At 66.2% G+C, this 112,524-nt stretch carries 110 protein-coding genes, 1 tRNA gene and 2 pseudogenes (2 of these 113 running past the window's edge); 61 read left to right on the top strand and 52 right to left on the bottom strand.

Annotated elements, in window-relative coordinates; translation table 11 throughout:
• From ACW17Y_RS16080 to ACW17Y_RS16030, 11 genes are all read left to right on the top strand, one after another.
• Positions 1-2,366: the end of an NAD-glutamate dehydrogenase gene (locus tag ACW17Y_RS16080; RefSeq protein ID WP_492036675.1), read on the top strand. It extends 2,545 nt beyond the left edge of the window; only the last 2,366 of its 4,911 coding nucleotides appear in the window; the start codon falls outside the window, past its left edge; its stop codon occupies positions 2,364-2,366.
• Positions 2,366-2,833, top strand: coding sequence for a universal stress protein (locus ACW17Y_RS16075; protein ID WP_492036674.1), 468 nt, complete (start codon positions 2,366-2,368; stop codon positions 2,831-2,833). Before ACW17Y_RS16080 ends, ACW17Y_RS16075 begins: the two co-directional genes overlap by 1 nt.
• Before the next feature lie 417 nt (positions 2,834-3,250).
• Complete coding sequence (locus ACW17Y_RS16070) at positions 3,251-3,808, top strand: NifU family protein (protein WP_492038318.1); 558 nt, start codon at positions 3,251-3,253, stop codon at positions 3,806-3,808.
• 6 nt (positions 3,809-3,814) lie between these two features.
• A complete protein-coding gene (gene tsaB / locus ACW17Y_RS16065) occupies positions 3,815-4,483 on the top strand; it encodes a tRNA (adenosine(37)-N6)-threonylcarbamoyltransferase complex dimerization subunit type 1 TsaB (RefSeq protein ID WP_492036673.1) in 669 nt (222 codons plus the stop codon).
• On the top strand, positions 4,480-4,911 hold the full coding sequence (locus ACW17Y_RS16060; RefSeq protein WP_492036672.1) for a GNAT family N-acetyltransferase: 432 nt from the start codon (positions 4,480-4,482) through the stop codon (positions 4,909-4,911). The genes tsaB and ACW17Y_RS16060 overlap by 4 nt, the downstream gene beginning before the upstream one ends.
• A 42-nt stretch (positions 4,912-4,953) precedes the next feature.
• Entirely contained in the window at positions 4,954-5,433 is a 480-nt protein-coding gene (locus ACW17Y_RS16055) for a Fur family transcriptional regulator (RefSeq protein WP_492036671.1), read from the top strand.
• Between the two features lie 44 nt (positions 5,434-5,477).
• On the top strand, positions 5,478-6,869 hold the full coding sequence (gene miaB, locus ACW17Y_RS16050) for a tRNA (N6-isopentenyl adenosine(37)-C2)-methylthiotransferase MiaB (protein WP_492036670.1): 1,392 nt from the start codon (positions 5,478-5,480) through the stop codon (positions 6,867-6,869).
• The gene (locus ACW17Y_RS16045; protein ID WP_492036669.1) at positions 6,859-7,848 is read left to right on the top strand and encodes a PhoH family protein; all 990 of its coding nucleotides are present in this window, start codon (positions 6,859-6,861) and stop codon (positions 7,846-7,848) included. Before miaB ends, ACW17Y_RS16045 begins: the two co-directional genes overlap by 11 nt.
• Entirely contained in the window at positions 7,845-8,303 is a 459-nt protein-coding gene (gene ybeY / locus ACW17Y_RS16040) for an rRNA maturation RNase YbeY (protein WP_492036668.1), read from the top strand. The genes ACW17Y_RS16045 and ybeY overlap by 4 nt, the downstream gene beginning before the upstream one ends.
• Positions 8,293-9,888 (top strand): apolipoprotein N-acyltransferase, encoded by a 1,596-nt coding sequence (gene lnt, locus ACW17Y_RS16035; RefSeq protein ID WP_492036667.1) that lies wholly within the window; start codon positions 8,293-8,295, stop codon positions 9,886-9,888. Before ybeY ends, lnt begins: the two co-directional genes overlap by 11 nt.
• A gap of 153 nt (positions 9,889-10,041) precedes the next feature.
• Entirely contained in the window at positions 10,042-10,455 is a 414-nt protein-coding gene (locus ACW17Y_RS16030; protein ID WP_492036666.1) for a helix-turn-helix domain-containing protein, read from the top strand.
• A 57-nt stretch (positions 10,456-10,512) separates the two neighbouring features.
• On the opposite strand, the gene ACW17Y_RS16025 is transcribed toward ACW17Y_RS16030, so the two are convergent.
• Complete coding sequence (locus ACW17Y_RS16025) at positions 10,513-11,001, bottom strand: S-type pyocin family protein (protein ID WP_492036665.1); 489 nt, start codon at positions 10,999-11,001, stop codon at positions 10,513-10,515.
• 123 nt (positions 11,002-11,124) lie between these two features.
• Here ACW17Y_RS16025 and coaBC point away from each other — a divergent pair, with 123 nt between their 5' ends.
• The 13 genes from coaBC to pnp all read left to right on the top strand — a co-directional run bounded on the left by coaBC (position 11,125) and on the right by pnp (position 25,133).
• Positions 11,125-12,354 (top strand): bifunctional phosphopantothenoylcysteine decarboxylase/phosphopantothenate--cysteine ligase CoaBC, encoded by a 1,230-nt coding sequence (gene coaBC / locus ACW17Y_RS16020; protein ID WP_492036664.1) that lies wholly within the window; start codon positions 11,125-11,127, stop codon positions 12,352-12,354.
• 9 nt (positions 12,355-12,363) lie between these two features.
• On the top strand, positions 12,364-12,813 hold the full coding sequence (gene dut / locus ACW17Y_RS16015; RefSeq protein ID WP_492036663.1) for a dUTP diphosphatase: 450 nt from the start codon (positions 12,364-12,366) through the stop codon (positions 12,811-12,813).
• Between the two features lie 79 nt (positions 12,814-12,892).
• Positions 12,893-13,255, top strand: coding sequence for a hypothetical protein (locus tag ACW17Y_RS16010; protein ID WP_492036662.1), 363 nt, complete (start codon positions 12,893-12,895; stop codon positions 13,253-13,255).
• 153 nt (positions 13,256-13,408) lie between these two features.
• Entirely contained in the window at positions 13,409-14,002 is a 594-nt protein-coding gene (gene rimP, locus ACW17Y_RS16005) for a ribosome maturation factor RimP (RefSeq protein WP_492036661.1), read from the top strand.
• Entirely contained in the window at positions 14,002-15,753 is a 1,752-nt protein-coding gene (gene nusA, locus ACW17Y_RS16000) for a transcription termination factor NusA (RefSeq protein ID WP_492036660.1), read from the top strand. Before rimP ends, nusA begins: the two co-directional genes overlap by 1 nt.
• A gap of 15 nt (positions 15,754-15,768) precedes the next feature.
• The gene (locus tag ACW17Y_RS15995) at positions 15,769-16,449 is read left to right on the top strand and encodes an RNA-binding protein (RefSeq protein WP_492036659.1); all 681 of its coding nucleotides are present in this window, start codon (positions 15,769-15,771) and stop codon (positions 16,447-16,449) included.
• A gap of 120 nt (positions 16,450-16,569) precedes the next feature.
• Positions 16,570-19,611: a translation initiation factor IF-2 gene (gene infB / locus ACW17Y_RS15990; protein ID WP_492036658.1), complete on the top strand. Its 3,042-nt coding sequence runs from the start codon at positions 16,570-16,572 to the stop codon at positions 19,609-19,611.
• 137 nt (positions 19,612-19,748) lie between these two features.
• The gene (locus ACW17Y_RS15985; protein WP_492036657.1) at positions 19,749-20,234 is read left to right on the top strand and encodes a hypothetical protein; all 486 of its coding nucleotides are present in this window, start codon (positions 19,749-19,751) and stop codon (positions 20,232-20,234) included.
• The gene (locus ACW17Y_RS15980) at positions 20,234-20,920 is read left to right on the top strand and encodes a DUF2459 domain-containing protein (protein WP_492036656.1); all 687 of its coding nucleotides are present in this window, start codon (positions 20,234-20,236) and stop codon (positions 20,918-20,920) included. The genes ACW17Y_RS15985 and ACW17Y_RS15980 overlap by 1 nt, the downstream gene beginning before the upstream one ends.
• A 61-nt stretch (positions 20,921-20,981) precedes the next feature.
• Entirely contained in the window at positions 20,982-21,437 is a 456-nt protein-coding gene (rbfA, locus tag ACW17Y_RS15975; RefSeq protein ID WP_492036655.1) for a 30S ribosome-binding factor RbfA, read from the top strand.
• 2 nt (positions 21,438-21,439) lie between these two features.
• Positions 21,440-22,369 (top strand): tRNA pseudouridine(55) synthase TruB, encoded by a 930-nt coding sequence (gene truB, locus ACW17Y_RS15970; protein WP_492036654.1) that lies wholly within the window; start codon positions 21,440-21,442, stop codon positions 22,367-22,369.
• Between the two features lie 16 nt (positions 22,370-22,385).
• Positions 22,386-22,655, top strand: a complete 270-nt coding sequence (gene rpsO / locus ACW17Y_RS15965) for a 30S ribosomal protein S15 (RefSeq protein ID WP_428151204.1) — start codon at positions 22,386-22,388, stop codon at positions 22,653-22,655.
• Positions 22,656-22,898: 243 nt separating this feature from the next.
• Positions 22,899-25,133 carry a polyribonucleotide nucleotidyltransferase gene (gene pnp, locus ACW17Y_RS15960; RefSeq protein ID WP_492036653.1) on the top strand — a complete coding sequence of 745 codons (2,235 nt, stop codon included), beginning with the start codon at positions 22,899-22,901 and terminating at the stop codon, positions 25,131-25,133.
• A gap of 56 nt (positions 25,134-25,189) precedes the next feature.
• Here the strand turns inward: pnp and ACW17Y_RS15955 are convergent, their stop codons facing one another.
• The 3 genes from ACW17Y_RS15955 to rph form a co-directional block, all read right to left on the bottom strand.
• Positions 25,190-25,816, bottom strand: coding sequence for a YcxB family protein (locus ACW17Y_RS15955; protein WP_492036652.1), 627 nt, complete (start codon positions 25,814-25,816; stop codon positions 25,190-25,192).
• Positions 25,804-26,190, bottom strand: a complete 387-nt coding sequence (locus ACW17Y_RS15950; RefSeq protein ID WP_492036651.1) for a hypothetical protein — start codon at positions 26,188-26,190, stop codon at positions 25,804-25,806. The genes ACW17Y_RS15955 and ACW17Y_RS15950 overlap by 13 nt, the downstream gene beginning before the upstream one ends.
• A gap of 305 nt (positions 26,191-26,495) precedes the next feature.
• Positions 26,496-27,230, bottom strand: coding sequence for a ribonuclease PH (rph, locus tag ACW17Y_RS15945; protein ID WP_492036650.1), 735 nt, complete (start codon positions 27,228-27,230; stop codon positions 26,496-26,498).
• Between the two features lie 92 nt (positions 27,231-27,322).
• Between rph and ACW17Y_RS15940 the strand changes: the two genes are divergently transcribed.
• The 3 genes from ACW17Y_RS15940 to grpE are packed head-to-tail and all read left to right on the top strand — an operon-like array spanning position 27,323 to position 29,555.
• Complete coding sequence (locus tag ACW17Y_RS15940) at positions 27,323-27,844, top strand: GNAT family N-acetyltransferase (protein WP_492036649.1); 522 nt, start codon at positions 27,323-27,325, stop codon at positions 27,842-27,844.
• Complete coding sequence (gene hrcA, locus ACW17Y_RS15935) at positions 27,844-28,929, top strand: heat-inducible transcriptional repressor HrcA (protein ID WP_492038317.1); 1,086 nt, start codon at positions 27,844-27,846, stop codon at positions 28,927-28,929. Before ACW17Y_RS15940 ends, hrcA begins: the two co-directional genes overlap by 1 nt.
• Positions 28,926-29,555 carry a nucleotide exchange factor GrpE gene (grpE, locus tag ACW17Y_RS15930; protein ID WP_492036648.1) on the top strand — a complete coding sequence of 210 codons (630 nt, stop codon included), beginning with the start codon at positions 28,926-28,928 and terminating at the stop codon, positions 29,553-29,555. The genes hrcA and grpE overlap by 4 nt, the downstream gene beginning before the upstream one ends.
• A gap of 27 nt (positions 29,556-29,582) precedes the next feature.
• On the opposite strand, the gene ACW17Y_RS15925 is transcribed toward grpE, so the two are convergent.
• The 3 genes from ACW17Y_RS15925 to ACW17Y_RS15915 all read right to left on the bottom strand — a co-directional run bounded on the left by ACW17Y_RS15925 (position 29,583) and on the right by ACW17Y_RS15915 (position 31,587).
• Positions 29,583-30,482: a dienelactone hydrolase family protein gene (locus ACW17Y_RS15925; protein WP_492036647.1), complete on the bottom strand. Its 900-nt coding sequence runs from the start codon at positions 30,480-30,482 to the stop codon at positions 29,583-29,585.
• Between the two features lie 74 nt (positions 30,483-30,556).
• Positions 30,557-31,162: an alpha-ketoglutarate-dependent dioxygenase AlkB family protein gene (locus ACW17Y_RS15920; RefSeq protein ID WP_492036646.1), complete on the bottom strand. Its 606-nt coding sequence runs from the start codon at positions 31,160-31,162 to the stop codon at positions 30,557-30,559.
• Between the two features lie 11 nt (positions 31,163-31,173).
• The gene (locus ACW17Y_RS15915) at positions 31,174-31,587 is read right to left on the bottom strand and encodes a hypothetical protein (protein ID WP_492036645.1); all 414 of its coding nucleotides are present in this window, start codon (positions 31,585-31,587) and stop codon (positions 31,174-31,176) included.
• A gap of 318 nt (positions 31,588-31,905) precedes the next feature.
• Here ACW17Y_RS15915 and dnaK point away from each other — a divergent pair, with 318 nt between their 5' ends.
• From dnaK to dapB, 3 genes are all read left to right on the top strand, one after another.
• Positions 31,906-33,807, top strand: a complete 1,902-nt coding sequence (dnaK, locus tag ACW17Y_RS15910; RefSeq protein ID WP_492036644.1) for a molecular chaperone DnaK — start codon at positions 31,906-31,908, stop codon at positions 33,805-33,807.
• A 162-nt stretch (positions 33,808-33,969) separates the two neighbouring features.
• Positions 33,970-35,163, top strand: a complete 1,194-nt coding sequence (dnaJ, locus tag ACW17Y_RS15905; protein WP_492036643.1) for a molecular chaperone DnaJ — start codon at positions 33,970-33,972, stop codon at positions 35,161-35,163.
• A 22-nt stretch (positions 35,164-35,185) separates the two neighbouring features.
• The gene (gene dapB / locus ACW17Y_RS15900; protein WP_492036642.1) at positions 35,186-35,935 is read left to right on the top strand and encodes a 4-hydroxy-tetrahydrodipicolinate reductase; all 750 of its coding nucleotides are present in this window, start codon (positions 35,186-35,188) and stop codon (positions 35,933-35,935) included.
• A 69-nt stretch (positions 35,936-36,004) separates the two neighbouring features.
• Here dapB and trmB read toward each other — a convergent pair whose 3' ends face one another.
• The 4 genes from trmB to ACW17Y_RS15880 all read right to left on the bottom strand — a co-directional run bounded on the left by trmB (position 36,005) and on the right by ACW17Y_RS15880 (position 39,407).
• A complete protein-coding gene (trmB, locus tag ACW17Y_RS15895) occupies positions 36,005-36,727 on the bottom strand; it encodes a tRNA (guanosine(46)-N7)-methyltransferase TrmB (protein ID WP_492036641.1) in 723 nt (240 codons plus the stop codon).
• Positions 36,728-36,793: 66 nt separating this feature from the next.
• Positions 36,794-37,159, bottom strand: a complete 366-nt coding sequence (locus ACW17Y_RS15890; protein WP_492036640.1) for a hypothetical protein — start codon at positions 37,157-37,159, stop codon at positions 36,794-36,796.
• Between the two features lie 200 nt (positions 37,160-37,359).
• The gene (gene metK / locus ACW17Y_RS15885; RefSeq protein ID WP_492036639.1) at positions 37,360-38,559 is read right to left on the bottom strand and encodes a methionine adenosyltransferase; all 1,200 of its coding nucleotides are present in this window, start codon (positions 38,557-38,559) and stop codon (positions 37,360-37,362) included.
• Positions 38,560-38,657: 98 nt separating this feature from the next.
• On the bottom strand, positions 38,658-39,407 hold the full coding sequence (locus ACW17Y_RS15880) for a carbonic anhydrase (RefSeq protein ID WP_492036638.1): 750 nt from the start codon (positions 39,405-39,407) through the stop codon (positions 38,658-38,660).
• 146 nt (positions 39,408-39,553) lie between these two features.
• Here ACW17Y_RS15880 and ACW17Y_RS15875 point away from each other — a divergent pair, with 146 nt between their 5' ends.
• Positions 39,554-40,489 carry a hypothetical protein gene (locus ACW17Y_RS15875; RefSeq protein WP_492036637.1) on the top strand — a complete coding sequence of 312 codons (936 nt, stop codon included), beginning with the start codon at positions 39,554-39,556 and terminating at the stop codon, positions 40,487-40,489.
• A gap of 250 nt (positions 40,490-40,739) precedes the next feature.
• On the opposite strand, the gene ACW17Y_RS15870 is transcribed toward ACW17Y_RS15875, so the two are convergent.
• The 11 genes from ACW17Y_RS15870 to ACW17Y_RS15820 all read right to left on the bottom strand — a co-directional run bounded on the left by ACW17Y_RS15870 (position 40,740) and on the right by ACW17Y_RS15820 (position 53,511).
• On the bottom strand, positions 40,740-41,933 hold the full coding sequence (locus ACW17Y_RS15870; RefSeq protein WP_492036636.1) for a GIY-YIG nuclease family protein: 1,194 nt from the start codon (positions 41,931-41,933) through the stop codon (positions 40,740-40,742).
• Positions 41,926-43,989 (bottom strand): DEAD/DEAH box helicase, encoded by a 2,064-nt coding sequence (locus tag ACW17Y_RS15865; RefSeq protein ID WP_492036635.1) that lies wholly within the window; start codon positions 43,987-43,989, stop codon positions 41,926-41,928. Before ACW17Y_RS15865 ends, ACW17Y_RS15870 begins: the two co-directional genes overlap by 8 nt.
• 202 nt (positions 43,990-44,191) lie before the next feature.
• The gene (locus ACW17Y_RS15860) at positions 44,192-45,208 is read right to left on the bottom strand and encodes a hypothetical protein (RefSeq protein ID WP_492036634.1); all 1,017 of its coding nucleotides are present in this window, start codon (positions 45,206-45,208) and stop codon (positions 44,192-44,194) included.
• A gap of 93 nt (positions 45,209-45,301) precedes the next feature.
• Positions 45,302-48,076 (bottom strand): class I SAM-dependent DNA methyltransferase, encoded by a 2,775-nt coding sequence (locus ACW17Y_RS15855; RefSeq protein ID WP_492036633.1) that lies wholly within the window; start codon positions 48,074-48,076, stop codon positions 45,302-45,304.
• A 101-nt stretch (positions 48,077-48,177) separates the two neighbouring features.
• Positions 48,178-49,281 carry a site-specific integrase gene (locus ACW17Y_RS15850; protein ID WP_492036632.1) on the bottom strand — a complete coding sequence of 368 codons (1,104 nt, stop codon included), beginning with the start codon at positions 49,279-49,281 and terminating at the stop codon, positions 48,178-48,180.
• Between the two features lie 17 nt (positions 49,282-49,298).
• The gene (locus ACW17Y_RS15845; RefSeq protein ID WP_492036631.1) at positions 49,299-49,766 is read right to left on the bottom strand and encodes a helix-turn-helix domain-containing protein; all 468 of its coding nucleotides are present in this window, start codon (positions 49,764-49,766) and stop codon (positions 49,299-49,301) included.
• A gap of 10 nt (positions 49,767-49,776) precedes the next feature.
• Positions 49,777-49,941: a helix-turn-helix domain-containing protein gene (locus tag ACW17Y_RS15840; RefSeq protein ID WP_492036630.1), complete on the bottom strand. Its 165-nt coding sequence runs from the start codon at positions 49,939-49,941 to the stop codon at positions 49,777-49,779.
• Positions 49,942-50,044: 103 nt separating this feature from the next.
• A complete protein-coding gene (locus tag ACW17Y_RS15835) occupies positions 50,045-50,716 on the bottom strand; it encodes a hypothetical protein (RefSeq protein ID WP_492036629.1) in 672 nt (223 codons plus the stop codon).
• Between the two features lie 326 nt (positions 50,717-51,042).
• Complete coding sequence (locus ACW17Y_RS15830) at positions 51,043-51,237, bottom strand: YodC family protein (RefSeq protein WP_492036628.1); 195 nt, start codon at positions 51,235-51,237, stop codon at positions 51,043-51,045.
• Positions 51,238-51,593: 356 nt separating this feature from the next.
• Complete coding sequence (locus ACW17Y_RS15825) at positions 51,594-52,118, bottom strand: hypothetical protein (RefSeq protein ID WP_492036627.1); 525 nt, start codon at positions 52,116-52,118, stop codon at positions 51,594-51,596.
• A 172-nt stretch (positions 52,119-52,290) separates the two neighbouring features.
• Complete coding sequence (locus ACW17Y_RS15820; protein WP_492036626.1) at positions 52,291-53,511, bottom strand: tyrosine-type recombinase/integrase; 1,221 nt, start codon at positions 53,509-53,511, stop codon at positions 52,291-52,293.
• A 554-nt stretch (positions 53,512-54,065) separates the two neighbouring features.
• Between ACW17Y_RS15820 and ACW17Y_RS15815 the strand changes: the two genes are divergently transcribed.
• Positions 54,066-54,764 (top strand): HNH endonuclease, encoded by a 699-nt coding sequence (locus ACW17Y_RS15815; protein WP_492036625.1) that lies wholly within the window; start codon positions 54,066-54,068, stop codon positions 54,762-54,764.
• A 230-nt stretch (positions 54,765-54,994) separates the two neighbouring features.
• Here ACW17Y_RS15815 and ACW17Y_RS15810 read toward each other — a convergent pair whose 3' ends face one another.
• The 3 genes from ACW17Y_RS15810 to ACW17Y_RS15800 all read right to left on the bottom strand — a co-directional run bounded on the left by ACW17Y_RS15810 (position 54,995) and on the right by ACW17Y_RS15800 (position 59,195).
• On the bottom strand, positions 54,995-55,492 hold the full coding sequence (locus tag ACW17Y_RS15810; RefSeq protein WP_492036624.1) for a hypothetical protein: 498 nt from the start codon (positions 55,490-55,492) through the stop codon (positions 54,995-54,997).
• A gap of 293 nt (positions 55,493-55,785) precedes the next feature.
• The gene (locus tag ACW17Y_RS15805) at positions 55,786-56,940 is read right to left on the bottom strand and encodes a site-specific integrase (RefSeq protein ID WP_492036623.1); all 1,155 of its coding nucleotides are present in this window, start codon (positions 56,938-56,940) and stop codon (positions 55,786-55,788) included.
• A 344-nt stretch (positions 56,941-57,284) separates the two neighbouring features.
• Positions 57,285-59,195 (bottom strand): hypothetical protein, encoded by a 1,911-nt coding sequence (locus ACW17Y_RS15800; RefSeq protein ID WP_492036622.1) that lies wholly within the window; start codon positions 59,193-59,195, stop codon positions 57,285-57,287.
• Positions 59,196-59,695: 500 nt separating this feature from the next.
• Here ACW17Y_RS15800 and ACW17Y_RS15795 point away from each other — a divergent pair, with 500 nt between their 5' ends.
• Positions 59,696-59,968 carry a helix-turn-helix domain-containing protein gene (locus tag ACW17Y_RS15795; protein ID WP_492036621.1) on the top strand — a complete coding sequence of 91 codons (273 nt, stop codon included), beginning with the start codon at positions 59,696-59,698 and terminating at the stop codon, positions 59,966-59,968.
• Between the two features lie 101 nt (positions 59,969-60,069).
• Here the strand turns inward: ACW17Y_RS15795 and ACW17Y_RS15790 are convergent, their stop codons facing one another.
• Entirely contained in the window at positions 60,070-60,591 is a 522-nt protein-coding gene (locus ACW17Y_RS15790; protein WP_492036620.1) for a hypothetical protein, read from the bottom strand.
• Positions 60,592-60,595: 4 nt separating this feature from the next.
• On the bottom strand, positions 60,596-60,835 hold the full coding sequence (locus ACW17Y_RS15785; protein WP_492036619.1) for a hypothetical protein: 240 nt from the start codon (positions 60,833-60,835) through the stop codon (positions 60,596-60,598).
• A 239-nt stretch (positions 60,836-61,074) separates the two neighbouring features.
• On the opposite strand from ACW17Y_RS15785, the gene ACW17Y_RS15780 reads away from it, so the two are divergent.
• Positions 61,075-61,332: a helix-turn-helix domain-containing protein gene (locus ACW17Y_RS15780; protein WP_492036618.1), complete on the top strand. Its 258-nt coding sequence runs from the start codon at positions 61,075-61,077 to the stop codon at positions 61,330-61,332.
• Here ACW17Y_RS15780 and ACW17Y_RS15775 read toward each other — a convergent pair.
• The 3 genes from ACW17Y_RS15775 to ACW17Y_RS15765 all read right to left on the bottom strand — a co-directional run bounded on the left by ACW17Y_RS15775 (position 61,329) and on the right by ACW17Y_RS15765 (position 62,486).
• On the bottom strand, positions 61,329-61,637 hold the full coding sequence (locus ACW17Y_RS15775) for a hypothetical protein (RefSeq protein ID WP_492036617.1): 309 nt from the start codon (positions 61,635-61,637) through the stop codon (positions 61,329-61,331). The genes ACW17Y_RS15780 and ACW17Y_RS15775 overlap by 4 nt on opposite strands.
• Entirely contained in the window at positions 61,634-62,002 is a 369-nt protein-coding gene (locus ACW17Y_RS15770; RefSeq protein ID WP_492036616.1) for a hypothetical protein, read from the bottom strand. Before ACW17Y_RS15770 ends, ACW17Y_RS15775 begins: the two co-directional genes overlap by 4 nt.
• 97 nt (positions 62,003-62,099) lie before the next feature.
• Entirely contained in the window at positions 62,100-62,486 is a 387-nt protein-coding gene (locus ACW17Y_RS15765) for a hypothetical protein (RefSeq protein WP_492036615.1), read from the bottom strand.
• Between the two features lie 554 nt (positions 62,487-63,040).
• Here ACW17Y_RS15765 and ACW17Y_RS15760 point away from each other — a divergent pair.
• The 3 genes from ACW17Y_RS15760 (at position 63,041) to ACW17Y_RS15750 (ending at position 65,753) form a co-directional block, all read left to right on the top strand.
• Positions 63,041-64,393 (top strand): ATP-binding protein, encoded by a 1,353-nt coding sequence (locus tag ACW17Y_RS15760; RefSeq protein WP_492036614.1) that lies wholly within the window; start codon positions 63,041-63,043, stop codon positions 64,391-64,393.
• Between the two features lie 63 nt (positions 64,394-64,456).
• The gene (locus ACW17Y_RS15755) at positions 64,457-65,338 is read left to right on the top strand and encodes an O-methyltransferase (RefSeq protein WP_492036613.1); all 882 of its coding nucleotides are present in this window, start codon (positions 64,457-64,459) and stop codon (positions 65,336-65,338) included.
• A 10-nt stretch (positions 65,339-65,348) separates the two neighbouring features.
• The gene (locus ACW17Y_RS15750; RefSeq protein ID WP_492036612.1) at positions 65,349-65,753 is read left to right on the top strand and encodes a very short patch repair endonuclease; all 405 of its coding nucleotides are present in this window, start codon (positions 65,349-65,351) and stop codon (positions 65,751-65,753) included.
• Here the strand turns inward: ACW17Y_RS15750 and ACW17Y_RS15745 are convergent.
• From ACW17Y_RS15745 to hemC, 5 genes are all read right to left on the bottom strand, one after another.
• Positions 65,750-66,544 (bottom strand): hypothetical protein, encoded by a 795-nt coding sequence (locus tag ACW17Y_RS15745; protein ID WP_492036611.1) that lies wholly within the window; start codon positions 66,542-66,544, stop codon positions 65,750-65,752. The genes ACW17Y_RS15750 and ACW17Y_RS15745 overlap by 4 nt on opposite strands.
• Positions 66,537-67,922: a DNA cytosine methyltransferase gene (locus ACW17Y_RS15740; protein WP_492036610.1), complete on the bottom strand. Its 1,386-nt coding sequence runs from the start codon at positions 67,920-67,922 to the stop codon at positions 66,537-66,539. The genes ACW17Y_RS15745 and ACW17Y_RS15740 overlap by 8 nt, the downstream gene beginning before the upstream one ends.
• A 302-nt stretch (positions 67,923-68,224) precedes the next feature.
• Positions 68,225-68,300: transfer RNA gene (locus tag ACW17Y_RS15735), tRNA-Thr, on the bottom strand.
• Positions 68,301-68,340: 40 nt separating this feature from the next.
• Complete coding sequence (locus ACW17Y_RS15730; protein ID WP_492036609.1) at positions 68,341-69,024, bottom strand: uroporphyrinogen-III synthase; 684 nt, start codon at positions 69,022-69,024, stop codon at positions 68,341-68,343.
• Positions 69,021-69,953, bottom strand: coding sequence for a hydroxymethylbilane synthase (gene hemC, locus ACW17Y_RS15725; RefSeq protein ID WP_492036608.1), 933 nt, complete (start codon positions 69,951-69,953; stop codon positions 69,021-69,023). Before hemC ends, ACW17Y_RS15730 begins: the two co-directional genes overlap by 4 nt.
• Positions 69,954-69,998: 45 nt before the next feature.
• Between hemC and tsaD the strand changes: the two genes are divergently transcribed.
• The 3 genes from tsaD to ACW17Y_RS15710 are packed head-to-tail and all read left to right on the top strand — an operon-like array spanning position 69,999 to position 72,570.
• Entirely contained in the window at positions 69,999-71,180 is a 1,182-nt protein-coding gene (gene tsaD / locus ACW17Y_RS15720; protein WP_492036607.1) for a tRNA (adenosine(37)-N6)-threonylcarbamoyltransferase complex transferase subunit TsaD, read from the top strand.
• A gap of 8 nt (positions 71,181-71,188) precedes the next feature.
• Positions 71,189-72,187 (top strand): NAD(P)H-dependent glycerol-3-phosphate dehydrogenase, encoded by a 999-nt coding sequence (locus ACW17Y_RS15715; protein WP_492036606.1) that lies wholly within the window; start codon positions 71,189-71,191, stop codon positions 72,185-72,187.
• Positions 72,184-72,570, top strand: coding sequence for a Rieske (2Fe-2S) protein (locus ACW17Y_RS15710; protein ID WP_492036605.1), 387 nt, complete (start codon positions 72,184-72,186; stop codon positions 72,568-72,570). The genes ACW17Y_RS15715 and ACW17Y_RS15710 overlap by 4 nt, the downstream gene beginning before the upstream one ends.
• A 6-nt stretch (positions 72,571-72,576) precedes the next feature.
• Here ACW17Y_RS15710 and ACW17Y_RS15705 read toward each other — a convergent pair whose 3' ends face one another.
• The 6 genes from ACW17Y_RS15705 to ACW17Y_RS15680 all read right to left on the bottom strand — a co-directional run bounded on the left by ACW17Y_RS15705 (position 72,577) and on the right by ACW17Y_RS15680 (position 77,459).
• Positions 72,577-72,729 (bottom strand): hypothetical protein, encoded by a 153-nt coding sequence (locus ACW17Y_RS15705; RefSeq protein WP_492036604.1) that lies wholly within the window; start codon positions 72,727-72,729, stop codon positions 72,577-72,579.
• A gap of 56 nt (positions 72,730-72,785) precedes the next feature.
• Positions 72,786-73,289, bottom strand: coding sequence for a phasin family protein (locus ACW17Y_RS15700; RefSeq protein ID WP_492036603.1), 504 nt, complete (start codon positions 73,287-73,289; stop codon positions 72,786-72,788).
• 23 nt (positions 73,290-73,312) lie between these two features.
• Entirely contained in the window at positions 73,313-74,068 is a 756-nt protein-coding gene (locus ACW17Y_RS15695; RefSeq protein WP_492036602.1) for a creatininase family protein, read from the bottom strand.
• Between the two features lie 99 nt (positions 74,069-74,167).
• Positions 74,168-74,761, bottom strand: coding sequence for a TetR/AcrR family transcriptional regulator (locus ACW17Y_RS15690; protein ID WP_492036601.1), 594 nt, complete (start codon positions 74,759-74,761; stop codon positions 74,168-74,170).
• Entirely contained in the window at positions 74,761-76,350 is a 1,590-nt protein-coding gene (locus ACW17Y_RS15685; RefSeq protein WP_492036600.1) for a DHA2 family efflux MFS transporter permease subunit, read from the bottom strand. The genes ACW17Y_RS15690 and ACW17Y_RS15685 overlap by 1 nt, the downstream gene beginning before the upstream one ends.
• Entirely contained in the window at positions 76,347-77,459 is a 1,113-nt protein-coding gene (locus ACW17Y_RS15680; RefSeq protein WP_492036599.1) for an HlyD family secretion protein, read from the bottom strand. Before ACW17Y_RS15680 ends, ACW17Y_RS15685 begins: the two co-directional genes overlap by 4 nt.
• A 97-nt stretch (positions 77,460-77,556) precedes the next feature.
• On the opposite strand from ACW17Y_RS15680, the gene ACW17Y_RS15675 reads away from it, so the two are divergent.
• The 3 genes from ACW17Y_RS15675 to ACW17Y_RS15665 all read left to right on the top strand — a co-directional run bounded on the left by ACW17Y_RS15675 (position 77,557) and on the right by ACW17Y_RS15665 (position 81,018).
• Entirely contained in the window at positions 77,557-78,876 is a 1,320-nt protein-coding gene (locus ACW17Y_RS15675) for a flavin monoamine oxidase family protein (protein ID WP_492036598.1), read from the top strand.
• Between the two features lie 67 nt (positions 78,877-78,943).
• Positions 78,944-79,618, top strand: coding sequence for an endonuclease III (gene nth, locus ACW17Y_RS15670; protein WP_492038316.1), 675 nt, complete (start codon positions 78,944-78,946; stop codon positions 79,616-79,618).
• Positions 79,619-79,680: 62 nt separating this feature from the next.
• Complete coding sequence (locus tag ACW17Y_RS15665) at positions 79,681-81,018, top strand: APC family permease (RefSeq protein ID WP_492036597.1); 1,338 nt, start codon at positions 79,681-79,683, stop codon at positions 81,016-81,018.
• On the opposite strand, the gene ACW17Y_RS15660 is transcribed toward ACW17Y_RS15665, so the two are convergent.
• The gene (locus tag ACW17Y_RS15660) at positions 80,990-81,868 is read right to left on the bottom strand and encodes an ATP-grasp domain-containing protein (protein WP_492036596.1); all 879 of its coding nucleotides are present in this window, start codon (positions 81,866-81,868) and stop codon (positions 80,990-80,992) included. The genes ACW17Y_RS15665 and ACW17Y_RS15660 overlap by 29 nt on opposite strands.
• Positions 81,869-81,983: 115 nt before the next feature.
• Between ACW17Y_RS15660 and ACW17Y_RS15655 the strand changes: the two genes are divergently transcribed.
• Positions 81,984-82,994: an adenosine kinase gene (locus ACW17Y_RS15655; RefSeq protein ID WP_492036595.1), complete on the top strand. Its 1,011-nt coding sequence runs from the start codon at positions 81,984-81,986 to the stop codon at positions 82,992-82,994.
• On the opposite strand, the gene ACW17Y_RS15650 is transcribed toward ACW17Y_RS15655, so the two are convergent.
• Genes ACW17Y_RS15650 through ACW17Y_RS15635 form a run of 4 tightly spaced genes read right to left on the bottom strand, consistent with a single transcriptional unit; the run spans position 82,991 to position 84,933 of the window.
• A complete protein-coding gene (locus tag ACW17Y_RS15650; protein WP_492036594.1) occupies positions 82,991-83,482 on the bottom strand; it encodes a hypothetical protein in 492 nt (163 codons plus the stop codon). The genes ACW17Y_RS15655 and ACW17Y_RS15650 overlap by 4 nt on opposite strands.
• Positions 83,483-83,516: 34 nt before the next feature.
• Positions 83,517-84,095 carry a Smr/MutS family protein gene (locus tag ACW17Y_RS15645; protein WP_492036593.1) on the bottom strand — a complete coding sequence of 193 codons (579 nt, stop codon included), beginning with the start codon at positions 84,093-84,095 and terminating at the stop codon, positions 83,517-83,519.
• 4 nt (positions 84,096-84,099) lie between these two features.
• A complete protein-coding gene (locus ACW17Y_RS15640; protein ID WP_492036592.1) occupies positions 84,100-84,339 on the bottom strand; it encodes a helix-turn-helix domain-containing protein in 240 nt (79 codons plus the stop codon).
• A complete protein-coding gene (locus tag ACW17Y_RS15635; RefSeq protein ID WP_492036591.1) occupies positions 84,340-84,933 on the bottom strand; it encodes a DUF2975 domain-containing protein in 594 nt (197 codons plus the stop codon).
• A gap of 547 nt (positions 84,934-85,480) precedes the next feature.
• On the opposite strand from ACW17Y_RS15635, the gene rdgB reads away from it, so the two are divergent.
• From rdgB to ACW17Y_RS15600, 7 genes and pseudogenes are all read left to right on the top strand, one after another.
• On the top strand, positions 85,481-86,083 hold the full coding sequence (gene rdgB, locus ACW17Y_RS15630; RefSeq protein ID WP_492036590.1) for an RdgB/HAM1 family non-canonical purine NTP pyrophosphatase: 603 nt from the start codon (positions 85,481-85,483) through the stop codon (positions 86,081-86,083).
• Positions 86,076-87,245 carry a radical SAM family heme chaperone HemW gene (hemW, locus tag ACW17Y_RS15625; protein ID WP_492036589.1) on the top strand — a complete coding sequence of 390 codons (1,170 nt, stop codon included), beginning with the start codon at positions 86,076-86,078 and terminating at the stop codon, positions 87,243-87,245. The genes rdgB and hemW overlap by 8 nt, the downstream gene beginning before the upstream one ends.
• 26 nt (positions 87,246-87,271) lie before the next feature.
• A complete protein-coding gene (gene rsmI / locus ACW17Y_RS15620; RefSeq protein WP_492036588.1) occupies positions 87,272-88,147 on the top strand; it encodes a 16S rRNA (cytidine(1402)-2'-O)-methyltransferase in 876 nt (291 codons plus the stop codon).
• The gene (locus tag ACW17Y_RS15615) at positions 88,144-88,548 is read left to right on the top strand and encodes a YraN family protein (protein ID WP_492036587.1); all 405 of its coding nucleotides are present in this window, start codon (positions 88,144-88,146) and stop codon (positions 88,546-88,548) included. The genes rsmI and ACW17Y_RS15615 overlap by 4 nt, the downstream gene beginning before the upstream one ends.
• Positions 88,549-88,589: 41 nt before the next feature.
• A complete protein-coding gene (locus ACW17Y_RS15610; RefSeq protein WP_492036586.1) occupies positions 88,590-89,405 on the top strand; it encodes a SirB1 family protein in 816 nt (271 codons plus the stop codon).
• A 109-nt stretch (positions 89,406-89,514) separates the two neighbouring features.
• On the top strand, positions 89,515-90,465 hold the full coding sequence (gene gshB, locus ACW17Y_RS15605; RefSeq protein WP_492036585.1) for a glutathione synthase: 951 nt from the start codon (positions 89,515-89,517) through the stop codon (positions 90,463-90,465).
• A 72-nt stretch (positions 90,466-90,537) separates the two neighbouring features.
• Positions 90,538-91,182 (top strand): annotated as a pseudogene (locus ACW17Y_RS15600) (magnesium chelatase domain-containing protein); the annotation flags it as partial.
• 302 nt (positions 91,183-91,484) lie between these two features.
• Here the strand turns inward: ACW17Y_RS15600 and ACW17Y_RS15595 are convergent.
• Together ACW17Y_RS15595 and ACW17Y_RS15590 are read right to left on the bottom strand one after the other, a co-directional pair.
• Complete coding sequence (locus ACW17Y_RS15595; protein WP_492036584.1) at positions 91,485-91,733, bottom strand: hypothetical protein; 249 nt, start codon at positions 91,731-91,733, stop codon at positions 91,485-91,487.
• Between the two features lie 639 nt (positions 91,734-92,372).
• The gene (locus ACW17Y_RS15590; RefSeq protein WP_492036583.1) at positions 92,373-93,944 is read right to left on the bottom strand and encodes a recombinase family protein; all 1,572 of its coding nucleotides are present in this window, start codon (positions 93,942-93,944) and stop codon (positions 92,373-92,375) included.
• A 47-nt stretch (positions 93,945-93,991) separates the two neighbouring features.
• Between ACW17Y_RS15590 and ACW17Y_RS15585 the strand changes: the two are divergent.
• The 3 genes and pseudogenes from ACW17Y_RS15585 to ACW17Y_RS15575 all read left to right on the top strand — a co-directional run.
• Positions 93,992-94,936 (top strand): annotated as a pseudogene (locus ACW17Y_RS15585) (ATP-binding protein); the annotation flags it as partial.
• A gap of 59 nt (positions 94,937-94,995) precedes the next feature.
• Positions 94,996-96,555, top strand: a complete 1,560-nt coding sequence (locus tag ACW17Y_RS15580; RefSeq protein ID WP_492036582.1) for a response regulator — start codon at positions 94,996-94,998, stop codon at positions 96,553-96,555.
• A 50-nt stretch (positions 96,556-96,605) separates the two neighbouring features.
• Entirely contained in the window at positions 96,606-98,312 is a 1,707-nt protein-coding gene (locus ACW17Y_RS15575) for an AmpG family muropeptide MFS transporter (protein WP_492036581.1), read from the top strand.
• On the opposite strand, the gene ACW17Y_RS15570 is transcribed toward ACW17Y_RS15575, so the two are convergent.
• Positions 98,313-100,676: an NADP-dependent malic enzyme gene (locus ACW17Y_RS15570; protein ID WP_492036580.1), complete on the bottom strand. Its 2,364-nt coding sequence runs from the start codon at positions 100,674-100,676 to the stop codon at positions 98,313-98,315. It lies immediately after the preceding gene.
• 66 nt (positions 100,677-100,742) lie between these two features.
• Entirely contained in the window at positions 100,743-101,573 is an 831-nt protein-coding gene (gene dapF / locus ACW17Y_RS15565) for a diaminopimelate epimerase (protein WP_492038315.1), read from the bottom strand.
• Positions 101,574-101,693: 120 nt separating this feature from the next.
• On the opposite strand from dapF, the gene ACW17Y_RS15560 reads away from it, so the two are divergent.
• From ACW17Y_RS15560 to ACW17Y_RS15535, 6 genes are all read left to right on the top strand, one after another.
• Entirely contained in the window at positions 101,694-102,095 is a 402-nt protein-coding gene (locus ACW17Y_RS15560; RefSeq protein ID WP_492036579.1) for a host attachment family protein, read from the top strand.
• Between the two features lie 67 nt (positions 102,096-102,162).
• A complete protein-coding gene (locus ACW17Y_RS15555) occupies positions 102,163-102,963 on the top strand; it encodes a potassium channel family protein (protein WP_492036578.1) in 801 nt (266 codons plus the stop codon).
• Between the two features lie 103 nt (positions 102,964-103,066).
• Positions 103,067-105,247: a prolyl oligopeptidase family serine peptidase gene (locus ACW17Y_RS15550; RefSeq protein ID WP_492036577.1), complete on the top strand. Its 2,181-nt coding sequence runs from the start codon at positions 103,067-103,069 to the stop codon at positions 105,245-105,247.
• A 66-nt stretch (positions 105,248-105,313) separates the two neighbouring features.
• Positions 105,314-107,482, top strand: coding sequence for a prolyl oligopeptidase family serine peptidase (locus ACW17Y_RS15545; RefSeq protein ID WP_492036576.1), 2,169 nt, complete (start codon positions 105,314-105,316; stop codon positions 107,480-107,482).
• Between the two features lie 191 nt (positions 107,483-107,673).
• Entirely contained in the window at positions 107,674-108,420 is a 747-nt protein-coding gene (locus tag ACW17Y_RS15540) for a DUF1223 domain-containing protein (protein WP_492036575.1), read from the top strand.
• Positions 108,421-108,547: 127 nt separating this feature from the next.
• Positions 108,548-109,237: a hypothetical protein gene (locus tag ACW17Y_RS15535; protein ID WP_492036574.1), complete on the top strand. Its 690-nt coding sequence runs from the start codon at positions 108,548-108,550 to the stop codon at positions 109,235-109,237.
• A gap of 43 nt (positions 109,238-109,280) precedes the next feature.
• On the opposite strand, the gene ACW17Y_RS15530 is transcribed toward ACW17Y_RS15535, so the two are convergent.
• Complete coding sequence (locus ACW17Y_RS15530; protein ID WP_492036573.1) at positions 109,281-110,357, bottom strand: phosphotransferase family protein; 1,077 nt, start codon at positions 110,355-110,357, stop codon at positions 109,281-109,283.
• A complete protein-coding gene (gene glpK, locus ACW17Y_RS15525; RefSeq protein WP_492036572.1) occupies positions 110,354-111,847 on the bottom strand; it encodes a glycerol kinase GlpK in 1,494 nt (497 codons plus the stop codon). Before glpK ends, ACW17Y_RS15530 begins: the two co-directional genes overlap by 4 nt.
• Positions 111,848-111,908: 61 nt before the next feature.
• On the opposite strand from glpK, the gene ACW17Y_RS15520 reads away from it, so the two are divergent.
• A protein-coding gene (locus ACW17Y_RS15520) for a threonine ammonia-lyase (RefSeq protein WP_492036571.1) crosses the window boundary here: on the top strand, positions 111,909-112,524 show its 5' portion. It continues 404 nt past the right edge of the window; 616 of the gene's 1,020 nt are visible here — the first part of the coding sequence; it begins with the start codon at positions 111,909-111,911; its stop codon lies off the right edge, out of view.

Genomic DNA, 112,524 nt, shown 5'->3' with positions numbered 1-112,524 from the left:
CCCAGCAGGTCAAGAACGCGGTCATCGTGCCGGTCGGCTCCAAGGGCGGCTTCTTCCCGAAATATCTGTCGGGCATCGTCCGCGCCGGCGGCGACCGCGACGCCCAGCAGGCTGAGGCCATCCGCGCCTACCGGACCTTCCTGTCCGGCCTGCTCGACATCACCGACAACATCGGCGCAGACGGCCATGTGGTTCGTCCGGCCAATGTCGTGCCGTTCGAGGGCGACGACCCCTATCTGGTCGTGGCCGCCGACAAGGGGACGGCGACCTTCTCCGACATCGCCAACGGCGTTTCGGCCGCCTACGGCTTCTGGCTGGACGACGCCTTCGCCTCGGGCGGCTCGGTCGGCTACGACCACAAGGCCATGGGCATCACGGCCCGCGGCGCCTGGGAGGCCGTCAAGCGGCACTTCCGCGAGATCGGCAAGGACATCCAGACCGAGCCCTTCACTGTCGTCGGCGTCGGCGACATGTCGGGCGACGTGTTCGGCAACGGCCTTCTGCTGTCGAAGGCCTCGAAACTGGTCGCCGCCTTCGACCACCGCGACATCTTCATCGACCCGACCCCCGACCCGGCCTCGTCCTGGGTCGAGCGCGACCGGCTGTTCCAGCTGCCGCGTTCGTCCTGGCAGGACTATGACAAGGCGCTGATCTCGGCCGGCGGCGGGGTCTTCTCGCGCTCGGCCAAGTCGATCGAACTGACGCCCGAGATCCGCGCCGCCCTCGACATCACCGACGAGGCCCTGGATCCCGTCAGCCTGATCCGCGCCATCCTGAAGGCGCCGACCGAACTGCTCTATCTCGGCGGCATCGGCACCTATGTGAAGTCCGCGCTCGAGACGGACGCCCAGGTCGGTGACAAGGGCACCGACGCCCTGCGCATCAATGCCGACGAACTGCGGGTCAAGGTGGTAGGCGAGGGGGCCAACCTCGGCTTCACCCAGGCGGGACGGATCGCCTTCGCGGCCGGTGGCGGCCGGATCAACACCGACGCCATCGACAACTCCGCCGGCGTCGACACCTCCGACCACGAGGTCAATATCAAGATCCTGATCGGGTCGGCGGTCACCAATGGTGTTCTGCCTCTGGCGGAGCGGGTGCCCTTGCTGGCTTCGATGACCGAGGAGGTCGGCCACAAGGTTCTGGCCCACAACTACGACCAGACCCTGGCCCTGACCCTGCAGCAGGCCGAGGGGACCGGCGCGCTCGACACCCAGCAGCGGTTCATGCAGTCGCTGACCGCGCGCGGCAAACTGGACCGCAAGGTCGAGGGCCTGCCCGGCGACGTCCGCATCGGCGAGATGAAGACGGCCGGCCTGGCCCTGACCCGGCCCGAGCTGGCGGTGCTCATGGCCTATTCCAAGCTGGAACTGGCCGACGAGATCGTGGCCTCGAGGGCTCCGGAGGATCCGTTCTTCGAAGAAACCCTGATCCGCTACTTCCCCGAACCGCTGGCCCGGTTCGAGGACCAGATGCGCGGCCACCGTCTGCGGCGCGAGATCGTGGCGACGGTGCTCTGCAACGAGATCGTCAACATGACGGGCCCGACCTTCCCCGACCGACTGCGGGCGGCGGCGGGTTGCGACACGACCGCCCTGGTCATCGCCTTCGAGGCGGCGCGGCGGGTCTTCCGCCTCGACGAGGCCTGGGATGCGGTCAACGCCCTGGATCTCAAGGTTCCGGCCGAGACCCAGACGGCGCTCTATCTGGAAATCTCCACCGTCCTGCGGCGTCAGACCTTCTGGCTGGCGCGGCGCGCGGGCAGGTCCGGGGCGACGGTCCAGGGGCTGATCGAGGCCTATCGTCCGGCGGCCGACGCCTTGCGAGCTGCGGGCGGCGACGTCCTCAGCCGCTTCGAACAGGGCCGTCTGGCGGATCGTCTCAAGATCTTCGCTGACATGGGCGTGGGTGAAAATCTGGCCCAGACCGTCGCCATGTTGCGCCCGCTGGTGGCCACCGCCGACGTCGGCGATCTGGCGAAGGAAGCCGGCTGGTCCGAGCCCCGGATGGCGCGTCTGTACCACCAGGTCGGGGCCGCCTTCGATTTCGACCGTCTGCGGGCTGCGGCCGGGGCCGTGCCGTCGGGTGATCACTTCGACCGTCTGGCTGTGCGTCGCCTGATCGAAGACCTGATGGCCGAACAGGTCGCCCTGACCCGCGCGGTCGCCGCGGCTTCCGACCCGGCGGTGGGCGACACCGAAGCGACGGCGGAAGCGGCTGTGGACGCCTGGATCGGACCGCGTCAGGCCCTGGTCGAGGGCGTTCGCGCCGCCGTGGACGAGATCGAGGCCTCGGGCACGGGCTGGACCTTCGCCAAACTGACCATCGCCAACGGTCAGATTCGCCAGGTCGCGGGCGCGCTTTGATGCCCAGAAAGTTCCTCGTCGTCGTCGATGACAGCCCCGAGTTCGAGGCGGCCCTGCGCTACGCCTCGCGCCGGGCGCGGTCGACGGGCGGGCGCGTCGCCCTGTTGCGGATCATTCCCGGCGGGTCTGACGAGCACTGGGCCGGGGTGCGCGAGGAGATCCAGCGGCAGCAGCGGGCCGAGGCCGAAACGCTTCTGAACCGGCTCGGCGAGGAGGCTCAGGAGCGGTCGGGCGCCCAGCCCGTCTTCCTGATCGAGGAGGGCGAGCCCCAGGCCGCGATCCGCAAGGTCTGCGGCGACGACCCGGAGATCAAGATCCTCGTCCTGGCCGCCGGAACGGGAAGCCGGGGTCCGGGGCCGCTGGTCTCCGCCGTCCTGAAACAGGGCGCGGCCTTCGGCGGAAGGAAACTGCCGGTCACCATCGTCCCCGGTGAACTCACCGACGCCGAGATCGAGGATCTCGCCTGATTTTTCCTTCTCCCATTGGGAGAAGGTGGCTCGCGAAGCGAGACGGATGAGGATCGGATATCACCGGTGAGCCACGACCCTCGCCCTTTCGCGCAAACCGATCGCTGCGCTCCAGGGCGCTCAAGCCCTCTCCCACCGGGAGAGGGGAGCCATACCCATCAACACATCCCCGGAATCCCCCAACGATTCCAACGCCAGGCCCTGACGAGAGCCCTTTTACCCATCACGCCCTGAAACGCCCCCATACTGGTCCCTTTCGCGCGGAGAGGACCATCATGGGCGAACGCTTCGGACGCATCGGACGCTTCGGACGGTGTTTTCGAGGCCGGCCGACGGGACTCTATGGACTATCTGGACTCCAATTCCGGAGTCTGGCCCGCTCTTGCGAACCACCTCATCCAGGCGCATTTCCCGCCTATGTTCATCCAGACCGAACCGACCCCGAACCCGAACGCCCTGAAGTTCCTGCCCGGTCGCGATGTGGCGCCGACCGGTTCGCGCGAGTTCCTGACCATCGACCAGGCGACGGCCTCACCCCTGGCCGAGGCCCTGTTCACCCTCGAGGACGTCTCCGGCGTCTTCTTCGGCGCCGACTATGTCTCGGTGACCAAGGCCGAACACGGCCGTGACTGGTCTGAGATGAAGCCCGAGATCCTGTCGGTCATCATGGACCATTTCGTCTCCGGCGCGCCCCTGCTTCGCGACGGCGAGGCGAGCGTCGATGACGGCGCCGAGGATTCCGAAATCGTATCCGAGATCAAGGCGTTGCTGGACAGCCGCATCCGCCCTGCCGTGGCCCAGGACGGCGGCGACATCCTGTTCGACGCCTTCGACGAGGAGACCGGGGTGCTGTCGCTGCGGATGCGCGGCGCCTGCGCCGGCTGCCCGTCCTCGGCCATGACCCTGAAGGCCGGGGTCGAGCAGATGATGAAACACTACGTCCCGGAAGTGACCAGCGTCGAACAGGTGATCTAGGCTTTCGTGCGCGTCCTGGTCATAGATACGGCGCTGGACGCCTGCACGGCGGCGGTGTTCGAGGACGCGGGCGCACCGGCGATGCGTGCGCTCGGCGTGCGGTCGGAAGTCATGGCGCGCGGCCATTCCGAACGGCTGGGCGGCTTCGTGCGCGACGCGGTCGCCGAGGCCGGCGGCGGGTTCGAGGCGCTCGACCGGATCGGCGTGACCGTCGGTCCGGGCTCCTTCACCGGCCTGCGGGTCGGACTGGCCTTCGCCCAGGGACTGGGCGCCGCGCTTGGCCTGCCGGTCGTCGGCGTATCGACGCTTGCGGCGCTCGCACGGTCCGCCGACGGCGGGCAGGGGGCAACGGCGGCGGTCATCGATGCGCGGCGCGGACAGGTCTATCTGCAATTGTTCGAGGACGGGGGCCCGGCGTCGGAGCCGGAGGCCCTGTCCCTGGAGGACGCTGTCGCGCGGCTGGCCGGCCAGTCGTGGCGCATCGTCGGTTCCGGCGCGACCCTGGTCGGTGGCGGAGCGTCGACGCCGACCGCGCCCGATCCGGCGGCGCTCGCGGCTCTGACGGTCGCGTTCGATCCTGCGACCAACCCTCCTCGACCGCTCTATCTCCGCGCGCCCGATGCGATTCCGCCGACACGTCTGCCCGGTCAGGCCCGGCCCGCGCCGGTCGCATGACCTCATCGATCGACCCCCGAGGCCTGGCGCAGGCGCTCGCCGACCTGCATTCAGAAGCCTTCGACGCGCCCTGGTCGGCGTCCGCCTTCGCCGATCTGCTGGGTCAGGCCGGGGTGATCCTTGAGGGCGACAACGACGGTTTCATCCTGATCCGCGCCGTCGCCGACGAGGCGGAAATGCTGACCCTCGCGGTGCGGCCGTCGGCCCGACGACAGGGGTTGGGCGCCCGCCTGGTCCGCGCCGCAACGGACCGGTCCGTCGATTTCGGGGCGCTCCGGATGTTCCTGGAGGTGGCGGAGGACAACGCTCCGGCGCGGGCCCTGTACGGCTCCCTCGGCTTCCAGGCGGCGGGTCGGCGACCCCGCTATTATCCCCGTGCGGACGGCCCGGCCGTAGACGCCCTGCTTCTTGTTCTCAACTTGGCCTGAACGGCTTCCCACGGGGGGTTCGCCCCTCTATCTTTACAGCCCATGGACCGGATCGAAAAACTCTGCGCCGAGCGCGGCATGCGCATGACCGAACAGCGCCGCGTGATCGCCCGCGTTCTGGGCAGCGCCGAGGATCACCCCGACGTCGAGGAGCTGTACCGCCGCGCCTCCGCCATCGATCCGCACATCTCGATCGCCACCGTCTATCGCACCGTTCGCCTGTTCGAAGAGGCCGGTGTGGTCGAGAAGCATGACTTCGGCGATGGCCGCAGCCGCTACGAAGAGGCCGGCGACGACCACCACGACCACCTGATCGACACCCGGACCGGCGAGGTCATCGAGTTCTTCGACGCCGAGATCGAACGGTTGAAGACCGAGATCGCCGAACGCCTCGGCTTCGAACTGGTCGGCCACAAGCTGGAGCTCTACGGCAAGGCGATCGAGGGCGCCGAACCGTCCAAGCGCGAGGGCCTGATCTTCACCCGCAACGCCCATCGGGTCGACCCGGGACAGCTATCCTGAGCGACCGCGTGGCGTCAGCTGGCCGGCGCGACTAAGGGGCCCGCATGTCCGATACCCTGATCGCGCCCGAGATCGGCACCGCCGACGGGAGCGTGTCTCCCAAGCGGCTGTTCATCAAGACCTACGGCTGCCAGATGAATGTCTATGACAGTGAGCGCATGGCCGATGTCCTGCGCCCGCTGGGCTACGCCACGACCGACCAGGTCGAGGCCGCCGACTTCGTCATCCTGAACACCTGCCATATCCGCGAGAAGGCGGCCGAGAAGATCTATTCCGAGCTCGGCAAGATGCGGGAGCTGCGCGAGCGCAAGGTCGCGCGGGGCGAGGCCCGGATGACCATCGCCGTCGCCGGCTGCGTTGCCCAGGCCGAAGGCGAGGAGATCATGCTGCGTCAACCGGCCGTCGACATCGTCGTCGGCCCCCAAGCCTATCACCAGCTGCCGGAACTCCTGACGCGCATGGCGCGGTCGCGGGGCGAACGGATCGGCGCAGATTTCGCGCCGAATGAGAAGTTCGACGCCATGCCCGTCGTGCGCGGGGTCAAGGGGTACGCCGCCTTCCTGACGGTGCAGGAGGGGTGCGACAAGTTCTGCAGCTTCTGCGTCGTGCCCTATACGCGCGGCGCCGAATGGTCGCGGCCGGTCGCCGATGTGCTGGCCGAGGCGCGTGGGCTGGCGGACCAGGGGGTGCGCGAGGTCACCCTGCTGGGTCAGAACGTTAACGCCTATGATGGCGAGGGCGCGGACGGAAGGGTCTGGACCCTGGCACGGCTGGCGCGGGCGCTGGCGGAGATTCCGGGACTGGATCGCATCCGATATACGACCAGCCACCCCAACGACATGTCCGATGACCTGATCGCGGCCCATGCCGAGGTCGAGGCCCTGATGCCCTATCTGCACCTGCCGGTGCAGGCGGGATCGGACCGGATCCTGCATCTGATGAACAGGAAGCACGGGCGTCAGAAATACATCGATCTGATCGGCCGCATCCGCGAGGCGCGGCCGGATCTGGCCCTTGCCGGCGACATGATCGTCGGCTTCCCCGGCGAGACGGACCGCGAGTTCGAGGACACGCTCGATCTGGTGCGCCAGGTGAATTATGCGGCGTGTTTTTCTTTCATGTATTCGCCGCGCCCCGGCACCCCGGCCTCCACCCTGCCCGGCCAGGTTCCGGCTGAGGTGATGAAGGGCCGGCTGAAGGCTTTGCAGGACTTGCTGTTCGAGCAGCAGACCGCCTTCAACGAGAGCCAGGCTGGACGGACGCTGAACGTTCTGTTCGACAAAAAGGGCCGTCATCCCGGGCAGGCGGTCGGGCGATCCCCATATCTGCAATCCGTGCACGTCGACGGCGCGGATCATCTGCTCGGCCAGATCGTTCCGGTGAAGATCGAACAGGGCAACCAGAACAGTCTGAAAGGCAGCCTGATTGGCGCGTGAATCCGAATTTCTAGAACTTGATGACACCGCGCTTATGGCGGTCATCGGACCCAACAGCCGCCACGTCGCTCTCATCGAGGACGCGTTCAAGGTGCTGATCGAGGCGCCCGGCGGCGGGATATCGATCAACGGCGGTGCGCGCGATCGGGCCAACGCCAGACAGGTAATCGAGGGTCTGGCGACGCGCTCCGGGAAGGGCGCCGATGTCAACGAAGCGGACGTGCGTGCCCTGATCGGCTCCACGCGGACGGGCGTGACCGGCGGCGGACGTCGTGTCGATCCCATGGCCCTGCCGATCGGCAAGCGCGGCGCCATCGTGCCCAAGACCGATGCCCAGGCGCGCTATCTGGACACCCTGGCCAACCACGAACTGAGCTTCGGCGTCGGACCGGCCGGAACGGGCAAGACCTTCCTCGCGGCCGCCTACGGGGCTTCTCTCCTGCGGCGCGGACAGGTGGACCGGCTGGTCATCACCCGGCCGGCGGTCGAGGCTGGCGAGAAGCTGGGCTTCCTGCCCGGCGATCTGAACGAGAAGGTCGACCCCTATCTGGCTCCCATCTGGGAGGCGCTGAACGACATCCTCGGCGCCGAGGACGTGCAGCGGCGTCGCGACAAGGGTGAGATCGAGGCCGCTCCCATCGCCTTCATGCGCGGCCGGACGCTTAGCCACGCCTTTGTCATCGTGGACGAGGCCCAGAACACCTCGCGCCTGCAGATGAAGATGGTCCTGACCCGTTTGGGGGAGGGGGCCCGGATGGTGGTCACCGGCGACCCGTCGCAGATCGACCTCTTGAATCCCCGAGACTCGGGTCTCGCCCATGCGCTGCGGATCCTTCGCGACGTGAAGGGGGTCGGGGTGCTGGAGTTCGAGGCCCAGGACGTGGTGCGTCACGCCATGGTCGAGCGGATTGTGCGCGCCTACGACGCCGACGCGGCGGCGGGCCGGCCCGCGGCGGACCTGGAAGAGCCCGTGCGATGATCGAGATCGAGCTCGAGGCCGAGGATTGGACCGACGCCATCGAGGACATCGAGGCGGTGGTCGAACGGGCGGCGATAGCGGCTCTGGGCGACAGGGAGGGCGGCATCGTCATCCTGCTCACCGACGACGAGACGGTGCGCGACCTGAACGACCGGTTCCGGGGCAAGGACAGGCCGACCAATGTCCTGTCGTTTCCGGCAGCGGAGATGCCGGGTGCGAACCCGCAGCCCTTGGGCGACATCGTCCTCGCTTACGGTGTCTGCGCCCGAGAGGCCGAGGAACAGTCCAAGACGTTGCGCAACCACCTGACCCATCTGGTCGTCCACGGGGTGCTGCATCTGCAGGGCCGCGACCACGAGGATGATGCCGAGGCGGAGGCGATGGAAGCCGAGGAACGCTCGATCCTTGCCAGCCTGGGCGTATCGGACCCATACACGCTCCCGCATGACGGCTGAGCTTTTCCAGAAATCGAGCGACGCCCTGAACCGGGCCCTGGACGGGCGTCTGGCCCGGATCGGTCTGGCTCTGGTCGCCGGAATCGCGGCGGCCCTGGCCCATCCGCCGTTTGGCATTCTGCCAGGACTGCTCGGCTATCCCCTGTTGATGCTTCTGGCCGAACGATCGACGTCGGTGCGCGGCGCCTTCTGGATGGGCTGGCTGGCCGGCTTCGGCTATTTCGGCGTCGGCTGCTGGTGGGTGGCCGAGGCCTTTCTGGTCAATCCGGCCCAGGCCTGGATGGCGCCCTTCGCCGCCAGCCTGCTGCCGGCTGGAATTGGTTTGTTCTGGGGCGCGGCCACGGCGCTGTATCGCCGGTTCGCGCCGGATGGCCTGCTCCGCGTCCTGTTTTTCGCCGCCTGTTTCGCTCTGCTGGAATGGCTCCGCGGTCACGTCCTGACAGGCTTCCCGTGGAATCCGGCCGGCGCCAGCTGGGCCGCCGGATCGGCGGGATCGCAGTTCGCCGCGGTGGTCGGGGTCTACGGTTTGGGGTTGGTCACGGTGGCGGCGGTCTGCGCCTTCGCGCCGCTGGCCGGGTCGGGAACGCGCAAGGCCCGCGTCGGCGTCGCCCTCGCCGGAGCCTTCGTGCTGGCCGCCCTGGTTATCGGCGGGACGGTGCGGCTGACCGGAGCCCAGGTCCGCGACACCGACACCCTGATCCGCATCGTCCAGGCCGACGTGCAGCAGGAGTCCAAATGGTCGCCGGAGAGCTATCGCTCCATCGTTGATCGCTACGTCAATCTGACCGCCCGCGCGGGCGCGGCCCAGCCCGATGTGATCGTTTGGCCCGAAGGCGCCTTGCCGGCCAGTTTCAACGACGTCTTCGCTCCGGAATCCCCGGACGGTCCGGCCATCGCCCGCGCGGTGCAACCGGGTCAGACCCTGCTGGTGGGTCTGCCCCGGGGTGAACTCGGGCCTGATGGCCTGGCGCGATACTACAACAGCCTGTTTGCCATGGCCGATGAAGGCGCCGCCGGGCTCAGGGTCACGGCCGTCTATGACAAATACCGGCTGGTGCCGTTTGGCGAATTCCTGCCGCTGGGCGGTTTGATGGGGGCGATCGGCGTGCGCAGCCTTGTGCATATGCCGGCCGATTTCAGCCCCGGACCGCGGCCTTCGCCGATCGACCTGCCCAACGCGCCGAGGGTCCAGCCGCTCATCTGCTACGAGAGCCTGTATCCCGGTTTTACGCCGGGCGCGGGCGGACGGCCCGAGTGGATCGTCAACGTGTCCAACGACGCCTGGTTCGGGGCGACCTCCGGGCCGATCCAGCATCTGAATCTGGCCAGCTACCGCGCCATCGAGACAGGCCTGCCGGTCGTGCGTGCGACGCCGACGGGGGTATCGGCCATGATCGATCCCTGGGGCCGGGTCATCGACGGTCGGCGCCTGGATCCCGGTGAGAGCGGGGTCATCGACGCTCTGTTGCCCCAGCCCGTCGGGATCACGCCTTATGGCCGGGTCGGCGACCTGTTCTTCTGGCTGATGGTGCTGGCCGGACTGGTTCCTGCGGGCGTTTCGATCGCGAAGACTCGCCGCGTGTGATGTCAGTTTGCGACGGATCGACTTGAGACCACTGCTGGAAACCATGGCGGTGGCGAAGCCCTCCGCGTAATCTCCATTTCCCAGATTTCAGGTGACAGCCTGACCAGACGAGCGCATGAGGTCGCCGGTTACAATCCAGGACTAAAGACGAGAATGGTTAGAGGCGTCGGCGAGGATGGTCCCCACCCGGTGGACCGCCATGTGGGCAGACGGGTGTGCGAGAAGCGCATCAGCCTGGGCTATAATCAGAGCGACCTGGGTCGGGCGCTGGGGCTGACCTTCCAGCAGATCCAGAAATACGAGAAGGGCGCCAACCGCATCTCGGCGTCCAAGCTCTGGGACATCGCGCGCTTCTTCAAGGTGGATGTCGGATACTTCTTCCAGGGGTTGAATGCTCAACCGGGGATGGCGGAGGGTGAGACCGGCGCTGCCGCCTACGATCACGACTTCCCCTCGACCCGCTACACGATCGAGATCGCGCGGCTGGCTCCGCAGCTTTCCAGTCGCCAGCAGAAACTGACACTCGAAATGATCCGCGAGATGACCGGCAAGCCGGAAGAAGCCTAGGGCTTCTTCCGTTGTTTTGTGGGCGCCAACGCTCGCGACGCGGCAGGTCTCTCATCTTCAGTTCTGCGATCGCCGCTGGCCGAAGGTCGGTGCGGCGGCCTTTTGTTCGGCCCAGTAGGCCGGGCCATCGTCCGGTTTGAACATGGTGCGCGCCGTGCCATCCCGCGCCACGACGGCGAATGTGTTGGTCGAGGCCTGATAAAGCAGGGTGTCGCCGTTGGCCCGCGTCGCCGTCTCGGTTCCTGAGGGCGGCCGGGTGGTGAAACTCGTCACCTTGTCCAGGAAGTCCTCGGCTGACCGCGCGTCGAAATCGGAGCCGTTGCGCTCATAGAGACGCTGGATCTTCTCGTCGATGGTCTCGCGCCGGTTGGCGGTGAGGACCGTCTTTTCGGCCGGCGCCTCGGTGGTCGGCGTCGCGGCAGCGGCCGTAGAGGTCAGACCGACAGTGCTCGCTTCGGTCGTTCGATCCCGCGTCTCGACCGCTGAATCCCCGTTGCCGCACGCAGTCAGAGTCAGCATCGCCGCAAAGGCGACGCTCGTGGTCATCCAAACCCTCATCACACCCTCCAGACGAAACCCGCTGAACTGACTTAGCCACAGGTTGTGCGTTCCCGCAATGTTCTTTTTCGCCGCCTCGACGTCGGGCGCGGCGGCGGTTAGACGGGCGTCATGTCCAGCAAGGCCCTGACCAACCGGAAAATCCTGCTGATCGTCGGCGGCGGCATCGCCGCCTACAAGGCGCTGGAGCTGGTGCGGCTGCTGAAGAAGGCGGGTTGCGAGGTGCAATCGATCCTGACCGGGAGCGGGGCTGAGTTCATAACACCCCTGTCTCTGGCGGCCCTGAGCGGCAATCCGGTGCGGATGGGACTGTTCCATCCGGACGAAGAGACGACGATGGGCCATATCGAGCTCTCACGCTGGGCCGATCTGGTGGTTGTTGCGCCGGCGACGGCGGGGCTGATCGCCAAGGCGGCGAACGGCATGGCCGACGACCTGGCCTCGACGACGCTTCTGGCGACGGACAAGAAGGTGCTGCTCGCCCCGGCGATGAATGTGCGGATGTGGCTGCATCCGGCGGTGCAAACCAATGTCCAGCGCCTGAAGAGCTTTGACGGCTTCCACGGCATGGCGGTGGTCGGGCCCGATGACGGCGAGATGGCCTGCGGCGAGTTCGGTCCCGGCCGGATGGCCGAGCCGGCGGCGATCCTGGCCGCGATCACAGATCTGCTGGCCGGGCCGGACGGGCGGGCTCTGGCGGGCCGCAGGGCCGTGGTCACGGCCGGACCCACCTTCGAGCCGATCGATCCGGTGCGGGGCCTGACCAACCGCTCCAGCGGGAAACAGGGCTACGCTATCGCCGCTGCGCTGGCCGCCCGCGGCGCCGAGGTGACGCTGGTGTCGGGTCCCACAGGGCTGGCCGTGCCAGTGGGCGTGACCCGGATCGACGTCGAGACGGCGATGGAGATGAAGGCGGCGACGGAAGCGGCGCTGCCGGCTGATATCGCGGTGCTCTCGGCCGCCGTAGCCGACTGGCGCGTGGACACGGTCGCGGGCGGCAAGATCAAGAAGGCTCCCGGCGGGCCGCCGATGCTGAGCCTGATCGAGAACCCCGACATCCTGGCGAGCATCGCCAAGCCGGGGCAGAACCGGCCGACACTGGTGATCGGTTTCGCCGCCGAGACGACCGATCTTGAAGCCAACGCCCGGTCGAAACTGTCGCGCAAGGGCTGCGACTGGATCGTCGGTAACGACGTCTCGGCCGATGTGTTCGGCGCGGACGGCAATACCGTGCTGCTGGTGACCCGGAACGGCGCTGACGCCTGGCCGCGTCTGTCGAAGACCGAGGTGGCCGCGCGCCTGGCCGACCGCATCGCTGATCATTTCTCCCCGAAAGCCTGAGAGCCCCCTTTGAGCACGCTTCGCATCCTGCGCCTGCCCCATGCCGAGGGCCTGGCCCTGCCCGCCTATGAGACCGCCGGTTCGGCGGGCATGGACCTGCGCGCCGCCGTCCCGGAGGATGCGCCGATGACCCTGGAGCCCGGCGCGCGGGCTCTGGTGCCGACCGGCCTGAAGATTGCCCTCGAACAGGGTTGGGAGGCGCAGATCCGGCCGCGTTCGGGTCTGGCGCTCAAGCACGGGATCAGCGCGCCGAACACGCCGGGCACGATCGACAGCGACTATCGCGGCGAGGTCGGGGTCATTCTGATCAACCTCGGTCAGGAGCCGTTCGTCATCAAGCGCGGCGAGCGGATCGCCCAGATGGTCATCGCCGCTGTCGCCCAGGCGACGGTCGTCGAGGTCGACACGCTGGACGACACCGCACGCGGCGCCGGCGGTTTCGGATCCACCGGACGCTAGAGTCGCATCCATTCCCGCAGACCGGCGTTAACCCTGCCGACGGCCAAGCTGGGCCGTGGCAAATCCGGAGCGTTGCGTGATGGAAGAGTTCTTCGCCCAGCTGGGCAATCTGCTGCAGGGGCTGTTCGCCCTGACCCAGAGCGGGTTCGACACCGTCAATCAGGTGGTCGGGCTGGTCATCGCCCTGATCGCCGCCTTCATGATGCCCGCCTGGCGCAGCCTGTTCAGTACGGCCCTGGGCGCGACCCTGGTCTATATCCTCGTGGGCCTGCTGAGGCCGATGCTGGATGGCGGCGCCTTCGCCCTTCCGGATCTGATGAGCATGGCGTTCTGGATGACTGTCCTGGCCCTTTTCCTGGCCTTCTCGGTGATCGTCGCCGTGTTCTTCTTCCTCAAGACCCTGCTGGGCGGTGGTCATCGTCACCGGGCGCACGCCCACTAGAGTCTGAAGGCGGGCGTTTGCGTCCGCCCTTTCCCTTTCGTCGGGACGGAGCTATAGGGGCTCCCACATCGTTAGACCGGCGTCCAACGGCGTCGTTCAAAGCGGCGGCCGTGGAGGCCGACCGCTTTTCTTTTTGCCCGGATACCAACCCGCTTGCGCGCCAAGACCGTTGAAGACCGCCAGATCCTGGAGCTGATCGATCCCGTCGCGGAATCGATCGGTCTGGACATCGTGCGCGTGCGCCTGATGGGCGGCACCCTGCGTCGCCGCCTGCAGGTCATGGCCGAGCGCCCCGCCGACAACGACATCGACGTCGGCGAATGCGCCCGTTTGAGCCGGGCCATGTCCGAGGTTCTGGACGCCGCCGATCCGATCGCCGGCGAATATCTGCTTGAAGTTTCCTCGCCCGGCATCGACCGGCCCCTGACCCGTCTCAAGGATTTCGACCTGTTCGAGGGTCTGGAGGCGCGTCTGGAGACCGACCGGATGATCGAGGGGCGCAAGCGTTTCAAGGGCATCGTCGCGGGTACGGACGGCGACAATATCGCCATCGACCTGGACGGCGAGGAAGAGACCGCGCTTATCCCCTTCGACTGGCTAGTGGACGCCAAGCTGGTCATGAACGACGCTCTGTTGAAGCGCGGAGCCGCGATCCGCGCCGCGCGGGGCGAACCCGAAGACGACGGCCTGCCGGAAGGCGGGCCTGAAGACCAAAACAACGCCAAGACTTCTGAGGACGACGCCTGATGGCCGTGACCGGTATTTCCGCCAATCGCCTGGAACTTCTGCAGATCGCCAATGCGGTCGCGCAGGAAAAGAACATCGACCGCGAGATCGTGATCGAGGCTCTGGAAGAAGCGATCCAGAAGGGCGCCAAGTCGCGCTACGGCGCCCATCACGACATCCGCGCCAAGATCGACCCGAAGACCGGCGAACTGGCCCTGACCCGTCACGTCACCATCGTCGAGGACGACTGGATGCCGGAAGACGAGCTGGAAGAATTCAACGACTCGGCCATGGTTCGCCTGACCGATGCCTCCAAGCGTGACGCCGAAGCCGTGGTCGGCAAGGAATACGTCGAGGACCTGCCGCCGTTCGAGTTCGGCCGGGTCCAGACCCAGATGGCTCGTCAGGTCATTACCGGCAAGGTTCGCGAGGCTGAGCGCGCCAACCAGTACGAAGAGTTCAAGGACCGGGTCGGCGAGATCGTCAACGGCACCGTCAAGCGCGTCGAATACGGCAACACCATCGTCGACCTGGGCCGGGGCGAGGGCATCATGCGCCGCGACCAGTCGATCCCGCGCGAGGTCTTCAACATCGGCGACCGGATCCGCACCTACATCTATGACGTCCGCCCGGAGGCCAAGGGCCCGCAGATCATGCTCAGCCGCGCCCATCCGGGCTTCATGGCCAAGCTGTTCGCGCAGGAAGTGCCGGAAGTCTACGACGGCGTGATCGAGATCCGCGCCGCCGCCCGTGACGCCGGTTCGCGCGCCAAGATGGCCGTCCTGTCGAACGACAGCTCTATCGATCCCGTCGGCGCCTGCGTCGGCATGCGCGGCTCGCGCGTCCAGGCGGTCGTGGCCGAGTTGCAGGGGGAGAAGATCGACATCATCCAGTGGAACCCGGACGAGCCGACCTTCATCGTCAACGCCCTTGCGCCCGCCGAGGTGTCCAAGGTCGTGCTTGACGAAGAAGCCGACCGCGTCGAGGTGGTCGTGCCCGACGAACAACTGTCGCTGGCCATCGGCCGCCGCGGCCAGAACGTGCGTCTGGCCTCCCAGCTGACCGGCTGGCAGATCGATATCATCACCGAGAGCCAGGACTCCGAGCGTCGCCAGCGCGAGTTCTCGGAACGCACCCTGCTGTTCCAGGAAGCCCTGGACGTCGATGAGGTCATCGCCCAGCTGCTGGTCACCGAAGGCTTCGCCACGGTTGAAGATCTGGCCTTCGTCGAAAACTACGAAGTCGCCGAGATCGAGGGCTTCGACGAGGACACCGCCGAGGAACTGCAGGCCCGCGCCCGCGACTATCTCGAGAAGCAATCCGCCGTCCTGGACGCCAGGCGCGTCGAGCTGGGCGTGCTGGACGAGGTCATGGCCGTTCCGGGCGTGACCCTGCCGATCGCCGTGGCCCTGGGCGAAGGCGGCGTGAAGACGGTCGAGGACCTCGCCGATCTGGCCACCGACGAAATCCGCGGCGGCTACGAGATGAAGAACGGCGAGCGCACCAAGGTCGCCGGCGTTCTGGAAAGCTTCAACCTGGCCCAGGAAGAGGCTGAACTGCTGATCCTGCAGGCGCGTGTCGCCGCCGGCTGGATCGACGCCTCGGAACTGCCGCAGCCCGAGCCGGAGCCGGACTACGAGGAAGAGTTCGCCGAGGGCGAATACGACCCCGAAGCCGTATTCGACGCCGCCCCTGAAGGCGACGCCGAAGCTGAAGTCCCCGCCGATGACGCCGAGGTCGAAGACGACCTCGAGCCGACCCGCGACGCGTGATGGAAAGCGCCGTCCATGAGCCTTCGCGACGCGACGATCGATAGAGAGCGCCGGGACCTGGTGACCCACCAGGCCATGGATGAATCTCGACTGATCCGTTTCGTCGCCGGCCCGGACGGCATGGTGGCTCCCGACCTCGGCAGGAAACTGCCCGGTCGCGGGATGTGGGTGGAGGCCTCGCGCGCCTCCGTCGACGCGGCGGTGAAGAAAAACCTGTTCTCGCGCTCGGCCAAAGCCCCGCTGAAGCCGACTGCGGACCTGTCCGACACGGTCGAAACCCAGTTGTTCCGGCGTTGTCTGGACCAGCTGGGTCTTGCCCGGCGCGAAGGCGTGCTTATTTCAGGCTTCGAGAAATCCGCTGCGGCGATCCGCTCGGGGAAGGCCGCGTGGCTGATTGAAGCCGCCGATGGCGCCTCGGATGGACGCGGAAAGCTCGTCGCCCTTGCCCGACATCAGACGACCAAGGTCTGCGGCGCCTTTAGCGCCGATGATTTGAGTTTGGCCCTCGGGCTGGAAAATGCGATACACGCCGTCGTGCTGCGTGGCGGCAGAGCCGATCGCTGGACCATCGAGGTCGAACGACTGGCGGGATTTCGATCGCTTCGGCCTGTGGCATGGGACCTGGATCATCCGGGTTCCTCACGCGGGAACGGGTCGGACGAGGACCCGAAGGACGAGCCTGAACGGGCGGATTGACGGGCGGGGTCAGGCCTCTTTCGAGGGGCGGACGCCGCACGACTTTTTGCGTTTCCAGGCGACGAGACGATTTTTGACTAAGACGCGGCGGACTTCTCCGCCCACGAGTAAAGCGACCGGATGAGCGACGAGAACGACAAGACCAACGACGGCCAGACTCCGCAGGCCCCCACCGGAACCCCGTCGACCACGGGACCGCGGGCGCCGCTGAGCCTGAAGCCGCGCGCCGTGGGATCGGTTTCGACCGGAACTGTGCGCCAGAGCTTCAGCCACGGCCGCACCAAGACGGTGGTGGTCGAGACCAAGCGCCGTCCGGGCGCTCCGGTCGGCGGACATCAGCGTCCGGCGGGCTTCGACGTCGCGCGTCCGCGCTCCGATGCCGCCGCTCCGCAGGCTCCCGCGCCGCGTCCGCAGATGCAGCAGCCCGCCGGCGGCCGCCTTTCAAACGAGGAACAGGAAGCCCGTCGTCGCGCGATCGAGACGGCGACCCAGGCCCAGGCCGAACGCGCCGCAGCCCAGGCCGCAGAACAGGCGCGCCGCGACGCCGCCGCTCGTGACCAGGCCGCCGCCGCCGCCGCCGCCGCCAACGCCGCCCAGGCCGAGGCCGCCGCCGCTCGCGCCGCCGCGGAGGCCGCCCGCGCCGAAGCCTCCAAGCTGACGGCCGCCGCGCCGCTGGCTCCCGGCAAGCCTGCAGCCCGCGCACCCCTGGCTCCAAAGCCAGTCGTTGCGCCGACGCCGGTCCCGGCTCCCGAGCCTGTCGCTCCGGCCGCCGCCGCGCCCGAACCGGCTCCTGTTGCTCCGACCCCCGCCGCACCCGCTCGCCCGGCTCCGCCCGCGCGCCCGGTGGTCAACTTCGGCCAGCGCGTGCCCAAGGCTCCGAACCCGGCTCGTGCGCCCATCGACCGTCCCGCCTTCGGCGCCCGTTCGGCGCGTGAAGAAGCCATGGGCGGCGGTGAGAAATCCTATTCCGACCGTCCGGCCAACGCCCGTCCGACCGGCGCCCCCGCGCGCCCGGCCGAGCCCGTTCGCTATTCGGCTCTGAACCCGCGTCCGGCCGCCGGCGCCGCCCGTCCCGGCGGTCCGCGCACCGGTCCCGGCGGTCGTCCCGCCCCGAACGCCCCTCCGGCCGAGGCCAATGTTCTGCGCCCGGCCCGCGCCCCAGGCGGCGGCTTCGCCAAGCCGCTGAAGCCCGAGGACGATCGCGACAAGCGTTTCTCCGACGCTGGCAAGGCCGTCAGCCGCACGCGCGGCGAGCCCAAGCGCCGTGAAGGCCGCCTGACCATCCAGTCTGTGGCCGGCGACGGCGATACGGCCGAACGCATGCGCTCGCTGGCCTCGGTCCGCCGCGCCCGCGAACGTGAGAAGGAAAAGCGCAAGGGCGGGTCCACTGACGCGCCGAACCGTCCGCGCGAAGTCGTCATCCCTGACGTCATCACCGTGCAGGAGCTGTCCAACCGGATGGCCGTGCGCGGCGTCGACATCATCAAGTTCCTGATGAAGCAGGGCCTGATGATGAAGATCAACGACGTCATCGACACCGATACCGCCGAACTGGTGGCCGACGAATTCGGCATGACCGTGCGCCGTGTATCCGAGTCCGACGTCGAAGCCGGCTTCCTGTCCGACGACATCGACGACGAGGCGACCACGCCCCGCGCGCCGGTCGTGGCCATCATGGGCCACGTCGACCACGGCAAGACGAGCCTGCTGGACGCCCTGCGCACCACCGACGTTGCGTCGGGCGAGGCCGGCGGCATCACCCAGCACATCGGCGCCTACCAGGTGAAGACGCCTTCGGGCGAGGCCGTGACCTTCCTGGATACCCCGGGCCACGCGGCGTTCAGCGCCATGCGGACCCGCGGAGCCAACGTCACCGACATCGTCATCCTGGTGGTGGCGGCCGACGACGGCGTCATGCCGCAGACGATCGAGAGCATCCAGCACGCCAAGGCGGCCGGCGCCCCGATCATCGTGGCCGTCAACAAGATCGACAAGCCGGACGCCGATCCGCAGAAGGTCGTCAACGAGCTGCTGCAGTACGAAATCATCGGCGAGGCCCTGGGCGGCGACACCCAGATCGTCGAGGTCTCGGCCAAGGCGCGCACCAACCTGGACGGCCTGATCGAAGCCATCCTGCTGCAGGCCGAGGTCATGGACCTCAAGGCCGACCCGGAACGCTCGGCCGAAGGCGTGGTCATCGAGGCCAAGCTGGACAAGGGTCGCGGCCCGGTCGCCACCATCCTGGTCAAGCGCGGTACGCTGAAGAAGGGCGACCTGGTCGTCGCCGGCTCCAGCTTCGGTCGCGTCCGCGCCCTGTTGAACGAACGCGGCGAGCAGCTGACCGAGGCCGGTCCGTCGGTGCCGGTCGAGATCCTGGGCCTGGACGAGGCTCCGAGCCCCGGCGAACCCCTGGCCGTGGTCGAGAACGAGGCCCGCGCCCGCGAGCTGACCGAGTACCGCGCCCGCATCAAGCGCGAGAAGGCCACCGGGGGCATCAACCAGGTCAGCCTGGTCGACATGATGGCCAAGCTGGGATCCAAGAAGATCTCGGAACTGCCGGTCCTCATCAAGTCGGACGTCCAGGGCTCCGGCGAGGCCATTCAAGGCTCGCTGGAGAAGATGGGCAACGACGAGGTCCGCGCCCGCGTCATCTACTCCGGCGCCGGCGGCATCACCGAGTCGGACGTCCAGCTGGCCAAGTCCGCCGGCGCTCCGATCCTGGGCTTCAACGTCCGCGCCTCGAAACAGGCCAAGGACCTCGCCGAGCGTGAAGGCGTGGAGATCCGCTACTATTCGATCATCTACGACCTGCTGGACGACATGAAGGGCGTGCTGTCGGGCATGCTGGCGCCGCTGCAACGGGAAACCTTCCTGGGCAATGCCGCCGTGCTGCAGGTGTTCGACATCTCCAAGACCGGCAAGATCGCCGGTTGCCGGGTGTCCGAGGGCGTGGTCCGCAAGGGCGCCAAGGTCCGGATCATCCGCGACGACATCGTCGTGCTGGAGCTGGGCACGCTCGCCACGCTCAAGCGCTTCAAGGACGAGGTCAACGAGGTGCCGTCGGGTCAGGAGTGCGGCATGCACTTCCAAGGCTTCCACGACATCAAGGTCGGCGACTACATCGAGTGCTTCACCGTCGAAGAAATCCAGCGCACTCTCTAGCAACGCGTTACCGCTCGACGCGCGGCGTCTCGCTGCTTGAGCGCGGTTGTCTCCTCCCTGTCGCGCAGCGACGGGGAGGAGCCGCCGCCTCCCTTCCGCCGCAAGTCGCGGTATCAAGTGACGCCATGCTTCACCGTATGCTCGCTGTTCTGACGCTCGTCGCCATCGCCACGCCGGCGACGGCCGACACCCGCTATCTCGCCTTCGACCCGTCAGACCGGGTTACGACCGCCCTGACGCGCGGCGTGACGCTGGAGGTCGAGCGCGGCTGGTTCGGCGCGGTCAGCGTCCGCCGCATCATCTCCACCACGGCCCGGGGGTCTGCGACCATCTCGCGCGGCGGCCCGGATGAGGCGCGACGAACCCTGCCCGAGGGCGCCGGGGCAGGCGCTGTCTATTCTATCGCACAGGAAGGCGACGGCCGGGGGTTGGCGCGGGCCCTCTGTCCCGGCGCCGAAGCCACCTTCCTTGTCGTCGGCAGCGTCAGGGCGGGGCGGCCGATGGTCATGCACGGCGCGGGGCGCTGGTCCGACGGAACGTTCCGCCATTGCGTGACCCTGTCCTACAATTATCGCGGCGAATGGAGCCTGCCGCCTCGCGCTTCGGTCGAAGACGGCGACTGATGCGGATCGTGGGGGCGATGCTGCTGGCGGGCCTACTGGGGCTGGGCGCGGCTCTGTGGACCTGGACCCGTCCGGGCGATCCGGCGACGGCCCGCCCGCCCGAGGCCGGCGTCACCGTCCACGTACTCAACAATGGATTCCATACCGACCTCGCCGTGCCGCGTGCAGCGCTCGAGGCCGGCGGCGGACCACTGGCCGAGGCGTCACGGTCGGTCGGGGCAGGGGACTGGATCCTGATCGGCTGGGGCGATGCGAAATTCTTCGTCGACACCTCGCCGATGGAAGACCGGATTCCCGACGGCCTGCGCGCCTTCTTCCGGCCGGGCAACGCCTCGGTCGTGATGCTGGACCCGGAAGCAGGCGATCCTGCAAGCCGGTTCACGCCGGAAAGCCGTCGCACTCTCGTCCTGTCGCCGGCGGCCTTCGCCGGTCTGCGCGGCCGGGTAGAGGATTCCCTCTCCCTGGTGGAGGCCAGGCCTCGTCTGTCCACGGCGCGGGACGGCGACGGAGCGCACTTCTTCGCCAGTCGGGAGCATTTCTGGATCGGCTATTTGTGCAACAGCTGGACCGCCCGGGTGTTGAATGCGGCGGGCCTGCCGATCCGTCCGTTGCGCTCAGTCACCGCCGCCGAGATCATCGCTGCGGTGGATCGCGCCCAATTGGACACCGCCGCCAGACAGGACTAGACCCCGCGCCTTCGCTTTTACCGGCCGGGTCCGATCCCCGGCGGCGAACAGGACGAACGCCATGAGCAACCGAAAATCCTCCAAGCCCGCCGCCAAGGCCGGTACCGTCAGCCAGCGCCAGCTGCGGGCCTCCGAGATGATCCGCCACGCCCTCGTCGAGGTCATGCGCGAGAACGAGATCCGCGATCCTGCGCTGATCGGCGTGTCGGTCACGGTGACCGAGGTCCGCCTGTCGCCCGATCTGAAGCACGCCACCTGTTTCGTCGAACCCCTGGGCGCCGGGATCGAGACGTCGGACACGGCCGGACACATCGACGAGATCATCAAGGCGCTCAACGCCCACGCCAAATTCCTGCGGGGCGCCCTGGGCCGGCACATTGACATGCGTTTCACGCCGGACCTGCGTTTCCGTCACGACGAGAGCTTCGCCGCCGCCGAGCGCCTGAACCGGTTGCTGGACGACCCCCGCGTCCGCGCCGATTCCTTCGTGCCGCCCGTCGAAGACGACGAGGACTAGGCGTGGGTCGCAAGAAGAGAGGCCTCGTCGTCAACGGCTGGGTGTGCCTGGACAAGCCGTGCGAGCTTGGATCAACTGACGCGGTGTCGAAGGTCCGCCGCCTGTTTGACGCGCAGAAGGCCGGCCATGCCGGGACGCTGGATCCGCTGGCGTCCGGCATCCTGCCCATCGCGCTCGGCGAGGCGACCAAGACCGTGCCCTTCATGATGGAGGCGGAGAAGGTCTATCGCTTCACGATCAACTGGGGCGTCTCGACCGACAGCGTCGATCGCGAGGGCGAGATCATCGCCCGCTCGGACGTGCGCCCGTCGCCCGAGGCCGTCCGCGCGGCCCTGCCGGCCTTCGTCGGGGAGATCGACCAGACCCCGCCCCGGTTCAGCGCGATCAAGGTCGACGGCCAGCGCGCCTATGACCTGGCCCGCGAGGGCGCCGACTTCGAGCTGGAGTCGCGCCGGGTCACCATATACGAGGCCGAGGTCACTGATGCGCCCGACGCTGACCATGTCGAACTGACCATCCGCACGGGCAAGGGCGTCTATGTCCGCTCGCTGGCCCGCGATCTGGCGGTCATGCTGGGCGCCGAAGGGCATGTCTCGGCCCTGCGCCGCGAGCGGGTGGGGCCGTTTTCCGTCGAGAACAGCGTCACGCTGGATTTCCTGACCGATCTGGTGCATAGGGACGCCGCCTTGGAAGGCCTACTGCCCGTTTCGACCGCCCTGGACGACATCCCGGAGCTGGCCATTACGGAACAGGACGCCTTCTCGCTTCGTCAGGGACGACCGATCGTTCTGCTCCCCCGACAGGTCGAGACGCTCAAGAGCCGCCTTCGTGACGGCTCCAGAACCGTTTCAGCCTTTCAGGGTCAGACCCTCGTCGCTCTCGGTCAGATGCGGGCCGGCCGGCTAGAACCCGACCGCGTATTCAATCTCTAATTTCTGGAGAAACACGATGTCGATTACGCCCGAGCGTAAGAACGAAGTCATCACCGAGAACGCCCGCACCGCAGGCGACACCGGTTCGGCCGAGGTCCAGGTCGCGATCCTTTCGGAACGCATCGCCAACCTCACCGAGCACTTCAAGACCCACAAGAAGGACAACCACTCGCGCCGCGGCCTGCTCAAGATGGTCTCGCAGCGTCGTCGCCTTCTTGACCACCTCGTCAAGGTCGATCGCGAGCGTTACACCGCTCTGATCACCAAGCTGAACCTGCGCCGCTAAGCGCAGCACGCGGAAACAGTTTCGAGGCGCGGGCCACGTCCGCGCCTCTTTCCGCATCCAGAGACCAGCCGCGCGCAGCGGTTTTGTAACTGCGCAGACGCGAGGGCCAGACCGGTCCTCTTTTTCCCGGGTCGATCGCGATGGCGCGACGATCCTTGGACCGAAGGACTGAACGCCCGACGCTCCAGCCCCACTGATGGGATCCCGCGCGGAATACGCCGCCCGGGCTACGAAAGACGAAACATGTTCGATATCAAACGCAAGACGATCGACTGGGCCGGCCGCCCGCTGACGCTGGAAACGGGTCGTATCGCCCGCCAGGCCGACGGCGCCGTTCTGGCCACCTATGGCGAGACCATCGTCCTGGCCACCGTCGTCTACGGTCGCGCGCCCAAGCCGGGCCTGGATTTCTTCCCGCTGACCGTCAACTACCAGGAAAAGACCTTCGCCGCCGGCAAGATCCCGGGCGGCTACTTCAAGCGTGAAGGCCGTCCGACCGAGAAGGAAACCCTCGTCAGCCGCCTGATCGACCGTCCGATCCGCCCGCTGTTCGTCAAGGGCTTCAAGAACGAGACCCAGGTCGTCATCACCGTGCTGCAGCACGATCTCGAGAACGATCCCGACATCGTCGGCATGGTCGCCACCTCCGCCGCCCTGACCCTGTCGGGCGTGCCCTTCATGGGCCCGATCGGCGCCGCGCGCGTCGGCTATATCGACGGCGAGTTCGTGCTGAACCCGACGCTGGACCAACTGCCTGAGTCGCAGCTGGACCTGGTCGTCGCCGGCACCAAGGACGCCCTGATGATGGTCGAGTCCGAAGCCAAGGAACTGTCCGAGCAGGTCATGCTGGACGCCCTGATGTTCGCCCACCGCGGCATGCAGCCCGTGATCGATGCGATCATCGAAATGGCCGAGCACGCCGCCAAGGATCCGTTCGACTTCACCGCCGAGGACCACTCCGACGTCGTCACCCAGATCCAGGGCCTCGTCGGCGAAGACATCAAGGCCGCCTACACCCACCCCGGCAAGCATGCGCGTCATGAAGCCGTCGGCGCCGCCAAGAAGAAGGCCTCGGCCGCTCTGGTGAAGACCGATGAGAATCCGGACGGTGTCGACAGCGCCAAGTTCGGCGTCGCCTGGAAGGAATGCGAAGCCCACGTCCTGCGTCGCGACATCATCGACAACGCTCACCGCGTCGATGGCCGGGCGCTCGACAAGGTCCGCGACATCGTCTCGGAAGTCGGCGTCTTCCCGCGCACTCACGGCTCGGCTCTGTTCACCCGTGGTGAGACCCAGGCCATCGTGGTCGCCACCCTGGGCACCGGCGAAGACGAGCAATACGTCGACTCGCTGGCAGGCACCTACAAAGAGAAGTTCCTGCTCCACTACAACTTCCCTCCGTACTCGGTCGGTGAGACCGGTCGTATGGGCGGCGCGGGCCGTCGCGAAATCGGTCACGGCAAGCTGGCCTGGCGGGCGATCCGTCCGATGCTGCCGACCTCGGAAGAATTCCCCTACACGATCCGCATCGTGTCGGAGATCACCGAGTCCAACGGTTCGTCCTCCATGGCTTCGGTCTGCGGCGCCTCGCTGGCGCTGATGGACGCGGGCGTGCCCCTGAAGAAGCCCGTGTCGGGCATCGCCATGGGCCTGATCCTGGAGCCCTCGGGCGAGTTCGCCATTCTGTCGGACATCCTGGGTGACGAAGATCACCTGGGCGACATGGACTTCAAGGTCGCCGGCACCCGTGACGGCATCACCTCGCTGCAGATGGACATCAAGGTCGCCGGCATCACCGAAGAGATCATGAAGAAGGCCATCGCCCAGGCTTCGGCCGGCCGCCTTCACATCCTCGACGAGATGGACAAGGCCATCGACGGCGCTCGCACCGAGCTCGGCGAGTACGCTCCGAAGATCGAATCCATCAAGGTTCCGGTCGACAAGATCCGCGACATCATCGGCACCGGCGGCAAGATCATCCGCGAGATCGTCGAAAAGACCGGCGCCAAGATCAACATCGAGGACGACGGCACGGTGAAGATCGCTGCCTCGGACCAGGAGAAGATCGACGCCGCCAAGAACTGGATTTCGTCGATCGTGTCCGAGCCCGAGCCCGGCATGATCTACTCCGGCAAGGTCGTGAAGGTCGTCGATTTCGGCGCCTTCGTGAACTTCTTCGGCGCCAAGGACGGCCTGGTACACGTGTCCCAGATCTCGCTGGAACGCGTCTCCAACCCGGCCGACGTCCTGTCCGAGGGCCAGGAAGTCAAGGTCAAGTTCCTGGGCTTCGACGATCGCGGCAAGACCAAGCTGTCGATGAAGATCGTCGATCAGGCCACGGGTGAAGACCTGACGGACAAGATCAACGCAGAACGCGCCGAACGCGGCGAGCCCCCCCTGACCGAAGACACCGGCGGCGGCGGCAAGAAGCGTGAAGGCGGCGGTGACCGCGGTCGCAGCCGTCCGCGTCGCGACTAGGTTTCGGCGTCACAGCTGAATGAACGAGGCCCCGCTGGAAACAGCGGGGCCTTTTTCTATGCGTCCGGAGCGTAGCGCTCGCGCACGCTGTCGCGGATCAGGCCCCACGGCGGCATCAGATCGGCCGGCATGTCGCCGATCAGACCCCTGTCCCGGGCCCGGTCGATCAGGGTGCGCACGTTCGCCTGCTGGGCCTCCGATAGCAGGCGGCGTGGCAGGATCATGACGGTCGTGCCCGACAGGACGAAGACGAAGGCCTTCGGCTGGTCCAGCACATGGACGAAGGCGGACCAGGGCACGACCGTATCGAGGAAGGGGCCGGTCTGGCGGACCTCGGTCTCGTCCAGCCGCCAGTCCAGAGCCTGTCCGCCAAAGCGGCTGCGGGCGAACGTGCGCATCGTGCGGGTCCGCGAGAGGTCCCGGAGCTTCCACAGGACGACGACGAGGGCGATCAGTCCGAGAAACAGCGCCGCGCTGATCCAGATCGGGCCCATCGGCACGCGAAACAGCTGGATCAGCGTGCCGATGACGATCGGAACGCCGACCAGCACCCATTTCGGCGCCATCAGATTGATGGGCGATCCGGGGTGATCAAAAACGGCCTCGTCGGGGTCGAGCAAGACGCCCGGAACCGTGACGACGATCTCACGGGTCGGTTCGCCGTCCTCGATCAGGCGGAGCACTCCGCAGGCCTGGCCTCACCGGGGCCGTACTGGCCGCAGGAGCGGTCGATCTCATCCTGGATCAGGGCGCAGGCGTTGGCGGGGTTGCACGGCGGATGGCTGGCCGGGCTGACCATGGTGCAGCGTTCCGCCAGCCGGACGGCGGCGGCCTCGCCGATGCTGTCCGTGCAGGTCCGGTCGGCGGCGCCCAGGAGTTCGCCCTCCGGAACGCCGGCGTCCTCTTGCGGAGGTGCGTCCTCGGGCATGACCGGCGTTTGTTCGACGGCGGGTTCCGCGGTCGCGGCCTTTCCGGCGGCGGGGGTGGTCTCGGGCGAGCCGCAGGCCGCGAGCGACAGGCTGAACGCAAGGGCGAGGGCGGCGGGCACACGAACCATGGCGACGTCTCCGGGCGATCTGGAAGGCGTTACGATGACGCTGTTCTGTGTCGCTGGAAAGTCCGTTTCGTCCGCGAAAAACACCCTGACGAAACGGACAAAACGGACGAAACGGACGAAAACCCCGGGCCGTCTCTGCAAAATCAAACGGTTGTCGTTTCGATCCCTGTCCGATCTCCCGAGGGCCATCGGACAGGACCGATGAAACGGCGTTGAATTGTCAAAGACCCGCTCCCTCAATCTGGGGCGCGGCCGCCTATCCGCAAGAGAGCGGCAAGAATAAATTCACATCAAGGGCGCGAAACTCAGCGCGGGCGGGCGAGGGCCTCGTCCACGGCGGCCTTCTGGAGCTTGAACAGGTCGTTGCAGCCGGCCTCGGCCAGTTCGAACAGCCGGTCGAACTCGGCCCGCGAGAAGCCGCGCTTTTCACCCGTCGCCTGGATCTCGACGATCGTCCCCGAGCCGGTCAGGACGAAGTTGCCGTCGGCCTCGGCATTCGAATCCTCCTCGTAGTCGAGGTCGGCCACGGGCGTGTTGTCGAAGATGCCGCACGAGATGGCCGCGACCTGGTCCAGGATCGGGTCGGTCTTCAGCACGCCCTCGGCGCGCAGGTAGCCGAGCGCGGTCGCCATCGCGACCCAGGCCCCGGTGATCGAGGCGGTGCGGGTGCCGCCGTCGGCCTGGATGACGTCGCAGTCGATCAGCACCTGACGCTCGCCGAGAGCCTTCAGATCGACGACGGCGCGCAGGCTACGGCCGATCAGACGCTGGATTTCCTGGGTGCGGCCCGACTGTTTGCCGGCGGAGGCCTCACGCTTGCCGCGCGTGTGGGTGGCGCGGGGCAGCATGCCGTACTCGGCCGTGACCCAGCCCTGGCCGGTGTTGCGCATCCAGCCCGGCACCTTTTCCTCGATCGAGGCTGTGACCAGCACCTTGGTGTGGCCGAACGAGACCAGGCAGGAGCCCTCGGCGTAGCGGTTGACGCCGGTCTCGAGCGTCACGGCGCGGAGCTGGTCGGGGGTGCGTTCGGAGGGGCGCATGAGGATGTCCTGAAGACGTTGGCGTATCGAGCCGGGCTGCTTATCCTGAAAGGGTGAGCCTGTATCCCCCCAAGAACCCGCAAGACATCAGCGTGCGACTTCGGCCGGCGACGCCGGAGGACGCGCCTCTGCTGGCTGCGTGGGACCGCGAGCCGCATGTGATCGCCTGCTCGAGCGACGACCCGCTGCTGGAGATCGCCTTCGACGGGCCCGACTGGACCGACGAGCTGACCAACTCGGACTATGAGCTGACCTACCGGATCGCCGAGGCGAACAGCCAGCCGGTCGGGGTCCTGGCGATCTGCGACCCGCATACGGAGCCCAGCCACTACTGGGGGGAGATCGAACCGAACCTTAGAGCCATCGACATCTGGATCGGTCCGGCCGAATGGTTGAACCGGGGCGTGGGCACGGCAATGATGACCCAGGCCATCAACGATTGCTTCGCCGAGCCGGAGATCACGGCCATCGTCATCGATCCCCTGAATACCAATGTCGCCGCCCACCGCTTCTATCAGCGGCTCGGGTTCGTCGTCGAAGGACGGCGTATGTTCGACGAGGACGACTGTCTGGTGCACCGGCTGACCCGCGCCAACTGGAACGCGCGACCATGATGCCGCCGTTGAGCCCCCTGCTGGCGCCCCACTACGCCGGACTGACCGCGCTGGATCAGCGGGCGCGCGATATTTTCCGCAGCGTGGTCGAGACCTATCTGGAGACCGGTGAACCGGTCGGGTCACGGACCGTGTCGAAAGGCGGCGTGCATCTGTCGCCCGCCTCGATCCGCAACACGATGCAGGACCTGACCCTGGCCGGGCTGCTGGCCGCGCCGCATACCTCGGCGGGGCGGATCCCCACCCACGCCGGCCTGCGCCTGTTCGTCGACGGCCTGCTGGAAATCGGCGACGTCGGCGCCGAGGAGCGGCGTGAGATCGACGCCCGCCTGATCGGGCGCGGCAAGGGCTTCGAAGAGGCGCTGAACGAGGCTTCGAGCCTGCTATCGGGTCTGGCGGGCGGGGCAGGGATCGTCGCCTCGCCGGTGCGCGACGCCGGCGTCAAACATGTGGAGTTCGTGGCCCTTGGCTCCGGTCAGGCTCTGGCGGTGCTGGTGGCCGATGACGGCACGGTGGAGAACCGGCTCATGCCCCTGGCGGCCGGTGTGACGCCGTCGATCCTGCAGGAGGCATCGAACTTCCTGTCGGCCCGCATGAAAGGGCGGCTGCTGTCCGAGGCGCGGCTGGAGATGGGGGCCGAGCTGGCCGCAGCCCGCAGCGAGCTGGACGCCGCCGCCGCCCGGCTGGTCGAGGACGGGCTGGCGGCCTGGTCCGGCGGGGCGGACCGGGAGCGATCCCTGATCGTGCGGGGCCGGGCCAACCTGTTGCAGGACGCCGGCGCCGCCGAGGATCTGGAGAAGGTCCGGGTCCTGTTCGACGATCTGGAGCAGAAGGAACAGCTGATCGGCCTGCTCGACGGGGTCAATGCGGCCCAGGGGGTGCGCATCTTTATCGGGGCCGAAACGCGCCTGTTTTCGCTTTCGGGTTCCGCTGTCGTCGCGGCGCCCTATATGACGGGCCGCCAACGGGTTCTGGGCGCCATCGGCGTGATCGGACCCGCGAGACTGAACTACGCCCGCATTATCCCGTTGGTGGACTACACCGCCCGGGTGCTGGGGCGCATCCTGGACGGACAAGACACGTGACCGATACGACGAACCCCAACGACCTCGAAGCCCAGCTGGACGAGGCCCTGGCCAATGCCGAGGCCGGGCTGGACGCCGACTCCGGCGATCTGGGTCCGCTGGACACCATGATCGCCGAGCGCGACGAGTGGAAGGACCGCGCCATGCGGGCCGCGGCCGAGGCCGATAACGTCCGGCGTCGCACCGAGACCCAGATGAACGATGCACGGGCCTTCGCCATCCAGCGCTTCGCCAAGGACCTGCTGGGCGTGGCCGACAACCTGGAGCGCGCCCTGATGGCGGCGCCCAAGAACGCCGACGCCGGCGAGGCGGGTCTGGTGACCGGTCTGGAGCTGACCCAGAAGTCGCTGCTGCAGGCGTTCGAGACCAACGGCCTCAAGCGCGTTGCGCCTGGGCCGGGCGAGGCCTTCGATCCGCACCTGCACCAGGCGATGATGGAACAGCCCTCGGCCGAGGTTCCGGGGGGGACGGTGCTGCAGACCATGCAGGCCGGCTACGAACTGTTCGGCCGCACCGTGCGCCCGGCCATGGTCGTGGTCGCCGCCAAGGGATCGGGTCCGCAGGGGACGAACCCCTATGGCTCTGCCTCCGGCTCGAACGGCGGGACGTTCGACGGCAAGGCCTGATTATTCCTCCCCCATCGCGGGAGGATTTTACTTCAGTTTCGCTTCGAACAACGCCAGCAACCGGGCCCAGCCATCGGCCGCCTCGGTCGCACGGTAGCTGGCGCGGTAATCCGCGTGGAAACCGTGCGGGGCGTCGGCGTAGAGCTTGATCCCGCTTTCGGTCGCGCCCGCGGCCGCCAGAGCCTCCTGCATGGCCGCGACGGTATCGTTGGGGATGCCCTGGTCCTGGCCGCCGTAGTTGCCGATGACCACGCCCTTGAGGTCGGCCGCCAGATCGACCGGGAAGGGCTGGCCCGCCGCGATCTGCTCCGGCGTGGCGGTCGGCGACGGGGCGAGGCGGCCGTACCAGGCGACGCCGGCGTCGATGGCGGTGAACCGGGCCGCGGCCTGCCAGACGACCTTGCCGCCCCAGCAGAAGCCGGTGATGCCGACCTTGTCGACATTGGCCCAGAGCTGGCCCGAGGCCCATTCCAGGGTGGCGTTGATGTCGCCCATGACCTGTTCATAGCCGGCCGCGGCGACGATGGCCTGGATGCGCTGCATGTCGGCGAGCGGAGCCGGGTCTTCCACGCGGACGAAGAAGGCCGGAGCGATGGCGGCGTATCCGGCCTTGGCCAGGCGGCGGCAGACGTCCTGGATATAGGCGTGCAGGCCAAAGATTTCCGACACCACGATCACGACGGGGAAGGGGCCCTGGCCCTCCGGCCGGGCGACATAGGCTGGCAGGTCGAAGCCGTCGGCGGACGGATAGGAGACCATAGCCGTTTCCAGCCCCTGATCGTCGGTCGAGACCGGCTGGGCGTCCTGCGCCAGGACCGAAGGCGCGTAGCCTGTGAACACGCCGGCCGCCGTCAGGCCCGCCAGGCCGCGGCGCGACAGGTGGAAGTCCGTCGGGAGGTTGCCTTCGGGGCGGGTCAGCACGGTCATGGGCGTTTCCTTCTCGATTTCGACGCGGACTGTGACGAGGCCGGGCGGCCCCGTCGAGTCACCGACCCGTGAGTCTATGTCGCACGCCGCAGGGTCAGATTGATCCGCCCGCCGCCGTGGATCAGCCGCGACGATCCCGCCAGCAGACGATCGATGCCGTGTCGGGCCAGCCGGGCGGAGCCGGTCAGGGCGCAAACGTCGCCTGAGGCCAGTTTCACGGACCGTGTCGGTCCCTTGCCCGCCGGGCCGATGCGGAAGAGGGCGGTGTCGCCGAGAGAGACCGACAGGACGGGTGCGCCGAGGTCGGCCTCGTCCCGATCCTGATGCAGGCCCATGCGGGCGTCGTCGCGGTAGAGATTGACCAGACAGGCGTCCGGCGGCTCCGGCCAGCCGGTCAGGTCAGTCCACAGGTCCAGCAGGACGGCCGGGATCGGCGGCCAGGGCGCGCCGGTCCCGGGGTGGTTCGGCTGGTAGCGATAGCCGGCGCGGTCCGAGACCCAGCCGAGCGGCCCGAGATTGCTCATACGAACCGAGAACGGCCTTCCGCCCGGCGTGACGGGTCGGTAGAGGGGCGCGATCTTGAGAGCGGCCTCGATGTCGGCCAGCAGCACGGCCTGCGCGGCCTCATCCAGCCGGCCGGGCCAGTAACGAAAACCGGGGAGGTCGGGGAAGGGCTCCATGCCCTCCAGTCTTATCGCGTGAAGTAATAGTCCGCGACCTGGCAGGCGTTGATGCCGCTGCGTTGCAGGGTCTGGCCGTTGTCGAACTCGGCGCGGAGGGAATAGCGGCAGGCGCCCGAACCGTCATCGATCGTCACCACCACGCTCTGGCCCGGTGACAGAATGCCGGATCCAAGCAGGTCTTCGCCCCAGTCCCCGCCTGACGAGGCGTAGAGATAGGTCATCGGCCAGCCGGTCTGGTTGTGGATCCGGACGTCGCGATTGTAGGCGTCGTTCGACTGGCGAATGAGGGCCCGCATGGGAACCGGGGCCACCCGCTTCGACGCCGATTGCGCCTCCGCCTGGGTCCCCACCAGTCCGAGCAGGATCAGGCCGACGGCCGTGACCAGGGCGGAATAGCGGAGCTTGCGAGGCGGGGCGCGCATGTCGGGGTCCTGAACTGGCGGGCCCGTGACCCGCAATCAGGCCAAGAATGCCCGAGCAGAAGCCTCAAAGCACCTGATGACCCCTGACTCCGCCTGATTCGGACCCCGGAACGCATCAGGCCCTTGCGGGGCATGGCGACTTTCCCATATCCCGACCAGCCCGAGAGACCCCGCAAGCTGTGGGGTTTCACGGTAATTGAACCCAACCTGCCGTGTTCGCGCCCCCGCGATACGGCGCAAACAAAACGGGGGCGGTCACGTGCGGCGCTTTCTGATAAGGCCGCCGCATCGCCCGCCAGACGGAGAGAAAACAGGCTCATGGCCAAGATTATCGGTATCGACCTCGGCACCACCAATTCGTGCGTGGCCGTCATGGACGGCAAGAACCCCAAGGTCATCGAAAACGCCGAGGGCAACCGCACCACCCCGTCGGTGGTTGCGATCCAGGACGGCGGCGAGACCCTGGTCGGTCAGCCCGCGCGTCGCCAGGCGGTGACCAACCCCGCCAACACCTTCTTCGCCATCAAGCGCCTGATCGGCCGCAACTTCGACGACCCCGTCGTGGCGAAGGACAAGGGCATGGTGCCCTATGAGATCGTCAAGGGTCCGACCGGCGACGCCTGGGTGCGCGCCAACGGCAAGGACTACTCGCCGCAGCAGATTTCGGCCTTCACCCTGATCAAGATGAAGGAGGCCGCCGAGGCCTATCTGGGCGACAAGGTCACCCAGGCCGTTATCACCGTGCCCGCCTATTTCAACGACTCGCAGCGTCAGGCGACCAAGGACGCCGGCAAGATCGCCGGTCTCGAAGTCCTGCGCATCATCAACGAGCCGACCGCGGCGGCCCTGGCCTACGGCCTGGACAAGAATGACGGCCAGAAGATCGCCGTCTATGACCTGGGCGGCGGCACCTTCGACGTCTCGATCCTGGAGATCGGCGACGGCGTGTTCGAGGTGAAGTCGACCAACGGCGACACCTTCCTGGGCGGCGAGGACTTTGACGTCCGCCTGGCCGACTACCTGGCCGACGAGTTCAAGAAGGAACAGGGCGTCGACCTGCGCCAGGACAAGCTGGCCCTGCAGCGCCTCCGTGAAGAGGCCGAAAAGGCCAAGAAGGAACTGAGCTCGGTGACCCAGTACGAGGTCAACCTTCCGTTCATCACCATGAACGCCTCGGGCCCGCTGCACCTGAACATCAAGCTGTCGCGCGCCAAGCTGGAAGCCTTGGTCGACGACCTGATCCAGCGCACGATCGAGCCGTGCGCCAAGGCGCTGAAGGATGCCGGTCTGAAGGCCTCGGACATCGACGAAGTGGTCCTGGTCGGCGGCATGACCCGCATGCCCAAGGTGCAGGAGGCCGTGAAGGCCTTCTTCGGCAAGGAGCCGCACAAGGGCGTGAATCCTGACGAAGTGGTCGCTCTGGGCGCCGCCGTTCAGGCCGGCGTGCTGCAAGGCGACGTCAAGGACGTGCTGCTGCTGGACGTCACGCCCCTGACCCTGGGCATCGAGACCCTGGGCGGCGTCTTCACGCCCCTGATCGAGCGCAACACGACCATCCCGACCAAGAAGAGCCAGGTGTTCTCGACCGCCGACGACAACCAGTCGGCCGTGACCATCCGGGTCTTCCAGGGTGAGCGCCCGATGGCGCAGGACAACAAGATGCTGGGTCAGTTCGACCTGATGGGCATTCCCCCCTCGCCGCGCGGCATGCCGCAGATCGAGGTGGCCTTCGACATCGACGCCAACGGCATCGTCAACGTCTCGGCCAAGGACAAGGCGACCAACAAGGAACAGTCGATCCGCATCCAGGCGAACGGCGGCCTGTCGGACGCCGACATCGAGAAGATGGTCAAGGAAGCCGAGGTCAATGCCGCCGCCGACAAGATCCGTAAGGATCTGGTCGAGGCCCAGAACGCCGCCGACAGCCTGATCAACTCGACCGAGAAGGCCTTGGCCGAACACGGCGACAAGGTCGGCGCGGACGAGAAGTCGGCGATCGAGACCGGCCTGGCCGAGCTGAAGACCGCTCGCGACGGCACGGATCCGGAAGACATCCGGACCAAAACCAACACCTTGGTCCAGGCCTCGATGAAGCTGGGCGAGGCCATGTACGCCCAGAGCGCCAGCCAGTCCGGTGACGACGCGCCCGCCGATGACGGCGTGGTCGATGCGGAGTTCGAGGAAGTCTCGGGCGACGACGACCAGAAGAAGAGCGCCTAAACGTCGTGGTCCTCCCCCGTGATCCGGGGGAGGACCGTGACTTTCATGAAACTTGCATCATGCCGCCTTGCGCCCATGTCCTTCATGGGTCGCCATTCCGCTTGCGCCTTGGAAAAAGAGACGTGATCGGAATGTCAGAGGTTGGCTTAGGGACGTCTGCGCATGGCGCGTGATTATTACGAGGTGCTGTCGGTCGAGCGGACCATCGACGCCGCCGGCCTGAAATCCGCCTATCGCAAGCTGGCGATGGAGCACCATCCGGACCGCAACGGCGGCTCGGAAGAGTCGATGGCCAAGTTCAAGGAAATCTCCGAGGCCTATACGGTTCTGTCGGACGACCAGAAGCGCGCCGCCTATGACCGGTTCGGCCACGCGGGCGTTGGCGGCGGAGGCGGTGGCGGTCAGCAGGGCTTCCACGACGTCAATGACATCTTCTCCCAGGTCTTCGGCGACGCGTTCGGCGACGTCTTCGGCGGCGGCGGACGACGCCAGTCGAACGGCCCGCGTCGCGGCTCGGACCTGCGCTACGACCTCGAGATCACCCTGGAGCAGGCCTACCAGGGCGCCGACGTCGAGATTGCCGTACCCACCACCGCGACATGCGAGACCTGCGAGGGTTCCGGGGCGAAAAACGGCGCCAAGCCCACGACCTGCTCGACCTGTCAGGGCGCCGGGCGCGTGCGTCAGGCCAACGGCTTCTTCCAGGTCGAACGCACCTGCCCCTCCTGCGGCGGTCAGGGTCAGCGTCTGTCGGCGGCCGACACCTGCACGACCTGCCACGGTCACGGCCAGGTGCGGAAGACCCGCAAGCTTTCCCTGAAGGTGCCGGCCGGCGTCGACGACGGTTCGCGCATCCGCCTGTCGGGCGAGGGCGACGCCGGAACACGCGGGGGCCCGCGCGGCGACCTCTATGTCTTCCTGTCGGTCACCCCGCACGACCTGTTCGAGCGCGACAATCTCGACCTTCTCTGCACCGTGCCGGTGCCGATGACGGTCGCGGCTCTGGGCGGCGACATCGAGGCGCCCTGTCTGGTGTCCGAGGCCTGCGACGGCCAGTGCAAGGCCCCGGTGTCGGTCCCGGCCGGCGCCCAGACCGGCAAGACCATCCGCATTCGCGGCAAGGGCATGCCCCACCTCAATGGCCGCCAGCGCGGCGATCTGGTGGTGGAGCTGTTCGTCGAGACCCCGACCGATCTGACGGCTCGCCAGAAGGAGCTGATGCAGGAACTGGCCGCCTCCTTCGGCGACAGCCAGAACCCGAGAAACTCGAGCTTCGCGGGCAAGGCCAAGCGGTTCTGGGCCGATATCCTCGGCTCGGAAGACGACGCGAAGTCGACCCGGGAGAACGCCCAGTGAATTCGGCTCGGGGGGCCTGGTCTTGAGCGAACTGTTTCATGTCGGGATTTCCGGTGCGCGCGGCCGCATGGGTCGCGCGGTCTCCCAGGCGCTCGATGCGCGGGAGGACGTCATGGTCTCCGTTCGCTTCGACTGGGGCGAGACGCCGGACCTGAGCCTGTGCGACGTGGTCATCGACTTCTCGACGGCCGAGGCCTCGGTCGCCCTCGCCCGGAGCTGCGCCGAGCGCGGCGGTCCCGCCCTTGTCATCGGTTCGACGGGCTTCTCGGACGAACAGGAGGCGGCTCTGCAGGCGGCGGCGGAAAAGGTCGCCATCGTGCGCAGCGGCAACTTCTCGCTCGGCGTCAACATCCTGATCGGACTGGTCGAGCACGCAGCCCTGCGTCTTGATGCTCGCGACTGGGACATCGAGATCACCGAAGCCCACCACAGGAAGAAGATCGACGCTCCGTCGGGCACCGCCCTGATGCTGGGCGAGGCCGCCGCCTCGGGGCGCGGCCACGACCTGGCGGAACTGCGCAGCACCCCCTACGACGGGATTTCGGAAGAGCGGAAGACCGGGACGATCGGTTTCTCCTCGATCCGTGGCGGCGGCATCGTCGGTGAACACACCGTCCTGTTCGCCTCGGATGACGAGGTCCTGACCCTCAGCCATTCGGCGATCGACCGGTCCCTGTTCGCCAAGGGCGCCGTCGCCGCCGCCGCCTGGGTGCGCACGCGTCGCCCGGGCCTCTACGACATGCAGGATGTTCTGGGTTTCAAACAGGCCTGAAGCGAAGGGCGCTATCGCTCGCCGCGCGGCGACTCGTTGCTTGAGCGCGTCGCTGTGCAACAGGGTGGGTCAGACCTTCTCGAACTCCAGGAACAGCGGGTCGGTGTCGCCCAGCCGTTTTTCCTCGTATCGGGTCACGACGTGGTCCTCCGGCGCGACCTTCCAGTCCGCCGTCTCGTCGGCGAGCCAGCGCAGGCCGGGCGTGGCCAGAAACCGCTCCAGCGCCCAGCCGGCGTAGTCCTTCCAGTCGGTGACAAAGCGCAGCCGGCCGCCGGGCTTGAGCTTTCGCGCCAGTTCGGCGGCGAAAGCCGGCTGGATCAGGCGGCGCTTGTTGTGGCGCGCCTTGTGCCAGGGATCGGGGAACAGGATCATGATCCGGTCCAGAGACCCGTCGGGCAGGGCCTGGACCACCGCGCGCGCATCGTCGGCGTGGATGCGAACATTCTTCAGCCCGTCCTCGTCGACGTGACGCAGCAGCGAGGCGACGCCGTTCAGGAAGGGCTCGCAGCCGATGATCACCGCATCGGGCCGGCGCGCGGCCTGGGCCGCCAGATGCTCGCCGCCGCCGAAGCCGATCTCGAGCCACGCCTCTTTCGCCCCTGGCATCAGGATCAGGGGATCGATGGGGCCAAGCGCCGGGTCGGGTACGGCGATGGACGGCAGAAGACTGTCGAACAGAGCCGCCTGCAGGGGTTTGATCGCCCGCGACTTGATGCGGCCGAACGAACGCAATGGCCCCGTGGCGCGCGGATGCAGAGGGTCGCCGGGTTTCTTGGGTCGGGAAGCGGGCATTGGCCCGCCTATAACGCAAAATCGCCGGCCGCGCCTATCGGTGCGGCCGGCGAAAGTCGATCAGGCCTACTCGATGCCTTCGATGGTGCCGTCTTCGTTCACGATGACATACTCCAGCGCGCAGAAGTCGAGCTTCTGCTGCCAGGCGTCGCCGTCCGCGAAGACGATCTTGACCCAGTATTCGCACGCGTCTTCGGAATCGTAGAAGCGCATGTTGACGGTGTCGCCGGACTCCAAGACGCGGCTGGGCATCCAGTCCTGGCTGTAGGTGCCGCCCGACTCTCCGGTCTGGAAGGTCAGGATGGTCCACGGCGTGCCGTTGATCAGCTCGAAGGTGTAGTAGTCGCCGTCCTGTACCGGAGCCGCCGAGGCCGGCGCGGCGCCGGCCAGAATCGCGAGGGCGGACATCACGCCCATGATCATGGTTTTCATCAGAAAATTCCCCCGACCGGGCGCACATCGCCGGGCCTTGCGCGACATGCCTGCAAGGCCCGGGCCGCGTCAACCGTTCACCGAACGCAGTCAGGTACAGTCATTCCCGAGGCCGAATGGACATCTGCGGGGGTGGGACACGTCACTGACATGCCCCGGTGGACGGGCGGGACCAGTGCAAGCCCCGCCCGTCTTCTGAATCAGGCCAGCGCCTTGAGCTGGTCGACCAGATCGGTCTTTTCCCAGCTGAAGCCGCCGTCCGCGTCCGGCGTGCGGCCGAAGTGACCGTAGGCCGAGGTGCGGGCGTAGATCGGCTTGTTCAGGCCCAGGTGCTCGCGGATCGCGCGCGGGGTGGCGCCGCCGATCAGGCCCAGGATCTTGTCCTCCAGCACGGCCTCGGTGACCGCGCCCTTGCCGGTGCCGTGCAGGTCGACGTGGATCGACTGCGGCTTGGCCACGCCGATGGCGTAGGAGATCTGGATGGTGCAGCGGTCGGCGAGGCCGGCGGCAACGACATTCTTGGCCAGGTAGCGGCAGGCATAGGCGGCCGAACGGTCGACCTTGGTCGGGTCCTTGCCGGAGAAGGCGCCGCCGCCGTGCGGGGCCGCGCCGCCGTAGGTGTCGACGATGATCTTGCGGCCGGTCACGCCGGCGTCGCCGTCGGGTCCGCCGATCTCGAAGATACCGGTCGGGTTGATGTGCCAGACGGTGTTCTCGTCGGTGAAGCCTTCCGGCAGCACTTCGAGGATGTAGGGCTTGACGATTTCGGCGACCTGTTCCGACGACAGGCCGGCGGCGTGCTGGGTCGACAGGACGATGGAGGTGGCGCGGACGGGCTTGCCGCCTTCGTACTGGATGGTGACCTGCGACTTGGCGTCGGGCTCCAGGCGGGTGTCGCCGGCGTGACGGACCTCGGCCAGGCGCTTCAGGATGTTGTGGCTGTACTGCAGGGTGGCCGGCATCAGCTCCGGCGTCTCGTTCGAGGCATAGCCGAACATGATGCCCTGGTCGCCCGCGCCCTCGTCCTTCTCGCCCGCCGCGTCGACGCCCACGGCGATGTCGGCCGACTGGCCGTGCAGGCGATTGATGAATTCGAACTTGTTCCAGTGGAAGCCGGACTGCTCATAGCCGATGTCCCTGACCGCGGCGCGCACGGCGGCCTCGATCTCGTCCTGCACGCCCGGGGCCCAGTTCCCCGAGGTGTCCATGATGCCCTGGCCCCGGATTTCGCCGGCCAGCACCACCAGATTCGTCGTCGTCAGGGTCTCGCACGCCACGCGGGCATAGGGATCCTTGGACAGGAACAGGTCCACGACGGTGTCCGAGATACGGTCGGCGACCTTGTCGGGGTGGCCCTCGGAAACGCTTTCCGAGGTGAACAGGAAGGAAGAACGGGACAAAGGGGATCGCTCCGAGCAGCCGCGTAGCGGCGGGGTTGGCCGGAGACATATAAAGATATGCTTATATGTTCAAGAGAGGCGCGCGAACGCTCTCCGACTCAGTGTCCTGAACGCAGTAGGAAGCGGCGGTGCAGGGGCTGGACCGGCCGGGTATTGCCGGGATGCAGCCGCTCGAAAGTGTCGATCTGGGCCTGGGACACGGTGGTGGGGCCGCTCAACAAGACCCAGTCCACGGTCTCACTGCAAGGTGGGGTCGTCAGCGACCCCTCATAGCGGAAGAAGTCGCGGCCGGCGGGCAGGAAGCCATTCGGGTCGAGCGCTGGACCGGCTGCCGGGGAGCCCAGGCTGTCGATCATCGCCTGCAGCGGGGCGCTGGCCACGCCGACATCGGCGAAGACGCCCAGCACGCCCAGGATCCCGTCCGGCCCGGCGTGGACGAAATGGATCTCCAGCGGAAACCGGCGGCCGTCCAGCAGATGTTCGGCGGGTTGGTGAACATGGAACTGCAGCAGGCGATAGGTCTGTCCGCCCATCGCCATGGTCGAACCCTCGGGCGCATCCAGCTGGATCGCGTGGCCGGTGTCGCGCGCGGCGGCGACCATGGGCGACCAGTCGATATCCAGGTCGCCCAGATCCGCCGTGATCGCGCCCTTCAGATCGATGGGGCTTTCCTGCTGGCCCACGGCGCAGGTCGCGTTGGCCGGGTCCAGATCGGACCAGCGTTCGGGCCCGGTCGCGCCGCCATAGGTCCAGGTCCGGGCGTGCGGTGCATGCTCCTGCGCCGAAACCGAACCGGCCGCGCCGCTGGCCAGCGCCAGAGCCGCTGTCAGGATGATGTGAAACCGCATGATCGAGCCCCCGCCGTTCGCGGGGATCCTATAGGGCGGACGACGCCTTGGGGAGACCGCCACCTCCAAGGCCAAGCGGAACCGTACTCCCCCCCGATGGTTACAACCACGGACCTGTCCTGGGCTGGGGCGGCTATGCAGCAGTAATGACTGACCCAATTCCGATCGATCGCCAGACCTCTTTGCCAGCGGAGCTTTCGGGCCGTCGAAGTCTCTTGAAGCGCCGCGCTGCCGGCGGTCGCTACGACGCCGTCGTCGGCCTCGGTGCGGCGTGTCAGGTCGCCGAGCAGTGCCGACGCCACCTCGGGGCTGCGCCCGGCGTTCCCTTCGATTGGATCATAACTCCGTTCGAGGCCATCGAGAGGATCCTGTCCGACATGGGCGCCGGGCTGGGACAGCGGTTCATCAGCGTCAGAGGCGGGACCTCGATCCAGTGCGCGAACTATGGCGTGCTCTACGAACACGACTTCCAGCACGATGAGAATGGTCAGGTCGTCTTCGACGCCGACTATATCGCTGCGTGTCGAAGCCGCATGGCGCACAAGATGCAGACCCTGACCGACATCCTGTCGTCTCGCAAAAAGGTGCTGTTCATCCGCGCCTACTCGTCTGTGGGGGTGGATGGCGATCGGCTCAATGATGCGACCTTTACCTCCGCCGATCTCAATCATCTGGTGAAGGTAATCAGACGTCGGGCGCCGGGTCTCATGTTCGATCTGCTGTTCATTCACAGCCCGGATCGGGTGACCGAAAAAATCGATCTCAGCGGTCCTTTGTCCAGCAGCATCATCGTGCGCGAAATGCGACAACCGCCCGGAATGGATTGGTACGGCATCGATGCAGACTGGATCGCGCTCTTCCAGAATCTTGGGCTGATGAAACCCCAGGCCGAGGCGCCTGCAACGGAACGTCCCTCACCGGCGAAACCCGAGACCAAGGCGCAGGCTTCTGAGCGCCCCTGGCCTTCAAAGCGCGCCGTCGTCGAGGCGTTAGGGCAGGCAAAGACGCCGACGCTCAGGCCGGAGGATCAAGACTACCTTCGAGAACTGGCGGCCCGAATCGCGGGCCCGCACGCGGCATGAGGGTGATGAGGACCGGGTAGCGGGTCGGGTCCCAGACCTATGTCCCACAACAGATATGCGTCCGCCTGCGCAATGGCGAGCGCCCTTGGTCGGGATCAGCAGAGAAGAAAGAAATGGTGCGCTTAGGGGCATCGCATCTATCCGCTAAGTAACTGATTTAGTTATGTGCCATGAAACGCAAATTCCGAAGGGCCCCCAAAAGGGCCCCCATCGACTGGCGGCGCTATCCATCTTTATCGCCTGCAGCCGGCTATTTGGGCGAATCAATCCGCACCAGAGCGGCTCTGCCGGGATCATATCTGAAACCGGTTATCGAGCCGTCTCGGACCTTTTGGACGGCCTCGTCGATCGCTTGTAGCGGTACCATGTACCACTCTCTCGGACGGACGGAGTCGCCGAACCGGTCGGGAATCGTGAGGTCCAGGCGCGCGGGGGTGAAGACCCGGTGCAGTACGTTCTCCAGCCGGGTCCGATTGATGTTGAACAGCTTATAGGTTGCGATGATTTCGACCTCCGCCAACAGATAGGTCGGATCGGTGGTCGCCTGAGCGATCCGGGCCTCGACCGTCCCGCCTGTCACACCGATTTTGTGGATCAGTTCGCGGTTGGCGGCGACGTCCGGGTGGTCAGACTTGCTGCGCAAGACGTAAATCGTCCCGGTCTCCAGATCGTCGTCCTGGCTTTCGTGGCCAAACAAGGGGCCAGCGATCGGGTCGGTGATCCGGCGGCCGGTCTCATCCTTGTACAGCCCCCGCTGCAATGACCGCAGCAGCAGGTCGCTTTCCGTGCCGTTGTCATAGATCACGCGCAGCCGGCTGTCGGGCCGGCCGTATTCCGTGACGAAGGATTCGAGCACCTCGGCCACATAAACCAACTGGCCGCCGAGGATGAAAAACTCGCCTGCCTTGATCCCCGCGTCCTCGCCGAAGCGCCGGGTTTCACGCCCGCCGGTTTCGAGGTCACGCTTCACGGCGGCGAACAGGGGCTTGAAAGTCTCGAAGTCGGCGCAGGCCTTGCGGTTGGCAACTTCCTCGGCTGCCTTCACCTCTTCGCGGGACCGGACATTTCTAAGGACAGAAATGTCATCCTCCCCGCCTGGCGCAACACCCAGGTCCGCCAACAGATCGGCGTCGTCCTCAAACTCGGCCGGTTCTTCGGCGACGCCGCTGCTGCCGTTCAGCAGGCCGTGCTTGTCCATGGGCTCGACCAGCACCCGGCAGTCAGCCTGGGCGCGGATTCGATCCAGCCGCACTGCATAAAGCCGCTCGAAGATGTCGCGGTCCTCGCCGTGGCGCGGCGCGTGGCCGTGCTCGTCGACGAACTTCACGATGTCCTCGAATCCGGCGATGACCCGCTCCTCGCGCGGCGTGCGGGCGGCGGCCTTCTTCGTCTCGATCTCGACGCCGAGGTCCGACAGCAGTTCAAGGTCGCTCAGCTCAGCCATTCGGGTTCAACGCCACATGCCGCCGCAGGACTTCCACGCCCTCGGCCATGCGTCGTTCCCAAGCATCTTGCGACTTGATGTCGGGCAGCCGGCCGCGCTCGTCCCTGAACTTGCGGGCGCGCTTGGCCAGGTCGCGGGCCTCTTCGATCGAAATCCCCGCCCGCTTGCCGGCGATGGCCGCCTCGACCTGCTTCAGCATCTGCTCGTTCATTGACTTGGCCAGCACCGAATAGGCAGCTTCGAAGGGGTTGATGCCGTCGATCAGGTCGATGTCCAGTTCGCGGACGCTCAGGGCAAACTTGCGCACTCCGTCGACAAAGGCCGTGCTGCCCTTCAGCTCCGGATCGTCGCCACCGACCATCATGACCTTGGCTTTCTGCGTCATGTTCAGCGCCGCGACGGCATGCTGGCGGACGGCCTCCTGATCTTCGTGGGTCAGTTCGGGGAAGCGGTCGCGCACGATCTTGCCCATTCGCAACTGGGTCAGCTCCTGCGGAGCGGTTTCGTCGTCGAAGATGCCGCGCTCGACCACCGTCTTGTCCTGCACAAAGGCCGTGATGATCTCATTCAGGTCTTCCTGACAGATGCGCTTCGCCTCGGGGCTCGATGGCGCCACCAGCCCCTTGATCTCCATGTGGAACTGGCCAGTCTTGTCATTGAAGCCGACGTTCGCGTGCTTGCCGCCCTCCTGATAGCCGGCCGGGCCGTAGTCGAACCCCGCCTTAGGGCCGAGGTCCTTGGGTGTGAAGTCGAAGCGCGGCGCCAGCACCTGTTCCATCAGCAGGCTGGCGGCGATGGCCTTCAGGGTGTCGTTCAGGGCGTCGACGACCAGTTCCTGGCTGGCGTCCGGCTCGGCGATCAGATTGGTGAACCGTGCCGAGGCCTTGCCGGGCGCGTCGCGGGTCGCGCGGCCGATGATCTGGATGATCTCGGTCAGGCTGGAGCGATAGCCGACGGTCAAGGCGTGCTCGCACCAGATCCAATCAAACCCTTCTTTGGCCATGCCCAGGGCGATGATGATGTCGACATGTTCGCGGTCACTGCGATGCGCCGGGTCCTTCAGCGCGCCGATCACCTTGTCCCGGCGGGGGCCGTCGTCGTCGACCAGGTCCGCAACCTTCAGCACACGCCCGTCGGGCCGGCGGATCAGGTGGAAGCCCGTCGCCGGGTCCTCACCCTGCCAGTCGCCCAGCGCGCTCATGATCTCGTTGGCTTCCCTGATCTTGTCGGCGGTGCTTTCGCGCGAGTTGACGTTGGGAATGTGGACGATGGTTTTCAGGTCTGGATCGAGCACCTTCATGATGCTGTCGAGATAGCTGCCGGCGTAGAAGAAATAGCCGATGTCGAGCGTCTTCAGGTGCTCGTAGCCGTTGAGCTGCTCGTGATAGGTATAGGTCACGGTAACGAACCGCGCCTCGTCGCTTGGGCTCAGCACGGCCTCTGCGTCGCCCCGGAAATAGGACCCGGTCATCGCCACGATATGCGTCTTGTCGCGGGTGATGAACTGGGCGAGCTGCGCCCCCAGCCGGTTGTCCGGATTGGCGCTGACATGGTGGAACTCGTCGACCGCGATCAGGCAGTTGTCAAAGGCCTCGACGCCCAGCTCGTCGACCGCGAAGCGGAATGTGGCATGGGTGCAGACCAGCACGGTGTCGTCGCTGGCCAGGAATTCGCCCACCGCCTTGACCTTCGATTTCGCCACGCGCGGCTCATCGACACCGGGGGCGTTGCACAGGTTCCATTGCGGCTTGACCGTCCAATCAGACCAGAAGCCGAACTTCGACAGGGCCTCATCCGTGAAGCTGCCGCCGATCGAACGTTCCGGCACCACGATGATCGCTTTGGCGACCCCCTGATTGTGCAGCTTGTCTAGAGCAATGAACATCAGCGCCCGAGATTTTCCCGATGCCGGCGGCGACTTGATCAGCAGATACTGCTCGCCCCGCCGATCGTAGGCGCGCTCCTGCATGGCGCGCATTCCGAACGCATTGGCCTTGGTCGAGTCGCCAGTCTGGCCGGTGCGCAGCGAAACAGAAGGGATGATGGATGGGGTCACACCTAAATTTTCCTCCGCATAAGTTTACCCGCTCTAACCATGTTGATTTCACGCGTCTGAATCAGAGAAATCCGGCCCTGCAGCGAGCACTCACTTTCCCAGTAGCAACCTGCTCGGATCAGCGTGGCGATCTATCGCCACTCACGGCTCGCGGGCCGCATAGCCGTGAATCTGACTCTGCGAGTCGCTGAATTTGGGTCCCTCAAAGAATTTGACCGTACCGCCGACCACTCCCCATCGTTCTGATGCCGCCGAGCTTGCTGCCAAACGCCGTAAGAAAGTCGTCGGCTTCCAACGCCCACATTTTGAATAGGTCGTTCGAGCGCTGAAACACGAGAACCTTCCCGTCATACAAGTCGAACCCATGCGTCTCCGGGATAGGTAAGGTGATCTTTTCCATCAGATTGTTCCCAAGCCTCAGGTCACGGGAAACGATGTCACCAGTGGGGGCCTCAAATGTTATCGTCCCAATTACGCTATTCTTGGGCATCGTAGAGGAAGGATTGAAATCAAAATATTTGCTCATTCCTCTCGGAAAATCGATTTGATTTCCAGGGCGGTCCGCTCCCCGATTTGGAGTGACGTAGCCTGCCTCAATCCAGAACATGCCGGACAGCGGCTGGTCGTCTTCCTCATCGCTTGTGTCCGCTGGGAAATCTGATTTCCACCGTTCTTCGTAGATGTCGATTATATCAGCAAGAGGTGTGGCATTTTTCCAAAGTTCTTTGGCTGCCATTTCAATGTTTCGGATATTCTCTCGGTATTCTGCTTTAGCATCAGTGCAAATAGAAGCCCCCGCCTCTATGCTTTTGCGCAAGCCATTCGAGGAAAAATTACCGGACCCGACAATCATACCGAATCTGCCGGCGGCAGAATTCTTGAGAATCGACAGCTTTAAATGAAAATCACGGCGCGGCATGAATCCGGACTGTTGAACAATCCACGATCCGTCGTGAATTCTAACCTTCGAATTCGGTTTGCTGTCGATAAGCCGAAGTGCCTGAGGTTGGGTTCTTCCGTAGTCCAAACCAAACAACCATCTTGAGGGCGTCTGATTCCAAAAGGCGGCTGACATTGCACCGTTGAAAGCGGATGCGCCAGATTGGGTCGCGTAGGCATAGACTCCGAAGTACGTCTCAGGAGAAATCCAGTTACTCGCGCGCCGAATTTCAGAAAGCGTTGTCGGAGAGTCCTTGTCGCTATGAATAAAAGAGCGCAACATAAATCCTTACATGTGTATGTGTCAGTTTAAAGTGTACAGGCCAAACCCACTTGTATCGTTCATGAAACTGGGAACGTATCTTAATCTAAATCAGTCATCGCGCACCCTAGATGAGCTACTAGATAGAGGGCTTGTCGCAGTCATTTTTCCGTAAAGGTCAAACAGTTTTTCTAAACGTTCTGTGTCGTTACGGAAATTTCTGCCGATAAAGATTCGCTCTACAAGCTCATCGTTATGCTGGTGTGCATCACGGAGATCTTCCGGCATAATATCGGGATCGTACATGTCGGCAATCGTCGCGGGGAAATGAGCTTCGCGAGCGATCAATATATTCTCTGCGCTGCGTGTGAGGTCTGTTTTGTTTTTCTCCGTCAGCAGTGGGACAGGAAAAGTGTTCCACCCAAGCGTGTTTGAGTAGCGAAAATCCGTCTTTAGCTTACCACAAACGGTGGCGACCCAAACCAAATGTAGCCGCGATGCGACGACCGACATATTCCACAATGGTGCATCATATAGCGCGAACAATAGATCGCTTACTATCGTGTCTCGATCGAAGAGGTGCACTGGCAAATAAGGCCTTCGTTCAGACGATACTTTCGCAACGGCCAACGTGTAGCGATTGGCCGTGCCCGCAATCTGGACAAAGCGATAGGGTTTTGATGCAAAAGCCCGTGTCGATTCGGCTGCGCTGTTGGCGCGGAATTGTCGAACGCGATCTAGTAGTGCGTTCAAATACGGGTGGGCCTCGGCGAATGGGGCGTCATTAGCTTCGATCCAAATGCACCATCGAGGCTTCCCCTGGATCATTTGCTCAGCTCCCAGGTACGGCCGAATGAAGCGAGCCAACTCGGGATACGAACCTAAGATTTTCTCTCTCTGATCTGCCGAGAGAATGAACTCTCCGCCATCTCGTGGCATGTTTCCAAAGAGCATTGGAAACAAGTTCCCGATCGGACTTCGAGCAGCCTCTATAGAGACGTTGTCGCCTGCCACGAGATAGGCGTTTATGTTATTAACTCTACGCTCCAGAACCGTGCCGTCCTGAGACAGAGAAAACAATCGATTTACGGTGAACCGGTCGCGCGATATCCCGACTATTGCAACAATTACGCCGGCATTGTTACTGGCAAGATTCGTCCACTTGAAAGAAGTGTGGGCAAAAGATATTTTATGCCCTGTACTAAAGATCAGCGGCCAAAGTATTGGCACTTGCTGACCTTGGCAAATTGAGTTTGTAGAGACAAATGCAGCAGAGGACTGTGATCTCAGTCCGTATTCCGCAGCCTTCATAAGCCAGCCAGCCACGTAATCGAGGGATTTCCAAGCCGTAGTGCGGCCTCCAAAGATTGCCTTTAAATCATTCTTTTGATCATCATCTTGCCATTTGCTTCCAAGATATGGCGGATTGCCGCAAATGTAGGTCTCTCCGCCTTCATTCTCGAAGTCGATCTCTACCTGATCCAATGGAGTGTTGAATAGGTCGTCACCGAGTAGTTTCACCCCTGTCCCTGTCGGCGGACAAAGGCTCAGCCAGTCCAACCGCAGGGCGTTGCCGCAGGTGATCCAGTTCTGGGCGTCCAGCGGAAGGAAATCCGCCAGAGCTTCCTTCTGCCCCCGATAGACAACGTCGCTCTGATATTCGGCGATGATCAGGGCCAGGCGAGCGATCTCGGCCGGGAAGTCGCGTAGCTCGATGCCGCGATAGTTGGTCAGCGGGATCTCACTCCGTTGGTCGCGTTCGCCGCGCCGGCGGTTGATCTCAGCCTCGATCCTGCGCATTTCCTTGTAGGCGATGACCAGGAAGTTGCCGGATCCACATGCAGGGTCGAACACCCGGATTTTCGCCATCCGCTTGCGCAGGTTCAGCAGGCTGCGGGCGTTGTCGCCGGCCTCTTCAAGCCGGGCGTTCAGGTCGTCGAGGAACAGCGGGTTCAGCACCTTCAGGATATTGGGCACGCTGGTGTAGTGCATGCCAAGAGCGCCGCGCTCCTCGTCGTCGGCGACGGCCTGGATCATCGAGCCGAAGATGTCCGGGTTGATCTCCTGCCAATTCAGGCTGGCGGCCCGCAGCAGGTAGGTGCGGGCGATCTTGCTGAACCGGGGGCAGTCGCCCGCGTCGGCGAACAGGCCGCCGTTCACATAGGGGAATCGGTCCGCCCAGCTCTTGATGCCGGCGGCGGCGCGCTGGTCGCCGTGGGTGGCCATGGCGCGGAACAGCTCGGTCAGGATGTCGTGGGTGTTGTCCCCGTCGCTCATCTGCTCGACGGTCTTGGAGAAAAGGCCGTTTGGGAAAATCCCGGTGTCCTCGGCGAACATGCAGAAGATCAGTCGGGCCATCAGGTGGTTCAGCTCGGGCCGCCGAGCCGCGCCCGTCCAGTCCGGGTTATCCTTCAACAGCTCGACATAGAGCTTATTCAGCCGGCTGGTGGCCTTGATGTCGACCGGATTGTCCTTGATCTGCCGGACGGTCGAGATACCCGCGAGCGGCAGGAAAAACCCGAACTTGTTACCGAGGTCCGCATACCCGCAGGCCAGCGTCTCGGCGGTCGCCAGTTCCTCGGCCTCCAGCAGCCGCCCGTCGGTCGCCAGGAGGAACTTGACCTTGTTCGCCGCCGTCTTGGGGCTGGCTCGCAGGGCGTTCAGCGTCTCGGCGACCCGATCCTCGGCGCAGACTGCCATATGGATGTTGTTGCGCTGAAGCACCCCGCCGGCGACGTCCGACGCGTTGCCCGATCCGGCCCGAAGCCGCTGCACGGTGACGGCCTTGTTTCCGAAGGCGGTCAGGAAGGCGAACGGAAACTCGGCCGCGTCAAAGGGGGCGGCGGCCAGCTCGGAAACAGCTTCCTCGATCTCGACCGCGTTCACGCACTCACCTGACTGTTATCGGTTCTGCGACGGCGCCGCCGGTGGCCGCTCCGCCGATTCACCTGAAGCGCGATCCGATCGCTGGTCCCGATTAGCAGCCCCTATCCAGCCGCGCCAACTAACGAACCCGCCATAGTGGATTCCAGCCGCGCCAGCCGCGCCTCGATCGTTTCCGGCGCACGGGCCGCGTCTAAGCCACGGATCAGCGTCGCCTGACGGTGCGAAGCCACGGCGCCATAGCTCGTGAAGGTCGTCAGCACGTTCTCATGCCCGAGATTCTGCGACCAGGCCTTGAACTCTTCCGGCGAGTTGCACACGCGCTCGCCGAGTTGGACAAGCGTGTCGCGTATCGAATGGGGCTTGAAATAGGGCAGGCCTGCCACTGTGAACCCCTCTCGGAAGATACGCCGGATCGGCTCAGCCGTGCTCCAGTGCTGGCGCTCGAGCCCGGCCACGATGAACCCGCCCTCCGGACCGATCGCCATCCGCGTCGCGGGGAACAGCGGGTCCGCCTCGCTCCACAGCAGAGAGCCGCGCAGGTAGTTGATCCAGTCGGTGACGACCTCCAGCGCCTGACCACCGACCGGAAAGAACCAGGTTGAAAAGGTCTTGGAGAATTTCGTGTTTACCTCGCGGGCGTCCTGATCCAGCCGCCCTTGGGCAAGGTCGACGTGTTTGAGCTTGAAGGATGCGAGCGCGCCGTCGCGGGCCCCGGTCAGGAGACTGAAAGCGATCAGGGCCTGGTCGCGGCGCTGGACATCCGTCCCGGCCGGCATGGTGGCCAGGACATGGTGGATCTGTTCCAGAGTCGGGAATGACTTCTCCCTGACCGCCTTGGCGATGCGAACGTCCTTTTCCGCCAGATTGAAATAGTCGGCGTCCGAATAACTGATCCGGCGTTTGAATCCGGGCTGATCGGCCAGCCAGATGAAAAAGCTGCGGAGCGCGGATAGAGTGGAGTGAACCGTTGCGCGGCTTAAACGCTCGCCGGTTCGTGCGCTGATCTGGTCGTCGAGCTTGCGCTTAAACGCCACCGCCTGCTCGCGATGGAACCGCGCAAAATCCTTGTACCCGATCGCCTCTTCGAAGCGGCTGAGCGCCTTGGCGACCTCGTCCACCGACTTGTCGTTCCGCCGGCGCGCCTCGCGCAGATAGATGAAATAGGACCGCTTGATCCGCTCGTTCGCCGGGTTGTTCTTGGCCATGTTCGTCTGTCCTTGTCCTAGGCACATTTCACGGAGGGGGCCGTCCCCTCTGCTATGCGTGGCGATGCCTCCACGACGCGGACCTCGATTCCGGGCAGGACCACTGCGACGGCCTCGAACCGCGTGCGCCTATGCATGGTTGATCCGCAGGCTTCGCAGAGGGCTCGGAGGTTGCCGGCCCTTGCGTTGCTGGCGATGAAGTCGGCCATGCCGAGCGCGGGAGCGCGGGGCTCGCGGCATTTGAAGCAATAGAGCGTGCCGGCGGGACAGGGGCATTTTGCGGCGGTCCTGCGGGTCTCTAGGAAGGCCCTCAAAACCTTGCCTTGGACCAGAACGGGCCGCCTCTTGTCGATGGCCGCCAGACCCCCGCCCTTTAGCCAGGATCGAACGGTGTTGGGGTGCAGGCCATAGAGGCGAGCGACCTCCTCGGCGGTATAGCTGCGATGGATTTTGGCGAGGCAGGGGTTGAGGCGGGTGCGCGACACCAGGCTGCCCTCACTCGCTTCCCAGCAGACGGCGGATCGATTCGACCTTGATCAGTGTCCGCCGGCCCATCTTGACCGTCTCCAGTCGCCCGTCCCGGATCAGGGCGTAGATAGAAGTCCGGCCCAGGCTGAGCGCCTTGGCGGTGTCGTTGATTGAAGCGGCAATGATTTCCATAATCCTCGGTCCTCGGACGCTGGCGGGTGCCAGCGAATGCAGGAACGAGTGTTGTTCGGGTTGCCGTGACTGGCTGCCGAGAACCGCCGGGAACCGCCGAAAACTACTTTTCGGCGCTTCGCAGGCGACGGAGCACCGCCTTTACGGTGTCCTGAACGGTTGCCCGTCCAGGAGCCTCTAGGCCCCGTTCTGCTAAACGGCTCGCGATACGGGAAATGAGCTCGTCAGTGCCCCTTGTACCCGATCCGTCCGGTACCCCTTCTTCGTGGATTAAGCCGGTCAACTCAGCCACCCAATCCGGCCAGAGCGTCGACATCGGGCGACCCCCCGCCTCCTTCTTTGCAGCGGGTTCAGGACGACTGCGTTCAATTTGGCCTGAACCCACGATCCGCTCGACGTCGTCCCGGTGAAAGCGGACCCCGAATACTTGGAGCCGGACCGTCTTATTGATCCATGTCTCGAAGTCGCCGACTTCCCAGTTTTGCTCAAGCGCGTCGTGGCCCTCTGCCCACCAAAACTCCCGAGGCACCTCGCAGTCAGAGTGGCGCGGAGTTCCGTCGATAATCAGCAAGGCGCAATGCGCTCTCAACAAGCCGGCATGGGCGCGCGTTGCCAAGACGATGTTAGCGGTCGGGGAAAGCGTCACCTCCCGGACCCGAGCGATGGTCGCGGCTGCGCTGATCCAGTCTTTTTCCCGGAACCCCTGGAGTTCCTCGCCCTCGCCAGCTTCACCAGTCACGGCGGACAGAAGGCCATGCCCCACCCGCATTTTCAAGGTGAGCTTAGTTCCGTCTGGCGAGAGGAACGACTTGCGGCCGGTGCGAAGGCTGTCGAGTTAGGCGCGTTCGCCAGGACCAACCTAAAAGCGGGACGGCTGACGACCGCTTTTTGGTCCGGACTCAATGCCCGCTTTCGACGCGATACGGAGTTTGCACGGTCGGCTGGCAGGAGGTTACGCTACCCCAAAACCGGAGGTCGCGTGTTGGGCTAGCGTTTGCCGATCGGTCGTTGGTCGTCGCTCATGTTTTTGAATTTCCAGAACAACTTTGAGGACAGCCCCGATCGCGGCCGGCCGCGTCATTATCGCGTCGTTCCCGATCACTAATCGCCTTCACTCTGCTTGATCAGCGTCTCGGCAGCGAAGCGCCCCTTCATCATTTTCGTCCCGTCGAACCACGTGCATTCGATCCTAAGGCCCGGGAACGAAATCTCGTAAGGCAGGACAGTCATTAGGGGGCCGCCGGACCTCAGGCGCACGATGTCACCACCGTCGAACTTGAATGCAGTGTCGGTCATAGCGCCTTCTCCAAAATTCAACTCATCCCGATGGCTGCAGAACTTATCCGCCGGCTTTCACGCCACGTCTGCCGGGATGAACGGAATGCAGACGTCGCATTCGGACCACTTACGAGCGCCCACGGCAGAGACCTTCCCGTTGGCCAATGCGACAGCGTCCAGAATGTCGCTGACTGCGTCGTATTGTTGCCGCCCGTCCTTCACATACCGCGCAGATTCGCGCTGGACTACTGCGCAGCCCGCTACGTGCAGCGTGACCGTACGGGATGCCCAGCTCGAGTAAATGACGTAGCTCATGTTCCCATCGCGATCACCGGAAGTTAGCGACAGAACAGCTCATTATCGCCTCAGTTTGGCTAACCCATCCAGCTGCCACGACGGCCAACCGTTCTACGCTCCCTGCTAGCCCGCATCTTGTCAGCACGATCCTGCTGGGCGGTCTTCTGGGTACCATCCGGTTCACGCTCGAGGAAAGACTGTACTGGATCGTATGCAGTTTTGCATCGGGGACACTTCGCCGAAGTAAGCGCCCCGTCCTGTATCAACGTCGTCTGACGCCCCTCCTGATCCAAACAAGTGGGGCACACCGGAAATCCGAGCCGCAGTCCCTCACCTTGATCGACCCACTTGAACCCGCCGGGACCGTCGAGAAGACGTGCTTTCACAGCGAGCGCTTCAGTCAACCGGGCAATCTCGGCGTCGCGCTCAGCAATGGCCTGGCTGGCTTCAATGAGCTGCCCTTTCACGTCGTAAAGCGACCCCATCAGGTCGACGACCTGCCCTTTAAGGGCGACTTGATCATAGGCCTTTTCAAGCTGCCTCAACCCGGTGGCGATCTTGATGGCCGCATCGAGGCTGGCTAGGCCGACTGCAATGTCCATCTGAGACCGTTATCCAAGCCGGTTTTAAAACGTGCCGCCGTCAAAGACGGCTTCGGTTGCGATGACCATATCATTCGGTGACGTTGTGCTCAGGGCTAAAAGCCTCGGCAACGCGTTGGCCTCTACCCTTCAAGCCTCAAGCGCCGCGTCTGCAGCCATCCCAAATTTGAACTCAACGCTGTCTCGCGAGCGGAACAACCTCGCCGCCGGTGCGAAGGCGGTCAAGGTAATCGCCCCACCATTGCGCCATCAAAACCCGCTCCTGCCAGTGTGCCCCCCGGTGGTAGGCCGCCCGGACGAGGTCCTTTCCCTTGTGGGCCAAGGCGCGCTCGATTGCGTCAGGCGACCATTTGCCGGACTCGTTCAGGAGAGTGCTCGCCGTCGAACGGAAGCCGTGCGCCGTCATCTCGTCGCCCGTGTAGCCAAGTCGGCGAAGGGCGGCGTTGATGGTATTTTCCGACATCGGATCGAAGCGCGATCGAATCGATGGGAAGACGAAGCGGCCGTCACCCGTCAGGCCGGCAGCTTCGCGTAGTACGGCGATGGCCTGACGAGACAAGGGAACCGCGTGTTCCATGCGGGCCTTCATCTTCTCTGCCGGGATGCGCCAGACTGCCGCTTCGAGGTCGATCTCGCCCCATTCTGCGCGTCTCAGTTCGCCGGGGCGAACAAACACCAGCGGCGAAAGCTGGAGCGCCAGCTTCGTCAGCGGAAGGCCTTCATAACTATCTATGTTGCGTAGGAGCTCCCCGACGCGCTGCGGCTCCAGGATGGCAGCGAGGTTCTTGGGCCTCCGCTTCGAAAGAGCACCGCGCAGGTCGCGAGTCGGATCGCTGGCCGCGATCTGGTTGGCGACAGCGTAACGGAACACCTGACCAATGAACTGGAGCGTCCGGTGGGCCTTCTCGTCATTTTTTGCGGCCTCGAATGGCCGGACAGCGTCCAGCACTTCGAAGGGTTGAATCTCGGACACTGGCCGTCCGCCGAGGCTCCGCTCCACTAGCCTGACGAACCACTCGCGTTTGGCGACGGTTGCGTCGGACAGACCATCGCGCCGGTTCTTGGCGATGTAGTCCGCAGCCACGGCGCTGAAAGTATTATTGGCGCTAACCTTGGCCGCGCGCTTGTCCCGACGCTTCTGGTCGGCCGGATCAACACCACTGGCGACCAGAGACCGCGCCCGGTCTCTGAGTTCGCGCGCTTCCTTGAGGCTGATTTCGGGGTAGCCGCCGAACGACAGCTTCTTTTCAATCCCGGCGGCAGCGCGAAACTTCATTCGCCACAGTCGCCCGCCGGCCGGGGTCACCTGAAGATAAAGGCCCTTTTCGTCGGAAACCTTATAGGCCCGCTCGCGGGGTCTGAGGGCGCGGATAGCTGAGTCGGTCAGGGCCAACTGGGGGCCTTTTTCTGAGGGCCTCTGCGAAGGCCCCCATAAGAGCCCCCACTTTCAGCCGACTGTTGGCGAACGCCGACGAACACCGGCGACCAACCGTTGACCTAATATACTATATTTTATTGGTTTTTTCAACCGCCGGCGCACATCGGCGTTCAGGGTGGTGGTGCCGCTTAGGTGACTCGAACACCTGACCCCCGCATTACGAAATCCAGTCAAGCCGAGCGGCCAAACCCAGTGCCGGCATGAGTTTGACGGGCCTCTTGCGGCGTCGAAAGACGGCCGACCCAAGCCCTTCCCAGTCTGACCGAAGCGGGTGGTTGCGGCGTTCCCAAGTTGCGGCGCCTTCCGGTGGGCGCGCCCGGAATTTCGACCTGCGCCATACCTGCAGAACGTTAGATTGAGGCAGGTCGCGAAGTGGAGGCGGAGCCTGCGTCAGGCCTCCGCGCCTTGATCGGCAAGACAAATGTCGTTGAGCCAATGCCTAAAGCGGGCGAAGCGTGGTTGAGGCGGGCAAAGCGTGAGCCTTCCCCTGATCGAACCCTAGGCTAGCAATGAATCTCAAAGACGCGCGGTGGCTGGTCACGGACCGGCATGTGGCTGAGGCTGTCTCACTAATCGCGAAGCAGGGCGAACAAGGTCTCGAATGGTTGTATGGGCGCACAGGACGGCGTGAGCCCCGGCACCGGTATGTGGTGGTCGATGGCCGCCGATACCCCACGAAGGCATTCGGCTTTCTCGTGGCGCAGTTAGCCGGCGACATCTTCACGACCGAAAACGAGCTCAATGTGAACGAGGCGTATGCGCCTTTGAAAAAGCTTGGCTACGTTGAAATTGCCGGGCCTGACGATAATCTCGATGAAGGACAGAAGGCAGCTCGCGCCGAGAGCTATTATCTTCAACTAGCACGACCCGCCCAAGCCAAGTTTCGCAGCGCAGTTTGTGCAGCCTACGGGGGGAGATGCGCGGTCTCTGGCATCGGTGTCCTCAGCGCGTTGGAAGCCGCCCATGTCGAGCCGTTCCGAAGCGGGGGAGTGGACCACATCTCGAATGGGGTGCTGTTACGAGCCGACCTTCACAGACTGTTCGACTTCGGCCAGCTCGCTTTTGAGCCTGTGGGGGGACGACTGATTGCTAGATTTTCAGCGGTCTGCGGCGATGACTATCGTGAACTGGCCGGCATCGCGCTGGCCATCCCGCCTGAGGGCCCGCACGCGTCGTCCTTCGCAGAGAGGTGGAAGAATTTTAGCTAGGCCGTGAACACTTCGGTTGGTTCGTGCCGCGCCCGGCCGGCCGTGGCGGATGCAGAGGTCGGCTTCCACGCTCCGGGCTAGCGGGGCTTGGCATGATAGACGCCCTTTGCTTCGCCAGAAGCCGCACCGCAGGCCGCCGCTTTGGTGTCGCGGCTAAGCTTCGAGGCCCTCGAACGACAAAGGCCCCAGGGCGTCCCCTGGGGCCTTCAAATATCTTGTGTTGAGAAGACCTAGAACCGGATCGTGATGTCCACGCGATCCGGGGTGACGCCGTGCGCAGCGGCGATCATTTCCTTGGCCATTTCCATCGGCGACTTTACGGCCCGCTTCTCGACCTTTTGCCAGCTCAGGTTATCGACATCGATCCCGAGCGCAGCGAGATCAGGCCAGTACTGGACCGGGTTCTGACCCGGCAACGTCAGCACCGGCCCGTCGACTAGGGCGTACTCCGAGAACATAATCTTGTTTCGGTTGGGGAGGCTTCGGTCGTGCGCTTCGCCATCGGTGTCGGCGTCCACGATCGCGCTGATCCGACCCACGAGGAACGCGCTCTTGTGCGGCTCATCGCCTTCGGCCGGGAAGGGGCTGTTAGCGTGACGGGCGCAGACGATGAACTCACACTGGTTGAGCTTGCGCCTGTCTGCCCGCCACGCCTGAGACCCGCCCTCATCGATGAGCCGCTCGCGGCCCTTGAAGGTCAGGACGCTGACCACGGTCTGAACATTCATTGTAATATCTCCTAGGTTCTACAACCGCCCAATATGCGGCGGCAAAAGCGGCATAAACGAGAAGTTCTCGAGGCGCAAACAAAATGAACATTGGCAAACAATAGGACGTTCTTTCCGGCCAATTGAGCTTGAGGCGCTTGGGTCGATGGTTTGCAACGGGCCGTCACCAGTTCCAGTCGCAGGGCGTCTAAGACGCCAGTGCCCACCACCCCAAGGCTTGGGTGCCGGGCCGAAAAAAAGGAAGCCCCCGCCCCGCGAACCGACCGAAGCCAGCGCGCGAGGCGGGGGATAGATCAGCAGGCCTGCTTCGCCGCCCCGGCCTCTACGGCGGCCAGCAGGGTGTCGTTGGCGAGGTGGCTGTATCGCTGTGTCGACTGGTAACTGGCGTGACCCAGCACCTTGCCGACGGCGAACAGGTCGACGCCGCTGTTGACCATGAACGACGCCGCCGAGTGCCTAAGGTCGTGGATCCTCAGGCCCGGCAGCTTCGCGTCCCTGATCGCCTTCTGCCAGCCGTGCTTGATCGAAACGAACGGCTTCAGCGTGTCTGGGTTGGGCACCAACCACGGACAGTCCTTGAACCGTGGCAGCTTGGCGATGATCGCCACGGCCGCCGCAGATAGAGGAACGTGGCGGGGCTTTCCCGTCTTGCTGGTCGGGATCAACCAGGACTTTCGTTCCACGTTAACGTCCGACCATTTGGCATCGAGCAACTCGCGCAGCCGAGCGCCCGTCAGGAGAAGCAGGCCGACGATGTGCTGGAGCTGGAGGTTATGGGACCCGGCCACCGCCTCACGAAGGCGCGCCGCCTCCTCCGCCGATAGGAAGCGTTCACGGGCGTTGTTTAGCGGCTTCCTACCTGCCCCGTCGCGCGTCGGGTTCTTGTCGGCCCCCTTGATCTCCCAGCGAGCGCCCAGGACGAACGATCGACCCAGGATTACCCGCATCTTCTCGACAGTTGCCGGTGCCCCGCCGGCGGCCCGCTTCTCGGCGAGCCACAGGCTGACACCACGCGGGGTGATCTCGGTGATCCGCACCTTGCCCCACTTCGGCAGGATGTGGTTCCGCATGCAGGCCTCCAGGGTCGTGTAGGACTTGAGGTGCAGCTTCGCGTCGGCGAGGTGCATGGCCGCGAGTTCACGGTAGAGCGGGATAGCCTTTGCATCGGCCTTCGCCGCCCCGGGGTCGCCTCCCATGACGACCTCCGACCGCAGTTGCTGCGCCCGCTTCTTGGCCGCCGCGAACGTCAGGTCGTCCACTTTTCCGATCTTGAATTGCCGTTGGCGGCCAGCGGCATCGGCGTAGCGAAGATAGTAGGTCTTGCCGCCGGTGGAGCGGCATTCCAGCACGAAGCCGGTGACGGTCTCGTCATAGTAGTCGGTCTTCGCCCTGCCGGGTTCGCAATAGGCGAGCGTCACGTAAGTCTGGTCGAGCCTTGCCTTGGGCATGGTGATTTCCTTTTGATGTCGAGTTGATCCGCGCAGGCCACCGGACCGCATCGCCGGATGAGGGCGAGCGAACGGCCGGGGCCGGCTGTCGGGACGGGGTGAGGAGCGGCCCGCGATGGGCCTAGTTGCCCCAGAGTCGGCCGCTGGGGCGGCGCGCCGGTGGTCTGGATGGAGGGGCCATCGACGACCCGGAGCGGGCCCCGGTGGGCCGCGTTTCGGAGCACTCGCCCGGCGCGGGGCGGCGAACCGGGCCCCGCAAAACGGGCAAAAGAGGCGCGACCTGTTTTGCCACTTTTCAGCGGCCGGATTTTCGGTCCGACCGCCGTCGAGCGTGTCGGCGGCCCCTAGCTTTCGATCACTCGCCAGGTGTTGCGCTGCGAGTTCGGCCCCGACTCGATCCGCAAGCCATTGGCCCAGCGGCCACGATTCTGCTTGAGATACCAGCCGAGCCTTTTCCTGTTGACGGCGGTGCCGTCCATCACCCCGACCTCTTCCAGGGCGTCAGCAAATCTGGCGTCTCGGGCAGCATAGGGGACCACCTCGCGGACCGTCATCGCCTCATCGTCGAACAGCCGAAGCCAGACCTTCAAGAACTCGCCGAGGGCGTCCTGATCGGTATCTTGTTCCACCTGTTCGATCAGGCTGGTGGCCGGATCGGGCTCGCCCAGCCAGATAAGCGGGTGACGACAGAACATCGACCATTCTTCATAGCTTCCGATCGACGGGACATCGAACGCTGGTTGTCCCTCCGCACGGTGTGCCTCGATGATGGTCAGGGCCGCCTGGACAAGTCGGGACCTATGCTTCCGGATATGGGCGACGGGGTTGAACGAGAACGACCGGAGCGTGGGGGTTTCGCTCTTCGGGGCAAGCCGGATCGACACCACACGCCGACGCATGTCTTGCGCCGGTTCGACGTTATTGCCCGTCCCGAGGAACAGCACGTTGGTCCGTGCCGTGCCCGTTTGACTCTTACCGAGAACACGCTCGGTGATCGTGGTGCTGGTCAACGCCTTGTTGATGGGGCCCAGCGACTTCCAGCCCGTTTGGGCCTGCATGTCATCGAACAAAATGACAGCGGGTTTCTCGAGCAGCATCGACAAGAGAACCTTTGTCGCCTCCTCCGCCGTCGTGGGATAGCTGACGCTGTAGGGGTCGCCAGGTCCTGCGGCCAAAGCGATCAGAGCTGCCAGAAAGCTCTTGCCGCCTCCGGATCGAGGGGCGTTGAGGTTGAAGGCTGGGGCCAAGGAGAGAGATGGCCGGACTGCAGCGGTCAGTATCGCTGAGAGCGCCGCCGAGCGATCGGCGTCGGACCCGAACTCGAACTCGCGCAGCAGCCACTTCAGGTAGTCGAGTGCCTGTTCTGCAGCGTCTCGAGTGGGGCTCTCAAAATCGTACTCTGCCTCGTCGAAGTCTGAATAAATGCCGGTCGGCTCATCGAAACCAGACTTGGAAATGAGACGCCCATCCGCCCCATAGAAGGGCTGACGGGAAAGACCCGCAAGCGTCCGCAGATGCAGTCGGTCCTGACCGTACCGGAGGCCAGCGACGATGCTCACGGGCGGGTCGCATCTCTCCCACGATCCGCCGTTGCCCTTCCGGTAGAAGTCGATCTTCGACGCGAGGAAAGCGCTCAGAGTCTGATCAGTCACGAGCTCGGTAGAAATCCCTTGTCCAGGTCTCGTTACGATCCGGACGATCGGGCCCGTGGCGTTGAAATACCGACCGGCTATCGCCAACACTCGCTCCGATGCGGCCACGGCGCGGTAGGTCTCTCCGGTCTGCATGTAGACAACCGCCTTTGCGCGAGCGGCGTCCGGGCCGATGCCCAGGTGATCAATCAAGCATTGAGCGTCGCGCGTTTCAGCGTGCTTTTGCGCGCAGCGGAACCGCCCGATAGGTCTGCCGAAATCCGGCTCCAGATAGTCCGCCTGAGAGGAAGCTTCAGGTGGGTGCTCCGAAACCCAAGGGCAGGTCAGGCTGTGGAGCCCGTCGCCTCCGTCCTCGAGATAGAGACCGTTGGCAACGAGCGCCTCCACCACGGGGTTGGCTGTCGGTGCGGGGGTGTAGACGTCGTCGGCGTAGTCAGTGTCCGCCGGCGCGAGGTGCTGCGGCTCGGCGTCCGCACGGGACGAAACAGGCAAAACAGGTGCGGGGGGCGACGGTTCACCTGTTTCACCGGTTTCATCGACGGCGGCGGTGGGTGACCGTGCACCGTCTGGATGCTCGGATGCCAAGCCGAACGGCGTGGCCATTGGGGTCCGAAAAGAGGGTGAGGGGGACGCTTCGGGGGCGGATGCGGTCTCCCCCATTGCCTCTTTCAAAGGTATCGACGGTGGGGGCGGCGGAACTCGCAAACCTGAAGGGAGCGGGTTGGGCTTAGGTCGTTGAACCACGGTTTGATCCTCGTTGGGTTGATGGATCGACCCGTCTTTAGACGCCTTCTCGCCGCTGTTCCTTGCGGTGATCTTGGTGTCGTCCCTCAGGCCGATGACCAAAGAGAAGCACCAAAAAACTGCTGCGAAAACAGCAGGATATGGGCCAGTATTCCATACTGGAAACTCCCGGTTGAAGGACATTCGACGGTAGGCTATTCCTGTATGGAATGCCGTCAGTGAGTCACTGAGGCTGGTTTCGGAGCCAATCAGCCGTGCGCAAATCCCCAGAACGCAGTCAGCTCGGGCTAAAGTTCGGAGACTTGCGCCTGTCCTGGCTGCAGACGTTTGTAGTCGCCTCGCGGTCGGAAAATCGGTCGGTGGCCGCCAAGAAGCTGGGGATCACCCAGAGCGCGGTCACGAAGCATATCCAGAACCTCGAAAGGTGGAGCCAGCGCGTGCTGGTATATCACGACAGCGTTCCGATGAAGCTGACCGAACAAGGAGAGGCGCTCGTATCGATCGCGGACAATGTCGTGGACGTCATGGCGGAAGCGCGAAAGCTCCCGGTGATGTCGGCAGAGCCAAGGGAAAAGATCTCGGCCAAGAACCTGAGGGTTCCTCCGAGCGTGCCCAAGCCCTCCACGGCCTGATCCCGCTTCGATCGGGCGCAGTCTCGTAGCCTCACAGCCGATTGTCCCACCCGTCCCCTGACACTTGCCAGCTGACGGGTGGGACTCGTTACTCGGTGGGTTCACCGACCGCCGTTGCGGTAAGACAGTTGGTGCCGATATTTGAACCCGAAGGCCTCGTCGGTCGCAGTGAAGTTGCAGGCGTCAACGCTAGCCAAGCCCATCCGGCTGAGGTCGCGTTTGAATATGGCGTCGTTCAGGTTGGTGATCGCATCTGTCACGCCACTCTCCACGATGTAGCCCCGCGTCACGCCCTCCCTCGCGAGCTCCAACTCCTTCTCGCGCGCGACGATGAGGTTCTCGCTCGCCAACGAGATGGCGTAGATGCTCCCAGCCATCTGCATTGCATCTGACTGCGCCATTCGACGCGTTTGGTCGTTGATCTCGATGGACTCGCCACGTCTCTCGATCAGTTGACTGATGCACCGGCTCGGTATGGCCCCGCGATGATGGGCCAACCACGCTACCGCACCTTCGTTCTTGGAAAAGTCGGTTTCCTGGGTGCCGCAACCCGCCACCCCGGCCGCTAGAAGTAGGCCGGCGAACCGGCCAGCCGTCGTGGCTATCCCCAATGTGATCCGCATAGGGCTAGCGCGTCTCAAGAGGAGCACTGGCCGCCTTAGCCTCTGTGAAGTGGTTGCCCACGAACAACAGAGCGCCAATCACCAACGAGGTGGAAGCGAACTGAGCCCACAGCATCTGAACCTGCATTAGGCCGATGTTGTGTGTGCCCTCGGGCGCGGTATCGAAAGCGGTAGCCCTTGCTAGCGACAATAGTCCAATGCCCGCCACGACAAACGAGACGGTCTTCAAATTGATATTCTTCATAGGTTCCTCTTCAGCGCTCTCATTTAAGTTGGGTTGCTTGACTACTAGTGCGGCATTTATCTCAGCGTTGGGCACGGCTTTCGGGTAATCGATCCTAAGGTGTTCTTGCTGTTCCCAGTGCGGTGTGGTGATTATCCGCCGATTCATTATGGAAAGATTCCATATCGAAATACGGAAAAACTGCCTAAGCGATTTTTCCATATAGTTGGGTGGCCGGTTCAAAATCGGCGGCCAACCGGATGCCAAAGACAATCCACGGCGGAGGTCATCCGCACCTCGTCGCGGTGCTGACCGAGGCCCGGCGGAGATCGGGTCTGACGCAGGCCCAGCTGGCCGAGAAGATCGGCAAGGATCAGACCTACATATCCATCATCGAGCGCGCCCAGCGACGCGTGGACGTGCTGGAGTTCGTCACCTTGGCGCGAGCGATGGGTGCCGATCCCGCCAAGCTTTTCGGGGAGGTGATAAAGCGACTGCCCGAGGGGTTCTCGATCTAGTCGCGTCGGGTTCCGAGACGGAGCTGAGGTCGATCTACCAAAGGCGGCCGGGACCTTGACCTCTGCCAAGCACCGACGCCGACCACCGCAAGCGCGATGATGCCGAAGACCACGATGCAGGTGACCGGCCGCGCGCTCACCAGACCGAAGAACGTGAAGGTGCCCACAAATACGAGGGTCTCACGCGGTCTGGTGATGAACGAGTAGAGCAGCATGATCCCCAGGCCGATCACGAGGGCTGCCACGGCCGCCTGGACGATCGCCAGGACGACGCAGACCGTCAGCAGCATGAGGAAGCGGCTCACGCCCGTCGCTCGTCGGCGTCGGTCCAGAAGTGGGCAAGGCACAGGTAGTGGATGCCAAGCTCCGTCCCCGGGCCGTTCTCGACGAAGATGCGGGTGTGGCCGTAGGCGATCTCGAACCAGAAGCCATGGTCATAGATCCAGTCGCAGCTTGGCGGTTCGGCGTGTTCGCCGGTGATGTTGAAGCCCAAGGCGTCGTTGATGACCTCAACCGTGTCTCCACCCTGGATGACGAAGAACCATGGGTGGCTTTTCAGCCCGGCGTGAAGCTGTCGAGCACGAAGGCGGATCAGCTCGCGCAGACCGGGGTCGAGGTCGGTGTCGTGGAGCGCGTCTGCCACGGCAGCGCAGGTTTTCAGTGAAAGCACGAGAGGTCTCCTTCGGGCATGAAAAAACCCTCGCGACGGGTGTCGGAGGGCGCTGGTGGATGGGTCGGCGGAAAGAGGTGGAAGAGGCGTCAGGCGGTCACGACGGGGTCGGTCGATCGGCCACGGCGAGGAGGTTGAAGCGAAGGGTGTGATCGACGCCTGGATCGTCGGCGACGAAGACCACCATGCCGAGGTCGTCGGTGAGTACGTAGGCCAGCTCGAACCACCGGCCGTGGTCCTCCATCCACTCCCAGCCGGGTTGGTCGGCCTGGTCCCAGGTGATCGGGAAGCCGACGGCCTTGTGGATGGTGTCTGCGGAATCGCCCGGCTGGACGACCACGAAGAAGACTGTCTCGCCCAGGGGTTGGTGTCGCACGTCGTCGAGTTGCCAAGCGCGAAGTCCGATCAGGGCGCGGAGCTCGGGGTCGATGTCGGGGTCGGTGAGCGCGGCCGTGACGCCGGCTCGGTCAGTGAGTTTCAGCATGGTGGAGAGTCCTTTCAGGGCAAAGAAAAGCCCCCGCGACGGTGGTCACGAGGGCTCGGCTGGGTTGATGGCGGAGGGTCGGCGAGGGGCGGCGGTGGTCGGGCAGAAGGTCCAGAGTTTTTTGGAGAACCTCTTCGTCCGGATCGCCGGGCTGGGTACCTTCCGGCGACTTCCGGGCACCAGTGTTGAAGGCCGGGCTCGTTAGCCGTTCTTCAGATAAGATACCGAGGAGCGCGCGTTGCTGTGACTTCGCGCCGTCAAGGGAATCGGGCGTTGGCGGACCGGCTAGCGCGGCGACGAGACATCCAACCAGCTGTTGCTGGGCAAAGCATTGCAGGCGACGGAAAGCGGTCTGCCCCCTGCAGGAGAGCAGACCCGGCTGCTTCTCGCCGTCTATTCCACACGCAGCCTGCTGGCGCGTATTGGCCCAACTCCAACTCTAGGAACTCGGTTAGTCCAAGAGAACGAAAAGCCGAAGCTGGTCAGCGCGCAGATGCACGCGCTAGGGTAGAGGCCGCGATCCTAGCGCACCTATTCACGACCAGGGGGGGCGAGTGAAGTACGACAAAGCAAAAGCTAATCCGACGAAGGCGTTTTTCGTTCGGATGATTACCCGGGACATTGCGCTTGAGGATTGCCTCCTCGATCTCCTCGACAATAGCGTCGATAGCGCTTGGCAGCGCGAAGGGGGCAGGCCCTCGGGCTTGGAGGACGGCGTCGATCTTTCCGCCTACACCATAGACATAACGGCGAATCCCGATGTCTTCACAATGCGAGACAATTGCGGCGGGATAACCCTGGACGACGCAGCGAACTATGCATTCACGTTCGGTCGCAGGGACGACGCCGAGCCGGACGATTATAGCATCGGCGTTTACGGCATTGGAATGAAGCGCGCGATCTTCAAGATCGGCGCGAACATCACAATTCGAAGCACCTATGCCATAGGGCAAGGGACGGAATCCTTCCGCGTACCCATCGACGTCGCACAATGGCTCGCGAAGCCCCAAGACTGGGATTTCGACATCGAAAGCGATTCGGGCCTTGAGGAAAACGGAGTCGAACTGTCGATAACCGACCTAAGCGAGTCCGCGCTCGCTACGTTCGCTAACCCATCGTCATTGCAGAATCTCCGACGTACGATCGCCCGTGACTACGCACTGCACTTTCATCGTGGCCTGAACGTCGTTCTAAACGGTGAACGGATCATCGGCTGGAACATCGAGGTTAGGCAGAGCGAAGCGTTCGAGCCGATGCGGAGCGCTTATTCCGAGCCGGTGGGTAGTGGCGTTGTCTCTATCGAAATTCTCGCAGGGATGAATGCGCCGCCGCCGGAGTCGAGCGAACCCGACGAGACGAGAAAGAACGACGACCGGTCTGGCTGGTACGTAGTCTGCAACGGACGGATCGTAGTCGCGGCAGATCGTTCCAGCTTAACAGGTTGGGGCAGTGAGGACTGGCCTATATGGCACCCTCAGTACAGCGGGTTTATCGGCCTGATTTTCTTCACGTCTGAAAATGCGGCGCTGCTCCCCCTCACGACCACCAAGCGAAGCGTCGACCAGTCTTCGGCCGTCTACCGGAAAGCTCGGCCGCAAATGCGAGACGCGTCGAAGGCTTGGATTGCCTACACGAATGCTCGCAAGCAACGTCTCGAAGAAGCGAAGAAAGAGGAAGTGGCTGCTAAGCCCGTCTCCATTTTCTCGGTCGCACTTCGCTCCGAAGTAAAGGTGCCGACGATCCAGGCAGTGAAGAAAGAACCAGTGGCGAATGTCGCATATACCGTGCCTTTGAAGCGCATGCGGGCCTTAGCCCGAGGTTTCGGCAACATCAACATGAGCTATAGAGACGTTGGCCTCGAGTCGTTCGAATACGCCTTCAACGATCTCGCGGACTCCGAGGACTGAATGCCCTCATTCAACGCTGTTAACTATAGTCTAAGGCCCAGTAAATCAATTCAAAGGAGTCTTGTGTTTGAGGGCATCCGCTCGATCTATGCTGCTCTAGACATTCACAACGCCTGCTATGTCGGCCTCGGCTCCGTCTGGTTCACGGACTTCGTTAGCGCCCATAAGACTCTCAAGATCGCCGACATGGTATCGATAGAAGCCGACGATGTCGGCTATCGTCGCGCTGTCTTCAATCGCCCTTACCGGACCGTCGAGGTCGAACAGGGCATGTCCCATGACCGCCTGCCGCTCATCCTCGACAAGCCTGGAATGCAAACCCGGCCGTGGGTTCTTTGGCTCGACTACGATAAAGCACTGGATGAAGGACGACGTGACGATCTGCGTTGGGCAGTCGAAAACCTGCCGCCCAACAGTATTCTCCTCACCACCTTTGCGGCTAACGGCCACCCGTATGGGAAACCTGTTCGACGGCCCGAGTACCTTAGAACCTTGCTCGGCGCTTCGGTGCCCGACGACCTATCCAAGGAGCGATGTTCCGATGACGAGCTGCCAGTCACGCTCGCGCAGTATGCTCAGGACTGGCTTGTTTCGATCGCAGGCGATGCGGCCCGGCCGGGAGGATACATTCCCTGCTTCTCCGTACCGTACCGAGATTCGACACCGATGGTGACGATCGGCGGAATTCTGCCGGCCGTGGGCGCGGTTCCGGCCTGCCGGGCGACCACCCAGGATGCAAAGTGGGCTGCCAAATTTGAGGGCCTGTTAGAAGCACCGCACTTGACCGTGAAAGAGGTGGGGGCGCTTCAATCGCTGCTCCCGTCGAACGACTTGGTGACGAGGGCCGATGTCCAGAACCTAGGGTTCGATCTCGAAGACACGCAGATTTCGATCTTCGAGAAGTACTATGCGCTCTACCCTTCCTTCGGGCAGATCATAGCTTAGCTCCCGTCCGATGGCCGACACTCGCACGCCGACCAAACGCTCCTCGATTATGCGCGCGGTCGGTCAGAAAAACACAGCACCGGAGACCATTCTCCGACGGTGGCTGCACGCGCAAGGCTACCGCTATCGTCTCCATAGACGCGACCTTCCAGGCACGCCCGACATCGTGTTCCCCGGGCGCAGGAAGGTCGTCTTTGTGAACGGCTGCTTTTGGCATGGGCACGACTGCCCGAAAGGAAGGCTTCCGAAGTCCCGCCCGGAATATTGGGTCCCCAAGATCGAGGCCAATCGGGAGCGCGACGCTCGAGCTATTGCTGCACTGGCGGCTCTGGGCTGGGAGTCCGAAGCGGTGTGGCAGTGTGAGCTAAAGTATCCAACGGCAGTGCATGAAAGATTGCGTCGGTACTTGGCTTAGTCGTCCCGGTAGGTCGAGATCGCCTTGCGGTCGATTTTGTCGGCGGCGAGAAGCTTGTAGTGCCGCTCTTCGACGACCTTCACCTGATCATCCTGCAGCGTGAGTTCAAAGAGGGCGACGACGTTGTCAGCCATGAACTGCGCGGCGATGGCGCGGCACCGCATGCCCTCGAAGTTTTGTTCGACGTAGCGGATGTCCTGTGTCGTCTGAACGACCCCAATCTGATCCTTCCCGCCCTTCGCCTGGACCGGAATAGCGAAGTGACAGCCATGCTTGTCGAGCCCGATGTAGAGTTCGTCGATCTCGATCTGACCGATCCCCTTCACTGTCGTCCGCAGATGGTTTTGGAGAGAGTAGGTTGTCAATCCGAGGAACGTGTCGATCAATCGATTGTAGCGCACGATGGCCAATAGGGCCTGCTCGTCATCGAGGGCGTACAGCCGGATCAGCTCGGGCGTCGCGTCGGGTATGCCGATCGTCACGAGGCTCGCGTTAGGCTCGATCCTTGTCTCGCGGACGAGACGGAACCGATAAACGCCTCGACCGGCACCCTCGATTATCCACTCCAGATCGTCAGGTTGGGTCTCGAGAATGTGCGGCGGCAGCTTCCGGCGGAATCGAAAAGTGTAGACGACGTCGCCGGGGTTCAGATCCAGTTCCGGCGCATGCTTGTCTTTTGCCGCAACAATCTCACGGCGCGTGAACTCGAAGGTTTTGACGTCTGGCTGGAAGTGATCTTCCCAGATTTGGCCGATGATCAAATCGTAAGCACGGCTCGAGGACTTAGCCATTCGCTGCCGCTTTCAGGCGTTCGTTCTCAATATCCTGCTGTTTCCTTTTGGTTGCGCCGCTCTTCTGATCGCGCCTGGTCGACGGTTTCGGGACGCCATAGCGTTCTGCCGCCTCCGTCATCTCGAGATAGAGTAGCGCCGTGTTGCCCAGGGCTACTGCGGCTCTTGTGGCCTTGGGCCTAAGGCCAAGTGCAGTCACAACTTGCTTCGCAACCGCGCGCGCGAGGGGAGGGGGCACCGCGTTCCCGATTTGCCGTGCACCGTGCCATTTCGTCGAATGCAGCCGATACCAATCTGGGAAGCCGTGTAGACGTGCCATCTCTCGAACCGTGACACACCGATCATGTTCGAAATGGATTGGCCGTGGGCTGGTAAAAGCCCCTCGTGCCCCGTCTGTACCGGCTCGAAGAGTGTTTGACAGACCGATCGGGGAAAGTTTCAAGAACCGGCTGATCGGTTCGACTTTACCCTTGGGCGTAGAGGAAAAACGACGTCTCGAGATTTCGGTGTGTTCCGTCCTGGCGCTCGACGTCAAAAGTTCCGGGTCCCATTCTCTCCGGTGACCAAGATGCCAGCTGCCGTCTTTCAAGCAGCGCATCTCCGCCGCGTACGCGCTTGGCTTGCCGAACTTTTTGGTCCGCACGACGTCCGTCTCGATAAGAGCCGCAAACAGATCGGAATCGGGGAGATCTCCGATCGCCTCATAGCAAGTAGGACCCGCCGGCAGTCCCTCAACCGGCCTTTTCCCATCGACTCGCGTCGTAAGCGGCTTGGGATAAGCTGGCATCGCCTCGCCGCGCTTGGCACCGATCAGGAAAAGTCGCTCGCGGCTTTGCGGTACGCCGTAGTTCGCCGCGTTGAGAACCTGCCAAGGTTGCGTGACGTGATAGCCGCGCTTCTCGAAGGCAACGACGAGCTCTTCAAGCAGCGCCTTGCTTTTGCCGACGGTGAGACCCTTCACGTTCTCGAACACAAACGACCTGGCTTCCAGCTCGTCGACCAGCCGCACGAATTCGAGAACCAGCCGGTTGCGGGGATCGTCCAGGATTCGCTGGCCCATCAGCGAGAACCCCTGGCATGGCGGTCCACCAAAAACGCAGTCAACAAGGTCGCTTCCGATGCCGGCACGACGCCTGATCTCGGCGGCCGACATGCCGACGACCGATTGAGCGATCACCGCGCAATCTGGGAAGTTAAACTCATGCGTGGCGCAATGAATGGGGTCGATCTCCACCGCCGCAACGACATCGAACCCCGCTTGCTCAAACCCGAGGCTCATGCCTCCGGCACCTGCAAACAGGTCGATCGCTACAGGACGGCGCGCTTTACCGGTGCCCGGCCGCCGCGTTGGAGATTTTTGAAAAGCGACAACAGTCATGCGGCCTCCAAGGTGAGGGCGCTCCACCCTCCGGGAATGTGTCGGTAACAGATAGGGACAATGACCCCTTTCTGCTGACCAGACTTTCTGCGGTTAAGGTCTGATCTGCTAGCATTGCTTTGGCCAGCTTGATTCTGGAAGAGCCGCTGCACCGCGTCGCGAGAGTGCTTTGACGCAACCTCCATCATCCTATCAGAGGTCGGCCATGTCCTTGCGGAAGGCCCACCCAGCTGGGACCCACCACCGAGCCCAGCCGGAAGGCACCTCCGCCTTACGTCGCGCCTAGCCCCTACGGGAAGTAGTGGTGCCGCTTAGGTGACTCGAACACCTGACCCCCGCATTACGAATGCGATGCTCTACCAGCTGAGCTAAAGCGGCCTGTCGGCTGGGGCTGGGCCCCGGCGACGGAAGCGGCTCTTTATACGTTGACCTCCGGCTTGCCAAGCGCTGCCAGAAGGGCATCTTCGGTCGGGGCGGCGGCGATCCGGATTTCCGCGAGTCCCCGAACGGACAGGCGAGTGGCGGCGGCCGACGAGATGACGACCGCGATGCGCCCCCTCGCGTCCTGCGCCGACAGTCTTGCGGCCAATGCCCGTGCGGCGCGAGGGGAGTGGATCAGGACGGCGTCCCAGACTTCCGGGGCTGTCGCGTCGGTCTCGACGGCCTCGTAGACGGCCAGGGGGGTGACACGGGCTGTATCTCCGACGAGGGCGGCAAGGTCTCCGGCCGGCTCGGCGGCGCAGGGGTGCAGGATCGAAAGGCCGGCGCCTTCCGCCCGGACCAGGGCGGCGAGGGCGTGGAGGTCGCCGCCGGCGGAGCGGACGTCGTGGAAACCGGCCTCGCGCGCCGAGGCGGCTGTGGCGTCGCCTACGGCGAAGACGGGCGGGGCACGGTCGCCCGAGAGCTCGGCAAAGACTTGCACGGCGTTGCGGCTGGTGAAGGCCAGGGCCTCGACCCCGGTCAGGTCGGGACGGGCGTCGAGGGGGCGGATGGCCAGAAGGGGGGCGAGGACGGGCGTGAAGCCCAGGGTCGCGAGCCGTTCGGCGGTGCGGTCGGCGCCGGGCCGGGCGCGGGTGACCCAGACGCGGCGGATGTCGCTCAAGGGACCTGGACGCTCTGGTCGCCCGCTGCGAGGTGGACCTGATGACCCAGCTGTTCGCCGAGGGTGCGGGCGGCGTCGATCCCCTCGACCAGGCCAAGCGTCCCCGCACGGCGCCAGCGGGCCGTGCCGTCGGGGGCCAGCATTTCGGTGGTGAGGGTCAGGTGGTCGTTCTCGATCACGGCGTGGGCGCCGACGGCGGTGCGGCAGGACCCTTCCAGCGCGACCATGGCCCCGCGCTCGGCGGCGATGGCGAGGGCCGTGGGGCGGTGGCTCATGGCGGCGACCCAGGCATGGTCGGTATCGCCCTCACGGGTCTGGAGAGCCAGGGCGCCCTGGCCCGGGGCGGGCAGGAAGGCGTCGGCGGACAGGTAGTCGCGCACGGCGTCCGACCGACCCAGCCGGTTCAGGCCCGCGGCGGCGAGCAGGATGGCGTCGAACTCGCCCCCGGCGGCGCGACGCAGACGGGTGTCGATGTTTCCGCGCAGCATCTCGATCTGCAGGTCGGGGCGCAGGGCCAGCGCCTGCGCCTGACGCCGCAGGGAGGCGGTGCCGAGGCGGGCGCCGTGGGGCAGGGCGTCGAAACCGTCGAAGTCGCGGCTGATGAAGGCGTCGCGGGCGTCCTCACGCTCCGGGATGGCGGCGATGGTCAGGCCGGGCGGCTGTTCGGCGGGGACGTCCTTCATCGAATGGACGGCGATGTCGATGCGGCCATCGAGCAGGGCCTCCTCGATCTCCTTGGTGAACAGGGCCTTGCCCCCGACCTCCATCAGGCGGCGGTCCTGGATGCGGTCGCCGGTGGTGACGATCTCGACCAGAACGACCTGTTCGAGAGGCAGGTCCATGGCGGCGGCGATGGCGCGCTGCATCATGCCGGACTGGGCCAGGGCCAATGCGGAACGACGGGTGCCGATGCGGATGAGGGGAGCCATTGAGTTGCGCGGGTCCGGCGGGGTCGCTACCTCGACCCGATGAGTATGGGCGCGGACTATAGCAGCGAGACCGGGGCGACAACCGTCCCGGCGCCGGGTGGCGACCTGACGGTGCTGGGCCTCGAGACCAGCTGCGACGAGACGGCGGCCTCGGTCGTGCGGCTGACGCCGGACGGCGTGGCGACGGTGCTGTCGTCGGTGGTCCACTCCCAGATCGACGATCATGCGGCCTTCGGCGGGGTGGTGCCCGAGATCGCGGCCCGCAGCCATGTGGAGATGATCGACGGCGTCGTCCGGCGGGCCATGGCGGACGCCGGCCTCCGCTACGGCGAGCTGGACGGGGTGGCGGCGACCGCCGGTCCCGGCCTGGTCGGCGGGGTCATGGTCGGGCTGGGGTTCGGCAAGGCCGTGGCCCTGGCGCGCGGCCTGCCGCTGGTCGCCGTGAACCATCTGGAGGGGCATGCGGTCTCGGCCCGGCTGGGGGCCAAGGTGGACTACCCCTTCCTGCTGCTGCTGGTCTCGGGCGGTCACTGCCAGCTGCTGGAGGTGCGCGGCATCGGCGACATGAGCCGGCTGGGCACGACCATCGACGACGCGGCCGGAGAGGCCTTCGACAAGATCGCCAAAGCCATGGGGCTCGGCTACCCCGGCGGGCCGGCGCTGGAAAAGAGGGCCGAGAGCGGCGACGGCGCGCGCTTCGATCTGCCGAGGGCTCTGCTGGGCCGCAAGGATTGCGACTTTTCCTTCTCGGGACTGAAGACGGCTGCGTCGCGGCTGGCCCAGACCTGCGAGACGGATCAGGACCGGGCCGATCTGGCCGATGCGGTGCAGAACGCCATCGCGCGCCAGCTGTCGGAACGATCGGATCGGGCCATGGCCGACTTTGCCGAGAAGCATGAGTCCCGCCTCCGGCAGCCGAGCCCCGCGGGCGAGGCGGTAGGCCAGCAAGGACTTCTTTTTGTCGTCGCCGGGGGCGTCGCGGCCAACAGGACGGTGCGGCGGGTGCTGGAGGCGACGGCGGCGAAGCGTGGCTTCGATTTCCTCGCGCCGCCCATGGCTTATTGCACCGACAATGCGGCGATGATCGCCCTGGCGGGGGCGGAACGGCTTCAGCTCGGGCTGGTTTCGGATATTGATGCGCCCGCCCGTCCGCGATGGCCGCTGGACGAGGCGCGCGCACTGGCCGATCCTGTCCATCCGACCGGGCGCAAGGGCGCGAAAGCTTGAGGGAACGAATGGCCTATCGCACCGCAGGGGTCATCGGCGCAGGGGCCTGGGGCACGGCCCTGGCCCTGGTCTGCGCCCGCGCAGGGCTGGACGTCATCCTGCAGGCGCGCGAGCCCGAGGTGGTCGAGAGCGTCACCACCCGCCGCATCAACGAGGCCTTCCTGCCGGGTGTGGTGCTGGACGACCGGATCTCTGTGACGGCGGAGCTGTCGGGCCTGTCGGAGTGCGATCTGGTGCTGGCCGTGCCGCCCGCCCAGTTCATGCGCTCGACGCTGGCGGCCTATGCGCCGCACCACAAGACGGGCGCGCCGATCGTCCTGTGCTCCAAGGGCATCGAGCGCGGGTCCTTGAAGCTGATGACCGAGGTGCTGGCGGAGACGATCCCCGATGCGCCCGCCGCCGTCCTGTCGGGGCCGAGCTTCGCCGCCGATGTCTCCAGGGGTCTGCCCACGGCGGTCACGCTGGCTTGCGAGGATGCCCGGCTGGGCGAGGCCCTGATGGAGACCCTGTCGGGTCCGGCCTTCCGGCCCTATCTCGCGACCGACCTGATCGGCGCCGAGGTCGGCGGGGCGATCAAGAATGTGCTGGCCATCGCCTGCGGGCTTTCGGAGGGACGTCGGCTGGGCAAGTCGGCCCATGCCGCCCTGATCACGCGCGGCTTTGCGGAGATGACGCGGCTGGGCGTGGCCCTGGGCGGGGAGCCGGAGACGGTGGCGGGTCTGTGCGGACTGGGCGACCTCGTCCTGACCTGCTCCAGCCCGCAGTCGCGCAACATGAGCCTGGGCCTGGCGCTGGGCGAAGGCCAGACGATCGAACAGGCTCTCGCCGGCAAGCGGTCTGTTGCGGAGGGCTACGAGAGCGCGCCGGCCGTGCGCGAACTTGCGAGGAAGATGGGCGTGGAGATGCCGATCTGCGAGGCGACAGCGGCATTGCTGGCGGGGGAGACCACTGTGGACGCGATGATCGAGGGGCTGCTGTCCCGACCGCTGAAAGCGGAGCGGGAATGAGCGACGCGGCTCCGGCCGAGCGCAAACGGGTCTGGACCACGCCCGCGAACGTCGCCCTCTGCGCGCTCGACGACATCAGGGAGCCCGGCTCGCGCGGTTTCGTGCTGCAGATCGGGGAAGCCTATTTCCACGGCTTCGTCGTTCGAAAGAACGGCGAGGTCGCAGGCTGGGTCGATCGCTGCCCGCATCAGGGGTTTCCGATCGCCATCGAGATGGATCGCTATCTGACGCCGGACGGATCGCTGATCCTGTGCGGCTGGCATGGAGCGGTGTTCGAGCCGCTATCGGGGGCCTGCGTTGGCGGGCCGTGCGCGGGCGGAAAACTGACGCCCTGGCCGGTAAGGGTTGAGGGCGGGATCATACGGACCGCCGCCCCCGACTAAAGCCGTTCAGCCTTTTTCGTCGCCGCCGAAGGCTTCATCGACCTCGTCTTCCCTGATCCGCTTCGACGGATCGCCGGGCTGGTTGAGGTTCTGTTCCTCGGTGCCGTCGCCCAGCATGCCGGGGTGTTTTTCGTTCTCTTGGGTCTTGGGGTCGGCCATGGTCATGGCTCCAGTTGCTGACCCCGGATCAACGTGCCGCGAAGCTCGGCCGTTCCCTATTTCTTGAGCCGTTTCGCATTGGCGACGGCGGCCGAGTGGATCGGCTTCAGCGCATCGGCCTGGGCCTTCAGCAGTTCGGTGTTGAGGGTCAGCATCTGGCCCGCCGCACGGCTCCACCAGGCGACAGCATAGTTGTAGTGGGCGGTGGCGGCGGCTTGCGGCGAAGCGGCCGAGGCGATGGCGGACGCCGCCCGCTGGGCATGGCCGACCTCGTCCATCGCCGACTTCGACACGCGGGCGGCCAAGTCGCCCAGATTGCCGGCGACGGCGGCGGCCGAGGCGCTCATGGCCTCGACCTTTTCCGTGCTCATCAGATGCATCTCGGCCATGTCGGCCTTCATCGGATTGGCCAGGCCCTCGGCCATGATGTTCAGCCGCGCGGCGATGACGTCGGAGGCGGCCCGCATCATCTCGCCCCCGCTGGCGGCGGTGATCGCGGCGGAGGTCGTGTTGCGTTGCAGGCGTTTGCCGTCACGCAGGGCTTTGTCGAGCAGGGTCATGCGAAGGGCTTGGGCCGCTTTCCTCAGCTGGGCAAGACTTCATCGGCAAAGGCGGCCACGTCGCGGATCAGGGCGGGGACGGCGGCGTCGATGATCTGCTGCCCCTTCTCGGGCGACGCCTGGGCCGGATCGGAGCCGATGCGACCGTCCGGGAAGCGGGCGCGGTAGTCGAGGGCGTCGCGGATCGGGCCGCTGGGTGCGATCCGGGGCGAATACTCCGCTGTCTTGATCCGGTCGGGATACGCGGCCTGTGTCACGGCGATCTCGGACGGGGTCGCGTGCATGCCGTGGCCGGTCGGGAAGATCTGGTTGCACAGGCTGTGGATGCCCGGCAGGTCCCACCAGTTCCGCAGCTTGAGCACGAAGGGGGCGCTTTCCTCGACGAAACTCCATTCGGCGTAGAGCTCCGAGAAGGTCGCTTCGATGGTCGCGACGTTGCCGCCGTGGCCATTGAGGAAATAGATCCGCTCGAAACCGTGGCGGCTCAGGGACGACACCCAGTCGGTGATCGCGGCCATGAAGGTCGAGGGCCGCAGCGAGATCGTGCCCGGGAAGGCCAGGTGGTGCTGGGCCATGCCGATGTTGAAGGTCGGGGCGATCACCAGGCTGCCGTCGGTCTTTTCGGCGGCGTGGGCGATGATCTCCGGGCACATCCAGTCGGTGCCCAGAAGGCCGGTCGGGCCATGCTGTTCGTTCGAGCCGATCGGTACGATGACGGTGCGGGCGCCGCTGTTCAGACGCGCGTCGATTTCGGGCCAGGAGGAACAGGCGATCAGCATGGAAATACTCTCATTCTAGGCGCTACGCTCGCGACGCGGTCGCTCGCTACTTGAGCGCGGGGCGGCGCCCGCAACCGGCCTCTCCTTACGCCCGGTCGGTCAGGGCGCGAAAGCCCGGATGAACCGTTCGGCGGTCTCGCGGGCGCGTCCGCTCTGGTCGATCTCGGGTTCGTCGACGCCGAGGATGCCGCGCAGATAGCCATGGCCCATGGTCATGCCGGTGAACATCTCGGCCGCCGCCATCGGGTCGGGCACACGCAGGGCGACCTGGCCGTCCTGTTCGGCCAGCCAGGTCGACAGCCGGCGCAGGCTCTCGCCCGGTCCGGCGTGGTAGACGGCCTGGGCCAGGTCGGGGGCCTGGGGCGAGATCAGGGCGACCCCGCGCATGGCCGAACGTCCCTCTGCGGTGCACAGCTTGTCGAGCATGGCCTGGGCCAGGGCGGTCAGGACCTCGACCGGCTCGCCGCCGGACCGGAGGGGGGCGGTGATGGCGTCGGAGCGGCGCTCGGCCATGGCGCGGCCGATCTCCACCTTGGAGGCGTAGCGATTGTAGAGCGTCTGTTTCGAGACTCCGGCGCGGCGGGCGATCTGCTCCATCGAAGCAGCCCCGCCCTTTTCCGCGAACAGGGCCATGGCGGCCTCGAGGATGGCCTCTGATTTCTTCTCGTCGATCTGTCCGATGACGCGGGGCATCAGTGGGCGTCCGCGGGCGGAGGCGTTCCCGTGCCCGGCTTCACCGGCCGCGCCAGCAGGGTCAGGAAGGCGCAGGCTGCGCAGCCGATGGCCAGCATGGCGAAGGCGTCGCCGAATGCGAGCGTCGTCGCCTGACGCTGCAGGATTCCGTAGACGGCCTTCATCGCCGCGCCCTCTGGATCGATCGAGCCCGCCATCATCATGGCCATACCGGCCAGCATTTCCTGCATCGGGACCGAGGTCTGCGGGATGGCCTGGGTCAGTTCGCTCATGTGCAGGGCGGTGTTGGTGGTCAGGGAGGTGTTCAGGAAGGCGAGGCCAAAGGCGCCGCCGACATTGCGGAACAGGTTCACCAGACCTGAGGCGTTCTTGACCATGTGCGGCGGCAGGGTCGACATGGTCACCTGCTGGGCGGCGATCATGGCCAGCATGACGCCCGCTCCGCGCAGGGCCTGAACCCCGGCGAACTCCCAGAAACCCCATTCCGTGGTCACGGCGTGGGCGTCCCACATGCCCCAGGCGCACATCATGAAGCCGCCGAACATCAGAATCCGCAGGTCCACCACCCGCACCAGCCGCCCCGCGAACGGGCCGGTCAGGAACATGGCGAGGCCGGAGACGACCATCGTCGTGCCCACCTCGGCCGGCGAGTAGTCGCGAACCCGCGCCAGAAACAGCGGCAACAGGAAGGTCCCCCCGAACAGGGCCGCTCCCACGGTGAAGGTCATGATGACCCCGACGAGGAAGTTGCGATTGTTGAAGGCCCGAAGCTCGACGACCGGGTTGTAGTAGACCAGCGAGCGCCAGATGAAGGCCGGGCCGCAGAGCGCCGCGACCACCGCCAGCAGCAGGATCTGGTCGTCGGCGAACCAGTCGTTCTTCGATCCTTCTTCCAGCACGAACTGCAGGCTCATCAGGAAGGTCGCCATCAGGGCCAGGCCCAGCCAGTCGAACCCCTTCGACAGGGACGGATCGCCCTTGTCGAAATTGGCGTAGCGCCAGACGAGGAAGAAGGACAACAGGCCGAACGGGACGTTGATGAAGAACAGCCAGCGCCAGCTGAGCATCTCCGTCAGGTGACCGCCCAACGTCGGACCGACGGTTGGGGCGAGCGTGACGATCAGGCCGATGAAGACCGAGGCGGTGACGCGCTTGGACGGCGGGAAGGCGGTGAAGGCCACGGCGAAGACGGTCGGGATCATGGCCCCGCCGACGAAGCCCTGGATGGCCCGGAAAAAGATCATCACCTCGACCGAGGACGACAGGCCTACGGCGATCGACATGATGACGAAGCCGCCGCAGCTGAACAGGAAGACCTTCTGTGTCCCCCACAGCCGCGACAGATATCCCGACAGGGGGATCATCACGACCTCGGGGATCAGATAGGCGGTCTGGATCCAGCTGATCTCGTCGGCGGAGGCGCCGACGCCCGACTGGATCTGGGGCAGGGAGGCGGCGACGATCTGGATGTCCAGGATCGCCATGAACTGGCCGATGACCATCCCGGCGAAGCCGAGGATCAGGAAGGTCCAGTTGATTTTGGGCTCGGCGGCGGGACCGGCGGTCCCGTCCAGCGTGGCGGCGGTCATTGCGAGCTCGTGGTTCCTGCGTCGGCCAGGCGCGTCTGGCCCGTGGCGGCCTCGGCGAACGAGGCGCCGCCCTCGCTCTTGAGATCGACCTTGACCTCGACCGACAGGCCGGGACGCAGGGCCGCGCCGCCGTCAGCGCGGTTCACGAGAATGCGCACGGGCACGCGCTGGGTGATCTTGGTGAAATTGCCGGTGGCGTTCTCCACCGGGATCAGGGCGAACTCCGAACCGGTGGCGGGAGCGAAGCTGTCGATGCGGCCGGTCAGGTCCACGCCGGGGAAGGCGTCGGCCTCGATGTGGACGGTCTGGCCCAGACGCAGCCGACCCAGCTGGGTCTCCTTGAAATTGGCCACGATATAGGTGTCGCCCAGCGGCACGAGAGACAGCAGCTGGCCGCCCGGGCGGACGTACTGACCGGCGCGAACGCCGCGTGCGCCGACGACGCCGGCGGCGGGCGCGCGAATGATGGTGCGATCCAGATTGATGCGAGCCTGTTCGACGGCCGAGCGGGCCTGATCGACGGCGGCCAGGCTCTGCTGGCGGGTCGAGCCCAGCACGCCGGCGGTGCGCTGCTCGGCGACGAGGGCGGCCTGGGCCTGGGCGACCGAGGCGGCGGCGGTCTGGGCGCCGGCGGTTTCAGTCTCGATCCGCTGCTGCGACACCCAGCCCTGACGCTGCAGAGCAGTGTAGCGCGCGACCTGTGATCGGGCGAGTTCGGCCTGGGCGCGGGCCTGGGACACGGCGGCGGCGCGCGACGCGATCATCGCCTCCTCCTGGGCGGCGCGGGCGTCCACATTGTCCACCGCGGCCAGCAGGGCCGCGAGATTGGCCTCGGCGGCGGCCAGCCGGGCCCTGGCGTCGGCGTCGTCGAGCCGGACCAGGATCTGGCCGGCCTGGACCCGCTGGTTGTCGGTCACCAGGACCTCGGCGACGTAGCCGTCGATCTGGGGGCTGACCAGGGTCACGTCGGCCTGGACGAAGGCGTTGTCGGTGATCTCCCACCGCTGCTTGTTCTGCCACCAGACGGCGCCGCCGATGATCAGACCAATGGCCACGACGCCTCCGACGATCAGCGGGAGGCGTTTCTTCAGTGCGGGAGCGAGGGCCATGCGAACGGGTCTCTGGGATGGGCGTCGGGGAGGACGGCTGTAAAATGGACCCAATCGTCCAAAAATCAATCCCCTTGCGACGCGGCGTGAACACGTCATGTTTCGCGCTGTTCACCCTGCCTTCCTGAGCGACCTGATCTCCCTCCCCTCCTCCATCGATGTCGCCGTGATCGGCGCGGGCGCCGCAGGGCTTTCGGCGGCGCGTCGGCTGGCGCGTGCGGGGGTGGCTGTCGTGGTGCTGGAGGCGCGCGACCGGATCGGCGGGCGAGCCCATACGGCGACCCACGAGGACATGCCGCTCGATCTCGGCTGCGGCTGGCTGCATTCGGCCGACGAGAACGTGCTCTGCGCCATCGGGCGCGAAGCTGGCTTCACCATCGACGAGACACCGCCGCCGTGGCGTCAGCAGGCGTTCAACCTGGGCCTGACCCCGGCCGAACAGGCGGAGTTCGGCGAAGCCTTCAACGCCTTTGACGAACGGGTCGCGGAGGCCGCCAGGACCGGCGACGATCGCGCGGCCTCGCACCTGTTCATCCCGGGCGACCGCTGGAACGCGCGGATGGACGCCATATCGGGCGCGCTGAACGGCGCGAAGTTCGCCGAGGTGTCGACCCTCGACTACGACGCCTACGAGGACACGGGCGTCAACCATCGGGTGACCGAGGGCTACGGGACCCTGATCGCGTCACTGGGTGAGGACGTTCCGGTGGTGCTGAACTGCCCGGTCGAGCGGATCGACCGCTCGGGTTCCCGAATGACGATCGAGACGGCGCGCGGCGTGATCGAGGCGAAGTCCGTGATCCTGACCCTGCCGACCTCGGTGCTGGCTTCGGAAACCGTGCGGTTCGATCCGCCCCTGCCAGACCTGATCGAGGCGGCGGCCGGTGCGCCCCTGGGCCTGGCGACCAAACTGCATATGGCCGTCGACGGGGCGGAGGAATTCCCCAAGGACAGCCAGCTGTGGGGTCGGACCGACACGGCCCAGACCGGCGGCTATCATCTGCGCCCCTTCGGTCGGCCGATCATCGAGGGCTATTTCGGCGGCGACCTGGCCTGGGGGCTTGAGGCGGAGGGCGAGGCGGCCTTCTTCGACTTCGCCTGTTCCGAACTGGCCCACCTGCTGGGGTCGAGCTTCCCGAAACGGCTGCGGGTCCTGTCGACCTCGATGTGGGGCGCAGAGTCCTGGTCGATGGGCGCCTATTCCCATGTCCTGCCGGGTCTGGGCGACCGCGAGACCGGGGCCCGGGCGCGGCTGGCGCGGCCGATCGAGGACCGGATCTTCATCGCCGGAGAGGCGACCTCGCGCGGCTTCTACGGCACAGCCCACGGCGCCTGGATGGAGGGCGAACGCGCGGCGGTTGAGGCGATCACGGCGCTCGGCATCGACCCGCGCCTGTCCAATCCCGGGGCGCGCTGAGTTGGCCAAACGTCCCAAGGTTACGGGCAAGCCGACGGCGCTCGGCGCCCGCAAGCCCGGCAGCATCATGACCGGTGCGCCGATCCCGATCTTCGCCTTTCCGCCCGACGAGGATCGGGTCGAGGACATCTTCACCCGTCTGGCCCGCGTCATGCCGGAGCCGAGGACCGAGCTGAACTTCGCCGACCCCTTCACCCTTGTCGTCGCCGTCGCCCTGTCGGCCCAGGCGACCGACGTCGCGGTCAACAAGGCGACGGACAGGCTGTTCGTCGTGGCCGACACGCCGGAGAAGATGCTGGCGCTGGGGGAGGAGGGGCTGGTCCCCTACATCGCCTCGATCGGCCTCTATCGGAACAAGGCGAGGAACGTCATCGCCCTGAGCCGCATCGTCCTTGAACAGCACGGCGGCGTCGTGCCTCTGACCCGCACGGACCTGCAGGCCCTGCCCGGCGTGGGTCGAAAGACGGCCAGCGTGGTCCTCAACGAACTGGGCATCGAGCCGGCCATCGCGGTCGACACCCACGTCTTCCGCGTCTCGCACCGGCTGGGCCTCGCCAACGCCGCGACGCCAGACAAGGTCGAGGACCAGTTGCACGGCATCGTCCCCGAGGCCTTCCTGCACAAGGCGCATCACTGGCTGATCCTGCACGGCCGCTACACCTGCACGGCGCGAAAGCCGAACTGCGCCGGCTGCATCATCAACGACCTTTGCCCCTCGCGGGGACTGATGGCGGCGGTCTAGCGCCGGAGGCCAACGGTGGTCTATCGAGAACCAGGACGGCGCGGCCGTCGGGGAGCCTGCCCATGACCGAGACGACCCTGCCCGATCCGGATCGCGGCCATCTGCTGCGCGTGCTGGGGGTGACCTTCGGCATTGCCGTGGTCGTCGGCGGGGTGATCGGCCAGGGCATCCTGAGGACGCCCGGCGTTGTCGCCTCGGGTGTGCAGAGCCCGGCCTGGATCATTGCCCTGTGGGCCCTGTGCGGTCTGGTCGCCTTCATCGATTCCATGTCGACAGTCGAACTGGCCGCCTCGATCCGCCAGACGGGCGGACCCTACGCCTTCGCGCGACGGGCCTTCGGCTCGCTGACCGGGCTGGCGGTCGGAGTCTGCGACTGGCTGGGCAACATGGGCGGGATCGCCTTCATCGCCGTGGTCTTCGGCGAATACCTTCACCGGCTCGGTGTTCTCACCGCCCTGCCCATCGGCGTGCTGGCGCTGGCGGCTGTCGTCGCCGTGGGCTGCGTTCAGTGGCTGGGCACCAGGGTCGGCGGCCGGTCGCAGGAGATCGGCAGTGCGGTCAAGGCCGCCCTGTTCGCCGTCCTGATCGCGGGACTGTTCTTCGCCCCGCGGGGGATCCCGATCGCGACCGTGGTCGAGCCAGCGACGGCCGTCGCCCTGACCTTCGCCGGGATTGTCATGGCGCTCAGGGCCATCTCCGGCACCTACTACGGCTGGAACGGCGCGGCCTATTTCTGCGAGGAGGTGGTCGATCCGGGCCGCAGCATCGCCAAGGCTACCTTCTCCGGCATCGCCGTGGTGACGGTCATCTATGTCCTGGCGAACCTCGCCTATCTGAACGTCCTGAGCCCGGCCGAGATGGCCGGATCCAACCTCGTCGCGGCGGACGCAGCCGGGCGGGTGTTCGGCGCGGCGGCGGGGCCGGTGGTGACGGCTGTCAGCCTGATCTCGCTGGTGACGATCCTGAACGCCATGATCATGGTCTTCCCGCGCGTCCTGTTCGCCATGGCGCGCGAGTATCAGGTGCCGGGCCTGTCAGGCGTCGCCGCCAACGGCACGCCGCGCCTGGCCCTGATCGCCACGGTCGTGACCGGCGGTTTGCTGGCGACGATCGGCGTCTACGAGACCCTGCTGGTCTTCTCGACCGCGCTTCTGGCCCTGATGAGCGTGCTGGTGAACGCCGCGGCCATCGTCATGCGGGTGCGTGAACCGGGGCTGGAGCGGCCGTGGAAGATGCCCCTCTATCCGCTGCCGGCCCTGATCGCCCTGGCTATCAACGCGGCCCTGTTTGTCGTCTTCGTGGTCGAGGATCCGGTCACGACGGCCAAGGCGTTCGGAGCCCTGGCGGTGCTGATCGTCCTCGCGTGGTTCATTACGCGCCGGAAGCCAGTCGCGTCCTGACGGCCTCGGCGAACAGGCGACCACCGTCGGGCGCTTGCGAAAGATAGAAGTCGGGCTCGACCAGTTCCGCTTCCATCAGGACCCAGTTCGACCCGGTTTCGACCATGTCGATGCGGGCGTAGAGCAGAGGCTCCTCGATCACAGCCAGTACGCGCCCGGCCAGCGCAACGGCGCCGGCGGGCGGTTCGGGGACGTGAGCATAGCCGCCGCCGTACTGGACCTGGACGCGGAAATCGCCGGCCTTCGCGCGCTTCATGACCGCGTGGCTGAATCGTCCGCCGAAGAAGAGCAGCGACAGCTCTCCGTCCGCCACCAGTTCCGGCAGGAAGGGCTGGATCATGGCCGGGCCGTCGGGGGCGTCGGTCAGGGTCTCGCCGCGCGAAATCCTGATCGTCTTCCATGCGCCGCCCGAGACGGTCGGCTTGACGACCAGAGTGTCAGTCCCGAACCGGTCGAAGGCTGCATCGACCTCGGCCTGCGTCACCTGATCAGTCCAGGCCGTCGGCGGAATGGCGATCCCGGCCGCCTCGAGACGCCGCAGATAGGACTTGTCCGAATTCCAGCCCAGCACCGAGGCCGGGTTGGCGATCTTCACGCCCGCCTCGCCCCACAGTTTCGTCGCCGCCAGCCAGTCGGAGTGGCGCTCGTAATAGCCCCAGGTCAGGACCCCCAGCACCAGCGGGTAGTCCATCAGACCCGAGGCGTCCTCGACATGGTCGGTCCAGGCGGTCGGGACGACGGTCACATCGGCCATGGCCAGGGCTTTCGACAGACGCTCCAGCACGACGGGCCAGTGGCTCTTGTAGGCCGGATCGTCGGCGGCGGGCGTCAGGATGGCGATCTGGGTCATGGGGCCTCCGCCCGGCCTTGCGGGCCGGATCATATAAGGATGTCCTTATATGATTTTGCGACGAGGGGTAAAGCGGGGCTGGCGCAGGGTGTCCTCGCCCGCTATGGGGCGCGCCATGACCCAGAACACCGCCCAATACGACGTCTGCGCCGTCGGCAACGCCATCGTCGACGTGCTGTCGCCCTGCGATGACGCCTTCCTGATCGCCCAGTCCCTGACGCCCGGCTCGATGCAGCTGGTTGACGAGACCCAGAGCGCGGCCCTCTACGACGCGATGGCGGCGGGCGTGGAGGCCTCGGGCGGCTCGGCCGGCAATACGGTCGCGGGAGTCGGCTCGTTCGGCGGCCGTGCGGCCTATGTCGGCAAGGTCGCGCCGGACACCCTGGGCGAGGTCTTCAGCCACGACATCCGCGCCTCGGGCGTGCATTTCGACACCCCCGTTCTGGAAGGCGGCGCCGGCACCGGCCGCTGCCTGATCAACGTCACGCCTGACGGCCAGCGCACCATGTGCACCTTCCTGGGCGCGGCGAACCAGCTGGGGGTCGAGGACATCGACGCCGAGCTGATCGGATCCAGCGCCATCGTCTATCTGGAAGGCTATCTGTTCGACCCGGCCCCGGCCCGCGCCGCCTTCGAGGCCGCCGCCGCCGCCGCGCACAAGGCGGGCCGCAAGGTCGCCATCACCCTGTCGGACACCTTCGTCGTCGCCCGCTGGCGCGCCGAACTGCTGGCCTTCATCGAGGCCTCGGCCGACATCGTCCTGGCCAACGAAGGCGAACTGGCCGCCCTGTTCGAGACCGAAGACTTCGACGCCGCCGCCTCGCAACTGGCCTCGATGGTCGAGATCGCCGCCGTCACGCGCGGCGCCGAGGGCTCCGTCATCATTTCGGGCGACGAGCGGGTCCCGGTCGCCGCCTATCCGGTCGCCAGGGTCCAGGACACCACGGGCGCCGGCGACCAGTACGCCGCCGGCTTCCTGCTGGGCGTCGCGCGCGGCCTGACGCTGGAACAGTCGGGCAAGCTGGGTTCGCTTGCGGCCTCTGAAGTCATCGCCCACTGGGGTCCGCGTCCGATGGTCAAGCTGGCCGATCTGGCCGCCGAGAACGGCCTGACGCTGACGGCCTAGTTTCCGGAAGCGGAGTCCCCGGCCTCGTGGCCCTTGCGCCACGCGCGCAGGGCCTCGGCGTCGACCAGATCTGTGACGGGAATGGTGGCGTCGATCGACAGGCCCGACGACACCTGCCGGCCATAGGTGACGAACCACTCGCCCTCGCGGCCCGACAGGGCGTCGAGGAAGGGGATCGGCCCGCAGCTGGTGAAGGTCGTGTGGCGGATACCGATCCGCTCCACCGGCAGGTCGCCCTTGAGCGCCAGCGACGGCGCGAGAGTGGCGCTGAAGCCGTCGCCCGCGCCCAGTTCGATCTGCTCGAAGGCGCTCGCCTCGGACAGGAAGACGACGTCGGAGCGGGTCCACAGCTCGGCCTGATGATTCCTGACGCGTTCGGCGACGACCTCGTCCGGAGCCGGCGGAGCCATGACGCAGGCCAGGGCGGGCGTCGATACGAAAACCAGCACGGCGGCTGAAACCCAGGCGGACAGGCGTTTTGCGGTCATGTCGATCCTCCGCCCGAAGGCTAGGGGTTTGGCGCTAGCGCTTCAATGTGACGTAAATCGCGCCGTCGCCGCCGTGCCGCCGGTGGGCCATGGCGAAGCCGGAGACCACGCCGCGCAGGGCATGGCCCTGCAGCCATTCGTGGATCGAGGCGCGGATGATCCCGCCGCCGCGCCGACCTTGCCCCGTCACGACGAGAACGGCCCGCAGCCCCCGGGCCTGCGACTGGGCCAGGAAGGCGCGCAGCTGGTCCTCCGCCTCGAACCGGCCGAAGCCGTGCAGGTCGATGGAGGCCTCGATCGGATCGCGTTCGCGCGAGAGCCTGCGCTGGCGGCGAGGCTCGAGCTCCTCGGGCGCGGACCGGGGCGCCGGCGCAGGCGCGGCCTTTGGCGCGACGGTAGCAGCGGCGCGGATCTTCGTCGAGGTCTTCGGCTTGCCGATGACCTGCGGTCGGGGCGCCTTGATCGTCTCGGGCTTCAGCGGCTCGTCGGGGAGGATGGCGCCGGGGGTCACGCGCGCAGCCTTGCGGGTCCTCGGCGGGGTCACGGAGCCGGAGACGCGAGCCCAGATGCGGCGGTCCTCGGTCGTCAGGTCGGGAGGCGGTCGCCGCGCCACGGGGTCAGGCGTCTCCGCCGTCGGCGTCAGCTTCCGGCGGGCCGGGCTCATAGACCAGCAGGTCGCCCGGCTGGCAGTCCAGTTCGCGGCACAGGGCGTAGAGGGTCGAGAACCGCACCGCCCGCGCCTTGCCGGTCTTCAGGATCGACAGATTGGCCAGGGTCACCCCGACGCGATCGGCCAGCTCGGTCAGCGACATGCGTCGTTCGACCAGCATTTTGTCCAGTTGAACCCGTATCGCCATCTAGATCGTAAGCTCTGACTCTCGACGCAGACGGGCGCCTTCCTTGAACACCTCGGCCAGGACGAAGACGACCAGGACCGAGAAGACGGGGGTCAATAGCTCGCCGACGCCCTGGGAATCCATCACTCCGGGCGCCAGACGCGCGGCGACCAGTCCCTGGACCAGCCAGACGCCGCCGGTGACGATGGCAAGGATCAGGCCGATCTGGCGCAGACGGCGCACATTCTCGGGCCGGAACGGGTCGCCCACGGTCAGGGTTCGGAAGATCATCCGCAGGTTTCTGAGGATCAGCAGGAAGCCGCCGAAATAGGCGGTCAGGGCCCCCACGCCGAACAGCAGCAGGGGCCGGGTCAGCGGCTGTTGCCGGCCGCCGCTCTCATTAGCGACGGTGATGTTCAGATTGGCCAGCGGAATGAAGATCGAGGCGAGGAAGACCAGGAGCAGCACCGCAGTGATGATCATCAGCAGCACATAGGCCACATCCAGCGCGATCTTCAGCAGGCTGGAAACAGAGCCGGGTCCCAAGGTCTTGAACGGCGCGCGGATGCCTCTGGGCATCTTCGGCAGGCGCAGCTCAGGCCGGGTGAGGGACATCGACAGCTCGGGAAAGAATCTGGACCGGAAGTCTGGACCGCGAGGACCGCGCGGGGTTCGGGGGGAACCCCTACGCGGTCTTATACATCGCGATCTTCTTCAACGGCGTCAAAAGCCTCTTCGTTCTTGGTTGCCGTCGTTCGGCTCGGGAGCCTCACCGGATCGGCAACCAGGGGATTGAGAGAGCCCGGACTTTCGTCGCGAGCGGTAGCGACACCTGTATTAGAAGGCCTGCACCAGGATGGCGACCAGGGCGGTCGGCAGGGCGGCGAGCAGGGCGGCGTTGATCAGCAGCGCGCCGACCTTGTCCATCATCAGCGAGGCGTTCATCGTGTTCATCGTTCTGTCCTTCGATCCTGAGGCGGGTCATTAATGCCCGCTTCTGTCTGCCACGGGGTTCGGATTTGCCCTTCTGGGTGTTTCCGGGGAACGTTGTGGCCGCCGTTCTTGAGATCATAGATAGGCCGTGCGTACCCACTAGTCACGTTACATATCGTTTAACGATATTAAACTTAGGCAATGAAATGTTTCACGGGCGTGATCGCGGATGAAGTTGAAGCTTATCAAGGGGATGCGGCTCGTGGCCGCGACTCACAACGCCGGCAAGGCGCGTGAAATCGATGCGCTTCTGGACGGACATTACACGGTGGTCACCGCAGGGGAGTTGAATCTGCCCGAACCGGCCGAGATTGAAGCCAGCTTTGTCGGCAACGCCATGTTGAAGGCGCGTCATGCGGCGCAGTTCTCGGGCGAAGTCAGCCTGGCCGACGATTCCGGACTGTCGGTCGCGGCGCTCGACGGTGCGCCCGGAATCTTCTCCGCGCGCTGGGGCGGACCCCAGCGGGACTTCGACGCCGCGATGCGAAAGATCGAGACGCGGCTGGAGGAGCTGGGGGCGACGGACCGGTCGGCCTGGTTCACCTCGGCCCTGGCCGTGGCCTGGCCGGACGGGCCCTGCGTGGTGGTCGAGGGGCGGGTGGACGGCGTCGTCACCTTCCCGCCTCGCGGGACCAACGGCTTCGGCTACGACCCCCTGTTCATTCCGCAGGGCCACGATCTGACCTTCGGCGAGATGACGCCGGAGCTGAAGGACAGCCTCAGCCACCGCACCCGCGCCTTCGCCATGCTGAAGGCGGCCCTGATTGACTGACACCCCCGGCGCCGCTGCGCCGAATCCACAGAGTGGCGACGCGGTCGCCCTTTATGTCCACTGGCCCTATTGCGCCCGCATCTGCCCCTATTGCGACTTCAACGTCGTGCGCGACCGGGGCTGGCGCGAGGAGCAGGCGGTCCTGGTCGAGGCCATCCTGTGCGACCTCGAAGCCCAGGCGGCGCTGATCGGCGCACGCCCGCTGGTCTCCATCTTCTTCGGCGGGGGCACCCCGTCGCTGATGCAGGCCGGGGACGTGGCGCTGATCATTGCCCGGGCGCGGGCCCTGTTCCCCGGCGGCGAGATCGAGATCACGCTCGAGGCCAACCCCACCGACGCGGAAGCCGCTCATTTCGCCGCCTTGAGGGAGGCGGGCGTCAACCGGCTGTCGCTGGGGGTCCAGTCGCTGGACGATGAGCAGCTGAAATTCCTCGGCCGCAACCATTCGGCGGACGAGGCGCGCCGGGCCATCGCCGTAGCGGCGACGGTCTTCGACCGGCTGTCGATCGACCTGATCTACGCCCTGCCCGGCCAGACCCTCGCCGGCTGGACCGCCGCCATGAACGAGGCGCTCGACATGGGGTTCGAGCACGTCTCGCCCTATCAACTGACCATAGCGGAAGGCACGGCCTTCGCCCGCGCGACCGAGCGGGGATCGCTGGTTCCGCCCGACGAGGACACGGCCGCCGACCTGTATGAGGCCACCCGGGCGGTGCTCGGGGCCGCCGGGTTCGAGGCCTATGAGGTCTCCAACCACGCCCGGGATGTCGCCGCCCGCTCTGCTCATAACCTGCATGTCTGGCGCGGCGGCGACTATGTCGGCATCGGCCCCGGCGCGCATGGGCGTCTGACGCTGGATGGAACCCGCACGGCCACGGTCGCTCATCGCCGCATCGCCGACTATGTCGAGGGCGTCGCCGCCGGAACGCCCTGGTCGGAGCATGAGACGCTCGACCCCCGCGCCGCCGCCGAGGAGCGATTGCTGCTGGGCCTGCGCACGGTGGAGGGGGTCGCCCTGACCGATCTGGCGGCGCTGGATCTGACCGCCCGCGTGGATGGTCTGGTCGAGGACGGCTTTCTGGCGGTGGCTGACGGCCGGGTCGCGGCGACCCCGACCGGCCGGCCGGTGCTCGACTCCCTGCTCAAGGCTCTGCTGACCTGAGCCCCGGTCTGTGGCACGGAGGGGCGATGAGCGAACCCGGCCCCTTTCCCCCGACCGCCCCGCCGCCCCGGCCCGTGTCGCCGGGCCTGTATCTGGTCGCGACGCCGATCGGGAACCTGCGCGACATGACCCTGCGGGCGCTCGACGTCCTCGCCGCCGCCGATCTGGTCCTGGCGGAGGACACGCGGGTGACGGCCAAGCTGCTGGGCGCCTACGGGTTGAAGGCGAAGCTCGAACGTTGCGACGACCATGCCTCGGCGCGCGCCGCTGAAATCGCCATCGAGCGGGTGCGCGAGGGCCAGGTCGTGGCCCTGGTCTCGGACGCCGGCACGCCGGTGATCTCCGACCCCGGCTTCGTCGTCGCCCGCGCCTTCATCGCCGCCGACCTGCCCGTCCATCCGATCCCGGGCGCCTCCAGCCTGCTCGCCGCCCTTTGCATCGCGGGCCAGCCGTCCGACCGTTTCCTGTTCGCCGGCTTCCTGCCGCCAAAGTCCGCGGCGCGGAAGACGGCGCTGGCCGAGGTCAGGGCGGCGCGTCAGACCCTGGTCTTCTTCGAGAGCGGCCCGCGCCTGTCCGCCAGCCTCGCCGACATGGCCGAGGTGCTGGGTCCTCGCCCCGCCGCCGTCACCCGCGAACTGACCAAACTCTATGAGGAGGCGGTCCGGGGAACGCTGGCCGAACTCGCCGTCGACCCGCGCTGCGACAGTCCCAAGGGCGAGATCGTCATCGTCATCGGTCCGGGAGACGTCGAGACCGCCAGCGCCGCCGACGTCGATGCGGCCCTGACCGAGGCCCTCGCCCGCCTGCCGACAGGCGAGGCGGCGTCAGAGGTGGCCGAGACGTTCGACCTGCCGAGGAAGGCTCTCTACCGCCGCGCGCTGGAGCTTCAGGGCAAGGGATGAAACCGCCCAGGGTCCGCGCCGCGCTGCCGGTCCAGCGCAAGGCCGCCTGGCGTCAGGCGCTGGGCGGGCGGGCGTTCCGCGAGGGCCACGGCGCCGAATGGGTCGCCGCCGCCTTCCTGATGCTCAAGGGCTATCAGGTTCTCGGCTTCCGGTTGAAGACGCGAGGGGTCGAGATCGACATCCTCGCGCGACAGGGCAGGACGATCGTCGTCGTCGAGGTCAAACGCCGCGCCACCATTGAGGCCGCGCTGAATGCTGTTGATAATCAACAACTGGTACGGCTGCGCGCAGCGGGCGCGGCACTGTTGCGCCAAAGACCCAGCTTGGCCGGTCTTGCGTTGCGAATCGATACCGTAGCGCTGGCCCCCGGGCGAATTCCGCGCCATCGTCGCAATCTCTAGTTTTCACCGGGGGGTGAAAACAGGTCGTCGGGGGACGGACCGTGACGCGCGAAGAGGCGGAAGTCGCACTGGAAGAGGCCGGCCAGGCCGACGACGACGCGTTTCCGTTGCTCGATACGGCCATCGCCTGCGCCCTGCATGACTATCCGTTCCGGGACCCCTCGCCCGCCCGGGTCCTCTCCGATGCCGCCGCCCAGCGACTGGCCGAGCGTATCGGCGGCGAGAGCCCCGACGACGCCCTGGCCGAGACCATGGCCGCCGACCTGCGGCTGAACGGCGACCTGCTGCGCTATTCCGACCCGGCCAACACAGACGTGCTGGATGTCGCCGAGCGAAGGCGCGGCCTGTCGGCGGCCCTGGCCGTCTTCTATCTCGACGCGGCCCGCCGGGCGGGGATCAAGGCCCAGGGCGTCGACTTCCCCAACCACTTCCTGCTGCGGGTCGAGACCCCTGCCGGTCCGGTCGCGCTGGATCCGTTCAGCCACGGTCGGGTCGTCATGCCCTCGGAACTGACGCGTCGAGCCCTGCGCGCCGGCCTGACGCCGCACGTCGCCGACCGGCTGGACGTGCTGATGGCGCCCGTCAGCGACCGCGAATGCCTGATCCGGCTGCAGAACGTCCTGTTCAGCCGCGCCATCAAGGCCGAGGACTATCTGTGCGCCGAACGCTCGGCCGTGCGCCGTGCCCTGCTCGATCCGGAGGATCACCGGCCGTGGCTCGACGTCGCCGCCGCCCGCGAGAAACAGGGCGCCCTGACCGGCGCGCTGGAGGCCCTGCGTCGCGCCCGCGCCGTCGCCGGCCAGGACGACCAGATGCACCAGATGGCGTCCGACCGGCTGAGGATGCGGTTGAACTAAAGTTTCTGCTTGGAACCGCCGCGCTTCGCACTACTTGAGGCCAAGGCGCGAACGCGCTCAAGCAGCGAGCCGCCGTGCGGCGAGCGATAGCGCACCAAGGAAGTCCTTCATGCTCAAAGTCGCCATCCAGATGGACCCCATCGAGGCGGTCAACATCGCCTCGGACACGACCTTCTTCCTGGCCATGGAGGCGCAGCAGCGCGGCCATCCGCTGTGGGTTTATGACTTCCGCACCCTGGCGCTGGAGGACGGAAGCCTGACCTGCCGCGCCCGGCCGGTGGTGATCCGCCACGTCCACGGCGACCACGTCACCATCGGCGACGAGGTCAAACTCGATCTCGGCCGTGACGTCGACGTCATCCTCATGCGTCAGGATCCGCCCTTCGACATGGCCTATGTCACGGCGACCTATCTGCTGGAGACGGTCCATCCGCGCACCCTGGTCGTCAACGACCCGGCCGAGGTTCGCTCCGCGCCCGAGAAACTGTTCGCGACCCGGTTCGAGGGTGTCCAGCCGCCGACCCTGATCTCTTCCGACCCCGTCGCCCTGGTCGATTTCCATGAGCGTCACGGCGACGTGGTGCTCAAGCCCCTGCATGGCGCGGCGGGCTCCGGCGTCGTCCGCCTCAAGGCTGGCGATCCGAATCTCGAAGCCCTGATCGAGATCCACATGGCGGGCTCGCGCGATCCGCTGGTGATCCAGAAGTTCATTCCGGCGGTCTCCAAAGGCGACAAGCGGATCATCCTGATCGACGGCGAGCCGGTCGGCGCCATCAACCGCGTCCCGGCCGAGGGTCAGGTGCGGTCGAACCTGCGCGTCGGCGGCACAGCCGCGCCGGTCGAGCTGACGGCCCGCGATCTGGAAATCTGCGCCATCATCGGACCGGAGCTCAAGGCGCGCGGCCTGCTGTTCGTCGGCATCGACGTGATCGGCGACTATCTGACCGAGATCAACGTCACCTCCCCGACCGGCGCGGTTCAGCTCAAGGAATTCACCGGCATCGATGCGGCGGCGATCCTCTGGGACGTGATCGAGGCGAAACACGTCCCGAGTGCATGACGGCGCGCTTGCAATCTGAATGAGTTCATGGTTCGTTCTCTCGCGCTCACGTAGCGCGGCGAGGAGAGGGTCATGCTGGCCAGTATCGCGACGGTGGCGTTCGAGGGGGTCGACGCGCGGCGGGTCACCGTCGAGGTCCAGCTGGTCGGCCGGGACGGCGAGACCATCTTCTCCATCGTCGGACTGCCCGACAAGGCCGTGGCCGAGAGCCGCGAGCGGGTGCGGGGCGCCTTCGCCGGCATCGGCCTGGCGCTCCCGGCCAAGCGGATCATCGCCAACCTGGCGCCCGCCGACCTGCCCAAGGAGGGCAGCCATTTCGACCTGCCCATAGCGCTCGCCCTTCTGGCCTCGCTCGGGGTGATCCAGCCGGACGCGCTGGAGGGGTGGGCGGCGCTGGGCGAGCTGGGGCTGGACGGGCGGATCCAGCCGGTGGGCGGAACGCTTCCGGCGGCCGTCGCCGCCGCCTCTATGGGCCTGGGTCTGATCTGTCCCGAGGCGAATGGACCCGAGGCGGCCTGGGCCGGCGACGTGCGCATCCTGGCGCCCCGGTCGCTGATCGGGCTGATCAATCATTTCAAGGGCACGACGATCCTGCGCGCGCCGGACCCGGGGCCGGTCCGGTCGGGCGCCGTCGTGCCCGACCTGCGCGAGGTCAAGGGACAGGAGAGCGCCAAGCGGGCGCTGGAGGTGGCGGCCGCCGGGGGACACAATATCCTCATGTCAACGACGTGGAGACCCCAGTTCACGTGCACGGCTGTAAGCCGAACCCATGCCCGACGCCCAGCACCCCTAGTTGGATTAAGGGTGCCCGATCCCCTCACCACGGCACAACACCCCCCAGAGGGGGCTCTGGCACTACGACAGCTTATATATATCCCCGTTCGGATAGGTGACCCTGAAAGCAGAGCCCTGGGATAGAAGCGCATCGTGGGCCGACGTCCGCGAACTCGATCAATCGCGCCTGACGAACGTCCGCTTTTCGGCCGCTCCTCAATGACCGCTTCCGACCCATAGCGGACCTACTGTCGGCGGAGCCACCGGTATAAGAAGCCGCGCACCAAAGCCGGAAGTGCAAAGCTAAGCCCGCCTATGGTCGCGCCGATGAGAACGATCAATCCGGCGACCGAAATGTCGCTCAACGCCGTCGCAACTTCGAAATCTCTAAGAACAGCAAACCCCATAGGGATCGGCATCAAGACGAGAATGAGGGTGAAGCCTCGTTTGAAGGCAGGCCACCATTCTTCGGGCAAGGGTATCAGGTCCGCCATGCAGACATCCATTATGAGGCGGCTTGATCGTATCGGACAGGTTGTCCGCTTCCCACCCATAGCAGACGATCAATATGTCTGTTTTCTGGTTCGATAGCGTCGGTCCTCGACCAAGGCGCGGACCTCCGCGATGGCGAGAAATGCCCTGCGCTTGATCAGCAGGCGGCCCATCACCCCTAGAGGCCGCCTAGAGCGCCGCTGAGGCCCCTCAAAGCCCGCTTTGGTATCGCCACGCCATAGAACAGACTTTCGCCTGTAGACCCCCTCCAACGTCAAATAAACAGTATCGCCTGTTCTGACGGAATTTGAGCGGGGGACGTGGACGCCGATCCCTACGAGCGAAGCGAGTAGGTCGAGCGTAGCGAGACCTACGGGTGATCTAAGGTTTAACCGCCGGTCACCATGAGGATTACCTCTGAGGGGACTACGACCGGGTAACCCTGATATTAGAACCCGAGGATAACCTTTGGTCAAGATATAGCGCAGACCGCCACAAGTTCAAGACTTGCCGGTTTATTGATCCGAGGCGTGGCGCTGCTGCAACCCTGCTCAACCTACGGCGAAAAAAGCAGGGTGCTCCGAGGGTAAGGGAAAAAGGGACGGTGCTTCAAGGATGTGCCCTAATAGGCCGACGCCCTCTCAGCCGAACGGATTGCCGTAGCTGACGACCGTCTCGCCGCCGTGCCGCCAGTAGAAGACCATCTCCTCCACGCGGTGGTCGATGATGACCCGAGAGAACGTCTCCCGCGCCGCCGCGTTGGCCTCGCTCCGATCCTCCCCGCCCATGGCGTCCAGCGCGCTCCCGAGGCGCGAGATGCGGGCATCAACAAGCCGCGACCCGGTGGTGGCGAGGGTGTCCAGCAGGGACCGGCGGGTGTCCTCAAGGGCCTGCTGCTGCTGATAGAGGACGGCCTCCCGCTCCCGCTCCACGGGGAGGAGACCACGCCGCTGCCGTCGCGCCTGTCCAATCTCCTCGCGCTCCTCGACCACCGTCGCGATCAACCGCTCCGTCTGGGCCAACTCCTCCCGTGCCGCCTTCTCCCCGGCGTTGGCGGAGGGCGGGTTATCCAGCAGGCCGACCAGCTCTCGCAGGAGCGCCGCCTCCACGGTCACAACCGCCACGGACTTGTAGACGCACCCCGCGCCCCGCTTCGCCCTGGCACAAGCGAGGAAGGCCCGCCCGCCTCCCGTGCCCTTCCAGACGCGGGTCATCGCCCCGTCGCAGACTGGGCAGTGGGCGATACCGGCTAGGACGTGGCGGACAGGTTGCCCAGCATGACGGCCCCGGCCCGAGGTGCCTGCCGCCCCCCGCCCTCCGACCACCGCCCGTGCCCGGTGCCACATCTCCGCATCGACCACGGCAGGGTAGTAGCCCCGGACCACGTCCCCGATGGGTCGCCGCTTCGCCCCGCCACCGTCCAGCCGCTCTGTCACATGGAGCGTCAGGTCACCGACGACCGCCGGGCTGTCCACGATCTTGCGGACATACGTGCGATGCCAGCCCTTCCCCCGCCCCCACGTCGGAACGCCCTCGCCGGTCAGGTCCGCCGCGATCCGATGCTGCCCCTTCCCGGCGATGGTCTCGGCGAAGATGCGACGCACGACAGCGGCCCGCTCCGCTCGCACGTTGAACCCCTCGCCGCTGGCGTCCGCCTCAAGCCATGCCGGGCAGGTCACCGTCATCCGCTTCCCGGTGGTCGCCGCCGCCTGCCGCTTATTCGCCCACGCCGCGCGGAGACGCTTCGCCTTGGTTTCGCTCTCCTCGTTCGCTCGCATCAACACCAAGAGGCTGGCGATCAGGTCGATGGGGTTGGCGTTAACGGACTCCTCCGAATACTCCCGCCGGTCACCCAAGGTCACCACCCGGACCCCCGCCAGCAGCAGGGACGTCATGACGTTCTGAGCCGACAAGATGCGATCACGCGAAAGGCGGTCCAGACTCTCCACAATCAGAACGCTCCCCTTCGGCACGTCTCCCGCGTTGACTGCCTTGAGGAAGGAGCCGAGCGCCGTGTCGTCCCGCGTGTTCGCCCCCCGGAACCCGCTGACCCCCTCGTCTGCAAGTTCCTCATCCAGCGTCAGACCGCGCTCCTCCGCCCACGACCTCGCCGCCTCGACCTGCCGCCTCTTGCTGTCCCCGAGCGCCTGATCCGGCGTGGAGAAGCGGAGGTAGGAATACGCCTTGGGAGCGGGCGAGGCGGTGGTTGGCATGGCATCATCTCCTAACCGGCCACATGCCGGTTTTGGGTCTCTACGTCTACAATAGGCTGTTCGTCGGCCCGCCGGGCTCCGGCAAGTCGATGATGGCCCAGCGGTTGCCGGGCCTGTTGCCGCCGCTGACGCCCCAGGAACTGCTGGAGACCTCCATGGTCTGGTCGGTGGCCGGGCTGATCGAGCGGGGCGCCCTGACGCGCGACCGGCCATTCCGGTCGCCCCACCATTCCGCCTCCATGGCCGCCCTGACCGGCGGCGGCCTGCGCGCCAAACCGGGCGAGGCGTCCCTGGCCCACAACGGCGTCCTGTTCCTCGACGAACTGCCGGAATACTCCGCCCAGGCGCTGGACAGTCTGCGGGCGCCGCTGGAGACGGGCGAGATCGTGGTGGCCCGGGCCAACGCTCACGTCAGATACCCGGCCCGGTTCCAGCTGGTGGCGGCGATGAACCCCTGCCGTTGCGGCATGGGCGGCGCAGGCAAGGGGGCGTGCGGCAAGGCCCCGCGCTGCCAGCGCGACTATCAGAACCGCATCTCCGGTCCGATGTTCGACCGCATCGACCTGACGGTGGAGACCCCGCCCGTGACCGCCGCCGACATGGCCCTGCCGAGCCCGGCCGAGGGCACGGTCGAGGCCGCCGCCCGCGTCGTCGTCGCCCGCGCCATGCAGGATGAGCGGGTGCGGGACGCGGGGCTCGATCCGCTACAGGCCCTCAACGCCCGCTCGTCCGGCGACGTGCTGGAACGGTTCGCGACGCCGGACGAGGCGGGGCGGGCCCTGCTGATGCGGGCCGGGGAGGCGGGCGGCCTGACCGCGCGCGGCTGGACCCGGACGCTTCGTCTCGCCCGAACCATCGCCGATCTTGAGGGCTCGACCGGGGTCCTGCGCCGTCACATCGCCGAGGCCCTGATCTATCGCCGCACCACCGTCGGAGCCCAGGAGCAGTTCGACCGCCAGCAGGACACTCGGGCCAGCCTGCCGGCGTGGTGAAAGGTTAACACCTGTTCCGGCACACTGCCCCTCGACCTTGGATCAGGGCGACGGCGGGCATGACGCGACGGACGAAGACGACGGCGGACAGCGAGACCGGACAGGCCGTCCGTGCGGGCGGGGCCGATCCCTTTCTGCGCCTGATGAGCCACGAGATGCGCACGCCCCTGAACGGCGTGATCGGCATGCTCGGTCTGCTGACCCGCACGCGTCTGGACGGCGCCCAGCGGTCCTATGCCGAGGCCGCGCGCGAATCCGCCGAACACCTGCTCGGCCTCGTCAACGACCTCCTCGACTATGCCCGCCTGGAAGCCGGCAAGCTGGAGATCGATCCGGCGCCGGTCGAACTCGAGGGTCTTGTGCGCGGCGTCGCCGAACTGCTGAGCCCGCGCGCCCACGACAAGGGTCTGGAGATCGTCTGGTCGGTCTCGGCCGATGCGCCGGACGTCCTCGCCGACGAGGGCCGGCTGCGCCAGGTCCTGTTCAATCTTGCAGGCAACGCCGTGAAGTTCACCGACACGGGCGGGGTCCGCATCGCCGTCGACCGGGCCGGCGGCCCCGACGAACGACCGCTGCTCGCCTTCGTCATCGACGACACGGGCCCCGGCGTCCCGTTCGAGGCGCGCGCCCGCATCTTTGAGGAGTTCGGTCACGTCGACGCCTCCGACGCCACCCGCTACGGCGGCGCGGGGCTCGGCCTCGCGGTGGTGCAGAAACTGGCTGCGGCCATGAACGGGACCGTCCGGGTCGAGGACCGTCCCGGCCCGAAGGGCGCATGCGGCTCCCGCTTCGTTTTCCAGGCCGCGTTCGACGCGGCGCCCGACGCCGCGCCGAGGGCCCGTCCCCTGACCGATCGGGCCTTCGCCGTGCGCAGCCCAGACCCGTTCGTCCGCGACGCGGCCGAGGCCCAGATCACCGCGTCCGGCGGCTCGTTGTGGCCCGTCGGCGGCCTCGCCTGCGTCACCCTGGTCGATCATGCCGGGGCCGCGGCGGCCGGTCTGCCGCTGGCCCCCCTGCCAGAGGGCGGGCGCAGCATCGTCCTGCTGAAGCCGTCCGAGCGTGACCTGATCGCCCCCTACAAGTCGGCCGGCTTCCACGGCTATCTGATCAAGCCGTTGCGCCGCGCCTCGCTCGTCGAACGGGTCCTGGCCGCGGCGACCGCCGGCGAGACCCCGGGCGTGCCGCGCGGCCTGCCGCCCGAGGACGACCGGGTCCTCCCCGTCCGCTTCGCTGGAACCCGCGTCCTGCTGGTCGAGGACAATCCGGTCGGCGCCTTGCTGGCCCGGACCCTGCTGCGCCGGGAGGGCTGCGTGGTCGAGACCGCCGCCACCGGCGACGAAGCCGTCGCGGCCATGAAGCGGGCCCGCTACGACCTCGTCTTCATGGACATGCGGATGCCCGGCATGGACGGTCCGGCCGCGACGCGCGTCATCCGCGCCGGCGGGGACACCACGCCGATCGTCGCCCTGACCGCCAACGCCTTCGCCGAGGACCGCCAGACCTGCCTCGAGGCCGGCATGAACGACCATCTGGTCAAGCCGCTGGAGCCCGAGGCCCTGCGCGCCGCCCTGGCCCGCTGGACGGCCGGCGACTTCCGCGCCAAGGTCGCCGCCGCATAGGGCGATCCGGCGATCAGATCGGAGACCCTTCGAGACAGAGGCTCCGTTTCATGACAGCTCCCGCCGCGCCCCCCACTGCGCCGACAGAGATCGACCTGAAGCCCAAGGGGCTGGCCGTTCTGAAGGTCGCCTTCCGCGAGCGCCGCACCTTGGCCATGCTGTTGCTGGGATTCTCCGCCGGCCTGCCGTTTGCCATGCTGATCGGCACGCTGAACGCCTGGCTCACCGAGGAGGAGATCCCCGTCGCCACCATCGGCATCCTGAGCTGGATCGGTCTGTTCGGCGCCTTCCGCTTCCTGTGGTCGCCGGCCGTCAGCTGGACCCCGCCGGTCATCGGCAAGATGTTCGGTCGCCGACGTAGCTGGCTCCTGTGCCTGCAGGTCGTCATCGCCATCGCGCTCGGCCTCGTCGCCCTGTCACACCCCGGAGCGGGCGTGCTCGGACCGTTGGCCCTGGGCGCGGCGCTGGGCGCTTTCGCCTTCGCGACCCAGGACATCGTCATCGACGCCTGGCGCATCGAGGTGGCCGACGAGAAGACTCCCATCGACCTGCTCTCGACCATCTATCAGCTGGGTTATCGCACGGCCGCCCTCGCCGGCGGCGCCGGATCCCTGTTGCTGGCGACCGCCATCGGCTGGCCCGGCGTCTTCTTCACGGCCGCCGTGCTCATGGGGCTGGGCGTCATCGGCACATTGATTGCGCCGGAACCGGTCCCAAGCTCCCAGGCCGCCGTCGCCAGGGAGCGGCGCGGTTCGCCGGGTCTGCGGCTGTTCGTGCTGGTCACAACCCTCGCCGCATGGGGCTGGGCTGCCTTCATGCTGGTCCGCTTCATGGTCATCGCCCTGACGACGTCCCCGGCGCCGAGCGCGGGGGAGTTCACCGCCGCCTGGGGTCCGTGGATCGTCGGCGCGACTGTGGTCCTGCCCGCCGCCCTCGCCGGCCTGATCGTGTGGAAGGGCCGCGCCGCGACCGCCGCCGAGGGCGCGGCGGCGCCCAAACTGGCCGACACCTTCTATGACGCCATTCTCGCCCCGCTGGTGGAGCTGATGGGCCGTCTGGGCTGGGGCGCGATCATCGTGCTGGGCCTGATCCTGACCTACCGGATCACTGACGGCGTCTGGGGCCCGTTCGCCTTCCCCTTCTACATGGGCGACACGGGCGGGGCGCTGGGCCACACCAAGGCCGAGGTGGCGCTGGCCTCCAAGACCTTCGGCGTCATCATGACCATCGTCGGCATCGCCTTGGGCGGCTGGGCCCTGCTGGTCATCGGCCGGATGTGGAGCCTTCTGATCGGCGCCGTTCTGTCGGCCGCCACCAACCTTCTGATGATGGATCTGGCGCTCGGATCGCCGACGATCGGGGCGTTCATGTCGGCGACCGGCCTCTATTCCGTGTTCGGATCGATCGGCGTGGGCGAGCCCCTGTCACGGCTGATGCTGGCCATAGCGGGCGAGAACATCGCCGGCGGCTTCGCAGGCGCGGCCTTCGTCGCCTATCTGTCGGCCCTGTCGAACCGGACCTTCGGCGCGGTCCAGTTCGCGGTCTTCATCTCGCTGGCCCTGCTGATCGGCACACTGGGGCGCGGAGCCCTGGGCGAGCTCATCGACGCCCAGGGTTATGCGCCGATGTTCATCATCGCCGCCTGGATGGGGGTGATCGCCATCGTCTTCGTCCTGATCGAATGGGTCCGGCTGGGCTTTGAAGCCCGCCGGATCGCCCGGGATCCGGTCGCCCTGACCGAGGGCCAGCCGTCCTGATCACACCGTGGGCGGCACCGCCGTCATTGACCGCTCCGCCGCTGCGCTCGGGTGCGGGGCCTCGGTCTCGTCCTCGGGTTCGAACTCGACACTGACGCCCTCTTCATAGGCGGCGAAGGTGGCGGCGGTGATGATCTCGGACACCTGGGCCCCCAGGGACACGATCTGCACGGACTTCTCCAGACCGACCAGAAGCGGACCGATCACGGTCGCCCCGCCGAGCGCCTGGACCAGCTGGGTCGAGATGGCGGCCGAATGGAGCGCCGGCATGACCAGCACATTGGCCTCGCGGCTCAGGCGCATGAACGGATAGTTGGCGCGCAGCGCCGGATCGAGCGCCAGCTCGGGCGGCATCTCGCCCTCGTATTCGAAACCGACGCCCTTCTGGTCGAGGATGCGGATCGCCTCGCGCACCTTCTCGCCGCGCTCTCCGGGCGGGTTGCCGAAGGTCGAATAGGACAGGAAGGCCACGCGCGGGGTGCGACCGAGCTTCTTCACGGTGGCCGCCGCCTGGATGGCGATGTCGGCCAGTTCCTCCGCCGACGGAAGCTCGTGGATCGAGGTGTCGGCGATGAACAGGGTCCTCCCCTTGGCCAGCACGATCGACAGGCCGATCAGGCTGTCGCCCTCGACGTCCAGCACGCGCCGGACCTCCTTCAGAACCATGTTGAAGTTGCGGGTCGTGCCCGTGACCATGGCGTCGGCCTGACCGCGCGCCAGCATGGCGGCGGCGAAATAGTTGCGGTCCTGATTGATCATCCGCTGCACGTCGCGGCGCAGATAACCCCGCCGCTGCAGCTTCTCGTACAGGAAGTCGGTGTATTCGACGTTCCGGTCGGAGACCCGGGCATTGACGATCTCGATGCCCATGGCGTCGAAGTCGAGGCCGGCCTCGGCGGCATTCTTGCGCACAAGATCCTCGCGGCCGATCAGGATGGGCGTGCCCAGTTCGGCCTGTTTGAAGCCCCAGGCGGCGCGGATGACGGCCGTCTCCTCGCCCTCGGCGAACACCACCCGCTTGTTGGGGGCGGCGCGCACGGCGGACGAAATCTTTTGCATCAGGGCGGCGGAGGGATCGATCCGTTCGCGAAGGGACGCCCGGTAGGCATCCATGTCGGGGATCGCGACCCGGGCGACGCCGGTGTCCATCGCGGCCTGGGCGATGAAGGGCGGGATGTACCAGATCAGACGCGGGTCAAACGGGGTCGGGATGATGTAGTCACGCCCGAATTTCAGCTTGCGGCCCGAATAGGCGGCGGCGACCTCATCCGGCACGTCCTCGCGCGCCAGCTGGGCCAGGGCCTGGGCGCAGGCGATCTTCATCTCGTGGTTCACGCGGCGCGCGCGCACGTCCAGCGCCCCTCGGAACAGATAGGGGAAGGCCAGGACGTTGTTGACCTGGTTCACATAGTCGGACCGGCCGGTGGCGATGATGGCGTCGGTGCGCACCGACAGCACGTCCTCGGGGGTGATCTCCGGGTCCGGATTGGCCATGGCGAAGATGATCGGATTGGGCGCCATGGAGGCGACCATTTCCTTGGTGATCGCGCCCTTGGCCGAAAGGCCAAGAACCACGTCGGCCCCGACCATGGCCTCGGCCAGGGTGCGCAGCGGGGTGTCGGTGGCGTGAGCCGCCTTCCACTGGTCCATGCCGTGCGGACGGCCCTTGTAGACGACGCCGTCGCGGTCGCAGATGACGGTGTTTTCGGCCTTGACCCCGGCGGCCTTCATCAGGCCGATCGACGACAGGCCCGCGGCGCCGGCGCCGGCGAGCACGACCTTGATCTCGTCCAGCTTCTTGCCGGTGACGTGGCAGGCGTTGATCAGGCCGGCGGTCGAGATGATGGCGGTGCCGTGCTGGTCATCGTGGAAGACCGGGATGTCCAGCAGGTCCTGAAGCTCGCTCTCGATGACGAAGCATTCGGGGGACTTGATGTCCTCCAGATTGATGCCGCCCCAGGTGTCGCCGATGTTCTTGACGACGGTGATGAACTCATCAGGGTCGGTGGTCTTCACCTCGACGTCGAAGCTGTCCACGTCGGCGAACCGTTTGAACAGGACGGACTTGCCCTCCATCACCGGCTTGGACGCCATGTGGCCGAGGTTGCCAAGGCCCAGGATCGCGGTGCCGTTCGAGATCACCGCAACCAGATTGCCCTTGGACGTATAGTCGTAGGCCTTGTCCACATCGGCGGCGATCGCCAGCACCGGAATGGCCACGCCCGGCGAATAGGCCAGCGACAGGTCGCGCTGGGTCGCCATCGGCTTGGTCGGCGCCATGGAGATCTTGCCCGGGGTCGGGTGCTGGTGGAAATCCAGCGCGTCCTGGTCGGAGAAGGTCTGTTTGTCGGTCAGGTCGGGCATTCTGGGTCTCGGCGTGTTTATCTGTTCCTAGAGCCCAGCTTACGCAGCGACAACCGCCGGCCGCCTCTAGATTGACAGAACACCCGTCCGCTCGACCTCCACCGGCCCGGTCATGAAGACGTGATTTGTCGCCTCATCCCAGTCGATGACCAGTTCGCCGCCGTCGACGACGACCGTGGCCTTGCGCGTCGTCAGCCCGCGCCGGGCGCAGGCGACCAGGGCGGCGCAGGCGCCGGTGCCGCACGCCTTGGTCAGGCCCGCGCCGCGCTCGAACACCCTCAGGCGGATGCGGTCGGGGGCCAGGACGTTGGCGAAGCCGACATTGACCCCTTCCGGGAACAGCGGGTGGTGCTCGATCAGGGAACCGGTTCCGATGACGAAGCCGTCGTCCTGGCGGTCGGTGAAGAAGACCACATGTGGGTTGCCCATGGAGACGGCGCCCGGCGTGTGCACGACCGGGTCGTCGATCGGACCGACCTGCAGCTCGATGCCGCGGGTGTCCATCTCCTCGGCCAGGGGGATGTCGCGCCAGTCCAGCCGGGGCGGCCCCATGTCGACGGTGATCCGGTCGACCCCTGCGCGCCGCGCCACGGTCTTTCCGCCCAGGGTGTCGATGGTGACCTGATCCGAGCCGCTCGCCTGCATCAGCATCCAGCCGACGCAGCGCAGGGCATTGCCGCAGGTTTCGACCGGGCCGCCGTCGGCGTTCCAGACCCGCATGAAGGCGTCCGCGGTGTCCGAAGGCTCGATGGCGATCAGCTGGTCGAAGCCCTCGCCCGTCTGGCGATCGCCCAGGGCGCGCACGGCGTCGGCGTCCGGCGTGAAGGGCCGATCCAGCGCATTGACCACGACAAAGTCGTTGCCGGCGCCGTTCATCTTGACGAAGGGTCTGGAGATCGCCGCGTTCATGGACGCCATATAGTCACGTCGGACGTCGGCTCCAAAGTCGCAGCCACGCAACGCCTCCGGGCCGGGGCCGTTAGCCTGTCCTCTGAAACAGACGACGAGGCCTTCCCGATGAATCTTCCCAATGGCGCGATGGTGGCGGTCGTCGACGGCGAAAAGCTCGCCCTGTTCAGGAACACCGGCCACGGCGCCGAGCTGTCCCTGACCGCCCAGCCGATCCCGGCGATCGAGGAGCGCGCCTCCGGTTCGGCCGGTCGCATCTCCAGCGAGGCCAACCCCGATAACAACACCCAGGCCGAGGACGGCTTCGCCATGGGCGTGGCCGAGGTGCTCAACAAATGGGCGCTGAGCAGCAAGGCGGACAAGTTGCTGGTCATCGCCGCCCCGAAGACGCTCGGCGAGTTGCGCAAGCATTGGCACAAGGAACTGTCCTCGCGCCTGGTCGGCGAGATTTCCAAGGACCTGACCGGCCACTCCACCGATCAGATCGCCGCCGCGATCAGCAAGGCCTGATCCTGTGCGCCACGGTCCGGTGCGCTGGACCGTGGCGTTCGGACAATCTCGCGACTAGAGGGATGGCATGACAGCCTCCGACCGGCTCCCGCGAGAGGGGCTTCGCCTCCGCGCCCGCCTCCGCGCCCTCTATCACGGCTCGTCCCTCACCGCCGTCCGCTTCCGGATAGCGGTCCTCACCGTCGATCTGATTATCGTCGCCTTCTTCATCGCCGCGCCGCTGCTGAAGCACGTCGGCCTTGCCTTCTATATCGTCGACTATGTGGTCGCGGCGCTTCTGGCGGCGGACCTCGCCGCGCGGGCCCTCGCCTATTCCAATATCAAAGACTGGCTGAAGCGGCCGATTGTCTGGGTCGACCTGTTCATCCTGGCGACCCTGTTGTTTCCGGCCTGGCTGTTCAACCTGGGCTTCCTGCGGGTCATCCGGCTCTGGACCCTGGTCAGCTCCGACTTTTTCTGGCGCACCGTCGGGCGTAAATACGATGACACCCGGGTCGAGGATACGACCAAGGCCGTGGTCGCGCTCGTCACCTTCGTCTTCGTGGCCACAGGCTTCGTCTACACCGGCTTCATGGGCCGCTACGAAGGCATCAGCGGATGGGTGGACGCCCTGTATTTCACGGTCACCAGCCTGACCACGACCGGCTACGGCGATATCCTGCTGCCCGGCGTCTGGGGGCGGATCGTGTCGATCATCATCATGCTGGTCGGCGTCACCCTGTTCGTGCGGCTGGGCCAGACCCTGCTCCGGCCGCACAAGGTCCGCTATCCCTGCGAGAAATGCGGGCTGCAGGTCCACGACCCCGATGCCGTCCACTGCAAGGCGTGCGGCAACCTGCTGTGCATCCCGGACGAGGGGGCCGTCTGAACCGCCCGGGTCGCTGCATGTGACAAAACGGTAAGGTTCGCCGCCTTGCCGCCCCGCCTCTCGCGACTAAGGTGCTCCGTCCTCATTCCGGAGCGCCCCCCGCATGCGTCGTTCGCTGAGCCTCACGGCTGTTCTCCTTGCCTCCTCCATTCTTGGAACTTCCGCCCTGGCCCAGACCGCCCATACGCCGCCCAATCCACCCCTGGTCGAGGGCGGGTTCGCCACCACCGACGCGACCGATCCCTACCTCTGGCTCGAAGAGGTCGAAGGCGAACGCGCCATGGCCTGGGTCAATGAACACAACACCCGGTCGCTGGGCGTGCTCCAGGGCGACCCCCGCTACGAAGGTCTGCACGACCAGGCCCTGGCCCTGGTCCAGGCCCGCGACCGGATCCCGGCGCCCGGCTTCACCCACGACGGCCATATCGACAACTTCTGGCAGGACGCCGCCCACGTGCGCGGCATCTGGCGCAGGACCACGGTCGACAGCTACCGCACCGACGCCCCCGAGTGGGAGACGATCCTCGACCTCGACGCCCTGTCGACCGCCGAGGGCAAGAACTGGGTCTACAAGGGCGCGTCCTGTCTGCCGCCCGAAGAACGGCTGTGCCTGATCTCCCTGTCCGACGGCGGCAAGGACGCGGTCGTGGTGCGCGAGTTCGACAGCGTGTCGCGCACCTTCGTCGACGGCGGTTTCGAACTGCCGGAATCCAAGGGCGGGGTCACCTGGGTCGATGCCGACACCCTGCTGATCGCGCGTGACTTCGGTGAGGGCACCCTGACCTCCTCGGGCTATCCGATGATCGTCAAGCGGCTGAAGCGCGGCCAGTCGATCGATCAGGCCGAGACCCTCTTCACCGGCCAGCCGTCCGACGTCTCGGTCGGCGGCGGCGTCCTGCGCGACGCGGATGGCGCCATTCAAGCCGTGATCATCAATCGCGGTGTGAGCTTCTACGAGAGTGAGACCTATCTGCTGAACGCGGACGGGACCACGCCCCGGCTGCAGCTGCCGGCCAAGTCCGACATCAACGCCCTGGTCCAGGGTCAGCTGGTGGTGACCACCAATCAGGACTGGACCGCGCCCTCGGGTCAGGAGTTCAGGACCGGCGACGTCTTCGCCTGGAACCTCGACGCCTGGCTGGCCGATGAGTCGGCGCCCGCCCGGTTGATCATCCGTCCGGGCGCCCGTGAGTCTGTCGAGGGCATCAACGCCACCCGCAATAAACTCGTCGTCGCCCTGTACGAAAACGTCCGCGGCGCCGCCTATGTCTACACGCCGAACCCGTCCGGCGAATGGGCCCGCACTCGTCTGGACCTGCCCGCGAACTCGACCGTCGGCCTGGGTTCGGCTTCGGAACAGGACGATCGCATCTTCGTCAGCGTCGCCGGCTATCTCAGCCCCTCGACGCTTTCGCTGGTCGACGCAGCCACGGGCGAGATGGCCCAGGTCAAGACAATCCCGCCGAAGTTCGACGCCTCGGGCATGACGGTCGAACAGTTCGAGGCCCGCTCGGCCGACGGCACGATGATCCCCTATTTCGTGGTGCATAAGACAGACATGCCGCTGGACGGCACGAACGCCACGCTTCTGTACGGCTACGGCGGCTTCCAGTCGTCGATGCTGCCCGGCTATTCCCCCACGGTCGGCAAGCTGTGGCTGGAGCGCGGCGGCGTCTATGTCGTCGCCAATACGCGCGGCGGCGGCGAGTTCGGCCCGAACTGGCACGAGGCGGCCCTGCAGGAGAACCGCCAGCGCGCCCATGAGGACTTCCAGGCCGTGGCCTCGGACCTGATCGCCCGCAACATCACCTCCCAGCCCCATCTGGGCATCATGGGCGGGTCGCAGGGCGGCCTGTTCATGGGGGCCATGCTGACCCAGCGCCCGGACCTGATCAACGCGGCGGTCATCCAGGTGCCCCTGTTCGACATGTTCCGCTTCCACCGGCTGCTCGCCGGCGCCTCGTGGCGTGCCGAATACGGCGACCCGGACATCCCGGAACAGCGCGCCTGGATCGGCGAATACTCGCCCTACCAGAATCTGCGCGCCGGACAGCCCTACCCGGAAGTCTTCATCCACACCTCGACCAAGGACGACCGCGTCCACCCGGGACATGCCCGCAAGGCCGCCGCGCGTCTGGAGGAGCTGGGCTATCCGGTCCTGTTCTACGAGAACACCGACGGCGGCCACGCGGCCGGCGCCAACCTGCGCGAAACGGCCCGCCGCATCGCGCTCGAATACACCTATCTGACCCGCCGTCTCATGGACGCGCCGGCAGAGGACTAGGTTTCGGATACAAGTCGTCCCCGCGAAAGCGGGGACACAGTGCTCTCGCGAAGTAAGGTCGTTCCCATGCTGCGTTCTCTGCTCTTCGGCGTCGCCGCCATTGCCATCTCGGCCCCCGCGATGGCCCAGACGCCGCCGCCGCACTTCCCCGCCGACCTTTCCCCGGCCGGCGTTCGCGCCGCAGATGACCATCTGGCGCTCGAGGAGGTCGAGGGGGCCGAGGCCATGGCCTTCGTCCGGACCGCCAACGAACGCTCCCTCGCCGCCCTGACCGGCGACCGTCGCTACGAGACCTTCCGGTCCGAGGCCTTCGACATCCTGTCCTCCACGGCCCGCATCCCGGGGCCGAGCTTCCTCGGCGACGGCATCGGCAACTTCTGGCAGGACGCGACCAATCCCAAGGGCCTGTGGCGCCGCACGACGCTCGACAGCTACGGCACGGAGACGCCGGAGTGGGAAACCCTGCTCGACATGGACGCCCTGTCCCGCGCCGAGGGCAGGGACTGGGTGTGGAAGGGCGCGCGCTGCCTGGCCCCGGACGAGACCCGCTGCCTGGTCTCCCTGTCCGAAGGCGGCAAGGACGCGGTCGTCGTCCGTGAGTTCGACACCACGACGAAATCTTTCGTGGCGGACGGCTTCAGCCTCCCCGAGGGCAAGCACCGGCTCGAATGGTTCGACGTCGACACCCTTCTGGTGGCCACCGACTTCGGTCCGGGCACCCTGACCGAGAGCGGCTATCCGTTCATCGTCAAACGCCTGAAGCGCGGCCAGACCCTCGCCGACGGCATCGAGATCTATCGCGGCGACATCTCCGACGGCGGCTACGGCGTCAGCCCGAGCGTCTACCGGAATGGCGCGGGCGAGGTTCTGGCCACCATCATCACCCGCCCGCTCGACACCTATCGTGCCGAGACCTGGCGTCTGAACGGCGGCGTCGCCATGCGCCTGAACCTGCCGGAGCGGGTCGCCATCCACGGTGTCCAGAACGACCGGTTGATCGTCGGTCTCGACGAGGCCTGGGATCGCGGCGGCTTCCCCGTGGCCGAGGGGACGTTGCTGTCCCTGTCGCTCGACAACCTCGCCCAGCCCGCCATGCCGCCGCCGTCGCCGGACAGCGACCCGGAGACGATCTTCAAACCGACCGCTCGCCAGTCGGTGCAGGACGTGGCCGTCCTCGATGACGACATCGTCGTCGGCATCGCCGACAATGTCGTGGGCACGCTGCGTCGCTTCGCTTTCGGCCAGGGCGGCCGCGCCGCCTGGAGTTCGGACCCCATCGCCGCCCCCGCCAACAGCGCCGTCGGCATCGGCGATGTCTCGCGCGGTTCGGGCCGGATGTTCGTCTCGACCCAGGGCTTCCTGACGCCGCCGACCCTCAGCCTGCTGGCGGCCGACGCAGACGACCTGACCGCGCTCAAGTCGGGCCCGGCCCTGTTCGACGCCTCCACCCATGTGGTCGAACAGTTCGAGGCGACCTCCTCCGACGGCGTGAAGATCCCTTATTTCCTCGTCCGTCCGAAGGACGCCCCGGTGGACGGCTCCACCCCGACCATCATGTTCGGCTACGGCGGCTTCCAGGTCTCCTTCCCCCCCGCCTACAAGCCCGAGCTCGGCAAGCTGTGGCTTGAGAACGGCGGCGCCTACGTGGTCGCCAACATCCGCGGCGGCGGCGAGTTCGGCCCGGCCTGGCACCAGGCGGCCCTGCGCGAACACCGCCAGCTGGCGTTCGATGACTTCGCCGCCGTGGCCCGCGATCTGGAGACGCGCGGCGTGACCTCGCCGCGTCGCCTCGGCATCTATGGCCGCTCCAACGGCGGGGTCCTGACCTCGGTCTCGATCACCCAGCATCCGGAACTCTACAACGCCGCCGTGATCGAGAGCCCCCTGATCGACATGCTGCGCTATCCGGACCTGCCGGCCGGCGCGTCCTGGATCGGCGAATACGGCGACCCGCGCATCCCCGGCGACGCCGCCTTCATCTCGCAGTATTCGGCCTACCAGCAGCTGCGTCCGGAGGCGGATTATCCGCGCCTCTACATCACCACCAACACCCGCGACGACCGCGTCCACCCCGGCCATGCGCGCAAGTTCGCCGCCCGCCTGACCGACCAGGGTCACGACCACCTCTATTACGAGGAGACCTCGGGCGGTCACTCCAACGACGCCGACCCGGTCGCCAACGCGCGGCGCTGGGCGCGGCACTACGTGTATCTGTCTCAGCAGCTGATGGATTAGCGATCCTCCCCCGACGGGGGAGGGGGACCACGAAGTGGTGGAGGGGGCCAGCCGCACATGCCACGGTCCGGAGTGAGCCCCCTCCGTCTCTTCGCTGCGCTTCGAGCCACCTCCCCCGATGGGGGAGGAATACCCTGCTTCACGCGAATATGAGGCGCGCGCGACCGCCGGTGACGCTAGGAGTCCAGCCCATGAAGGTCAGGGGCATCATTGTCGCGGGCGTCGCCGCCCTCGGTCTGCTGGGCGCGGTCGGTTCGACCGCCCAGCCGGCCGGCGCGCGCTCGGTTCGCCGCGATGCCCCGCCTCCCGAGCCGGTGGTGGTCGAGCTCTTCACCGCCCAGGGCTGTTCCGGCTGTCCCGCCGCCAACCAGGTGGTCGAGAGCCTGGCCGAGGAGCCGGGCGTCATCGCCCTGACCTACGCCGTCGACTACTGGGACTACCTCGGCTGGCCGGATACGTTCGCGAAGCCCGAGTTCGCCCAGCGCCAGCGCGCCTATCAGACCGCCATGCGCCTGAGGAACGTCTATACGCCCCAGGTCGTCATCGACGGCCGCCGTCAGGTCTCCGGGGCCGAGGGGCTGGCCGTTCAGGACGCCGTCGACGAAGAGGCCGCGCGTCGCGTCTTCCCGCCCCAGGTCCAGTTCCGCGAAAGCGGAGATCAGGTCGGGGTCGGCTCCGGCCGCGCGCCGGCGGGCGGCGCCGACGTCTGGGCCGTCGCCTATCGGCCCGGGACCCAGACCGTGACCGTGGCCGGCGGCGACAACCGGGGCCGGGCGGTGCGCCACGTCAATGTGGTGCAGAGCCTGACCCGGCTCGGAGAATGGACCGGCCGTCCGATCCTGCTCGACCTTCCCGAGGCCGCCGATCCTCAGGACAAGGTGGTGGTGATGGTCCAGTCTCGCGGGGACCGCCGCATCCTCAGCGCCGCGACGCGCTGACGCGTCCCACTATTGGGATGCCTAAACCCTTGGCGCCCCTATCAGTTTCGGTCACTGTCCGCAGAGATTTGATCGTCGCTAATGGCGATCCGTCGTCCTCCGGGGCGGCGTCTTTGGGGGAGTAAAGATGGTTGAGCGCGCGGGTCGGGTCGTCGGGGGACAGACCCCCATCGCCGCCGCGCTCGCCATCGCCGTCTCGGTCCTGGCCTTGACGGCAGCGCCGGCCGGATCTCAGGTCCGGTCGGCGCCTCCCGCTCCCGATCCCGATCTCGAGGCCCGCGCCATCACCCAGATGGTCACCGCCGCCGAGGTCGCCGACTGGGCGCGCGAGCGTCGCGACGCCCGGGCCATGATCGTCGCCGCCCGGATGCTGTCGGAAATCCGCACCCGACGCGAGAACGGCGACGAACCCTTCCTGACCCCGAGCGCCCTGCTGGACGAGGCCGAGACCTTCGCCGGTGGGGACCGCGACCTTCTGGACGAGATTTCGCGCGAGCGATCCCCGGACAAGGGCGTTCGCGCCTCGCCTTTCGGGGCCGGCCCGATCGTCGTGGTGCGCCGCCTGCGCGCCCGCGAGACCTACAGTTTCACCATTGAGGCGCGGCGCAACGAGGTCCTGCGCGTGGCCGCCATCGGCGACGGCGATACCAATATCGACCTCGCGCTGAGGGACCAGAACGGCGCCGTCATCTGCGCCGACGGCTCGCGCGACCACTATCCGGTCTGCACCGTTGCTCGCCCCGCGGCCGGCCCGATCCGCATCGACATCGTCAACCGCGGCGAGGTCTGGTCGCGCGTGCAGATTCTTACCAACTAAGGAAGCGTTCTCCTCCCTGTCGCGCAGCGACGGGGAGGAGAGATCAGGCTCCCGCCTTCACCGCGAAGCTCCACGCGGCTTTCGCCAGCGGGACCACCTGTTTCGACGTCTCGATCGCATGGGCCGACGCCGCCGTGCCGTCGCGCACCCGTCCGGCGATGCCCTGACAGATCGCCGCCAGCCGGAACAGATTGTAGGCCATCAGCCAGTCGATGTTCTCGGGCGCCTTGAGACCGCTTCGGGCGACATAGCGTTCGACCGTCTCCTCGACGGTCGGAATGCCCAGAGCCGGCAGGTCCAGCCCGGCCAGGCCGTTGCGCACCGTCGGCGGCAGGACCCAGCCGATCAGCAGATAGGAAAAGTCCGCCATCGGATCGCCCAGCGTCGACAGCTCCCAGTCCAGCACGGCCCGCACCTCGGGCGCGTCCGCCGCCATCATCAGATTGTCGAGACGGAAGTCCCCGTGGACGATCCGCGCCGGTCCTTCCGGCGGCAGACCTTGCGGCAGCCAGTCGATCAGCCGGTCCATTTCCGGGATCGGATCGATCTCGGAAGCCCGATACTGTTTGGTCCACCGCCCGACCTGACGCGCGAAATAGTTGCCCGGCTTGCCGTAGTCGGCGAGCCCGATCTCCGCCGGATCGAATTTATGCAGATCGGCGAGCGCATCGGTCTGGGCCTCGAAGATGGCGCGGCGCTCGGCCGGCTCCATCCCGGGCAGTTTCAGATCCCACAGGACCCGGCCCTCGACCTTGTTCATGACATAGAACATCGAGCCGATCACGGCATCGTCCGTGCACAGAGCATAGGGCCTCGCGACCGGATAGCCCTGCTTGTAGAGCGCCGAGGTCACCGCGAACTCCCGGTCCACGGCATGGGCCGAGGGCAGCAGCACGCCCGGCGGCTTCCTCCGCAGCACATAGGCCGCGCCCGGCGTCGTCAGCTCATAGGTCGGGTTCGACTGGCCGCCCTTGAACTGGCGGATAGTCAGCGGCCCGGCATAGCCCTCGACGTTGGCGGCCATCCAGGCGTCCAGCGCCGCCTCGTCGAGCCGGTAGCGGGGATCGACCTCGCGGGTTCCGGAAAAGGCGGCCTGGGGATCTGTCGCGATATCGGTCATTGCGCAGCGACAATGGCGGCGCGAACGGCGCGACGCCAGCCCCCCAGCAGCGCTTCCCGCTGCTCGGCCTTCATGTGCGGTTTCCACACGGCCGGCGCCTCCTCGTTCCTCGGCTCCAGATCGTCGATCAGCCCGACCCCCAGCGCAGCCAGCCGCGCCGCGCCCAGCGCCGTCATCTCCTGAAACGCCGGGCGCTCGACCGTGACCTCGCAGATGTCGGCGACGAACTGCATGGCGAAGGCGTTGGCCGTGACCCCGCCGTCGACCTTCAGCACGCTGAACCGGGGCGCGCCGTCCCTGGCGAGCGCATCCAGCAGATCGCGCGTCTGATAGGCCAGGGCCTCCAGCGCGGCCCGGACGAAGTGGGCGGGCTTCGTATCCCGCGTCAGCCCGATCACAGCCCCTCGCGCATCCGGCTCCCACCACGGCGCGCCGAGCCCCGTGAAACCGGGAACCAGATAGACCCCGCCATTGTCCTTCAGCCCCTGCGCCACTGCCTCGGACTGGCGGCTGTCGGAGATCATCCCGACCCCGTCTCTCAGCCACTGGATCGCCGACCCGGCCGAGAAGATCGATCCCTCCAGTGCATAGGCAACGGTCTCACCCACCTGATAGCCGAGCGTGCCCAGAAGCCGGCTCGACGAGGCCACCGGCCCGGTCCCGACATTGGCGACGAGGAAGGCGCCGGTGCCATAGGTGATCTTGGCGTCGCCGGGCTTCAGCGCCCCGTGCCCTACAAGCGCCGCCTGCTGATCTCCCGCGGAGCCCGCGATCGGCAGGGCGCGTCCGAACAGGCTGGCGTCGCTCTCGCCCATGACCTCCGCGCAGCCGACGATCCGGGGCAGGGCGGCTTTCGGGACCCTGAACAGCTCGCACAGATCGTCGCGCCATTCCCGCGTCCCCAGGTCCATCAAGGAGGTGCGGCTGGCGTTGGTCGCATCGGTGACGTGGCTCGCGCCGTTCGTCAGCTTCCACACCAGCCAGCTGTCGATGGTTCCCAGCTTCACCTCGCCCTTCGCCGCCCGCTCCCGCGCCCCCGGCACGGCGTCCAGCAGCCAGGCGAACTTGGTCGCAGAGAAATAGGGGTCGAGGATCAGGCCGGTCGCCGCCTGCACCTCCGCTTCATGCCCGTCCCTGACCATCCGCGCCGAGACATCGGCCGTGCGCCGGTCCTGCCAGACGATGGCGTGATGCAAGGGCTCTCCCGTCGCGGCGTCCCACAGCACCGAGGTCTCCCTCTGGTTGGTGATGCCGATGGCCGCGAAGCGTCCGACGCCGCCGGCCTTCTTGATGACCTCGCGACAGGTCTGCAGCGTCGCGGCCCAGATCTCGGCCGCATCATGCTCGACCCAGCCCGACTGAGGAAAATGCTGTTCCAGCTCGATCTGGCTGACCGCCACCGGATGCAGTCCCTTGTCTTCGCGTAGTTCGAAGGCGATGGCGCGGGTCGAGGTCGTGCCCTGGTCGATGGCGAGGATGCAGGTCGTCATGAGTGCTTCCATTGTTTCCGCCACCTTACGCGGACGAACGGGATCGGGTTAAGTGCCTCCCATGTCCGACCGCACCGCTTCGTATGAGGGCGTCCTCGACGCCGCCCGCCAGATCGCCCCGGCGGCGGTCCGCACCCCCCTGATCGAGAGCCCGGCGCTCAACGAACGGATGGGCGGCCGCATACTCCTCAAGGCCGAGACCTTCCAGGTCGCCGGCGCCTTCAAGTTCCGGGGCGCCTACAATCGCATCAGCCGCCTCAACCCCGACGAACTGGCCTCCGGCGTCGTCGCCTTCTCGTCCGGCAACCATGCCCAGGGCGTGGCGGCGGCAGCGAAACTCATGGGAACCCGCGCCGTCATCTTGATGCCGGCCGACAGCCCCGCCATCAAGATCGCCGGGGTGAAGTCCTTCGGCGGCGAGGTCCGCCTCTACGACCGCTGGACCGAGAGCCGCGAGGCGATCGGCGCCCAGGTGGCCAGGGATCGCGGCTCCGTCCTCGTTCCCCCGTTCGACGACCCCTGGGTGATCGAGGGCCAGGGCACGACGGCGCTGGAGCTGCTGGATCAGGCCGGCGGCCCGATCGACCAGCTGCTGTGCTGCTGCTCCGGCGGCGGCCTGATGGCCGGCATCAATCTGGTCATGGAGGCCCGCAGTCCGCAGACGAAGACCTGGGCCG

Source organism: Brevundimonas sp. AVps7, assembly GCF_058681545.1.
This window is presented reverse-complemented; position numbering and strand designations above follow the sequence as displayed.

Coding starts and splice junctions, on each gene's coding strand:
- tsaD (WP_492036607.1), top strand. CDS start 69,999: ATGGGCGCGGACTATAGCAGCGAGACCGGGGCGACAACCGTCCCGGCG.
- ACW17Y_RS15825 (WP_492036627.1), bottom strand. CDS start 52,118: ATGGACATTGCAGTCGGCCTAGCCAGCCTCGATGCGGCCATCAAGATC.
- ACW17Y_RS15980 (WP_492036656.1), top strand. CDS start 20,234: ATGCGGATCGTGGGGGCGATGCTGCTGGCGGGCCTACTGGGGCTGGGC.
- pnp (WP_492036653.1), top strand. CDS start 22,899: ATGTTCGATATCAAACGCAAGACGATCGACTGGGCCGGCCGCCCGCTG.
- gshB (WP_492036585.1), top strand. CDS start 89,515: ATGCTCAAAGTCGCCATCCAGATGGACCCCATCGAGGCGGTCAACATC.
- rph (WP_492036650.1), bottom strand. CDS start 27,230: ATGCGCCCCTCCGAACGCACCCCCGACCAGCTCCGCGCCGTGACGCTC.
- ACW17Y_RS15995 (WP_492036659.1), top strand. CDS start 15,769: ATGAGCCTTCGCGACGCGACGATCGATAGAGAGCGCCGGGACCTGGTG.
- ACW17Y_RS15815 (WP_492036625.1), top strand. CDS start 54,066: ATGAATCTCAAAGACGCGCGGTGGCTGGTCACGGACCGGCATGTGGCT.
- ACW17Y_RS15810 (WP_492036624.1), bottom strand. CDS start 55,492: ATGAATGTTCAGACCGTGGTCAGCGTCCTGACCTTCAAGGGCCGCGAG.
- infB (WP_492036658.1), top strand. CDS start 16,570: ATGAGCGACGAGAACGACAAGACCAACGACGGCCAGACTCCGCAGGCC.
- ACW17Y_RS15580 (WP_492036582.1), top strand. CDS start 94,996: ATGACGCGACGGACGAAGACGACGGCGGACAGCGAGACCGGACAGGCC.
- trmB (WP_492036641.1), bottom strand. CDS start 36,727: ATGCCCGCTTCCCGACCCAAGAAACCCGGCGACCCTCTGCATCCGCGC.
- lnt (WP_492036667.1), top strand. CDS start 8,293: ATGACGGCTGAGCTTTTCCAGAAATCGAGCGACGCCCTGAACCGGGCC.
- ACW17Y_RS15790 (WP_492036620.1), bottom strand. CDS start 60,591: ATGCGGATCACATTGGGGATAGCCACGACGGCTGGCCGGTTCGCCGGC.
- ACW17Y_RS16075 (WP_492036674.1), top strand. CDS start 2,366: ATGCCCAGAAAGTTCCTCGTCGTCGTCGATGACAGCCCCGAGTTCGAG.
- ACW17Y_RS15915 (WP_492036645.1), bottom strand. CDS start 31,587: ATGCGCGCCCCGCCTCGCAAGCTCCGCTATTCCGCCCTGGTCACGGCC.
- ACW17Y_RS15740 (WP_492036610.1), bottom strand. CDS start 67,922: ATGACTGTTGTCGCTTTTCAAAAATCTCCAACGCGGCGGCCGGGCACC.
- ACW17Y_RS15805 (WP_492036623.1), bottom strand. CDS start 56,940: ATGCCCAAGGCAAGGCTCGACCAGACTTACGTGACGCTCGCCTATTGC.
- ACW17Y_RS15715 (WP_492036606.1), top strand. CDS start 71,189: ATGGCCTATCGCACCGCAGGGGTCATCGGCGCAGGGGCCTGGGGCACG.
- ACW17Y_RS16010 (WP_492036662.1), top strand. CDS start 12,893: ATGGAAGAGTTCTTCGCCCAGCTGGGCAATCTGCTGCAGGGGCTGTTC.
- ACW17Y_RS15840 (WP_492036630.1), bottom strand. CDS start 49,941: ATGGAAATCATTGCCGCTTCAATCAACGACACCGCCAAGGCGCTCAGC.
- ACW17Y_RS15540 (WP_492036575.1), top strand. CDS start 107,674: ATGAAGGTCAGGGGCATCATTGTCGCGGGCGTCGCCGCCCTCGGTCTG.
- ACW17Y_RS15655 (WP_492036595.1), top strand. CDS start 81,984: ATGACCCAGAACACCGCCCAATACGACGTCTGCGCCGTCGGCAACGCC.
- ACW17Y_RS15650 (WP_492036594.1), bottom strand. CDS start 83,482: ATGACCGCAAAACGCCTGTCCGCCTGGGTTTCAGCCGCCGTGCTGGTT.
- miaB (WP_492036670.1), top strand. CDS start 5,478: ATGTCCGATACCCTGATCGCGCCCGAGATCGGCACCGCCGACGGGAGC.
- ACW17Y_RS15545 (WP_492036576.1), top strand. CDS start 105,314: ATGCTGCGTTCTCTGCTCTTCGGCGTCGCCGCCATTGCCATCTCGGCC.
- ACW17Y_RS15745 (WP_492036611.1), bottom strand. CDS start 66,544: ATGGCTAAGTCCTCGAGCCGTGCTTACGATTTGATCATCGGCCAAATC.
- ACW17Y_RS15700 (WP_492036603.1), bottom strand. CDS start 73,289: ATGACCCTGCTCGACAAAGCCCTGCGTGACGGCAAACGCCTGCAACGC.
- ACW17Y_RS15880 (WP_492036638.1), bottom strand. CDS start 39,407: ATGCGGTTTCACATCATCCTGACAGCGGCTCTGGCGCTGGCCAGCGGC.
- ACW17Y_RS15890 (WP_492036640.1), bottom strand. CDS start 37,159: ATGAAAACCATGATCATGGGCGTGATGTCCGCCCTCGCGATTCTGGCC.
- ACW17Y_RS15675 (WP_492036598.1), top strand. CDS start 77,557: ATGTTTCGCGCTGTTCACCCTGCCTTCCTGAGCGACCTGATCTCCCTC.
- nusA (WP_492036660.1), top strand. CDS start 14,002: ATGGCCGTGACCGGTATTTCCGCCAATCGCCTGGAACTTCTGCAGATC.
- ACW17Y_RS15695 (WP_492036602.1), bottom strand. CDS start 74,068: ATGCTGATCGCCTGTTCCTCCTGGCCCGAAATCGACGCGCGTCTGAAC.
- coaBC (WP_492036664.1), top strand. CDS start 11,125: ATGTCCAGCAAGGCCCTGACCAACCGGAAAATCCTGCTGATCGTCGGC.
- ACW17Y_RS15875 (WP_492036637.1), top strand. CDS start 39,554: ATGACTGACCCAATTCCGATCGATCGCCAGACCTCTTTGCCAGCGGAG.
- ACW17Y_RS15950 (WP_492036651.1), bottom strand. CDS start 26,190: ATGGTTCGTGTGCCCGCCGCCCTCGCCCTTGCGTTCAGCCTGTCGCTC.
- ACW17Y_RS15590 (WP_492036583.1), bottom strand. CDS start 93,944: ATGCCAACCACCGCCTCGCCCGCTCCCAAGGCGTATTCCTACCTCCGC.
- ACW17Y_RS15925 (WP_492036647.1), bottom strand. CDS start 30,482: ATGACCGTGCTGACCCGCCCCGAAGGCAACCTCCCGACGGACTTCCAC.
- ACW17Y_RS16025 (WP_492036665.1), bottom strand. CDS start 11,001: ATGACCACGAGCGTCGCCTTTGCGGCGATGCTGACTCTGACTGCGTGC.
- ACW17Y_RS15680 (WP_492036599.1), bottom strand. CDS start 77,459: ATGGCCCTCGCTCCCGCACTGAAGAAACGCCTCCCGCTGATCGTCGGA.
- ACW17Y_RS15765 (WP_492036615.1), bottom strand. CDS start 62,486: ATGCTGAAACTCACTGACCGAGCCGGCGTCACGGCCGCGCTCACCGAC.
- ACW17Y_RS15785 (WP_492036619.1), bottom strand. CDS start 60,835: ATGAAGAATATCAATTTGAAGACCGTCTCGTTTGTCGTGGCGGGCATT.
- ACW17Y_RS15615 (WP_492036587.1), top strand. CDS start 88,144: ATGAAACCGCCCAGGGTCCGCGCCGCGCTGCCGGTCCAGCGCAAGGCC.
- ACW17Y_RS15920 (WP_492036646.1), bottom strand. CDS start 31,162: ATGGAGCCCTTCCCCGACCTCCCCGGTTTTCGTTACTGGCCCGGCCGG.
- dnaK (WP_492036644.1), top strand. CDS start 31,906: ATGGCCAAGATTATCGGTATCGACCTCGGCACCACCAATTCGTGCGTG.
- ACW17Y_RS15710 (WP_492036605.1), top strand. CDS start 72,184: ATGAGCGACGCGGCTCCGGCCGAGCGCAAACGGGTCTGGACCACGCCC.
- ACW17Y_RS15690 (WP_492036601.1), bottom strand. CDS start 74,761: ATGCCCCGCGTCATCGGACAGATCGACGAGAAGAAATCAGAGGCCATC.
- glpK (WP_492036572.1), bottom strand. CDS start 111,847: ATGACGACCTGCATCCTCGCCATCGACCAGGGCACGACCTCGACCCGC.
- nth (WP_492038316.1), top strand. CDS start 78,944: ATGACCGGTGCGCCGATCCCGATCTTCGCCTTTCCGCCCGACGAGGAT.
- rdgB (WP_492036590.1), top strand. CDS start 85,481: ATGAAGTTGAAGCTTATCAAGGGGATGCGGCTCGTGGCCGCGACTCAC.
- ACW17Y_RS15750 (WP_492036612.1), top strand. CDS start 65,349: ATGGCCGACACTCGCACGCCGACCAAACGCTCCTCGATTATGCGCGCG.
- ACW17Y_RS15830 (WP_492036628.1), bottom strand. CDS start 51,237: ATGACCGACACTGCATTCAAGTTCGACGGTGGTGACATCGTGCGCCTG.
- ACW17Y_RS15870 (WP_492036636.1), bottom strand. CDS start 41,933: ATGGCTGAGCTGAGCGACCTTGAACTGCTGTCGGACCTCGGCGTCGAG.
- ACW17Y_RS15985 (WP_492036657.1), top strand. CDS start 19,749: ATGCTCGCTGTTCTGACGCTCGTCGCCATCGCCACGCCGGCGACGGCC.
- ACW17Y_RS15555 (WP_492036578.1), top strand. CDS start 102,163: ATGACAGCCTCCGACCGGCTCCCGCGAGAGGGGCTTCGCCTCCGCGCC.
- ACW17Y_RS15640 (WP_492036592.1), bottom strand. CDS start 84,339: ATGGCGATACGGGTTCAACTGGACAAAATGCTGGTCGAACGACGCATG.
- ACW17Y_RS15635 (WP_492036591.1), bottom strand. CDS start 84,933: ATGTCCCTCACCCGGCCTGAGCTGCGCCTGCCGAAGATGCCCAGAGGC.
- dnaJ (WP_492036643.1), top strand. CDS start 33,970: ATGGCGCGTGATTATTACGAGGTGCTGTCGGTCGAGCGGACCATCGAC.
- ACW17Y_RS15850 (WP_492036632.1), bottom strand. CDS start 49,281: ATGGCCAAGAACAACCCGGCGAACGAGCGGATCAAGCGGTCCTATTTC.
- ACW17Y_RS15800 (WP_492036622.1), bottom strand. CDS start 59,195: ATGGCCACGCCGTTCGGCTTGGCATCCGAGCATCCAGACGGTGCACGG.
- ACW17Y_RS15550 (WP_492036577.1), top strand. CDS start 103,067: ATGCGTCGTTCGCTGAGCCTCACGGCTGTTCTCCTTGCCTCCTCCATT.
- ACW17Y_RS15665 (WP_492036597.1), top strand. CDS start 79,681: ATGACCGAGACGACCCTGCCCGATCCGGATCGCGGCCATCTGCTGCGC.
- rsmI (WP_492036588.1), top strand. CDS start 87,272: ATGAGCGAACCCGGCCCCTTTCCCCCGACCGCCCCGCCGCCCCGGCCC.
- ACW17Y_RS15660 (WP_492036596.1), bottom strand. CDS start 81,868: ATGACCCAGATCGCCATCCTGACGCCCGCCGCCGACGATCCGGCCTAC.
- ACW17Y_RS15575 (WP_492036581.1), top strand. CDS start 96,606: ATGACAGCTCCCGCCGCGCCCCCCACTGCGCCGACAGAGATCGACCTG.
- ACW17Y_RS15530 (WP_492036573.1), bottom strand. CDS start 110,357: ATGACCGATATCGCGACAGATCCCCAGGCCGCCTTTTCCGGAACCCGC.
- ACW17Y_RS15570 (WP_492036580.1), bottom strand. CDS start 100,676: ATGCCCGACCTGACCGACAAACAGACCTTCTCCGACCAGGACGCGCTG.
- ACW17Y_RS16030 (WP_492036666.1), top strand. CDS start 10,042: ATGGTTAGAGGCGTCGGCGAGGATGGTCCCCACCCGGTGGACCGCCAT.
- hemC (WP_492036608.1), bottom strand. CDS start 69,953: ATGGCTCCCCTCATCCGCATCGGCACCCGTCGTTCCGCATTGGCCCTG.
- ACW17Y_RS16055 (WP_492036671.1), top strand. CDS start 4,954: ATGGACCGGATCGAAAAACTCTGCGCCGAGCGCGGCATGCGCATGACC.
- ACW17Y_RS16060 (WP_492036672.1), top strand. CDS start 4,480: ATGACCTCATCGATCGACCCCCGAGGCCTGGCGCAGGCGCTCGCCGAC.
- ACW17Y_RS16070 (WP_492038318.1), top strand. CDS start 3,251: ATGTTCATCCAGACCGAACCGACCCCGAACCCGAACGCCCTGAAGTTC.
- ACW17Y_RS15780 (WP_492036618.1), top strand. CDS start 61,075: ATGCCAAAGACAATCCACGGCGGAGGTCATCCGCACCTCGTCGCGGTG.
- ACW17Y_RS15705 (WP_492036604.1), bottom strand. CDS start 72,729: ATGGCCGACCCCAAGACCCAAGAGAACGAAAAACACCCCGGCATGCTG.
- ybeY (WP_492036668.1), top strand. CDS start 7,845: ATGATCGAGATCGAGCTCGAGGCCGAGGATTGGACCGACGCCATCGAG.
- ACW17Y_RS15685 (WP_492036600.1), bottom strand. CDS start 76,350: ATGACCGCCGCCACGCTGGACGGGACCGCCGGTCCCGCCGCCGAGCCC.
- rbfA (WP_492036655.1), top strand. CDS start 20,982: ATGAGCAACCGAAAATCCTCCAAGCCCGCCGCCAAGGCCGGTACCGTC.
- ACW17Y_RS15535 (WP_492036574.1), top strand. CDS start 108,548: ATGGTTGAGCGCGCGGGTCGGGTCGTCGGGGGACAGACCCCCATCGCC.
- ACW17Y_RS15560 (WP_492036579.1), top strand. CDS start 101,694: ATGAATCTTCCCAATGGCGCGATGGTGGCGGTCGTCGACGGCGAAAAG.
- hrcA (WP_492038317.1), top strand. CDS start 27,844: ATGCCGCCGTTGAGCCCCCTGCTGGCGCCCCACTACGCCGGACTGACC.
- ACW17Y_RS15595 (WP_492036584.1), bottom strand. CDS start 91,733: ATGGCGGACCTGATACCCTTGCCCGAAGAATGGTGGCCTGCCTTCAAA.
- rpsO (WP_428151204.1), top strand. CDS start 22,386: ATGTCGATTACGCCCGAGCGTAAGAACGAAGTCATCACCGAGAACGCC.